Source organism: Sphingobium sp. FW305-3-2-15-F-TSA7 (assembly GCF_058787155.1).
Genome location: NZ_JBYSZM010000003.1, coordinates 1 through 115,343, shown reverse-complemented (window position 1 = coordinate 115,343; position 115,343 = coordinate 1). Strand labels below are relative to the sequence as shown.

The window sequence follows — 115,343 nt, the reverse complement described above, 5'->3', positions numbered from 1 at the left end:
TCACCGCGATGCTGACCCGGGCGCTCGGCATTACCCACACGATCGTGCCGATGAGCGACGCGCCGGTGCGCTCGATCGTCTCGACCGATCAGGGCGATCTGCCCTTCCAGGACTATTTTGTCCGCCTGCAATGCCGCCCGCGCTTCCACACGATCCGCTTCGACGGCGCGGACAGCGCGACGCCCTCGCCCGGCCTGTCCGCCGCGCTCGCCGATCCGGCGCTGGAGGCGATCATCATCTGCCCGTCCAACCCGATCCTCAGCATCGCGCCGATCCTGTCGCTGCCCGGCCTGCGCGCCAGCATCGCGGCGGCAAGGGTGCCGGTGGTCGCGGTCTCGCCCTTTATCGGCGGACAGGCGGTAAAGGGCCCCGCCGCCAAGATCATGGCGGAGCTGGGCCTGGCCACCACGCCCGACGCGGTCGTCGCGCAATATGACGGGCTGCTCGACGGACTGGTGATCGACCGCGCCGACGCGGAAGGCGCCACCCCGGCGATGCTGGTGACCGACACGCTGATGCGCAATCCCGACGACCAGCGCCGTTTGGCCGCCGAAACCCTCGCCTTCGCGCGCACCCTGTCCGCCGGCGGGCACAGGTGAAGCCCTATATCCTGATCCCCGTGCGCCCCTTCGAAGAGGGCAAGACCCGCCTCGCCACCGTGCTCGGCCCCGCCGAACGCACCGCGCTCAACCGGCGCTTCTTCGATCATGTGTTCGGCGTGGCATGCCAGGCGGTGGGCCCGGCGCGATGCATCGTGGTCAGCCGCTCGGCGGAGGTACGCGATCTGGCGGAGGCGGTCGGGGCGCGGGCGGTGGTGGAGGCCGGCAACGATCTCAACGCGGCACTGACGCAGGGAGCGGGGGAAGTGCCGGCGGGCCAGGCGGTGCTGGTGCTGAGCACGGACTTGCCGGGGCTTGGGGTGGATGATGTCGAGGCGATGATAAATGCGGTGGAACGCGCCGATATTGCGATCGCATCCGATGCGCTGGCGCGCGGCACCAATGCGTTGATGCTGCGGCGGGTCGATCTGATACCGTTTCGCTATGGGCCCGACAGCTTCGCGTCGCATATCGACGCCGCCGCCATTGCGGAGATGACAATCGAACGCGTCTACCGCCCAGGCCTGGCAATGGATGTCGATACGCCTGATCAACTGGCACTTATGCCGGACGTTTTAAGCGGTGCGATCGGGTAGAACCCAACCTTGCAAAGCTGGAGCGTTGATCCAGGAATGCAAGGATGATCGAGCGCAGAAGGCTGATCCGCCTATTCCGATTCGCTCAGAATAGCCTCGAAATCCTGCCCGCCACAAAAAGATGCCGAGGATCCACACCTGATCATCCTCTACGGCGTAGGCGATGGTGATCCGGCGCCGAAAGGTCACCGTCCGTAGTCCGGGGCGCAGATCGTCTCGCGGCGTCCCCCGGTGCGGAACTTCCGAAAGCCTCTCGCACCGGTCGACGATCGCAGCCGCATAGCGTTGGGCTATTTCGGACGACGCTTCCCGGGCGATGTAGCGATGTAAGGCAAGAAGCTGCTCCTGCCTCGGGTGCGAAGGCGATCGCGTAAGGCATGGTCAGCGCGAGCGCTTGCCGTCATTTCCCTCAGCAGCGAGCGACGTCCGCACATCGTCGATCGATCGGGCACGCGAAGGATCGGCCTTCAGCCTGTCATAAGCAGGTACGACCTCACCGTTCAGCCAGGCGTCCATTGCCTTGTCCCGCGCCTGAAGAGCGCGAAGTCCTTCGCGGATGACCTCGCTCTCGCTGGCATATTGCCTCGACGCCACGTTGGCCTTGATCTGCGCCGCCATCTCGTTCGGCAGGGTGATGCTCAACTGCTGGATAGAACGCATATATCGACTCCTATCGCCGATGGGATTCAATCCTACTCGCTCCGCGGATCAACGCACCGTTGAGTGGGAGCCGTCATTGGCAGACCATAGGCCATCGAAATCGCCGCTCTGCCGTCAGGGCCGCTCTTCCTTGCCTGTGAAGAAGGTGACGACAACGCCGTCCTGGATCTTGAACGTTCCTTGAGCTGTCTTGAGGCCACGTGCACCCACCGCGATCGCGTCGCGCAATGCGGCGCTGGCGATTTCCCGGCGATATATTTCCAGGTCCATGCCGTGATGCCGCTCCATCCAACGGACCAGGGCATGATCCGCGATTGTCACGCCATTGCGAAGCTCGAGTCGTGCTGTTTCCAGTACGTCCTGCTCCTTCTTCAGCTGAGCCGCCTCGCTGTCCAGCTCCCCCATTTCCTTGCTAAGCTGGCGCTTGGCTTGCGCAATTTCGTGAAGCCGGAACTCGATCTGTGCGATCCGATCGACAATGCTTGGTCCGGGCGCATGAACTTCTTCTGTCATTATATCCCGACCGCCTTCATCGTCTCATCACCAATGATCTTGACCGTTCAATCAGGGCAACGTCCAGCGCTCTTTCAATCGCTCAACTGTACCGCGCCATTTCGGCGTGGTCGGCTTGCAGACGGTGTTCTGATTGCCGAACATGCCGATTTCGTTGATCGCCTCTTCCAGCGGCACGCTGTGGATCCAGCGAACGGGCACAAAATATTCCATCCGTTCCGGATCATCGATAAATTCGCGGTGGTAAGTCGCACCCGTGAGAAGGGTAGAGGCGGGCTGTTCTCCGGTGTCTGTCTGCAGTGAAAAGGTGGTTATAGGCTCGCGCGGCCCAATAACTTCGCCGATGCCCACAAATCCATAGCCTGGCGCCTTCACCCAAACATGGTCTCCAATGTTGAGCAATTTGAGTGTGTTGCTGTACCAAGTGCCGCCGCCGGCACTAACGAATCCGTATTTCCGAGCCTCGGTCCAATTGCGCGTATGGCCGTGCCCGAAACAGGCATAAAATTGGCCATTCCAAGGCTCGCGCTCTCTCGTTCCACCCGTTTTTTGTACTGCCGCATTGACCTGCGTTTCGACCGGATCGAGGAGCCATGCCCGGCTCAATAGCTGCTGATCTCCATGTTCAAAGACCTGAAAACATAGGACATTGATGGCGATCCCGCGCTCACTCAGATACTCGACAATCCGTTCGCTACTCTCGTCCAAATATGCGGCGACGATGACGATTTCATGCTCTTCATTCAAGGTTTCTTCGTCGAGGGGTTGGCTGAAATATGCCTGAAAATCACCTGCCAGACTCTTTCCAGGCGCGAACCGGCCGTAGATTGCCGCAATGTCATCGGCCTCAAGTCCCTCCACCCAACAGGCATAATCCAACGCTTGGGCGACGACGTCCCGCGGCGTGCGATCGCGTTTCAGTTCGATAAGCACGAGAGCGCCATCGGGTGCGATGGCTAATAGATCGACTACACCACCATTTCCGGTGCGCTCCTGTCTCCCGATCAGCATCCACTCATCAGAAAGGATACGCGGCGCAGCCACAATCATATTTTCGAGTTGGCGTTCCGATTGGAGTCTGACTTCCGATAAATATTGAGGTTGGTTTCCGACTGTCCAGATTGCGCTTCTAATTGCCATGAGATCGATTTCCCATTTGGGCGGTATGTCCGCCAGTAGGTTGGTTTATCAAGTCTCTGAATTCTCTAATTTGAAGCGCAATCACGTAATAAAAGCTCTGCTTGCTGGAGTACTGTTTGAACGGCGTCATCGGCAAGGTCAGGTGGATACCCGTAACGCTTTAAGATGCGCTTCACGAGAATGCGCATTCGAGCGCGAGCGCTCTCTCTTTTATGCCAGTCGACCGTTACATTCCCCTGAAGTTGTATTACCAGCTCATGGGCGATTATCTTCAAGCGGTCGTTGCCCATCGCTTCAACCGCGTTCTCGTTGTCGGCGAGCGCATCATAGAATGCCAGTTCTTCAGCTGACATCCCCAGTTCGTCGCCCCGATTGCCCGACGCGCGAATTTCTTTCGCGAGCGTGATCAGCTCTTGGATCATCTCCAACGCGGAAATCATGTTCGCGTGATAGCGGGCGACTGCTTCCTCCAGCCGCCGGGAGAATGCGCGCGCCTCGACATGATTGCTCTTTGCGCGGCTCGCTATCTCGCCGGTCAACAGCTTCTTGAGCGCTTCCAGTGCCAGGTTCTTTTGCTTGAACTGCGCCATTTCGGTGAGGAATTCATCCGACAGAATGGATATGTCGGGCGACTGAATTCCTGCAGCTTTCAGGACATCGACAATCTCCGCGTCAACGACGGCACGATCAATCAGCTGCCTGATCGCGAACGTTCGATCGTTTGTCGAAATCTTGTCGCGCTCGTCTGATTTGACCAGTGCTGCCCTGATTGCCTCAAAGAAACCGACTTCGTCGCGAACCTCGCTAGCGAAGGTGCTGGCGGCAGCAAGCGCGAATGCTTTGGACAGACTCAATACCATTGCGCCATAGGCCCGGTGTGCCCGCTTGGCGTCCTCCGGGTCCTTGGCCTTCCGCGCCTCCTCTTCCTGCCAGCGAAGGACTAGATTAAGTCCTCCTGCCAGTGTCGCCAGCTTTTGCTGCGGTGTACCTTGCAGGGCAGCGCGATACTCAAAGCCGTGGAACAGCCCTGCCACGCGGTCATGCCATTCCATCAGCGCGGCGACAGCATCCTCTTCCTTGATTCCAACCTTTTGCTGATCGCCGGGACTGTAATCCGCCAGCGCGGATCGGAGGTTCTGCGCGATCCCTATATAGTCGACGATCAGACCACCGGGTTTGTCGCTAAACACGCGGTTCACGCGTGCAATGGCCTGCATAAGTCCATGCCCCCGCATCGGCTTGTCGACATACATCGTGTTCATGCACGGCGCATCGAACCCGGTCAGCCACATGTCTCGCACAATCACCAGCTTCAGGGGGTCGTCGACGTTCCGCGCCCGCGCGGCCAGCGTGTCCCTGCGCCGCTTGCTACCGATATGCTGCTGCCAGTCCTTGGGGTCCGACGCGGCACCGGTCATCACGATCTTGACCGTACCCTTCTCGTCATCCGTCGAATGCCAAGTTGGCCGCAGTGCGACGATTTCCTTGTAGAGTCCAACACAAATGCGCCTGCTCATGCAGACCGCCATCGCCTTGCCTTCCAGTGCCTCCAGCCGGGCTTCAAGGTGTGTAACCAGATCAAGCGCAATCTGCTTCAGCCGCTTGTGCGACCCGACCAGCGCCTCGACATTCGACCATTTCGCCTTAAACTTCTCGGCTTCGGTCAGCGTATCGTCTTCGACCAGCGCCTCAATCTCCGCGTCGATCAGAGGCTTCTCGTCTTCGTTTAGCTCAATGCGCGCCAGGCGACTCTCATAATAGATTGGGACAGTCGCCCCGTCCTCCACCGCGCGCGAAATGTCGTAAATATCGATATAATTGCCGAAGATAGCAGGAGTGTTCTTGTCGCTGCCTTCAATGGGAGTCCCTGTGAAGCCGATGAAAGACGCATTGGGCAAGGCTTGCCGGATATAATGGGCATAGCCATAGCGTTTCACGCCAGTATTCGTGTCGAACTTGGCGGCGAGGCCATACTGGCTGCGATGTGCTTCGTCGGCGACCACGATCACATTGCGGCGATCGGTAAGTTGCGGGAAGGTTTCTTCGCTCCCGACGGGTGAGAATTTCTGCACTGTCGTAAAAATCACGCCACCTGCGGAACGATCCAATAATCGCTTCAGGTCGTCACGGCTTTCCGCTTGCTGCGGCCTCTGACGGATCAGATCATTGCACAGGCTGAAGGTCCCAAACAACTGATCGTCTAAGTCGTTGCGGTCGGTCAGAACGACGATCGTCGGGTTTTCCAGTTCCGCCGACGTAACAGCCAGCCCAGCAAAGAACGCCATAAGGAAGCTCTTACCCGACCCTTGCGTGTGCCAGATCACGCCGATCTTGCGGTCACCATCCGGACGGCTTGAGTAGATGGCTTCGCGCAGCGCCTTTTGCGCGCCATGGAACTGGTGGTAGCCCGCGACGATCTTGAACGGCCCATCGCCCTTGTCGCCAAAGACGGTGAAATCTCGGATCAGGCGAAGAAAATTCCGGGGGGCGAACACGCCGCGCAGCAGCGTGTCGAGTTCGGGCGTACCGGGGGGGGCATAGTCGTCGCCATTCACCGTGCGCCACGGCATGAATCGCTCCTCGTCTGCGGTCAGCGACCCCATCCGCGCCTTGATCCCGTCCGATGTGACCAGCACGGCATTAGTACGAAATAGCGATGGGACTTGATCCTTGTAGGTCTCGATCTGCCGGAAAGCCGCCGAAAGCGTCGCATTTTCTATTTCCGGACTTTTCAGCTCCAGGACCGCCAGCGGCAAGCCATTTACGAATAGCACCAGATCGGGCCGTCGGTTGGATCGTCCCTCAATCAGTGTGAACTGATTGACCACGAGCCAATCGTTGGCGTCGACATGGTCGAAGTCGATCAGCCAGACCTTGCCGCCCGCGACCCGCCCGTCGAGTAAGCGATAGTCGACGTCGATTCCTTGGATCAAGTAGCGGTGAATCCGCCGATTTTCCTCGATCAGATTCGGCGTTTCACTCGTCAGGAGTTTGCGCAACGCCGATTCGATCGCATCGGCCGGCAGCGAAGGGTTGATCTGTGCGACCCACCGCTCCAATCGGGGGATCAGTACGGCATCAGAATAGCTTGGGCGCTGGGGCGCCACGCCATCGGGAGCGATATCCTGCCCGTGGAGATATAGCCAGCCGAGCGACTTGAGCGTCTCGATGCTCACAAGCTCCACATGATCTTCCCGCACGAAGGCCATTAGAAACCGCCCTCGACCATGGTGATTAAGAGGTCTTCGATGGATTTGTCATGCTGACCGGGCGGATAATAGATTGGATATATGGACGCACTAGAAAGCTGTGTAAGCCTCATGCCTCTCGCCTTATCTCCCGGAAACGGTAAAAAAGCGTAATGTCTAGTAGGGTGATCACCCGAAGTGATTTTTATAGAACGGAATGCTTCAAAAACTCTATCGGTGACTAAGCTACAACCGAGAAAGAGCACGCTGCGAATACCAAGCAAGCGACCAAGCGTGGACTCAAATGCCGCCGAATCTTGATAAGCTGCATCATACTCTGAGCGCGTTAGAACGCGATCCTCATGAGTGTCGGCTTCACCATGAAGGCGTAAAAGGGAATGGGGGACGTCCCCTAGCCGTTGTACTGCCTGTCTTAACTGACTGCCTCTGAATTTCTCGGAGAAATTAGAATTTGCCTCATCGTATACGTGGTCTAAGACATAGTCGAAATTTGTGGTTATGACCTCCGCATTAAAAAGCTCTGGTAGGCAGCAAACTGGACCATTTACTTTCTTTATGAAGCGACCCATGGTATTGTGGATTTGCTCAGAAAGAGCATCTGAGCCAAGGGTGTCGAGTATTTTTTGCGCCGCCTCTTCATATTTTCCATAATCAAGATCTGACTTCACTTCAGCCATTTTATCCGGAAAATCTTCTAGTAGATCCAAAAGAAATGGTCCCCATAAAGGGTATCCGCTGGCATAGGACATTCCAGCACCAACGAAAGGCAGTATTTGCCGACTTCGAAAACGGTCGAACATGGCGTTGAAACGCTTCAAAGAGCCATACTTAGTTAAAAATTCGTATGCGCGCTCCTTAGCCTCTACCTTTCGCTCCCCTATCCAGTCGACGAAGTGGGCTTCATAGTCATGTGCGGCCATTGTCTTAAACACGCTGGCGGTCGGAAATACCTGCCCCGCTATATTCACGGGATAATCTGTATCGAGATAATTCTCGAAGCGCTTCCTGAAATATTCCATCAGCACACTGACCGGTCGGCATGCGCCACGCGTACCTCACCGGATATCAAACGAGGTAGGAGGTAGTCGCGAGTTTCGGCGAGGGTGCGGTTTTCCGAGTTGGCTGCGTCGAGGCGCTGACGTAGCAGTCCCACCAGATCGTCAAAAGCTGCAAGCACAGGCTGCGGGGGCCTGACCACGCCAAGGCGATAAGCGTTATTCCGGTTCAGTCCTGGAACGGCGGCATCGGTATTCATGGTTTCTAAGCCTAGCGTTCCCAGGAGCTGCCACAAGAAGTTGAGTGGATAATCTTCCTTCGGTTCGACATAAAAGACGGTGTCTATTGCGAAAAAATCGTCTGGTTCCCAAAACAGGCTGCCTACCGTACCCTTTCTTCCAACAACAATACCCGGTCCTTTGACCAGCGCAGTGTCATGAGAGCCGCCTATTCCGCCGGAGCCGTATACCGGAACCTTACCTCCCGTTCGTGCTGCCTTGGGCAGAGACTTCCCGTATGCTAGGTTCAACATATTATCCAACGTGCCCAATGGCCACCCTCTGGGAAGGCCGTCATCGCCCAGCGCATTTGGGAAGCGAGCTGCGATATCAATGGCAAGGGCTGAATCGAGAATCAGGCCGCCAAGGATAGCGAAGGGATCGCTAACGCCCTCGGCCTTGCGGCGGACGGGGCCGAAATCGACGAACCAGTCCTGGAAAATTGCCTGCGCCATCCCGTCAAGTGCCTCACTAATCCGCCGGTTGAGTTCGATCTTGTCATCAAACCGACTGATAGCGCTCGCTATCTCCGCTTGCGCCTCCAGTTCCGGCCAATCTATTGGCGTCCGACGAAGGATCCCGAGATTAATATGGGGCACTCCGACTTGAATAGTAACTTTCTGAAGATACTCCGCAAAAAATGGGGATTTCAGATAATAATACACAAAATCTCGATCAGCGATTCGCGGGTCAACTGAAATTGCCATCTGGCTTTGCGAAATAATGAACTTACTATAACCCGTATCTTCTGGAATTATAGATACTTGTCCTAGAGTTCCTCTTTGCGTAACAATAATGTTGCCTACGCCAGCCATGTTTGTACTTAGAGATGTCTTGGCTTTTTGAGGGGAGACAAAGGCGAATTTTCCGCCAATCCAACGGCCCGCGTACTCCATATTGCTACCACGAATGACAGGAATCCCCTCACTTGTGTAATCTGCTTGGGTAAGATTGGATCCAAACGGCCCACCGATCACTCGCTTGTCACCGCCTACGCGTTCGCCGAGAGTCGTCATTCACTCGCGGCCTTGAAAATCACATCCTCGATTCGCTTTTCCAGCGATCGGCCGGATGCGAACTGCGCCTCCAGCTTCGAACGCAATTCCGAGAAACGCTCTTTAAACGAAATGCCGTCACTCTCCACCGCTTCGCTGCCGACATAGTTGCCCGGTGTCAGAATATAATCTTCCTTGGCGATTACCGCCCTCTCCGCGCTGCGGCAGAAGCCCGGAACGTCAACGTACGGCTCCAGCCCTAGCGCCACCAGATTCTCCGGCTTGGCGCGCCAACGATGATAGGCCCCCGTGATCTTCGCGACATCGGCGTCACTAAAGTCACGTCGGGTGCGGTCCACCATATACCCCATTTTGCGGGCGTCGATGAACAGCGTCTCCCCTATTCGGTTGCGATGACCGTTAGCGCTCTTGTCGCGTGCCAGAAACCACAAGCAAGCGGGAATCTGAGTCGAGTAGAAGAGCTGCCCGGGCAGCGCGATCATGCAATCGACCGCGTCCTTCTCCACCATCTGTCGCCGGATATCGCCTTCGCCGCCAGATTGGCTGCTCATCGATCCGTTTGCCAGCACTACGCCGGCGGTACCGCGCGGGGCCAGGTGATGATAGATATGCGACAGCCAGGCGAAATTTGCATTGCCGTGCGGCGGGGTGCCAAAATGCTGCCACCGCGCATCTTCGGCGAGGCTTTCGCGCCACCAGTCCGACACGTTGAACGGCGGATTGGCCATGCTGAAATCGAACTTCATTGTGGGAAAGGCATCGCGGAGGAAGCTGCCCTCATTGTTCCACTGAATATCCGCATCGATCCCGCGCACGGCCAAGTTCATCTTGGCCAGTTTCCAGGTCGTGTTGTTCCGCTCCTGTCCGTAGATGCTTATCTGTCGCTTGGCTTTCTCGATATCCTTCTGATCTGCATGATCTTCGATGAATTGCTCGGACTGGATGAACATACCACCCGACCCGCAACACGGATCGTATACGCGCCCCTTATAGGGCTCCAGCATCTCTACGATCACCCGGACTACCGAGCGCGGTGTAAAAAACTCTCCGCCGCGCCGTCCTTCCGCCCCCGCGAAACCAGACAGGAAATATTCGTATGCACGGCCTAGTAGGTCAGTCGGTTTGCCATCCTGCCCGCGCATGTCGATGTTAGAAAACAGCATAACCAAATCGGCGATCATCACCTTGTCGAGCGTTGGCCGGCCATAATCTTTGGGTAATACGCCCTTCAGCGTGGCTTCGTTGGCTTTCTCGATCGACTCCATCGCAGCATCGATCAAACCTCCGATATCAACCTTACGCTCGGTGCCCGTCACCGGGTCAACGATCAGGATATCTCGGGCCCGGGCGTTCGTCTTCAGATTGGCCCAACGCGCGATCGGGGGCACCCAGAAAACGCGTTCCGCCAGATATTCTTCGGGATCCTCTGGGTCTGCAAACTCCTCCTGTTCCAGTTTTGCGTGTTGGATATCGAAGGCGTCCGATACATATTTGAGGAAAATCAAGCCTAGAGCGACATGCTTATATTCCGACGGCTCCAGGTTGCCGCGCAGCTTATCCGCCGCTTTAAAAAGCTCTGCTTCAAATCCCAAATCAGTGCCAGACACGGCCACGCCCTCATCTCCCGAGAATTCGCGAAAAGGAATAGCAGTCTCAAGGCCACGGGCAACATGAGAACTGATCCAAAATTGGATGAATACCGCGCGTGCGTTTCTTTTGAGGTTCTCGACTGCTCGCAATCATCAGCGAGCAGGAAAAATGGTGCCCAGAAGAGGACTCGAACCTCCACGCCCTTGCGAGCGCCAGCACCTGAAGCTGGTGCGTCTACCAATTCCGCCATCTGGGCACGGGGTAGGCTGGCGCCGATAGGGGAGAGCGTGCGTGCTTGTCAACGGCGCTTGTCATCATCATCGCAGCTTGGCATGGCGCGGGCACGTTTTTTTGATCGGGAATGGTGCGATGGACCGGCTGGTGGTGATGTTCGGCGGAAGCGGCTTTATCGGCCGCTATGTGGCGCAGCGGCTGCTCGCGGCGGGCGCGCGCGTCCGTTTTGCGGAGCGCGATCCGCGCCGCGCCTTTTATCTGAAGCCCCAGGGCAATCTGGGCCAGGTGCAATTCGTCACCGCCGACGTGACCAGGGCGGAGAGCGTGGCGCGCGCGGTGACGGGCGCGCATGCCGTCATCAATCTCGCCGGCGCGTTCGATCATATGTTCGAAGTGCATAAGGACGGCGCGGCCAATGTCGCAAAGGCGTGCGCGGCCGCCGGCGTCGAATCGCTCGTCCATATCTCCGCGATCGGCGCCGATGCCGATGGGCGCTCCGCTTATGCGCGCAGCAAGGGCGAGGGCGAGGCGGCGGTGCGCGCGGCTTTCCCCGCGGCGACGATCCTGCGCCCGTCCCTGGTGTTCGGGCGCGAGGACAAGTTCGTGAACCGCTTTGCCGGCATGATGCGCGCCCTGCCCGTGCTGCCGGTGATTCGCGGCGCCGTGAAGCTTCAGCCCGTCAATGTCGCGGACGTCGCGAGTGCCGCGGCACAGGCCTTGCTCGATCCCGCCGACCATGCCGGCAAGACCTATGAGCTAGCCGGCCCGCAGGTGCTGACCATGGCCGCGCTCCAGCAATGGATCGCCGATGAGACGGGCCGCAGCCCGATGATCGTCGATGTGCCCGATGTCGCGGGCGCGGCGATCGCGCGGCTCGGCTTCCTGCCCGGCGCGCCGATCACCTGGGATCAATGGCTGATGCTGGCGAACGACAATGTCGCCGCGGCCGATGCGCCCGGCCTGTCCGCCTTCGGCATCGTCCCCAGTCCGCTGGCCGCCGCCGCGCCTGGCTGGCTGGTCCAATATCGCCGCCACGGGCGATTCGGCGGGGTAAAGGGCGCGGCCTGAGCCATGCCCGCAGGGGCATCTGCACGCGGCCTGCACCGAATCCGCACTCGACCGCGCCGTTTGCGGCACGATAGATCGTATTGCCAGTTCACTCCCGGCCGGTTTCCGGCATCGGGGGCGTGCGGGCGCGCTCGTTCGTGTCTGGAGTTTGGTCCATCTGCCTTGAAACGGCGTCATTGCGAGCGAAGCGCGGCAATCCAGTGGCGCGGTGGCATTGGATTGCCGCGGGGCTTTGCCCCTCGCAATGACGATTCAACTTTGCCGGAATCAGCGCTAAGCCCACGTCACCGGCCCTGTCCTGACCGCCCCCTTCGCGTCTCCCACAAGGATACAGCATGATCAGCCTGCTCTTCACCGTCATCCTGCTCGGCATCGTCGAGGGCCTGACCGAATTCATCCCCGTCTCCTCGACCGGCCATCTCATCCTGGCCGGCGAAATGCTCGGTTCCCCGGTCTCCTCCTCCTTCGATATCGTGATCCAATTGGGCGCGATCCTGGCGGTGATTGTGCTCTATTGGCGGCGCTTCTGGGACGTGTTCGTCGGGCTCGGCCGGCGCGATCCCGCCGCCATCGCCTTCACGCGCAACATCGCGCTCGGCTTCCTGCCCTCCGCCGTGGTCGGCCTGCTTGTCTACAAGATGGTCAAGGCGATGCTCGAAAGCCCGGAACTGGTCGCGGTCGCGCTGATCGTCGGCGGCATCGCGATCCTGGTGATCGAACGTTTGGTCAAGGAACCGCGCACGACCAGCGTCGAGACGATGGGGTGGAAAACCGCGCTGGGCATCGGCGTGGTCCAGTGCCTGTCGATGATCCCGGGGGTCAGCCGCTCGGGCGCGACGATCATGGGCGCGCTGGGCCTGGGGGTGGAGCGCAAGGCCGCCGCCGAATTCAGCTTCTTCCTCGCGGTGCCGACGATGCTCGCCGCGACATCCTATGATCTCTACAAATCGGGCGGTGCGCTCGGTTCGGACGACTGGGTCTCGATCGGCGTCGGTTTCGCGGTGTCGTTCGTCGTCGCGCTGGTCGTCATCCGCTGGTTCATCGGCATCGTCAGCCGCCACGGTTTCGCGCCCTTTGCCTGGTATCGCATCATCGCGGGCAGCGCGGCCCTGATCTGGCTGCTGATGAGATAGGTCCGAAACGGCCTATAATTTTGTTGCTCGGACGGCGCGAGCGACCAAAAGAGCCAAGGGTACGCTGAAATAGGACATATATCCTGTCCTAAAATGCGGAATCCGCGTGACTCCGCCGATTTTGACGCTATGGCGACTCCGGCAAGACCGGGGACGTTTTCATGGCCGACAATCCAATGCTGAAATTCGTGGGACGCGGGCAGGCCTATCCGCCCAAGCGTGACGCGGCCGAGCGTGCCGCCGATTTTCAGGAGATCGCGCGCAAATATGAAGTGGTGAAGGCCGAGGAGCAGTCGGCGCGCTGCTCGCAATGCGGCGTGCCCTATTGCTCGGTCCATTGTCCGCTGCACAATCATATCCCCGACTGGCTGCGCCTGACGGCGGAGGGGCGGCTGCGCGAGGCGTTCGAACTCAGCAACGCCACATCGACCATGCCCGAGATTTGCGGCCGCATCTGTCCGCAGGACCGGCTGTGCGAGGGCAATTGCGTCATCGAATTCTCCGGCCACGGTGCGGTCACGATCGGCTCGGTCGAAAAATTCATCACCGACACCGCCTGGGAAGAAGGCTGGGTGGAGCCGCTGGTGGCGGGCGCGGATCGCGGCCAGTCGGTCGGCATCATCGGCGCCGGGCCGGCGGGGCTGACCACGGCGGAGCTGCTGCGCCGCCAGGGTTACGAAGTCCATGTCTATGACCGGCACGATCGCGCCGGCGGGCTGCTGACCTATGGCATTCCCGGCTTCAAGCTGGAAAAGCCCGTGGTGATGCGCCGCGTCGACCGGCTCGCTGCGGGCGGCATCGTCTTCCATCAGGGATTCGAGGTCGGGCGTGAGGCGACCCTGGGCGAACTGCGTGAGCGTCACGACGCGCTGCTCGTCGCGACCGGCGTGTACAAGGCACGCGCGATCAAGGCGCCGGGCGTCGGCGCGCCGGGCGTGATCGAATCGCTCGACTATCTGATCGCGTCGAATCGCAAGAGCTTCGGTGACAGCGTGCCGGACTTCGAAAGCGGCGCATTGAACGCGGCGGGCAAGACTGTCGTCGTCATCGGCGGCGGCGATACCGCGATGGACTGCGTTCGCACCGCGATCCGCCAGGGCGCGAAATCGGTCAAATGCCTGTATCGCCGCGATCGCGCCAATATGCCGGGTTCGCAGAACGAAGTGCGCAATGCGGAGGAGGAAGGCGTCGAGTTCGTCTGGCTCTCCGCCCCCGAGGCGTTCGACGGGACGGAGGCGGTGTCGGGCGTGCGCGCGACGAAGATGCGGCTGGGCGCGCCCGACGCATCGGGCCGCCGCGCGCCGGAACCGGATCCGGGCAGCGAGTTCCGGCTCGACGCCGATATGGTCGTCAAGGCCCTGGGCTTCGATGCGGAGGATCTGCCCCGGCTGTTCGGCGCGGAGGAATTGTCGGTCACCCGCTGGGGCACGCTGCGCGTCGATCACAAGACGATGCAGACATCCCTGGACGGCGTGTTCGCGGCGGGCGACATCGTCCGCGGTGCCAGCCTGGTCGTCTGGGCGATCCGCGACGGCCGCGACGTCGCCGATCATATCCACGCCTATCTGAAGGCCAAGGCGAAGGCGCCGGTGCGCGCGAAGGTGGCGGCATGATGCGCGCGGCGATGGTGACGCCTCATACCCTCTCCTCTTCAGGGGAGAGGGTGATCGAGCGTAGCGAGATCGGGAGAGGGGGTGTCGGGAGAGGCTTCGGTATTGGTGTTTATCCTGACTCGACGGTCCCCACTCCCCAGCCCTCTCCCCTGAAGAGGAGAGGGAGCATTCTGCGCTTCGCGCAGATGTTCGGCGCGGCGATGCTCGCGCTGACGCCGCTTGCTGCCCACGCTCAGGATAAGGCCCCCGCCGCGGCGCCGATCGCCCCCGCTCAGCTCGACGCCGCCACGCTGGTGGTCGCCAAGGTTTTCCCCGTCGGCACGTACAAGCGCATGATGGGTGAGACCATGGACAAGATCATGGGCAGCATGATGGACGGCATGATGGACATGCCCATCGCCGACATCGCCCGGCTGGGCGGGCTGGAGACCGAGAAGGTCGCGGAGATGGACAAGACCTCGATCGCCGAGATCATGGCGATCTACGATCCCCATTTCCGCGAACGCACCCAGATCGGCATGCGCGCGGTGATGGATTCGATGGCGGGGATGATGAACGATATGGAGCCGCGCTTCCGCGCCGGCCTGGCGCGCGCCTATGCGCGCAAGTTCAGCGCGGCGCAGCTCGCCGATCTCTCTCGCTTCTTCGATACGCCGACGGGCAGTGTCTACGCCGCCGAATCGATGCTGCTCTACATGGATCCCGAAGTCATGGGCGAGATGCAGACCATGATGCCGGAGATCATGAAGCGGATGCCCGACATGATGAAGGCGATGAAGGATGCCACCGCGCATCTGCCGCCGGCGCGCAAGAGCTCGGACCTGAGCAAGGCCGAGCGCGAGAAGCTCGCCCGCCTGATGGGCGTGAAGGAACAGGATCTGCGCGACCCCGCGGACACCAAGGACGAAGAAGGCGATGGCCATGACCGGACACACTGATCTGATGGCAAGCGAAGCGGAGCGCGCGCGCATCGCCGAATTCGGCATGTACCGCCCCGAATTCGAAAGCGACGCCTGTGGCGTCGGCCTGGTCGCGGCGACCGACGGCCGCCCCTCGCGCCGCGTCGTCGCCTCGGCGGTCGATGCGCTGAAGGCGGTATGGCACCGCGGCGCCGTCGATGCCGATGGCAAGACCGGCGACGGCGCCGGCATCCATGTCGACCTGCCCGTCCGCTTCTTCGACGATGCGATCGCCGATTCGGGCCACCGGCCGATGCCGAACCGGCTGGCGGTCGGCATGATCTTCCTGCCGCGCACCGATCTGGGCGCGCAGGAAACGTGCCGCACCATCGTAGAATCGGAAGTGATCAGCGCTGGCTACACCATCTATGGCTGGCGCCAGGTGCCCGTCGACGTGTCGGTGATCGGCCGCAAAGCACAGGAAACGCGGCCCGAGATCGAGCAGATCATGATCGCCGGTCCGGTTCCCGATGCACAGGACGCCGCCGAGTTCGAAAAGGAACTCTATCTCGTCCGCCGGCGCATCGAGAAGAAGGTGATCGAGGCGCAGATCTCGGGCTTCTACATCTGTTCGCTGTCGTGCCGGTCGATCATCTACAAGGGGCTGTTCCTCGCGGAGAGCCTGTCGGTCTTCTACCCCGATCTCACCGACGAACGCTTCGAAAGCCGCGTCGCGATCTTCCACCAGCGTTATTCGACCAACACCTTCCCGCAATGGTGGCTGGCCCAGCCGTTCCGCAACCTCGCCCATAATGGCGAGATCAACACGATCCGCGGCAACAAGAACTGGATGAAGAGCCACGAGATCAAGATGGCCAGCCTCGCATTCGGCGAGCAGTCCGAGGATATCAAGCCGGTGATCCCGGCGGGCGCGTCCGACACGGCGGCGCTCGATGCGGTGTTCGAGGCGATCTGCCGCTCGGGTCGCGACGCGCCGACGGCGAAGCTGATGCTGGTGCCGGAGGCGTGGCAGGCCGAGGACGACATGCCCGACAACCACCGGGCGATGTACCAGTATCTCGCCTCGGTGATGGAGCCGTGGGACGGGCCCGCCGCGCTGGCGATGACCGATGGCCGCTGGGCGGTCGCGGGCATGGATCGCAACGCGCTGCGTCCGCTGCGCTACACCCGCACCGTCGATAATCTGCTGATCGTCGGATCCGAAACCGGCATGGTCGTTGTCCCCGAAAGCGCGATCATCGAAAAGGGGCGGCTCGGCCCCGGCCAGATGATCGCGGTCGATCTCGACAGCGGCACGCTCTACGCCGATCGCGCGATCAAGGATCGTATCGCCGGCGAGCGGCCCTATGCCGAAATGGTCGGCCGCTTCCTGACGCTCGACGACCTGCCCGGCCTGCCCGAAGGCGCCGCGCCCGACTGGGCGACGCCGCGCTACGAACGCGCCGAACTGACCCGGCGGCAAGTGGCGGCGGGCCAGACGCTCGAGGATATGGAACTGATCCTGTCGCCGATGGTGGAGGATGCCAAGGAAGCCGTGGGCTCGATGGGCGACGATACGCCGCTCGCGGTGATTTCGGACAAGCCGCGGATCATCAGCCAGTTCTTCCGCCAGAATTTCAGCCAGGTCACCAACCCGCCGATCGATTCGCTGCGCGAGACCCAGGTGATGAGCCTGAAGACGCGCTTCGGAAACCTCGCCAACATCCTCGACACCGGGGTGCGGCAGGATGGCGTGCTCGTGCTCGATTCGCCCGTGCTCACCTGTGCCGGCTGGGAAAGGCTGAAGACGCATTTCGCCAGCCAGGCGGCGGAGATCGACTGCACGTTCCCCGCAGGCGGCGGCGCCGACGATATGCGCGCCGCGATCCAGCGCATCCGCGCCGAGGCCGAACAGGCGGTGCGCGAAGGGCGCAGCGAGCTGTTCCTGACCGATGAGCGCATCGCCGCCGATCGCGTCGGCATCGCCGGCGTGCTCGCCGCGGCCGCGGTCCACACGCATCTCGTCCGCCGTGGCCTGCGTTCCTATGCGTCGATCAACATCCGCACCGCCGAATGCCTCGACACCCATTATTATGCGGTGCTGATCGGCGTCGGCGCGACGACGGTGAACGCCTATCTGGCCGAAGCCGCGATCGCCGACCGCCATGCCCGCGGCCTGTTCGCGGGCTTCTCGCTCGACGAGTGCCTGAAGCGCCACAAGAAAGCGGTCGATGACGGCCTGCTCAAGATCATGTCGAAAATGGGGATCGCGGTGATCTCCAGCTATCGCGGCGGCTATAATTTCGAAGCGGTCGGCCTGTCGCGCGCCTTGGTCAACGATTTCTTCCCCGGCATGCCCGCCAAGATCTCGGGCGAGGGCTATTCGTCGCTGCACCTCAACGCCGTGCTGCGCCACGATGCCGCGTTCGATCCGGCGGTGATCACATTGCCGATCGGCGGCTTCTATCACCAGCGCCATGGCGGGGAGACGCATGCCTATTCGGCGCAGCTCATGCACCTGCTGCAGACCGCGGTCGCGACCGACAGCTATTCGACCTATCTGCAATTCGCGCGCGGCGTGCGCGATTTACCGCCCGTCTATCTGCGCGACCTGATCGAGTTCAACTATGCGCGCGAAGCGATCGCGATCGACGAGGTCGAGGCGATCACCGAGATCCGCAAGCGTTTCGTGACGCCCGGCATGTCGCTCGGCGCGCTGTCGCCCGAAGCGCATGAGACGCTGGCGATCGCGATGAACCGGATCGGCGCCAAGGCGGTCTCGGGCGAGGGCGGCGAGGACAGCGCCCGCTACACGCCGTACGAAAATGGCGACAATGCCAATTCGGTGATCAAGCAGATCGCCTCGGGCCGTTTCGGCGTCACCGCCGAATATCTCGGCGCCTGCGAGGAGATCGAGATCAAGGTGGCGCAGGGCGCCAAGCCCGGCGAGGGCGGCCAGCTGCCCGGCTTCAAGGTGACCGAGTTCATCGCCAAGCTCCGCCATTCGACGCCGGGCGTGACCCTGATCTCGCCGCCGCCGCATCACGACATCTATTCGATCGAGGATCTGGCGCAGCTCATCTACGACCTGAAGCAGATCAATCCGCGCGCGCGCGTCTGCGTGAAGCTCGTCTCCTCGGCGGGCATCGGCACCGTTGCGGCGGGCGTGGCCAAGGCGCATGCCGACGTCATCCTGGTCGCCGGCCATGTCGGCGGCACCGGCGCCAGCCCGCAGACTTCGGTCAAATATGCGGGCACGCCCTGGGAAATGGGGCTGTCCGAGGTCAATCAGGTGCTGACGCTCAATGGGCTTCGCCACCGCGTGAAGCTGCGCACCGATGGCGGCCTCAAGACCGGGCGCGACATCGTCATCGCCGCGATCCTGGGCGCCGAGGAATTCGGCATCGGCACGCTCTCGCTGGTGGCGATGGGCTGCATCATGGTCCGCCAGTGCCACAGCAACACCTGCCCGGTCGGCGTCTGCACCCAGGACGAGAAACTGCGCGCCAAATTCGTCGGCACGCCGGAAAAAGTCATCAACCTGATGACCTTCATCGCCGAGGAAGTGCGCGAGATCCTGGCGCGGCTGGGCGTGCGCAGCCTCGACGAGATCGTCGGCCGTACCGAGCTGCTCCGCCAGGTCAGCCGCGGCGCCGAGCATCTCGACGACCTGGATCTCAACCCGATCCTGGCAAAGGTCGACGCCGACGACGACAAGCGCCGCTTCAACATCGAGGGTTTCCGCAACGAGGTTCCCGACAGTCTCGACGCGCAGATGATCGCCGATGCCAAGGCGGTGTTCGAGCGCCGCGAGAAGATGCAGCTGACCTATACGGTGCGCAACACGCACCGCGCGGTCGGCACGCGCTTCTCGTCGGAGATCGTCCGCCGCTACGGCATGTCGACGCTTGCCGACGGCCATGTCCAGGTCCGCCTGCGCGGCTCGGCGGGCCAGTCGCTCGGCGCCTTCCTGTGCAAGGGCATCACGCTGGAGGTGTTCGGCGACGCCAACGACTATGTGGGCAAGGGGCTTTCGGGCGGCATCATCACGGTGCGGCCGATGGTCAGCTCGCCGCTCGACAGCCATGCCAACACGATCATCGGCAACACCGTGCTCTACGGCGCGACCTCGGGCAAATTGTTCGCGGCGGGCCAGGCGGGCGAGCGTTTCGCGGTGCGCAATTCGGGCGCGACCGTCGTCGTCGAGGGCTGCGGCGCCAATGGCTGCGAATATATGACCGGCGGCACCGCGGTGATCCTGGGCGCGGTCGGCAAGAATTTCGGTGCGGGCATGACCGGCGGCATGGCCTTCGTCTATGACGAGCGCGGTGATTTCGAACGCTCGGCCAATCCCGAAAGCATCATCTGGCAGCGCCTCGCCTCGCCCTATTGGGAAGCCAAGCTCAAATCGCTGATCGCCGAACATTCGGTGGCGACCGACAGCCGCTGGTCGAACGCGCTGCTCGACGACTGGGATCGCACCCGCGGTTCCTTCTGGCAGGTCTGCCCGCGCGAGATGGTCAACCGGCTGGAGCATCCGCTGGGCGAAGCGGATGAGGAGATGGTGGCGGCGGAGTAGGGGGCAACCCAACAACCGCTTGTCCCGAGCGAAGTCGAGGGACGTTGGGGCATCGCGCGGCGTGTCTCGACTTCTCCGCATAGCGGAGAAGTTCATCCTGAGCGCCTGCCTTGCAGGCAGTCGAAGGGCTCGACACGAACGGGGATAGAGCTACGGTCACCACGCCGTTCACGCGAGGCTCAGATTCCTGTATCTAGAGTCGCAGGCTGCCCATTACGGCCACCGCTGTAACGGAGATTCGTCATGCGTTTCCTGTTCGTGTCCATTGTCGCCCTTTCCGCCGCCACGCCCGCACTGGCGCAACGGCCCGCGCCTGCCCAGGTCGCGGGCATGCTCGAAAGTCCGGTCGTGCAGGAAGTCGTGGCGGACAGGGTGTCCGACGCGGTGGCGGCATTGCTCGACACGCGCGTCGGCGCGGTCGAACGCGCGGTCAATCCTTTCTCCGATGCGCGGCGCAGCGACACGCTGCGCGATCGCGTGATGCGCGACGATCCCAATTTCGAGGCGCGGATCCATCGCGATACCCGCCACGCGACGCGTGCCGCGGGCGTCATGGCCAGCGAGTTCAGCGCGATGCTGCCCGAACTGCGCGCACGGCTGGCGAACATCAGGCACAGGCTGCGGAGCCCCGACGATCGCGGACCCGAGGCCTATGACGAAGCCCCGCCGCCGTCCCGTCACGACGATTATGATGACGATTGGGACAATTGACGCGATCGCGGTTTCAACTATTTGACCAGAGCCTGCTTCCACCTCAACAGATCAGGCTCTAAGGTCGCGCCCGCATGTGGCAGCTCTTCCAGTTCCCCCTTTGTCCGTTCTCACGCAAGGTTCGTCTTCTCCTCGGGGAGAAGGGGATCGGCTATGAACTCGTCCGCGAGAATCCGTGGGAGCGGCGCGACGAATTTTTCGATCTGAATCCGGCCGGGCAGACCCCGGTCGTGGTTGAGACCGAAAAGGCGCTCGTCCTGATGGATTCGGGCGCGATCTGCGAATATTTCGAGGAAACCGTCGAAAAGGCGCCGATGATCAACGGCACCGCGCCCAACCGCGCCGAGATCCGCCGCCTCGTCGCCTGGTGCGATCAGCAATTCTATGGCGATGTCACCGCGCCTTTGATGTTCGAGCGCATGACCAAGCGCCTCGTCCATCGCTCGACGCCCGATGCACGCATCCTGCGCGAAGCGATGAAGAACGCGCATCGCCATCTCGACTATCTCGATTATCTGCTCGATCACCGCACCTGGCTGGCGGGTGCGACGCTGAGCCTCGCGGACCTCTCCGCGGCCGCCCATCTCTCTGTCGCCGACTATCTCGGCGGCATCGATTTCAAGGGGCATGAACAGGCGCGCCGCTGGTATGCCGGCCTCAAGTCACGCCCTGGTTTCCGGCCCTTGCTGTCGGAACGCATGGAAGGAATCCAGCCCCCGGCGCATTACGACAAACCGGATTTCTGAGCAGACCCGATCGCAAAACAAGCCGTCGCTCCAGCGAAAGCTGGAGCCTATGCAATACTTCCAACTCCGCAGCGGCTGACAGATCGCATGGGCTCCAGCTTTCGCTGGAGCGACAGCGCGGCATAAAGGCAGTTGAGTTTTCTATCGGGACGCGAGCCGATGGCCTCTACCGCGCCACCGCCGTCAGCAGATAGTCCAGCGACACATTCTCCGAAAGAATGAACCCCCGCCCGGGCGAGACGCTCAGCCCGCGCAGGTCGGAGACGATCAGCCCCGCATCCTCGAGCAACGCGGTCAGCTCCCCGGGCGTGAGGAACTTGTTCCAGTCATGCGTGCCCTTGGGGATCTGCCCGATCCCTTCCGCCACCGTCACCATCGCCAGCCGCGACAGCGTGGTGCGATTGGGGGTCGAGAGAATCATCAGTCCCCCTGGCGCGAGCGCCGCGGCCAGGCCCGCGACGAATGCGGCCGGATCGGTGACATGCTCGATCACTTCCAGCGACGTCACCAGATCGAACCGCGCACCGCCCAGCGTCTCCAGCTCGCCGGCGCGATAGTCGATAATGAGCCCCTGACCCTCGGCATGAAGCCGCGCCGCGGCGACATTCTCCGGGGCTGCGTCGACCCCGGTCACCTGCGCGCCGAGCCGGGCGAGCGGTTCGCACAGCAGTCCCGCGCCGCAGCCCACATCGAGCGCGCTCCGACCAGCCAGCGGCTTCAGCACGGCTTCGTCGACATGCCAGTGGCGGTCGATCGCCTCGCGGATATAGCCCAGTCGCACCGGATTGAGCCGATGCAGCATCGCCGAGCTGCCCTTGGGATCCCACCAATCCTTTGCCAGCGCGCCGAAATGCGCGGCTTCCTGCGGGTCTATCGTCGTCGTGCCCATGCTTTTACCAATGCTTGCGCGAGTGCTTGCGTTCGTCATTCCCCATCATTATCAGGGCCGCGCCTTCGATCCAGAGGGCATTTCTCTCAACATCGGGAACGCGCAATGGCCCGCATCGTGATGAAGTTCGGCGGTACCTCCATGGCGGGGATCGAACGAATTCGCGTGGTCGCCGCGCGCGTGAAGCATGAAGTCGAGCTGGGCAACGAAGTCGCGGTCGTCGTTTCGGCGATGGCGGGCGATACCGACCGGCTCGTCGGCTTCTGTCGTGAGGCCTCGTCGCTCTACGATCCGAAGGAATATGACGTCGTCGTCGCCTCGGGCGAGCAGGTGACGTCGGGCCTGCTCGCGATCGTGCTCCAGAATATGGGCGTGAAGGCGCGCAGCTGGCTTGGCTGGCAATTGCCCATCCACACCGATTCGGCGCACGCATCGGCGCGGATCGAAACGATCGACACCGAAGCGCTGATCGCCGGCATGGCAGCGGGCGAGGTCGCGGTGATCCCCGGATTCCAGGGCATGGGCTCGGACGGCCGCGTGACCACGCTCGGCCGCGGCGGATCGGATACCTCCGCCGTCGCCGTCGCCGCGGCGGTCAAGGCCGATCGCTGCGACATCTATACCGATGTCGATGGCGTCTATACCACCGACCCCCGCATCGTCCCACGCGCGCGCAAGCTCGCGAAGGTGACCTATGAGGAAATGCTGGAGCTGGCGAGCGTGGGCGCCAAGGTGCTCCAGACCCGCTCGGTCGGGCTGGCGATGAAGGAACAGGTGCGCGTCCAGGTGCTCTCCTCCTTCGAGCCGCCGACGGACAATGTCACACCCGGCACGTTGATCGTCGGCGAGGACGAGATCGAGGAAAGCGAAATGGAACGGCAACGCATCACCGGCATCGCGCTGGACAAGAACGAAGCGAAGATCACGCTGACCGAAGTGCCCGATCGGCCGGGCGCGGTGGCGTCGATCTTTGCGCCGCTGGCGGACGCCAATATCAATGTCGACGTGATCGTGCAGAATATCGCGCACGAGACGGGCTCGACCGACGTCACCTTCACCGTGCCCGGCGCGGAACTGGCGCGCGCGATCGACGCGCTGACCAAGGCGCACGACACGATCGGCTATGTCGAGATGAAGCACGACACCAAGATCTGCAAAGTCTCGGTGGTCGGCGTCGGCATGCGCAGCCATGCCGGTGTCGCCTCGACGATGTTCCAGGCGCTGGCCGGTCGCGGCATCAATATCCAGGCGATCGCGACGTCGGAGATCAAGGTCTCGGTGCTGATCGAGGAAGATTATGCGGAGCTCGCGGTGCGCGTGCTGCACACCGCTTATGGACTCGACGCGCCTGAGGTGATGGAGGCCTAACGGTCAGCGGCTGCGATGCAGCCTGCTGACATCGAGGCCGAAGATCTGGTTGAGTGTCGGAAGCGAATCGATCAAGTCAAACAATGGCCGTGTATTGACCGTTGGCGGTGGGTCGAAGCCGGGCGTGCAGGTCGTCGGGCGATAGTTCATCACACTCACCACGATGCTGGCGTTGACGAGAAACGAAACCGCGATCGTCAAAATGCCTTGCATGGCGCGCTCCCCGTTCTGCTATCCAGCCTAACATGTCGGCAAGCCCAGCGCATCGGGCATATCTTCCATTAACCTCGATTGGGTGAACTGCATGAGCATCGGTCAAGACAGACTGCAGCGCCGCATGGCGCGGGGCGCCGAATTCCTGGGCTGCGAGGTCGCCATCCTTGGCGGCGCGATGAGTTGGGTTTCCGAGCGCAATCTGGTTTCGGCCATCTCCAATGCCGGTGGTTTCGGCGTGATCGCGTGCGGCGCGATGACGCCCGCTTTGCTCGACGGCGAGATCGCGGCCACGCGCGCGCTTACCGACAAGCCCTTCGGCGTCAACCTGATCACCATGCATCCCGACCTGTTCGAGCTGATCGAGGTCTGCAAGCGCCATGATGTCAGCCATGTCGTGCTGGCCGGCGGATTGCCGCCCGCGGGCAGCCTGGATGCGATCAAGGCCAATGGCGCCAAGCTGATCTGCTTCGCTCCCGCGCTCGCGCTCGCCAAGAAGCTGATCCGCTCGGGCATCGACGCGCTGGTGATCGAGGGCATGGAGGCCGGCGGCCATATCGGCCCGGTCTCGACCAGCGTGCTCGCACAGGAAATGCTGCCTGAGATTGCCGAGCAGCTTCCCGTCTTCGTCGCGGGCGGCATCGGCAAGGGCCAGGCGATCGCCGGCTATCTCGACATGGGCGCCGCCGGCGTCCAGCTCGGCACGCGTTTCGTCTGCGCGACCGAGAGCATCGCGCACCCCAATTTCAAGAAAGCGTTCATCCGCGCTTCGGCGCGCGATGCCGTCGCGAGCGTCCAGATCGATCCGCGCCTGCCGGTCATCCCGGTCCGCGCGCTCAAGAACACGGGCACCGAGGCGTTCACCGTCAAGCAGCGCGAAGTCGCGCAGAAGCTCGACGAGGGCCAGCTCGCAATGGCGGAAGCGCAGCTCGAGATCGAACATTATTGGGCGGGCGCATTGCGCCGCGCGGTGATCGACGGCGATGTCGAGAATGGTTCGCTGATGGCGGGCCAGTCGGTCGGCATGGTCAAGGACGAAGCCCCGGTCGCCGACATCATCGCCACGCTGATGGCCGAAGCCGCCGAGGCACTGAAGGCGCGCGCCGTCTGATCGCGCCTCCGCTCGTCGCATGGTTTAGATGGTATTAACCATTTAAGCCCAAGCATCTCCCCGTTTCCAGGTGAAACGGGAGGACGAGATGCGGACGAGGGACGGACTTTTGGCGGCAGCGGCGCTGACCCTGGTGCTGGCTGGATGCGGCGGGCGCAGCAGAGTCGCCCTGGCACCCACGCCGCCCCAATCGGTCTCGGTCGATATCGTGACGCGCCCGCAGCCGCCAATGGGCGCGGCGCCGGGCCTGACGATCCCGGCGGTAGGCCCCGATGGGCAGCGTATCACGCCCAATCGCGACCTCGGCCCGCGCGAGGCGTTGTGGCATGTGCGCATGGCGCTCAACGTCGCCGCGCTGGCGTGCCGAAACCCCGATACCCAGGCGGCGCTGCAGAATTACAACCGCATGCTCACCACCCATAATGCCCTGCTTGCGGCGACCAACGACGCGATAGATACCGATTATCGCCGTCGTTTCGGCGCGCAGGCGGTCGCGATGCGCGACAGCCATAATACGCGCACCTATAATTTCTTCGCGCTTCCCCCGGTCCAGCCCGCTTTCTGCCGCGCGGCCGTCGGGGTCGGGGCGGAGGCGGTCGCGATGGACGCGACGCAACTCGTCGCCTTCGCGCCGACGGCGCTGGCCCGGCTCGAACGGCCCTTCTTCGCCTTTTTCGACGCCTATGCTGATTATCAGGCCGATGCCGCGCGCTGGCAGAATGGCCAGGGGCAGAAAAGGCAGGCGGCACAGCGTGTCGCTGCCGTCGCGCCGGGCAAGCCGGTCGCCGAACTGCAACGCACCGCGATGCGGACCGAGCCCAGCGCGGCCCCGAAGGCGGCCCCCAGGCTCGCGCTCAGGGCTGAGCCGAAAGCCGAGCCAAGGCCCGTCCAGGCGGCGGACGCCGGCAATTTCGTCGTCCAGCTCGGTGCCGTCGCGTCGAGCGATGCCGCGCGCACCGCATGGCAGCAGATGGTGGCGCGCAATGACGAGCTTGACGGACGCCCGCTGGTCCAGACCAGGGCCGAGGCGAACGGCCGCACGCTGCATCGGATCGCGGCGGGTGGCTTCGGCTCCTCGGCCGAGGCTGCGCGCGTCTGCGAGCGGCTGAAGGCCAGGGGTACGGCCTGCTTCGTGCGGCCGCGCGACACCGCCTGATGGTCTATGCGATCTCGAAGATGCTGGCGCATCCGAGATCGGTTCGCTCACACGCCGCGCGGGCTAATATAAGGCTGCGGGACCCGCTGGCACGGTTGCCCGCTTTCTGTTAGCCGATGGTGACATGACTCCTTCCGCCACCGCCTCGGCCCGCGAAATCCTGACGCGGCTTCACGATGTCATGGCCGCGCGCTCCAACGCCCAGGCCAAGCTCAACCAGGTCGTCAACATCGTCGGCGAAGCGCTCGATAGCGAGGTCTGCTCGATCTATCTGCTGCGCGACGGCGTGCTCGAACTGTTCGCGACGCGCGGCCTGAAGCAGGAAGCCGTCCATGTCACCAAGCTGGCGCTGGGCGAGGGGCTGGTCGGCACCATCGCCGAGCATGTCGAGACGCTGAACCTCGACGAGGCGGCGAGCCATCCCGATTTCGCCTATAAGCCCGAAACCGGCGAGGAATTGTTTCACAGCTTTGCCGGCGTGCCGATCGTCCGGCGCGAGGCGGCGGTGGGCGTGCTCTCGATCCAGCATGCCGAACCGCGCAAATATGACGATGTCGTCATCGAGGCGCTGCAGACCGTGGCGATGGTGCTGTCCGAACTGATCGCCAATGCCGGGCTGATCGACGAGCATGCCGCGACCGTCGGTCAGGTCAACAATACGCAGGCGATGCGGCTGACCGGGCTCAAGCTGGTCGAGGGCATGGCGGCGGGCGTCGCGGTCTATCACCAGCCGCGCGTCGTGATCGAACATACCGTGGCCGAGGATACCGAGGCCGAGCGTCACCGCGTCTATTCCGCATTCGACAAGATGCGCGAACAGATCGACCGCATGGCCAATCAGGCCGAATTCGGCGGCGGCGGCGAGCACCAGGAGGTGCTCGAAATGTACCGGATGTTCGCCTATGACGAGGGCTGGAGCCGCCGGATCAACGAAGCGATCGACAGCGGCCTGACCGCCGAGGCGGCGATCGAGCGCGTCCAGCAGCGCACCCGCATGCGCATGCGCCAGATCGACGATCCTTTGCTCCGCGACCGGATGCATGACCTGGAGGATCTCTCCAACCGGCTGCTCCGCATCGTCTCCGGCCAGCTCGGCTCGGCGGCGCAACTCGGCTTGCGCAAGGATACGATCCTGATCGCGCGCAATCTGGGCCCGGCCGAACTGCTCGAATATGATCGCCGCCGCCTCAAGGGCGTGCTCCTGGAGGAAGGGTCGCTGACCGCGCACGTCATCATCGTCGCGCGCGCGATGGGCGTGCCCGTGCTCGGCCGGGTCGCCAATGTCCGCCGGCTGATCGGCGACGGCGACGTGCTGCTGCTCGATACCACCCAGGGCGAAGTCTATGTCCGCCCCACCGACGAGATGGAGGAGAGTTTCGAAGCGAAGCTCTCCCTCACCCAGAAGCGCCGTGCCGCCTTTGCCGCGCTGCGCGGCGCGTCGTCGACGACGAAGGACGGCGAGCATATCGCGCTGATGGTCAATGCCGGGCTACGCGACGACGTCGCAGCACTCGACGTCACCGGGGCCGAGGGCATCGGCCTGTTCCGCACCGAATTCCAGTTCCTCGTCTCCGCCACGCTGCCGCTGCGCCAGCAGCAGCAGCGGCTCTATCGCGAAGTGCTCGACGCGGCCGGCGATCGTCCGGTGGTGTTCCGCACCGTCGATATCGGCGGCGACAAGGCACTGCCCTATCTGCGCCAGGACGGCGACGATGAGGAGGAGAATCCGGCGATGGGCTGGCGCGCGTTGCGCCTGGCCATGGATCGCGAAGGGCTGATGAAAGTGCAGGCGCGCGCATTGATCGAGGCGGCATCGGGGCGGACGCTCAACGTGATGTTCCCGATGGTCTCCGAGCCGTGGGAATTCGACGAGGCCAAGGCGCTGTTCGAGGCGCAGCGCGCCTGGCTGGCATCGCAGGGGCGGATGATGCCGCATGCCATCCGCTACGGATCGATGCTCGAAGTGCCGGCGCTCGCCGAAAGCCTCGACGTCCTGCTGCCCAAGCTCGATTTCCTGTCGATCGGTACCAACGACCTCACCCAGTTCCTGTTCGCCGCCGACCGTGCGCATCCCAAGCTTGCCGAGCGTTATGACTGGCTGAGTCCGGCCATTTTGCGTTTCCTGCGCCGGATCGTGCTGCCCGCGCGCGAGGCGGGCGTGCCGGTGACGGTGTGCGGGGAAATGGGCGGGCGGCCGCTCGAGGCGATGGCGCTGATCGGGCTCGGCATCGACCGGCTTTCGATCACGCCGGCGGCGATCGGTCCGGTCAAGGCGATGCTGCGTTCGCTCGATCGCGCGGCGCTGGCGCCCGAGCTTGCCGGCTGGCTCGACGCGCCGATCCAGGACCTGCGGACCAGGCTCGCGGGCTGGGCGCAGGCACATAGCGTCGAACTCGCCTGATCGAGCGATCAACCGCGACGTCGCATCATGTCATCCCATTGACATTGCAGCGTGCTGGATGTGACATGGATCAAATATCGGGGCGTGGTCGTCTGAATTGGAAACGTGTCGCGTTTTCGATGACGTCAATCAGGTTTCGGGCTAAGAATAGTGAGACCCTGATCGTTTCCGGCCGGACTGGCCCGAGGTGAACGGGGCCTTGGGCGCAAACAGGAAAGCCTGAAGACCGGATGAGCGAAGCGGAGGGTGAGATGTTTCCCCGGAGCGTCGGCGAGCGCCTGGCGGAGGCGCGTCGCGCCGCCGGCCTCGAAGTCGCCGATATCGCCACCCGCACGCGGATTCCGCTGCGCCATCTCGAGGCGCTGGAACTGGGCCGGTACGAAGAGCTTCCCGGCGTCACCTATTGCATCGGTTTCGCCAAATCCTATGCCCGCGCGCTCAATCTCGACGAGGTCGAGATCGCTCGCGACGTTCGCGCCGAACTCAACACGCAGGGCGGTCGCGCCGCGCCCGAATATTTCGAGCCCGCCGATCCCGCCCGCGTGCCGCCGCGCACCCTGGCCTGGACGCTCGTCATCCTCATCCTGCTGGTCGGCGGCGGCTATACCGTGTGGCGGACCATGCTGATGAACGGGCTGGATGGGCGCGATCCGGCGGCGATCGCGGCCGGGACCGAGACGATCGACGCACCGACCGCCGTCGGCGGCACCGCGCAGCGCGCGCGTCCGACCGCCGCGCCGTCGGGCGAAGTGGTGCTGACCGCGACCGACACGGTCTGGCTGCGGATCAGCGATGCCGGCCAGCAGCGCCTGTTCGAGAAGGAAATGCAGCCCGGCGAGCGCTACCAGGTGCCGTCCAATGCCAATGATCCCCGGATCCTGACCGGCCGGCCCGACGCGTTGCGCGTCACCGTCGGCGGCCAGGAGGTCGCACCGCTGGGCCCGCCCCAGGCGACGATCCGCGATGTGGCGATCAGTGCCGCGGCGTTGACCGCGCGCGCGGCCGCGCCGCCTGCCCAAGGGGCCGCACCGGGGCCGTCCGCTCCAACCGCGAGCCAGCCGGCGGCGAACAGCATCCGCCCCTGACTTGAGGACAGGCGAATCCTGCCCCTATAAGGGCGTTTACCAAAAGATCCGGTGGGGACGTTAAGCCATGCGCACGCTCATGATCGTTGCGGTTCTGCTCGCGGGGACCGCCACTGCGCCGCTTCAGGCGCAAAGCCAATCCAACACGCTCTCGCCGCGCGTCGAGAAGCTGGAGAAGGAGATGCGCGCCGTCCAGCGCAAGGTCTTCCCCGGCGGCAGCGGCCAGTTCCTTGAGCCTGAGATCGCGCCGAGCACGCAGCAGACCACGCCCGGCGGCACGCCCGCGAGCTCGCCGGTCGTCGATTTGACCGCCCGGGTCAGCGCGCTCGAGGCGCAGCTCCAGACATTGACCGGCCAGAGCGAACAGAACGCGTTCAAGCTGCGCCAGCTCGACGAGGCATTCATCAAGTTCCGTGGTGAGACCGAAACCCGGTTGAAGGCGCTCGAAGGGACGGGGGCCGTCGCGCCGACGACCGGTACCGGCACGTCGCCCACGCCGACGCCATCCTCGACGCTGCCGATGAAGCCCGTCACCCCGCCGGCCGCGGGCAAGCCGACGACCGCGCCGCCAAAGCTGACCGCCGATCGCCAGGCCGCGCTCGAGGCGGTCGCGAAGCCCGAGACGGGCGATGCCGGCGAAGATGCCTATCTGTACGGTTATCGGCTGTGGGAAGCGAAATTCTACCCCCAGGCGCAGACTCAGCTCAAGGCGACGGTCGACAAATATCCCAAGCACAAGCGCTGGAGCTTCGCGCAGAATCTGCTCGGTCGCGCCTATCTCGACGACGGCAAGCCGGCGCTCGCGTCGGTCGCCTTCTACGACAATTACCAGAAGCAGCCGCGCGGCGAGCGGGCGCCCGACAGCCTCTATTATCTCGGCATCGCACTCACTCGGCTTAAGAAGGCCGGGGACGCCTGCAAGGTGTTCGACGAGTTCGGCGAGGTCTATGGCGAAACCGCATCGGCCGGCCTCAAGGCGCAGGTGGCCAAGGGACGTACCGACGCCAAATGCAAATAGGGCGGCGGCGGCCGCTCGAACGACGATGGGAGTCGGGCATCCCGCGCGATGGCGGTAAGGGATGCATGTGAGTCTCTTGCCTGATCCCGATCTGGTTGCGCGCTTCGCCGCCGATGCTTCGCCGCCGAGCGGCATGGTGGGCGTTGCGGTATCCGGTGGGCCGGACAGCCTGGCGCTGCTGCTGCTTGCCGCGGCGGCCTGGCCCGGGCGCGTGACCGTCGCCACCGTCGACCATGGCCTGCGCCCCGAAGCGGCCGCCGAAGCGGCCTATGTCGGCGAGATTTGCGCAAGGCTGGACGTCCCGCACGAGATTCTGGTGCCGGTAGCACCCATCACCGGATCGGTGCAGGCGGCGGCACGCGCGGCCCGTTACGCCTTGCTCGAAACCTGGCGTGCGCGCCGCGGCGCCGGCTGTGTGATGACCGCGCATCATGCCGACGACCAGGCGGAGACGCTGCTGATGCGCCTCAACCGCGCGGCCGGGCTCGGCGGTCTTGCCGGCATCCGCCGCGCCAACGGTTTCGTGCTGCGTCCGCTGCTGGGGTGGCGTCGTGCCGAACTCGCCGCGATCGTCGCCGCAGCCGGCATCACGCCGGTTTCGGATCCGTCCAACCATGACGACCGCTTCGACCGCGTGCGCATGCGGGCGTCGCTCGCCCAGATCGACTGGATCGATATCGAGGCGTTCGCCGCCAGCGCCGGGCATCTCGCCGATGCCGAGGCGGCGATGGCGTGGACGGTCGCGCAACTGTTCGAACAGCGTGTGACGGCGGAGGGCGATTCGCTGATCCTCGATCCATCCGACCTGCCCGACGAGATCGTCAGGCGGCTGATTCTGCGGATGATCGCGCGCATCGATCCGTCGGCCTCACCTGGAGGGCCGTCGCTCGACCGTCTGCTCGCAACGCTGCGCGCGGGCGATCAGGCGAGCATGGGCGCGGCATTATGCCGGGGGGGGGCGCGATGGCGCGTCGCACCTGCGCCGCCGCGGCGTGGAGGCAAATGAACGCCGAAAATGGCGGGTTCAGCGCGGATACATTGTCTTTAAGCAATTCTCGCCTATCTTGGATGCAACTCCTGGCATGACGCTCGATCCGGCAGAATCGGATCGGGCGCTCCGGGCGGTTGTTTTGCCACAACCGATCAGGCTCTAGACGGAAACGAAGATGAACGACGACAAGCAGCCACCGGAAGGCAATCCCTGGATGAAGAGCCTGCTCATCTGGGTGGGTATCCTGGTGGCGCTTGCGATGTTCGTCGCAATGTTCGATCGCCCCGGCCGCACGGCTGTGTCGGATGGCATTTCCTATTCGGAGTTCATCCAGAAGGTCGACGAAGGCGCGGTCAAGAAGGTCGATATCACCGGCAATGTCGCGAGCGGTACGCTGGGCGATGACAAGACCTTCCGCACCTATCTGCCCGACGACACGTCGATGATCTCGCAGCGCCTGGTCGACAAGGGCGTTTCGGTGACGATGAAGCCCGAGGAGCGCCAGAGCATCTGGCTGATCATCCTCTACCAGTCGCTGCCGTTCCTGCTGATCATCGGCATCGCCATCTTCATCATGCGCCAGATGCAGAAGAATGCGGGCTCGGGCGCGATGGGCTTCGGCAAGAGCCGTGCGCGCATGCTGACGCAAAAGGAAGGCCGCGTGACCTTCGACGACGTCGCAGGCATCGACGAAGCGCGCGAGGAACTGCAGGAGATCGTCGATTTCCTGAAGGATCCGTCCAGATTCGCCCGGCTCGGCGGCAAGATCCCGAAAGGCGCGCTGCTCGTCGGCAGCCCCGGCACCGGCAAGACGCTGCTCGCGCGCGCCATCGCGGGTGAGGCCAATGTACCGTTCTTCACGATTTCGGGCTCCGACTTTGTCGAGATGTTCGTCGGCGTCGGCGCGAGCCGCGTGCGCGACATGTTCGAACAGGCAAAGAAGAATGCGCCGTGCATCGTCTTCATCGACGAGATCGACGCCGTCGGCCGCCATCGTGGTGCCGGCCTCGGCAACGGCAATGACGAACGCGAACAGACGCTCAACCAGCTGCTGGTCGAGATGGACGGTTTCGAGGCCAATGAAGGCATCATCATCGTCGCCGCGACCAACCGGCCCGACGTGCTCGATCCTGCGCTGCTGCGGCCCGGCCGCTTCGACCGTCAGGTCGTCGTGCCGCGCCCCGATATCGTCGGCCGCGAGAAGATCCTGGCCGTCCATATGAAGAAGACGCCGCTGGCGCCCGATGTTGATCCGCGCACGATCGCGCGCGGCACGCCGGGCTTCTCGGGCGCCGATCTGGCGAACCTCGTCAACGAGGCGGCTCTGCTTGCCGCGCGCAAGGGCAAGCGCCTGGTCGCGATGCTCGAGTTCGAGGAAGCCAAGGACAAGGTCATGATGGGCGCGGAGCGCAAGTCCATGGTCATGACCGAGGACGAGAAGAAGGCGACGGCCTATCACGAAGCCGGCCACGCGCTCGTCTCGCTGCATGTCGACGGCTGCGATCCGCTGCACAAGGTGACGATCATCCCGCGCGGCCGCGCGCTGGGCGTGACGTGGAACCTGCCCGATCGCGATCGCTATTCGATGTCGATGAAGCAGATGAAGGCGCGCCTTGCCCTGTGCTTTGGCGGCCGTATCGCCGAACAGCTCATCTACGGTGCCGATTCGCTCAACACCGGTGCGTCCAACGACATCCAGCAGGCCACCGACATGGCCCGGGCGATGGTGATGGAATATGGCATGAGCGAAAAGCTCGGCTGGCTGCGCTATCGCGACAATCAGGACGAGGTCTTCCTCGGCCACAGCGTTGCGCGCTCGCAGACCGTCTCGGAAGAGACTGCGCGCCTGATCGATCAGGAAGTCCGCCGGCTGGTCGAGGAAGGCGAAGCGACCGCGCGCCAGGTGCTGACCGACAATCTCCACGAACTGCATCGGCTCGCCGAGGCCCTGCTCGAATATGAGACGCTTTCGGGCGATGAATCGAAGCGGGCGATCGCGGGCGAGGATATCGGGCGTGGCGATGCGGGGTCCAAGAAGACGCCGGCGCTGGGCACCGGCGGCTCGTCGATCCCCAAGACCCGCCGTCCCGGCATTGGCGGCCCGGCGGCGCAGGGCGCCTGACGGCGCGCCCGGCCCGCTATCGCCGGGACCATGCCGATCTATTGCGACGAAAGCGGCGGCATGTCGGCGGGGGCGATGATCCTTGCCGGCGTGTCGATCGCCGCCGACGATGCCGACGCGCTGCTGGCGCGATTCAAGCTGGTGACCGCCTTGCGCGGCGAGATGAAGGGCAGCCGGATCTCGCTGGTCGAGCGGGGCCTGTTCTTCGAATTGCTCGAGCGGTTCCGGGGGCGGGCGATCATCTGCGAGGTGCGGACCGATCGGCTTCCCGCGCGACTGGCGGAGGAACATGGCCGCGATCTGCGCGCCTATGCCGCGTTGCTCGAAACCGTGGTCGAGGCCTGGCTGCCCGAAAGCGGCGGCTGTGCGGAGGTGATCATCGACGATGGACGCTATGATCCGGCGACGCTTGCCCTGGTCCGTGACGGCGTCGCGGCGTTGCTGGGCCAATGCGGACGCACGCGATTGGCCGACAGCCGCCGCTCGGCGGGTGTCCAGATCGCCGATGTGATCGCGAACAGCTTCTACAATCTGGCGTATGAATCGCCACGTACCGATCGTATCCGCCGGATCATCAGGCCGTTTCAGGACGCTAAACTGCTGCGATTGATAACGCTGGCCTGAGGATCGAAAAAAAATCGCGGGCCGGTGGAACCGAACCGTGCCCTGGTCGTTCTTATCTGCGCTTGATCGAAAGACAGAGCATTTGACCGGCTCGGACCCTTGCGGGAAGAGCCGTCGAGGGAGCCCCGCCGCCACTGGCGACGGGGCTTACTTGTATCCGGCTTCCATCAGTGTGGCAGCGCGGTGCTATCCACCTTTTCCACCCATTCGGGATAGAAGATCGGCTCGCGGTTGGACCAGCCGGGCGCCGTCGCTGCCGCCTCGCTGATCGACTGGAGCAACACGCGCCTCTTCTCCGGGTGGAGATGCGGCAGGGCGGCCGCGCCGCAAAAGGCCGCGGGCAGCCATGGCCGGATGCCGGCGCCGATCAGCCGCTCGTACAGAAAACGATAGGATGCGAAGCCGGGAAGCCGGTCCTGGCCCAGATCGAAGGCCGAGACGGTGATCAGCGGCGCAATGAACGGTTCGACCGAATCCAGCCCGCTATCGTCCGGCACCATCGCGCGGATTTCGTGGAGCCGCTCGTAGATCCGTGTCTGCGCATTGATGCTGGCGGCCTCGATCACGTCGCGCGACCAGATCTGCAGTGCATCGTGCCGTTCCAGCCCGACGTCGAGCGAGCGGCGGATATAGCGCTGCGTGCTTGCCGGGAAGCTCGCGAACTCCTTGATCTCCGCCAGCGTCATCGCGCCATCCGCCGGTCGTGCTTTCGTGCCCATGTCCCGTCTCCAGACCTTCTGCCCCGGATCCGAATATGCGCCCAACATGGTTACTGGTTATTTAACCGGGCGTTCGGCTCCCATTCACGAAGGAATCAGAGAAATGGCTGCCCGGCAAGCGGCTTGCGATGATTTGTTGCGTTGCACAAACTTCATCGATGGGCGTTGCGCGCGCGCAACACATCGTTACGCGCGCGACTTGAGTCGCAATTTCGTGTTTCAGCCGGCGCGGCGGCGTTCTTCCGCATCGGGATCGTAACCCGAGGACGGCGCCGGGTCCTTGCCGCCCTTCGGCGTGATTGCGGGCGGATCCGAGGCGTCCATCGATTCGTCGAGCGCCTCGTCCAGCTTGGCATCCTTGTCCTTCGGGTCCTTCTCCAGCCGTTCGGAGATGGACTGGTCGTGCCCGGCATCGCCGGGCTTTGGTCTGGTATCTTCGGTCATGGCATCCACTCCATTCGGCGCACGTACGAAACAAACGGCGGGCGCACCGTGGCGGTTCCATTTCGACCAAGCTCGAAGCCGCTTCGACCGACAGCATATCGGCAATGGCGTGGCGGCCGCTTTTGCCGCAGAAAGGGAGCATGGAATTCGAAACCTATGCGCGAGAGGCGCGCCCGGCCGTTCGACCGATCGTAGCGTTTTATTCGATCATCGGCTTTTGGCTGTTCTATACGGTGATCGTCACGGCACGGTCGGCGGTGATGCATTTCTCCGAGCAGGGGGAAATGGCGCAACGCCGCATGGTCGTCACCGCGACGGGCATCGCGATCACCTGGCTGCTCTATCTGCTGCTGCGCCGCTTCGATCGCCAGGTGCTGTGGGTGCGCATCGTCACCGCTTTCGTCGCGGCACTGCCGTGCTCGCTCATCCTCGCGCTGTTCAACTATTACGTGTTCAACCTGTATGATCCGGCGAGTCTCTATGACGAGGCCGATCTTGCCTATCTGCAATCCAATGCGTCCGCCATGTGGCAGGAACTCGCCGAGCTGACGATCTCGCGCTATTTCTTCTTTGCCGCCTGGGCGGCGCTCTATCTCGCCATTTCCTATGCCGGCGAGGTTCGCCATGCCGAGCGCCGGGCGTCGCAATATGCGCGTGCCGCGCAACAGGCCGAACTCCGCTCGCTCCGCTATCAGGTCAATCCGCATTTCCTGTTCAACACGCTCAATTCGCTCAGCTCGCTGGTGATGAAAGGACAGGCGACGGCGGCCGAAGCGATGATCATGAATCTGTCGACCTTTTATCGCACCAGCCTGTCGGGCGATCCGATGGACGACGTCCCTCTCGAGGACGAAGTCCGCCTGCAACGCCTCTATCTCGATATCGAGGTCGTCCGCTTTCCCGATCGATTGCGCGTCAAGATCGATGTCCCCGATGCGCTCGGCCGCGCCATGGTGCCGGGCATGATCCTCCAGCCGCTCGTCGAGAATGCGATCAAATACGGCGTCGCGCGCGCCGGGCGTGCCGTCACCATCGCGATCACCGCGCGGGCGGAGGAAGGCCGGTTGACGATCACCGTGGCCGATAACGGCAATGCGATCGAGGATGGCGCGGATCATGGCAATGGCATCGGTCTTGCCAATGTGCGCGATCGGCTGGCGGCGCGTTTCGGCGGCGATGCGCGGATCGAATGGCTGGCGCCCGACAGCGGCGGTTTCATCGTGCGGCTGACGCTGCCCGAAGTCTATCGTGCGAGTTGAACCCAGGAGTGGCTATGCGGACCCTGATCGTCGATGACGAGCCGCTCGCGATCGAGCGGCTGCAACTGATCTGCGCGCGCGAACCGACGATCGAGGTCGTCGGCACCGCGTCCGACGGCGCGGCAGCGCTCCGGCTGGTCGATGCGCTCGCGCCCGACCTGCTCCTCCTCGATATCGCCATGCCCGAACTCGACGGGATCGGCGTCGCGCGCGCGCTCGCACGGCGCGTATCGCCGCCCGCGATCATCTTCGTCACCGCGTTCGACAGCTTCGCGGTCGAAGCGTTCGACATCGATGCGGTCGATTATGTGCTGAAACCCGTCGCGCCCGATCGCCTGGTCCGTGCGGTGCAGCGTGTTGCGGAACGGCGCGCGCGGCCGGCCCCGCTATCGGCGCTCCAGGCACCGGCCGCGGCGCCGATCGACGCCCAGCTTTATGCCAGCGAATTCTGGGTGCCGCACAGGGCGGAACTCGTCCGCATCGCCGCCGAGGATATCGAACGGATCGATGCGGAGCGCGATTATATGCGGTTGCATGTCGGCGGGCGCAGCTTCCTGCTCCACCAGACGATCGCATCGCTCGAGGAACGGCTCGACCCCGAGCGTTTCATCCGTGTCCATCGCTCCACCATCGTCCGGCGCGACCGGATCGCGCGGCTGCGCCATGACGGCTCGGGGGTCTGGTACGCCGATCTCGTCGACGATGGCGATGTCCGGATCGGACGGACCTATCTCGCCTCGGTCAAGGCGATGGCGGGGCGCTGACCTTCGGGATTTCAGCCGGAAAGAGCTGTCAGCTCCAGACCCGCGCATAGAGTTCGGCGATTTCGGCGGCATCGGGCACGCGCGGATTGTTCGCCGGTGATCCCGACGCCAGCGCCTGCGCGCACATCGTCGGTACCAGCGTGTCCCAGCGTGCGCTGTCGATGCCCCAGGCCGCGGGACCGGGCACGTCGAGCTCCGCGTTGAGCGCGGCGAGTTCGTCGAGCAGCCGCGCGACCGCGGACTGATCGCCTTCGCGCTCGTCGGCGACGCCCATCGCGCGCGCGCAATCGGCATAGCGCGTCAGTGCGGCGGGCGCCGACCAGGCGGTGACGGCGGGCAGCAGCATCGCGTTGGACAGGCCGTGCGGCACATGGAAATGCGCGCCGATCGGCCGGCTCATGCCATGGACGAGCGCGACCGAGCTGTTGGAGAAGGCGATACCCGCCTGGGTCGCGCCGAGCATCATCGCCTCGCGCGCCAGCCGGTCCTCGGGATCGATGCAGACGCGGCGGAGATTGGGCGCGATCGCGCGCATCGCCAGCAGCGCCATGCCGTCGCTGAACGGATTGGCGCGCTTCGACACATAGGCCTCGATCGCATGGGTCAAGGAATCGATGCCGGTATCGGCGGTCAGGCGGCGCGGCTTGGTGAGCGTCAGCTCGTAATCGACAAGTGCTGCGATCGGCAGATAGGCGAGGCCGGGACAGAGCATCTTCTCGTCGGTCGCCTCATCGGTGATGATGGTGAAGCGCGTCGCGTCCGAACCCGTGCCCGCTGTGGTCGGGATCGCGATCACCGGCAGACCGGCGACGTCCTGGACATGCGGCGCCTTGTAATCGGCCATCGCCCCGCCATGCATGCCGAGCATCGCGATCGCCTTGGCGCTGTCGAGCGGGCTGCCGCCGCCGAAGCCGATAACGCAATCATGATCGCCCCCGACAAGGAAAGCGACGCCGGCATCGATCGAAGCGACGGTCGGATCGGGTACGGTATCGGCGAAGACTCGGGCTGCCATGCCGGCCGCTTTCAGCGCGTCCTCGATCCGCGTGACCCAGCCCTGGCCGACCAGGAAGGCGTCGGTCACGATCAGCGGGCGGGAGAGGCCGAGCATCGCCAGCACCTGCGGCAGTTCGCGGCTGGCGCCGCCGCCGATGCGGAAGATCCGGGGCAGGGAAATCTGGGCGATCATCAGCTTACCATCTCCTCGCGGATCGTTTTCCGCGCCATCCAGAATAAAGCAGAAGCCAGCACGCCGAACAGGATGAAGATCATCAGCGACCAGCGCACGCCCTCGGCGGTGCCGAAACCCATCGGTCCGCTGATCAGGTCGCTGACCGCGCCGACGCCGAGCGGGCCGAGCCCCAGCCCGATCAGGTTGATCAGGAACAGCAGCACGGCGGACGCCGTCGCGCGGTTCTGCGGCCGCACAAGCCCCTGCACCGCAGCATAGCCGGGGCCGTACCACAAGGTGTTGAGGATCGGGGGAAAGGCGAACATGATCAGCGCGAACACCGCCGAACTCGACAGCAGCCCGGCGATGTAGAAGGGGATGCCCATCAGCGTCGAGATGGCGGGGATCGATACATAGGCACGCAGATCGCGTGCGCCGTATTTGTCGGCGAGATAGCCGCCCATGAAGGTACCGACCGCGCCGGTGAGCCCCAGCACCATGCCGAGCGTGATGCCCAGGAAACCGGTCAGGCCCAGCCCGAAATCCTCGGCGATCAAGGTGAGTTCGACCGAATGGTTGCGGAAGAAGAAGGGGGCGAGAAAGGCGGCGGCGCCATAGCCGATGAATGCCTTGATCGCGGCGGCGAAGGCGATCAGCCAGAAGGTCCGCTTGGACCGGATCTCCGCCATCGCTTCCCGAAAGGGTGGGCGGGCGGCACGACGCGCGGCGAGATCGGCGGCAAGGCGGCTGCGCGGCTCGACGAGCGTGGTCGCGGCGACGAGCGCCATGATCAGCCCCGGCACGCCCGCGACGAGAAAGGCGGTGCGCCAGCCATAGGCGTCGGCGATGACGCCCCCCAGCCCCATGCCGAACAGTCCGCCGAGCGGGATGCCGAGCGAGTAGAAGGCCAGCGCCGAGGCGCGTTTCTCGCGCGGCGTATAGTCGGTGATCAGCGAATGGGCGGGCGGCGTGCAGCCGGCTTCGCCGATACCGACGCCGATCCGGCAGGCCACGAGCTGGACGAAATTCTGTGCGAAGCCGCACGCGATCGTGAACAGGCTCCACGCCCCGGCCGCCGCCGCGATGATCCGTGGCCGATTGCCGGTTTCCGCCACCCGCGCGATCGGAATGCCGAGCAATGTGTAGAACAGCGCGAAGGCGAGGCCGGTCAGCAGCCCCAATTGCCAGTCGGCGAGATGGAGGTCGTGCTTGATCGGCTCGGCCAGGATCGAGACGATCTGGCGGTCGAGGAAATTGAGGATGTAGATGACCAGCAGCACCGACAGCGCATAGCGGCGATAGCCGGCCGATACGGGCGCGATGGCGGGCGCCGCCATTTGGGGTTCAGTCATGGCATCCTCTCCGGGATCGATTGACACCCCGATCCGCACGCGTCTTATGATAGCGTTGTCGGAAAGGGACGATATGGCGCGTTTGCTGGTTCTTCAGTCGGTCTGGGGTCTTGTCGGCTGCCCGGGTTTCGATGTCGAGGACGATCTCGATGCAGCGTTGGAGCGCGTCGTCGCGGCGGGCTTCGACGGCGTGGGCGTCAATATCGCGCGGGTCGCGCGCACCGCCGGCGTTGCACGCGTGATGAATCCTCGCGGGCTGGTCTGGGAAGGGCAAGTGCTGATCCATCATGCCGATCAACTCGCCACTTATATCGAAGAGGCGCACCGGCTGGGTGCGCACCACCTGAACGTCCAGGTCGCGGGGCCGGTCGCCCATCTCTCCGACGCGCTGGCGCTGATCGACAGCCTGATCCCGCTCGCCGAAGCCGCCCCGCTGCCCGTCTGGTTCGAAACCCATCGCGGCCGCCTGACCAACGATCTGCTCTTCACCTTGCGCCTGCTCGAAGCGCGGCCGGACTTGCCGCTGACCGGAGACCTGTCCCACTATCCCGTCGCCGGCGAGATGGAATTGCCGCTGCGCGATGACCAGCTTGCCACGATCGAGACGATCCTGAAGCGCTGCCGCAATTTCCACGGTCGCGTCTCGACCACGCATCAGGTGCAGGTGGCGATGCGCGCGCCGCAGCATGCCGGCTGGCTCGACCAGCATATCGCCTGGTGGCGGCGCGGTTTCGAGCATTGGCTGGCACAGGCCGGATCGGACGATGCGCTCACCTTCATGTGCGAACTCGGCCCGCCGCCCTATGCGATCACCGCACCCGACGGACGCGAACTCACCGATCGCTGGGAAGAGGCGCAGGACATGCGCGATATCGTGCGGGGCGTGTGGCGCGAGGTGAATGGGGGCGATTGAGGCCTCAACGAGACTTTCTCCTCCCCATCGAAGATGGGGAGGGGGACCGCCAGCCAAAGGCTGGTGGTGGAGGGGAAGTACGATGTAGGCCGGAAACGCAGAGCGACGTCGATATCGCACTTCCCCTCCACCACGCCGCTTCGCGTCGCGGTCCCCCTCCCCACGCTTCGCGTAGGGAGGAGAGGCGCTGGCTTGGACCATCACGCCTCCACGCCGATCTCCGCCGACCATTTCGCATAACCCGCATCCGCTTCGTCGCGGCCGATCGCCGGTGTGAACTCGGCATCGTAGCGCGCGAATCCGGGCAGGTCGCTTTCGCCGATCAGTCCCGCGCCGAGTCCGGCGGCGAGCGCCGCGCCATAGGCGGTGCCTTCGCGCACCGCATGGCGTCGCACCGGCCGCTGCAGCGCATCGGCCTGAAGCTGGAGCATGATGCCGCTCTCCGCGAGCCCACCATCGACGGGCAGCGCCTCGGGCACGTCCAGCCCCGGCACCGCCGCGATCAGATCGGCGATGTCGCGGAAGCGGAAGGCGATGGCCTGGAGCGCCGCGCGCGCGATATGCGCGGGCGTCGTCGCGAAGCTCATGCCGGAAATCAGCCCGCGCGCGGCGAAGCGGCCATGCGGCGCCCCCAAGCCCAGAAGCGAGGGGCGTATCACGACATCGCCGGTGTCGGGCACCGATCGTGCCGCCGCTTCGAACGCGGCGGGCGATGCGAACAGGCCGAGCGGTCCGCACAGCCATTCGATTAGCGATCCGGTGGTGATCACCATGCCCTCTATGCAGAAGCGCCGCCGGCCGCGGGCAAAGGCCAGCGCCTCGGCAGGCATGCTGGTGTGTGGGGAGAGCGGTGCATCGCCCGTGCCCGCCATCAGCACGCCCGATGTGCCATAGGTCGCCTTCCACGCACCCCGCGCCAGCGCACCATGCGCGACCATGCCCGCCTGCTGGTCGGCGATCAGCGCGGTGACCGGCACTGCCGCGCCCATCGTCGCGGCATCGGTCATGGCTATGGAGCCCCAGCTTTCGACCAGCCGGGGGAACAGGCTTTCGGGCAGGCGCTGGTGCGCGATCAATGCGCCGTCCCAGCCATCGCCGCCGGCATAGTCGAAATAGCCCGTCATCCAGGCGCAGGACGCGTCGGTGACATGCGCAGCCCCACCGCTCAGCCGGTGGACCAGATAGGAATCGAGCGTGCCCCAGCACAGATCGCCCACCGGCCGATCGGCCAGCGCGATCGCCGCCGGCAGCTTGGCGGAGGGCACTTGCGGCCAGGAGATGAAGCCGGCGGCGCGCAGCGCCTTGTACGCCTCCATGCCGCGCAGGTCGCTCCAGATCAGGATCGGCGCGACCGGCTCTCCCGTCCTGCGATCCCACAGCACGACGCTCGCGCGCTGGGCGGTGACGCCGATCGCTGCGACGTCGGTCATCGTCCGCCCGGCATTCGCCAGCGCGCCCGCGATCACCGCGCGGCAGATCTCCCACACCGCCGCGCCGTCCTGTTCGACAAGGCCCGGTGCGGGATAGGCGGTCTCGAACGGCTTCTTGTCGAGCCCGACGACCACACCGGCCGGATCGACCAGCATGGCGCGGGCGCCGGTGGTGCCCGCATCGAGCGCGAGCAGCAGCTCAGGCATCGGGGATGAGATTGCACGGATTCATGATCCCCTGCGGATCGAACGCGGATTTGAGCGTGCGCAGCAGCGACACCCCGGCCTCACCCAGATCGTGATGGAGATAGGGTTTGCGCAGCCGCCCGGCGCCGTGATGGTGCGCGATGCCACCGCCATGTTTCGCGGTCGCCTCCATGATCGCGCGCCAGCACGCGAAATAGGCGGGCTCCATCTTTGTGCTATCCTCGAAGGTCGCGGCAAAGCTGAAATAGAGGTTGATGCCCGATCGATAGACGTGTGAGCTGTGCGCCGACGCGTTGATCACGCCCGGCACGGCATTGAGCGCCGCGATCGCATCGTCGTAGATCGCGCCGATCTCGCTCCAGCGTCCGGAGATCTCGACGGTGTCGGCGACATAGCCGCGCTCGAACATGTCGCGCCAGCTCGGCACATGGTTGCGGCGCTCGATCCACGCCTGGGCGGCGGCGGGGTCGCCCGGTTCCAGCCCGGCTGCGCCCGCGATTTCGGCGATCGCCGCCAGCTCCGTCTCGACGCGCGCCTGCGGCCCTTCATGGATCATCAACAGCATCGCCTTGCCGCCGCGCTCATGCTCGCGGAACAGGCGGCGGACCTCGCGTCCGTCATATTGGCGCATCACCGGCGGGCGCCAGTCCGCACGGATGATACGGCGCTGCGCCTCGAACCCCGCAGCCATGTCGTCGGCATAATAGATGCTATAGCCGCGATGCGCGGGCTTCTCGCGCAACGACAGGGTGACGCCGGTGATCACGCCCATCGTGCCTTCGGCTCCCATCAGCAGATGGCGCAGATCGGGGCCGGCGGCGGCGCGCACCGCCTTGCCCAAGGTCACCAGTTCGCCATTGGGCATCACCGCCTCGATCGAATGAATGATGTCCTCGATATTGCCATAAGCGGTCGAGAATTGTCCCGAGGCGCGCGTCGCCACCCAGCCGCCGACGCTGCTGATCGCGATCGACTGCGGCCAATGTCCGATGGTCAGGCCTTGCGCGGCAACCGCCTGTTCTGCCTCCAGCCCGTTCAGCCCGGCATCGAAACCGGCGAGCAGGTCGCGGTCGTCGATGAAGCGGACGGAATTCATCGCGCTCATGTCGAGCAGGATCGCGTTCGCGCCGGGCTCGATGCCGCCGCAAACGCCACTGCCCAGGCCGAAGGGGATCAGCGGCACGCCCAGTTCGGCGGCGAGCATCACCACGCAGCGGACATCGTCGACCGAGCCCGGCCGCACCACCCAGCCGGGCGCGGTGATGGCTTCGCCGCGCCAGTCGCGCAGATGCTTGATCGCCCATTGATCGTAGCGTCGCGCATCGCGTGCCGCCGCGTCGCGCGCCACCTTGTCCGGGCCGATCGCCTGGATCAGCGCCTCGCCGATATCGCTCATTCGGATCCTCCCTGTGGCGCGCCGGTCAGGACCAGGCGGCTCTCTCGTTCGATGGTTTCGCAGGCGGCGATCTGGCCCGCGCGTTCGGTGGCGTTCCAGTTCAGCAGCGCGCCCATCACGTCGGCCGCCGGTGCGAGCGCGTCCAGCCCGGCGCGACGGTCGAACCAGGCGCGCGCGCTGCGGCGGACCCAATAATCCTCCAATGTCGCGGCACCCTCGTGCGTCACTGCGCGCGCAGCTTCGGCGGCCACGCCGCCGCCGGCCGCGACGATCGCGGCCGCTTCGTCGCCGTACAGTCCGCCCAGCCGCTCGGCGTCGACGGGCGGGAGGCCGCCCAGCGCCGCGATTTGTCCGCCGCCGGGCAAGGTGACATCCGCAGTCGAACAGGGGTGCGTGGTGGCCCCCAGCCGTTCCGCCACCATGTCCACCACGCGCTCGGCCATGGCGCGATAGGCGCTCAACTTGCCGCCCGCGATCGAGACCAGGCCTGAGGGCGAGGTCCAGATCTCGTCCTTGCGCGAGACTTCGTTGGCCTTCTTGCCGGGCTGGGCGATCAAGGGCCGCACGCCCGACCAGAGCGCCACGATTTCGTCATCGGCGACCGGCGCGATGTCGAGCGCGGCCTCGGTCGCGCGCAGCAGATAATCGACATCGTCGCGCGCCGGCGCCGGCCAATAGTCCGCAACGGCATGAAACACGTCGGTGGTGCCGAGATAGGTGAAGGCGCCGCGGGGCACCGCGAAGATGCTGCGCTTGTCGGGTGCGCGGATGATCAGCGTCGCATTCACCGGCAGGCGCGCGCGGGGCAGCACCAGATGGATGCCGCGGCTGAGCGACAGCCGGGCCGCGTCCTCGCCGGCCTCCAGCGCGCGCACGCGATCGACCCAGGCGCCGGCGGCGTTGACGACCAGCCGCGCGCGCACTCGGGCACCGGCGTCTTCTCCGCCAAGCGACGACCGCACGATGAGGCCAGAGACCCGCCCGTCCTCGACGATGAGCCGCGCCGCCTCCGCATGATTGAGCACCACCGCGCCAGCCGCCTGCGCCGAACGGATATTGGCGAGCACCAGCCGGGCATCGTCGGTCAGGAATTCGGGATAGAGGATCGCGCCGTTGAGGCCGGCAGTGCGCATCAGCGGCTCGCGCTGCCGCAGTTCGGTGAGGGCGATCACTTCATGGCGCTCGGCATCGGGCACGCCGCCCAGCTTCTCGAAGGTCCATAGGCCAGCGCGCAGCTTGGCGGCCATCGCCATCGAAACGGTCGGAATCAGGAAGGGCGAAAGCCGCGTCAGATGCGGCGCGATCCGGCGGACCACTTGCCGCTCCGACGCGGCCTCGCGGACCAGCGCGACATCGCCCTGCGCCAGATAGCGCAGCCCGCCATGGATCATCTTCGAACTGCGGCTGCTGGTGCCGCTCGCATAGTCGCGCGCCTCGACCAGCGCCACCGAAAGCCCGCGCATCGCCGCGTCGCGCGCGATGCCCGCGCCGGTGATGCCGCCGCCGATGACGGCGAGATCGAACACGCCGTCCTCCAGCCTGGCGAAGGTCGCGCGGCGTGCGCGCGCATCGAGTGCGGTGGTCGTCATGCCATGCACGCTATGCGAATGATCATGACGTTGGTAATGCAAAACAGGAATGAGATGGTGAGCATCGGATGAACCTGCGGCGCCTGCGCCACTTCGAGGCCCTGCACCGGCTGGGCAGCTATGCGCGCGCCGCCGACGAACTGGGACTGACCCAGTCGGCGCTCACCCGCAGCATCCAGAAGTTGGAGGCGGAGCTGGGTGCCGTGCTGTTCGATCGCACCACCCATTATGTGCGCGCCACCGACGATGCCGAACGGCTGATCCGCGCCGCGCGCGACGTGATCGCGGCGGCCGCCAATCTGGAACAGGAAGCGCGTGGGCTGAAACAGCCGAGCTCGGGCACCGTCCGCGTCGGCGCCGGACCCTATCCGCTCCAGCCGTTGCTGACCGACGCGATCGCGCGCTTCGCCGACGTGCATCCCGCGGTGCGCGTGACGGTGACGGGCGGTCCCTCCGATCGTCTGCTCGAGACTCTGGTCGATCGCGGTCTCGATCTCGTCGTCTGCGATCGCGCGAAATTCGCCGCCTCGGGCCATGCCGACGAAGTGCTCTGCATCCCGTTGCCGCCCGAACCGCTGATGCTGGTGTTCGCGCGCGATCATCCCCTCGCCCATGTCGAGGGGCGGCTCGATACCGCCGCCTGGCCATGGGCGCTGCCGCGTCCCGCGCCCAACAGCAATTTCCCGCGCGCGCTCCGGGTGCGTGTCGCGGCGGGCAGCTTCCCTGATTACGAACTCGATTCGACCGCCGCCTGCCTCGACATGGTGCGCGGCGGGCGCGTCATCACCGTCGTGCCGCGCTCGCTGGCGTTGTCGGCCTGTGCCGATGGTACGCTGATCGCGGTGGCGCTGCCGGCATCCGAGCAGACCCACGACGCAATCCATCTGCTGCGCAATCGCAGCCGCAGCGCGCTGGTCTCGGCTTTCGTCGCGGCGGTGCGCGCGGCGGCGCATGCGCGCGATCAGAGCTTGGCCATATCCGCGAACAGCGCGGCGTCGGGCGATCCCGCGCGGTAGAAGACCGGGGGCTGGCCGAACGGCGCGGGCACGGTCACGTCCTGCCCGCCCGCATGCGTCTCGCCGCTCCACACATGCACCCAGTCCGCACCGGCGGGCAGATAGGCTGTCCAGTCGCTGCGTCCCGCCTCGATCACCGGCGCGACCAGCAGATCGGCGCCGTAAAGATAGGCGGTCTGGATCGCGTAGCTGCGCGGATCGTCCTCGAAATGGAGGAACAGGGGGCGCTGGACAGGCAGGCCGGTTGCGACCGCCTCGTCCGACAGCTTGCGCAGATAGGGCGCCAGCCAAGCGTAGATACGCGTCATCCGCGCGAAATGGGCGAGCACCTCCGGGTCGCTGTCCATCTGCGTGTTGAGGCGCGGGCGGTTCCCTTCATGCGTGCGCATCATCGCGGTGAACGCCGCCATTTCGGACCAGCGCATCGCCAGTTCCGGCGTGCGGATCGTATCGAACAGGCTGGTATAGCCGCCGATATCGCTGTGGCTGTAGGCATTGCCGAGCAACCCGGCCGACAGCGCGGCGCAGATCACCGTGCCGATGCCGTCATGCCGGCTGAAATCGACCGACTGGTCGCCCGCCCACAGCATCGGGCAATGACGCTGCGCGCCGCTATAGCCCGATCGCATGAAGAACAAAGCCTCGCCGGTCTTGCCGCGTCCGGCCACGCCCTTCGCATTCACCTCCGCCCACAGGGCCGGCCAGGCATTGTGCGCGCGCATGCCGTCCATGCCGTTCGCCAGGCGGACGTCGGTCGGCAGATATTCGCCGAAATCGGCCATCCAGCCCGACAGCCCGAAATCGATCAGGTTGCCGCCGATGATGGTGTCGGCGAACCAGGCGGCGGCCTCCGGATTGGTGAAGTCGACATGGCCGCAGTCGAATTCGCCGAAATCGATCACATAGGGTTCGTCGGCATCGGGCCGCATCACCAGATAGCCGTTCGCCGCGGCTTCGGCATAAAGCGGCCCGTCGACCGCGAGATAGGGATTCACATAGCCCAGGAAGCGGATGCCGCGTGCGTCGAGTTCGGCGATGCGCGCCGGCAGCTCGGGATAGCGATCGGCATTCCACTGCCAGTCCCAGAACAGGCGATTGCCGAAGCTGGTGATGCGCAGCCCCACCCAATCCTCGCACCACAGCCCGGAGATCGCGACTCCCGCCGCTTCATAGGCCTTGAGCCGCTCGAAACTTTCGGCGCCGTCCTTCAGCCCGATGACCGCGCCCTTGAGCAGCCAGTCGGGCAGCGGCGGCTGGCGGCCGAACCGGTCCGACAGCGCGGTCACGATCTCGGTGAAATGCGGCCGTGCCCACAGCTCGATCCGGGCCGGCACTTCCCAGATCTCGACTTCGTGGAAGCCGGGATGGCGGAAATCGAAGGCGGCATAGGCGCTGGTATCGACATGCAGCGCGTAGCGGCGCGAACTGACCCAGGTCGGTTGCGGATAATTGGTGTGGTAATAATCGCCGCCCGCGCCCTTCTGGTCGCATTGCCAGGTGAGCAGGGTCGATTTGTCGCGGCCGACGCCCGGTTCGGAGGTCCAGAGCGGGAAATGGCGGCCGGCCATGTCGAAATAGGAGAATTGCTCGCCGCCGCCCCAGACATGCTCGCCGGGTTGGGCGGGCACGCGCAGCCACAGGCGGTTGATCGTCGGGTCGAGCGCTTCGAACGCGATCTCCGCATTGCCGCCTTTGGCCGCGATACGGAGCGCGAGCGCCCAGGGCGCGCCGTCATGCGGCGCCAGGCGGACGGTGTCGCCGTCGATTTCGGCATGGCGCAGCGCGATCCGCTCGACGACATAATCGCCGATCTCATAATGGCCGCGCGTGCCTTCGATGCTGGGCACGCCGCGACCGACGAACAGGCAGGGCGCGTCGGCACTGTGCTCGAGGATCGTCTTGTCCCCCAGCGTCAGCACGAAGCCGCCATCCTGCACCTCAAGCGTCATGCGCCATATTCCTTTCGGTTTCGGACGGGGCGACAAGCGCGGCGTGCGTGCGTCGCGCACCGATGGTTGGTGCGCATTAAGTCGCCATCGCCGCCGCGACCGGCCACGGGACGTCCTGCCCCGCGGCCCGATCGATCAGAAGTTCACACGGCCCGAGATGCCGAAATAGCGCTCGGCGTCGCGCGGCGTGATCTGGCGCATGAACGACGTGCCGTTCGGGATGCGCTGGATGACGAAATGCTTGTCGGTGAGGTTCTTGGCGATCAGCGACACGCTGTATTTCTCGTCCTTCGTCCGGAACGTGATGCCCGCATCCCAGATCGCATAGCCGTTCTGGAAGGCGTTGGGGTTCTGGTTGATGTCGAAATTGGTCTTGCTCTGATAGACCAGCGAGCTGTTCAGATCGACGTCGAACGCGTCCAGCCCCAGCGGCAGGCGCCAGTCGGCCGTCACCGTGCCCTTGTACTTGGGCGCGAAGGGCAAAGGCTTGCCGTTGATCGCCGCGGCGCAGGCGATCGCCGCGCCCGGCGGGCAGATGAACTGATTGATGTGCGCATCGGTGTAATTGAAACCGCCATTGAGCGAGAAGTCGCTGGTGATCTGCGCGTTGAAATCGAGCTCAATGCCGCGCGTCGAAACCGTGCCCGCATTGGTCAGGCGGGTGACGACCTGGCCGGCGACCAGATCGAGGAAGTTCGCCTGGTAATTGTCGTATTTGGCGTAGAAGGCGGCCAGGTTGAGCGTCAGGCGGCGATCGAACAGCCGGGTCTTCAGGCCGATCTCATAGGCGTCCGACTTTTCCGGATTGATCCGGCCGGTATCCTGCGCGCGCATGTTGAAAAACACGTTGAGCGCCGGGCCCTTATAGCCGCGCGTGTACATGCCATAGGCCATCACGTCGTCGCTCAGATCATATTGGAGCCCGGCATTGCCGGACCAGCCGCTGTCGCTGATCGATCCCGCCGCGGCGAAGCCTGGATTCACGCCCGGAAAGGCGGCCGTAGACGTGGAGGTGCGGACGAAATCATACGCCACCTTGTCATGGGTATAGCGTCCGCCCAGGATGCCGCGGAACGCGTCGGTGAAGTTGGCGGTGAGCTGTCCGAATCCCGAATAGCTCGTCAGCTTGGTCGTGAAATCGGCATTGCCCTGGTTGGTGACGAAGGTCGAAGACCCCGCGGCGCACGGCGTCAGGCCGTTGACGGTGGGCAGGGTCGACGCGGTGCACGACGTCACCGTGCGGTTGAAGAAGTCGACTTCCTTGGTCTTGTAGAAATAGACGCCCGCGACATATTCCAGGAATTGCGGCTTCGACGACGCGATGCGCAGTTCCTGGGTGAACTGGTCGAAGCTCAAATCGCCGCGATCGTGCGACAGCACGTCGCCCGATGCGGTGCCGGTATTGACGTAGCGCGGCGCATCCGACCGGAAATCGCCGTCGCGCTGCTGATAGTTGAACCAGTGGCGATAGGCGGTGATCGAGGTCAGCGTGGCGGCGCCCAGGTCGAGGTCGATCTGTGCGGACAGGCCGGCATTCTTGTCGCGCGTATAGGGATCGAGGTCGTTGTCGATATTCTTGTTGCGGCCGTTCAGCACCAGTGGCGCGAGCGAGGGGATGAAGACAGCATTGTTGAATGCGGAGCTGAAGACGGTGCCGATGCTGTCGGCATAGCCATTGTCGCTGCCCTTCGAATAATCGCCGATGATCGCGATCTTCAGGTCGTCATTGGGTTCGAAGACCAGCTTGCCGCGCACGCCCCAATGTTCGTAGCCATTGACCTTGTGGTTGTTGAACACGTTGCGGCCATTGCCGTCATATTTGGCGTAGAAACCGGTCAGCGACGCAGCGACGCCGGTGGCGAGCCCGCCGGAAACGCTGCCGCGCACGCGGAATTCATTGCCCTCATAATAGGACGCGTCGACATAGCCGCGCAGTTCGTCGCTGGGCTCGCGCGTCACGATGTTGATCACGCCGGCCGATGCGTTCTTGCCGAACAGGCTGCCTTGCGGCCCGCGCAGCACTTCGATGCGCTCGACGTCGAGGAAGTCGGAGGTCTGCTGGCCGGTGCGCGCATAGACGACGCCGTCGATCACCGTGGAAACCGAAGGCTCGACGCCCGAGGAGAAGGAGATGGTGCCGACGCCGCGGATGGAAAGCGCCGAATCCTTGTTGGTGTTGCCCTTGCGGAAGGTCAGGGTGGGCACGCGCTGGAACAGCTGCTCGGCCGAATTGACGTTGGCGCGCTCCAGCTGGGCGCCGCTGACGACGGAGATGGCGAGGGGAACGTCCTGCAGATTCTGCTCGCGCTTCTGCGCGGTGACGATGATGTCGGCGACGCCGCCGTCCTGCGCTTCGGGCGCCGCTGCGTCCTGCGCATAGGCGGTGCCGCCCGCCAGTACGATGGCGAGCACGCTCGTCAGAACCGCGCCGAGTCTTGCCTTGGAATAGGTCATCATCTTCCCCTCCTGTCGGGTCCATCCGGATCTTTGCCCGCTTGGACATGTGCCCGGGCGCGCGCGGCGCCATTAATGTCGATCGGATTGGTTGACAATACGGTCAACCCTACATCCATCAGGGAGAGTGCCCGGACCGGTCATTGCAGTCCAATCGAGATTTATCGCGTGGTCATGTCCGAATACTATGACCTTCGCGCGACAAGCGTGCGGACATCGTCGAGACAGGCGGTGGTGGCGCGCGCCACTTCGTCGTGCAGCCAGCCGACGATCTCGGGCGTGGGGCCGATATCGGGCTCGAGCAGCGCGAAATCGAGATAGATTGCGGGCGCGATCGGCCGGATCGCGACGCCCAGCCGGTTGAACAAGGGCGCGCTGAACGGCTCGGCGATCGAGACGCCCAGCCCGGCTTCGACAAAGGCGTAGAGGATCTGCGAATGCTGGGTCTCCAGCCGGCGCGACACCGGGATGCCCGCGGTCTCCAGCGCGACGTCGATGCCGTTCCACAGCGCGTCGGCCTCGTGCATCGGGCCGATGAATTCCTCGCCCGCCAGGTCGGAAACCGACAGGCGCTCGCGCTGCGCCAGCGGGTGACCGGCGGGCAGCACGCAGACATATTCGGCGCGCGCGATCATCGTCGACCGGATGCCTTCGCGCGGCGGGATCTCGACGCCGATGCCGAGATCGGCCTGGCCCAGGAACACGCGCTCCTCGATCGCGCGCTGGCCCAGCGACTCCACGGTGATCTTGATGTCGGGATAGAGGATGCGGAAACGCTGGATCACCGCGGGCAGGATCGACATCGCGATCGCAGCCAGCGCCGCGATCCGCACGGTGCCGACGGGATGCGCGCGGATGCGCCGCGCCGCCTGGTCGAGCAGGTCGAGACCGGTATAGCTGCGCCGCACCGCCTCGAACAGCGCATGCGCCTGCGGTGTCGCATGGACGCGCGCGCCGCGCCGGTCGAACAGGCGGAATCCCACGGCGCGTTCCAGGTCGGCGATCAGCCGGCTGACCGATGGCTGGCTGATGTTGAGCATCGTGGCGGCGGCGGTGATGCCCCCGCTCATCATGACGGCGCGGAACGCCTCGACCTGTCGCATGCGCATAAGCCATAGTATTCACATATGACGTGCCAGCGCAATTCGATTGGATGCGATGGACGCTCTGCGCGATGATGATGCGATCGACGGGCAGGCGCCCGCACCATGGAGAGGCATCATGGATTATTCCGCCCAGCGCGCCCAATTCGCGGCCGAGGGTTATGCGGTGTTCGAACGCGTGCTCGAAGGGCCGCTGCTCGATCTGCTGCGCGACGAATGCGGCCGCGTGATCGAACGCGAGGATGCGCGGCTCGACGCGCTCGGCGTCGAGGTCGATGGCATCAGCCACAAGGGCAAGCGCTATTTCGCGGGCGAATGCCAGCGCGTTCAGCCCGAATTGCGTGTCATGCTGTTCAGCGAGACGATGGCCGATATCTGTCGTGCGACTTTGGGTGACGACGCCTATTTCTTCTACGACCAATATGTTGTGAAGGGCGCGGACAAGGGCATGCCGTTCAGCTGGCACCAGGATTCGGGCTATGTCGTCGGCAATGGCGGCCCGCCCGATCACAAACCCTATCTCACCTGCTGGTGCACGCTCGACGACACGACCGTCGCCAACGGCACCGTACGTATCCTGCCTTTCTCGCAGGTGCCCGCCACGCGCGACGGCATCGTGCCCCATGAACGCCAGCCGGGCAGCAACGATCTGGTCGGCTATGACGGCGATGCGCAAGGCGTGACGCTGGAAGTGCCGGCGGGCAGCGTCGTCGCTTTCTCCAGCCTGGCGCTCCATGCCACCGGATCGAACACCACATCGAAGATGCGTCGCGTCTATCTGGCGCAATATTCTCCCGAGCCGATCCTCAATCCCGGCACCAACCATCTGCGGCGCAATGCGATCGCGTTCCTGCGCGGCGGGCGTCAGGTGACGGTCGGCTGAAGCTCGTTTGAGAAAGCGCGGAAGAGCGCTTTCTTGAAGCGGTACCGGCCCGCTCCCCCGCCCAACCTCCCGACAGGATCATACTGCATCGGGAGGTTGGGCGGGGGAGCGGGCCGGTACCGCCTTTCCCAAACGAACTCTTATCGCTTGCGCTTGGCGTGGCGATGTTTCACCGGGCGTGCGACGGACACTCAGCAAGGGAGGCTGCGCGCATGGTCGATACACCGTTGATCGTCGGACTGGGCGGAACGGGAACGCCCAACAGCTCGTCGGAGAAGCTGCTGCGCCGCGCGCTCGATCGCTGCGCCGCGCATGGCGCCGAAACGCTGATGTTCGATGGCTCGGCGCTCGACATCCCGATGTATGCCCCCAGCGAAAGCGCGCGTGACGAAAAGACGCTGGCGCTGATCGCCGGCCTGCGCCGCGCCAACGGCATCATCATCGCCTCGCCCGGCTATCACGGCACTGTATCGGGCCTGATCAAGAATGCGCTCGATTATGTGCAGGACATGGCGGAGGACGAGGCCGTCTATTTCGAGGGCCGCGCCGTCGGCCTGATCGCCGCCGCGGCGGGCTGGCAGGCGACGGGCACCACGCTCGCCACCCTGCGCTCGATCACCCATGCGCTGCGCGGCTGGCCGACGCCGATGGCGGTGGCGGTCAATTCGATGGTGCCGGTCTTTGGCCAGGACGGCACGATCACCGACACCGGCATCGCCAACCAGCTCGACATATTGGCGCATCAGGTGGTCAGCTTCGCGCGGATGCGCGCGCTCCACGAATTGTCGCTGCAACAGGCGGACGGCGAACGCGAAGCGGATCGCGCCGGCGCCGAGTGATTTGGGCCATGGCGGCCTGCGAACGGCATCGATCTGCGCTTCCGGTGCTCACGTACTGAAGTACGCTGCGCGCCGGTTCTCGATCGACACCATTCTCGGCTCGCCCTGACCCAAATCCCTCCCAATTTCGTCTACCTTTCCGTGTCATTCCCGCGCATGCGGGAATCCAGAGTCGTAGAGCTCGATGACCGACATCTCCTGGATTCCCGCATGCGCGGGAATGACACGGAGGGGCATTTGCCATGCAGCAAACTTGACTCTCGTCGCGTTCCGGCGAGAATAGAACAAATCATGAACAATCCGGACCTGCCGTGTCCACGCGCCATGCCTTGCTGCCCGCAGAGATCGATGAAGAATCGCCGGAAAACCACGCCTCCGCGACAGAGGCATTTGCCGCGGCGGTGGCGCTTCAGCCGCGACTCGTCGAAATCTTCGCCGAGTCGCGCGACGCGGCGGGCAGCGGTTTCGTCCTTGCCCAGCTTGGTGGCGCGTTGCGATCGGGCACGATCCTCTGGGTGCAGGATCGTGTCGTGCTGCGCGATCATGGCCGGCCCTATCCGCATTGGTGTCGCTCCGGATCGGGAAAGGGCAGCGCCGGCATCGTCCATGTCGTCGCGCGGGATGCCGGCCAGGCGCTGTGGGCGATGGAGGAGGGGCTGAGATGCGCCGAGCTCTCCGCCGTGATCGGCGAGGTGGCGGGCAATCCGCGCGCACTCGATTTCACCGCCACGCGCCGGCTGGCGGTGGCCGCAGAACGCTTCGGCGTGCCTGCCTTGCTGCTGCGGCTGGGATCGCAGGCCGATCTGAGCGGCGCGCGGATGCGCTGGCGCGCGCAAAGCCGGCCATCGTTGATGCCTCGCTGGAACGCTGCTGCGCCGGGCATGCCGGTCTGGTCGCTGGAGCTGTTCCGTGCACGGGGGCCACGGCCCGGGCAATGGGATGCCGCTTATGACCGGGCGGCGGATCGCCTCGATCTGGTTTCCCCGCTTCGCGATCCAGCGCTGGGCGAGGGGCAACGAAGACGCGGCTAGGGCGGGGCCAATAGGGCTTGTCTCGGAGGGCGCACACGGCATCCTGATCGATGCGGTCAACGCCCAGGCGCGCGACGGCGGCGCCCGACCCGGGCAGCGGCTGGCCGATGCCCGGGCCGCCTTGCCGACACTTGCCGTCTGGCCGTCGGACAAACCCGGTGACGTTGCGGCGCTCGACCGGCTTTGCCGCTGGTCCGAACGCTGGTGCCCCTTTGTCGCGATCGACGGCAGCGACGGGCTGCTGCTCGACATCACGGGCGCGGCGCATCTCTTCGGCGGCGAAGCCCGGCTGACGGCCGAGATGCGTGCACGTTTCCGCAGGGTGGGGCTGACCGCACGCATCGCGATTGCGCCCACGGTGGGGGCCGCCTGGGCGCTGGCGCGCTATGCTTCAACCTCACCGTTCGGACTGAGCCTGTCGAAGTCCTGTCCTTCTGGGGCATCGGCGCCAAAAGAAAGGGCAGGACTTCGACAGGCTCAGTCCCAACGGAGTGAGGGGCGGACTCCGAACACGATCTGCCCGCCCGAAGCACTCGCCGCCACGCTCGGCCCTTTGCCCGTCTCCGCGCTCAGGCTCGACGACGACACCGTGCTGTTGCTCGGCCGGCTCGGCCTCAAGACCATAGCCGCGCTTGCCGAAATCCCGACGCTCGGCCTCGCCCGCCGCTTCGCGCGCGCCGATGGTCCCTGGGCCGATCCGCCGTTGCGGCTGGCCCAGGCGTTTGGACGGACCGAGGAACCGGTCAATCCGGCGGTCCACGCACCGGTGCCCCGCGTGATGCGCCGCGTCGTCGAACCGGTGCTGCATGTGCCGATTCTCGAACCTTTGGTGGTCGAGATGGCGGAGGCTCTGTGCCGCCAGCTTGCCGAGCGCCATGCCGGGGCTCGGCATCTCGGCTTCCAGGCGTTTCGTGTCGATGGCGACGTACAATTGCTCGAAGCACGCACCAGCCAGGCGATGCGCGATCCCCGGCATATGGTCCGTCTGTTCGCCGAACGGTTCGAGACGCTCGATGCCGGCTTCGGTTTCGACGCCTTCGCGCTCACCGCCTTGTGGCACGAACCGCTCGATCCGGCACAGGCCGGGCTGATCGAGGCCGAGCATGATGCGACCTCGCTTGCACGGCTGATCGACCGGCTGAGCGCACGGATCGGCCCTGGCAATGTGCGGGTGCCGCTGCTGGTCGAAAGCCATCTGCCCGAACGCGCGCTGAGCTGGCAGCCGGCGCTGGGTGCGGCATCGGTCCGGACCGTGCCGCCCCCGATCACGCCCGAACGCCCGATCCGCCTGTTCGATCGGCCGGAGCCGATCGGCGTCACCTATGCGACGCCGGAGGGCGAGCCGCGCCTGTTCCAGTGGCGCCGCAAGCAGCACCGGATCGTCAAGGTGGAGGGGCCCGAACGCATCGCACCCGAATGGTGGCGCGAACGGTCGACAACGCGGTTGCGCGACTATTATCGGGTCGAGGATGATGCCGGCGCGCGCTTCTGGATCTATCGCAACGGGCTGATCGATGACGGGCGCGGCGGGATACCCGACTGGTATCTCCACGGGCTGTTCGCCTGATGCCCGATACGCCGCTCTCGCCCGGCATGCACGTCCTTGCCATCAACAAGCTGCCGGGCTTCGTGCCCAATCCGCCCGCGGCTTATGTGGAGCTTGGCGTCACGACGCCATATTCCTTCTTGCGCGGCGCATCGCCGGCCGTTCACCTTGCCGAACGGGCCTATCGGCTTGGCTATCACGCACTGGGCGTCGCCGATCGCAACACCATGGCGGGGGTGGTGCGGATGGATATGAACCTGCGCGGCGGAGGTATTCGACCGGTGATCGGCTGCCGGCTCGATCTGGTCGATGCCCCGTCCTTCCTGGCCTATCCCAGGGACCGTGCGGCCTATGGCCGGCTCTGCACTTTGCTGTCGCGCGGCAAGATGCGCGACCTCGCCGGCGAATGGCAGGCCAAGGGCGAATGCCATCTGACGCTCGAGATGCTGGCCGCGCATGGTGAGGGTGTGCAGCTCATCGTCATCCCCCCGGATGATCTCGACGGTTTCAGCGCGGAGCTTGCCCGGCTGACCGGGATGCTGCCGACGCTGAGACATATCGCTGCCGCCTATCTCTATCGCGGCGACGACAAGGCGCGGATCAACCGGCTCGACGCCATCGCGCAGACGCATCGCCTGTCGATCCTCGCGACTAACGACGTCCACTATGCCACGCCCGATCGCCGGCCGCTGCAGGACGTGATGACCTGCATCCGCGAAAAGACCACGATCGCGCGCGCCGGCTTCCTGCTTCACGCCAATGCGGAGCGGCATCTGAGATCGCCTGCGGAAATGATCGAGTTGTTCCGACGCTGGCCGCACGCGATCGCGGCGACACGTGCGATTGCCGATGCGTGCCGATTTGCGCTGCAGGAGTTGCGCTATGAATATCCCGACGATCCGATCCCGGAGGGACGGACGCCGCAGCAGCATCTCGAAGTGCTGACCCGGGAGGGAATGAAGTGGCGTTATCCCGATCGTCCGCCGGAAAAGGTCGAGGCGGCGATCCACAAGGAGCTCGATCTGATCCGTCGGCTCGACATCGCCCGTTATTTCATCACGGTGCACGATATCGTCGCTTTCGCACGGGGCCTGGATCCGCCGATCCTGTGCCAGGGCCGGGGCTCGGCCGCGAACAGCGCGGTCTGCTATTGCCTCGGCATCACCAATGTCGATCCCGCCAATGTGTCGCTGCTCTTTGAGCGCTTCATTTCAGTCGAGGAACGCGAAGATGGCAGCGTGCGCTGCGACGCACCCGATATCGATGTCGATTTCGAGCATGAGCGCCGCGAGGAAGTCATCCAGCATATCTATAATCGCTACGGTCGCGACCATGCCGGGCTGTGCGCCACCGTGATCCATTATCGCCCGCGCAGCGCGGTGCGTGAAGTGGGCAAGGCGATGGGGCTGAGCGAGGACATCACCTCGGCGATGGCGCGCACCGTCTGGGGAAGCTGGGGCAGCGAGGTCGACGAACTCAAGGTGAAGGAAGCCGGGCTCGACCTGTCCGATCCCGTGCTCCGCCGCGTCATCGCGATCACCAACCAGCTCATGGAGCTGCCGCGTCACCTCTCCCAGCATGTCGGCGGCTTCATCCTGACGCGCAATCCGCTGATCGAGAACGTCCCCATCGGCAACGGTGCGATGGCCGATCGCAGCTTCATCGAATGGGACAAGGACGATATCGACTATCTGGAGCTGTTGAAGGTCGATGTGCTCGCGCTCGGCATGCTCACCTGCATCCGCAAGGCCATCGTCATGATCGAGGAGACGCATGGCGAGCATTACGACCTCGCCAATATCCCGCCGGATGACGAGACCGTCTACGACATGCTGTGCATGGGGGAATCGCTCGGCGTGTTCCAGGTCGAGAGCCGCGCGCAGATGAACATGCTGCCCCGGCTCAAGCCGCGGACATATTATGATCTGGTCGTCGAGGTTGCGATCGTCCGCCCCGGCCCGATCCAGGGCGATATGGTGCATCCTTATCTCAGGCGGCGGAACGGCATCGAGAAAGTGGAATATCCCTCACCATCACCTGACAGGGGGCCGCCGGACGAGCTGGAGAGAATCCTGAAGCGAACGCTCGGCGTGCCGATCTTCCAGGAACAGGCGATGCAGATCGCGATGGATGCCGCCGAATTCTCGCCCGAGGAAGCGACCGAACTCCGCCGTGCCATGGCAACCTTCCGCTCGCGCGGCACCATCGGCAAGCTTGAGGAAAAGATGGTCGGCCGCATGATCGGTCGCGGCTATGATCCCGACTTCGCGCGGCGCTGCTTCGATCAGATCAAGGGTTTCGGCGATTACGGCTTTCCCGAAAGCCATGCCGCCAGCTTTGCGCACCTCGTCTACGTGTCGAGCTGGATCAAATGCTATTATCCCGACGTCTTTGCGGCGGCCTTGCTCAACTCCCAGCCCATGGGCTTCTACGCGCCAGCCCAGATCGTCCGCGATGCGAAAGAGAATGGAGTGGAGGTTCTCCATCCTGACGTGAACATGAGCGAGTGGGACAACAAGCTGGAGCCGATAGGGCTGTTGCGCGATCACCGGCCGCATTACCCCCCGGCTGCATCGATTTTCTCCAGATGGAAAGGGGACAGGGACGCGACGATGCGCGAAGGCGGGCCGCGCATACGCTACGCCTTGCGCCTCGGCTTTCGCCAGATCGACGGCATCGGCGAGGATGTCGCCCAGGCGATCATGCAGGCACGCGATATCCCCTTCGCCGATGTCGAGGATCTGAAGGCGCGATCGCGCATCCATGTCGCCGCGATCCGCAAGCTGGCGGCGGCGGATGCCTTTCGCTCGATGGGGCTCGATCGCCGCCAGGCGCTCTGGGACAGCCGCGTGCTTCGCCAGGCGCCCGACCTGCCGCTCTTCGCCTTTGCCGAAGCGCGCGACGAAGGCGTGGAGGCGCAGCCCGTCGTCCTGCCTCAGACGCCGCTCGCGGAGCATGTCGTCTCGGACTATCAGACGCTCCGCCTGTCGCTGAAGGCGCATCCGCTCGAATTCCTGCGCGGCCATTACGACCATCGTCGCTTCGCGCGGAACGACCGGCTGGCGATGATGAAATCGGGCAGCAAGGTCGCGGTCTCCGGCCTCGTCCTTGTCCGCCAGCGGCCCGGCACCGCGAGCGGCGTGTGTTTCATCACGCTGGAGGATGAGACCGGTATCGCCAATCTTGTCGTCTGGCCCAAGGTCTTCGATCAATATCGCAAGGTGGTGATGACCGCGCGGCTGATGGAGGCGCGCGGCTATGTGCAGACCGACGAAAATGTCGTCCATGTCGTGGTGCAGGAACTGGCCGACGCCACCGGCACGCTGGCCGCCCTGTCCGACGATCTGCTCCGCGCCGAGGTCGCACGCGCGGACCATGTCGTGAAGCCCCTGCCCGTGGGGCTGCACCGCCATCCCCGCAATGTCAGCATCATCCCAAAGTCGCGCGATTTCCATTGAGCGCTTTCCCACAAAGCACTGGCAATCCCCCGCATCAGCCGACACAAGATCATCGATAAACGGATATGGAGATCGGCATGCGACGGATCATCGGGGGAACGGCACTGGCATTGGCGCTGGCCTGGGGCACCGCCGCATCGGCCAAGCCGCCCACGCCCGCACAGGTCGATCAGGCCAAGGACATCCTCAAGAAATCGATCGGCTATCAGACTGTCGAGGGACGCGGACAGACCGTCACCTATGCGGAATATCTCGCCTCGGTGCTCAAGGCCGCCGGCTATGCCGACAGCGACATCGTCATCACCCCGATGGGCAACACCGCGACCTTGGAAGTCACGCTCAAGGGTACGACCGATGCCAAGCCGATCCTGCTGTCGGTCCATATGGACGTGGTGGAGGCCAAGCCCGCCGACTGGGCGCGCGATCCCTTCACCGCGGTGGAGGAGAATGGCTATATCTACGGGCGCGGTGCCGAGGACAATAAATACGACCTCTCGATGATCGTCGCGACGCTCGCCCGCCTCAAACAGGAAGGGTTCAAGCCCAGGCGCTCGATCATCCTCGCCGCTTCGGGCGACGAGGAAAGCGCCATGGTCACCACCCGTGCGCTCGCCAAGAAGCTGGCGGGTGCGGAGATGGTGCTCAACGGCGATGGCGGTGGCGGCATGCTCGGCCCGGACAACAAGCCGATCGTCTACACGCTCCAGGCCGGCGAAAAGACCTATGCCGATTTCCAGGTCACCATCACCGATCCCGGCGGTCATTCGAGCGCGCCGACCCCCGGCAATCCGATCTATCGCCTGTCGCGCGCGCTGGTGCGGCTGGGCGATTATAAATTCCCCAACATGATCAACGAACTCACCCGCGCATCGCTGGCCGCTGCGAGCAAGCAGGTTGGCGGCGACGTCGGCGCGGCCATGGCCCGCTATGCCGCCGACCCGCACGATACCGCCGCGGCGGACATCATCGCTTCGAAACCCGAATATGTCGGCCAGATCCGCACCACCTGCACCGCCACCATGTCGAACGCCGGCCATGCCGAAAATGCGCTGCCGCAGCGTGCGAACGCCAACGTCAATTGCCGGATTTTCCCCGGCATCTCGATCGATGCGGTGAAGGCGGAACTGACCAAGGTCATCGCCGATCCCACCGCCGTGATCACCGTCGATCCCGACACCACGGCAAGCGACGCCTCGCCGCTGCGCAAGGATGTGGTCGACGCCGTCACGCGCGCGGTGCGCGTGCGCTATCCGGGGCTGGCAGTGACGCCCAGCATGTCGGCGGGCGCCACCGACAGCCTCCATTTCCGCGCTGCCGGCATTCCCAGCTACGGGGTCTCCGCCCTGTTCATGCGATCGGAAGACGGCTTCGCCCACGGCCTCAACGAACGCGTGCCCGTCGCGGGCATCGGCGGGGCGCTCGACCAATGGCATTCGGTGCTGACGGAATTGGGAAGCAAATAGACGGGCGACCCGATAGCCGTTCGCTTCGAGCGCAGGTTCGAGCCTGTCGAGAACCTGCGCTCGAGAAGTCCGGCGCAAGGCTTCTCGACGGGCGCGTCTCGACAAGCTCGACGCTGCTCGAAGCTAACGGATGAGTGCTTTCTCATCCTCAATCGAGGCTGTCGCCTGCCAGCAGCGCGTCGAGCCATCGCACCGCCATCGCGCTTGCCTGTTCGGCGGTGAAGGTCGTGGGGTCGAGCGTGAGCTCGAGCCATAGTCCGTCGACCAGCGCCGTCAGCGCGATCGCCGCCGAGCGGCATTGCGCCCGTTCAAGTCCGCATGCCGACAGCAGCGCCTCCAGTTCCGCGCGATAACCCGTGTAGGTCTCGGTATGGATCGCCGCGATCGCCGCGTCGGTCTTGACCAGGCTCCAGAATGCGAGCCAGGTCGCGAGCAGCGCCGGATCCGCCACCGGCGGCCGGAAGCTTGCCGTGACATAGGCAATCAAGCGCGCGCGCGGGTCGGGCCCTGCCGCTGCCACGGCCGCCGCATGCGCATCGCCGACGGTGGCGGCCGCGGTGCGATAGGTCTCGGCGATCAGCGCATCGACGCCGTCGAAATAATGGCGCAAAAGTCCGGCGGAGACGCCGGCCCGCATGCAGATCGCGCGCACCGATGTGCCGGCGATCCCCGTTTCGGCAAGCGATGCCGCCGTCGCCTCGATCAGCGCCTGACGGCGGGTATCGGCATCTTCGCGGGTAAAGACTGCTCTCGTCATCTGGTCTCCTAGACCTTTATCACGTCAGGCTGAATCAGCCGGACGTGGGAATCAAGGTCTCAGCTCTTGGGGCGATTGCGCGGCGAAAGGAGTTGACGTGGAACCGAGTTAATTTTACAAGTGTATAACAAGGAGCCGCCCCATGCACAGTGTTTCGCCAGCACCATTGCACAATTCCGATCCGGATGCAGACTGGAGCCTGCCGGCCTGGACCTATTCGGATCCGGAATTCTTCTCGGTCGAGATGCAGCGGGTGATGCGGCCGAGCTGGCAGGTGGTCTGCCATGTCAGCGACGTGCCTGGCGTCGGCGACTATCACACGCTCGAATATCTCGGCGAAAGCGTGGTGGCGATCCGCGGGCAGGACGATGTCGTACGCGCCTTCACCAATGTTTGCCGCCATCGCGGCGCGCGGTTGCTCGACAGCCCGTCGGGCTGCGCCAAGAAGCTGGTCTGCCCCTATCATGCCTGGGCCTATGATCTGGATGGCAAGCTCACCGGCGTGCCGATGAAGGCAAGCTATCCGGCACTCGATCAGGAGAGGCTGGGCCTGGTGCCGGTCGACCTCGAGATCTGGCGGGGCTTCATCTTCGTCCGGCTCGAGGATGATGGCGGCCCGACCGTCGCGGAGATGATGGCGCCCTATGCGCACGAAGTGGAGCCCTACCGGTTCGAGGATCTGCGCGCCTTCGGCCGCGTCACCCTGCGTCCGCGCCGGGTGAACTGGAAGAATGTCGGCGACAATTATTCCGACGGGCTCCACATCGCGGTTGCGCATCCCGGGCTCAAGCGGCTGATGGGCAATGGCTATGGCGTCGAGGCGCAGGCGCATGTCGACAAGATGTGGGGGCCGATCGTTGATCGCGCGTCCGCCAATCCGTCGGAGCGCGCCTATCAGAAATACCTGCCGAACGTGCCGCATCTCTCGGCCGACCGGCAGCGGCTCTGGACCTATTTCAAGCTCTGGCCGAACGTCGCGTTCGACATCTATCCCGACCAGGTCGATTTCATGCAGTGGCTGCCCGTCTCCCCCACCGAGACGCTGATCCGCGAGATCGCCTATGCCGTGCCCGACGATCGCCGCGAGATGCAGGCGGCGCGCTATCTCAACTGGCGGATCAACCGCCAGGTCAATGCCGAGGACACCTGGCTGATCGAGCGCGTGCAGGACGGCATGGCCTCCGAAAGCTTCACCGTCGGCCCGCTTGGGCAAAGCGAGGTCGCGCTCCGCAATTTCTGCGGACGCATCCGCAATCTCATTCCCGAGGCGCGGATGCATCGCAAGCCTGCCATGGGCTGGAGCCAGCGGGCAGCGGTTTCACCGGTCAATTGAAGGGGGCTCGATAGATGAGCAGGAAATACGACGCCGTCATCATCGGGGCCGGGCATAACGGCCTGGTCTGCGCCTTCTACCTCGCGCGCGCGGGGCTAAAGGTCCGCCTGGTCGAGGCACGCGATGTCGTCGGCGGCGCCGCCGTCACCGAGGAATTCGCGCCCGGCTTCCGCAACTCGGTGGCCAGCTATACCGTCAGCCTGCTTCAGCCCAAGGTGATCGCGGACATGAAGCTCGCCGATCACGGCTATCGCGTGATCGAGCGGCCGATCTCCAACTTCCTGCCCCAGGACGACGGCGGCTATCTCAAGCTCGGCGGCGGGCTGGAAAAGACCCAGGCCGAATTCCGCAAGTTCAGCGATCACGATGCCGCGGTACTGCCGGCTTATTATGAATCGCTCGAGAATGTGGCCGAGGTGCTGCGCGATCTGGCGCTGAAGTCGCCACCCAATATCGGCGACGGGTTCAAGACGCTGATCGACGGCGCGCGCCAGGGCAAGCGCCTGGCGAAGATGCCGATCGAACAGCAGCGCGACGTGCTCGACCTGTTCGTGAAATCGGCGCGGACCTTCCTCGATTCATGGTTCGAAAGCGAAGCGGTGAAGGCCGCGTTCGGCTTCGACGCCGTGGTCGGCAACTATGCCAGCCCCGATACGCCGGGCTCCGCCTATGTGCTGCTCCACCACGTCTTCGGCGAAGTGAACGGTAAGAAGGGCGCCTGGGGCCACAGCATCGGCGGCATGGGGGCGATCACCCAGATCATGGCCAAGGTCTGTGAGGCGCTGGGTGTCGAGATCAGCCTGGAATCGCCGGTTGCGCGCGTGCTCGTCGATGGCGGCAAGGCCGTCGGCGTGAAGCTGGTCGGCGGCGAGGAAGTGATGGCGGACAGCGTCATCGCCAATGTCGGGCCCAAGTTGCTCTATGAGCGGCTGATGGATCCCTCGGATATCGGCCCGGAATTCCTCAAGCGCTCAAAGGCGTTCAAGGCGGGATCGGGCACCTTCCGGATGAATGTCGCGCTCAGCGAACTGCCGCGCTTCTCCAGCCTGCCCGAGCCGGGCGAGCATCTTCAGAGCGGCATCATCCTGGCGCCGACGCTCGACTATATGGATCAGGCCTTCATCGATGCGAAGGCGCATGGCTGGTCGAAGAAACCGATCGTCGAAATGCTGATCCCCTCGATCGTCGACGACAGCCTGGCGCCCCCGGGTTGCCATGTCGCCAGCCTGTTCTGCCAGCAATTCGCGCCTGTCCTGCCCGACGGCCGCGACTGGGATGATGAGGAGGATGCCGCGGCCGAGGTGATCCTCGACACCGTCGAACATTATGCGCCGGGTTTCCGCGCCTCGATCGTCGGCACGACCAAGCTTTCGCCCAAGGGGCTGGAACGCAAGTTCGGGCTGGTCGGCGGGGACATCATGCATGGCCATATGTCGCTCGATCAGCTCTGGTCCGCGCGCCCCGTGCTCGGCAACGCGGCGTATCGTGGCCCGCTCAAGGGTCTTTATATGTGCGGCGCCGGCACCCATCCCGGCGGCGGCGTCACCGGCGCCCCCGGCCACAACGCCGCGCGCGAGATTCTGGCCGATCGCAGCTTCTTCGGGCGACTGCTGCGGGGGTAGGAGGGGGCTCCTGAACCGTTCGTCCCGAGCGAAGTCGAGGGACGCGGCACGAGGCCCAACGTCCCTCGACTTCTACGCGTAGCGGAGAAGCCTGTCCTGAGCGCCTGCCTTAGCAGGCAGTCGAAGGGCTCGACACAAACGGATTCCGTAATGACGCGTAGGCCTACGCCGCCCTGCGCGCCCACCAGTAAAACGGCAACCCGCTGGCCATCAGCACGAAGCTCAGCCCGCTGACCCAGATGCCCGCGCCCCACAGCGCCCAGAGCGAATAAAGCGCGCCGATCGCGGCGATCGGGATCGCGACGCGCAGCTTCAGTCCGGCGCAGGCCACGGCAAGATAGAGCCAGAGCGTCGCCGATGTCGAAAGCAGCGCGAGATAGGTGAACAGGTCCGCCATCGCGCGGTTCGAATTGATCAGCACGAATGCCGAGGCGAGTATGCTCGACAGGATCAGCGCGCGCACCGGGGTGCCGCGCGCGTCGGTGGCGCCGAACCAGCCCGGCAGCAGCCCCCGTCGCGCTAGCGCCAGCGGCTGTTCGCCCTGCATCAGCACCCAGCCATTGAGCGCTCCCAGTGCACTGATCGCGGCGAACAGGCCGATCAGCAATGCCGGCCCGTCGGACCAGAAGCGTGCGACGAAGATCTGGAAGGGGGCGTCCGATCCCGCGACTTCGCTTGCCGGCAGCATCAGCGCGATGCCCGAACAGATCAGCAGATAGATGAGTCCGGTCAGCAACGTACCCAGCATCGTCGCGCGCGGCACGTTGCGATCGGGATTCTCGACCTTGGCGGCTGCGACCGCGCAGCTTTCGAACCCGAGCAGCGCGAACAGGGTGAGCGTAGCCGAGGCTGTGATGGCGGAGATCGAGAGGCCTTGGGTGGGAAAGGGGGCGATGGCCTCGCTCCCTTCGCGACCCAGCACCAGCGCCATGATCACCAGCACGACGACGACCGGCACCAGCTTCAGCGCCATGGTGACGATCTGGAAGATGCCGGCCGAGCGTGCGCCGCGCAGGTTGATCAGCGTGACCGCCCAGAGCAGCCCGACCGCGAGCAAGCCGGGCAGATGCCGCGTCGTCCCGATCGCGGGCACGAAGATGCTGATATAGCTGACCGCGGCGACCGCGATGGTGACGTTGGCGGCCCAGATCGAGACCCAATAGCTCCAGCCGATCAGGAAGCTCGTCGTTCGCCCGAACGCGGCCTCGACAAAGCCCGATGGGTCGCGCGCTTCGGGTCGCGCGCGCGTCAGCCGGGCGATCACCAGCGCCAGTGCCAGCGCACCGCCGATCGTCAGCATCCAGCCGAACACCGCGTTCCAGCCATAGGGCGCCAGGCTGGCGGGAAGCAGGAACATGCCCGATCCGATCATATTGCCCATGACCAGCGCCAGGCACATCGGGAAGGACAGGCCGCGTGGGGCGGCGGGTATCGATTGCGGCGATTCTGTCATCGGGAAGCGTGCGTCAATTCATATCCCCTTCCCGAGACCCCTTCTGAAGGGGGTAGGGCATGCACATATTCTGTTCTTGTTCGTCACCTCTTGATCGTCATCCCGGCGAAAGCCGGAATGACGCAAGAGGCCCCACTCAGAACTTCGTCCCGATCTTCAGCCCGATCGTCCGCGGTTGGGCGACGATCGTGTAGATCTTCGGTCCGATCACCGTCTTCCCTTCCGGATCGCCGCAGATATTCTCCCCGCACTGGATGGTCTTGCCCAGCGCCCCGTTCTTGTCGAACAGGTTGCGTACGAACACCTCGGCCGACCAGTGCGAGCCCTCGACGCCCAGCGACATATCCGCCGTGGCATAGGAGGGCAGGTCGCCGATGATGTCGCGTTCGGTCAGGCGCAGGTCGGTCGTCCGCCGGCCTTCATAGACCGCACTCGCCTGGAAATGGCCCTTCATGTCGCCCAGCGGGAATTCGTAGCGTGCCAGGATATTGCCTTTGAACTTCGCGGTGATCGGCAGCCGCGTGCCGCTTGGCGCGAGCGTCTCGTTGCCGGCCGGAACGCACGTCTTGAAATTGACTGCGGTCTTGCAGAAGTCGCGGACGATCTTGGCGTCGTTATACGAAGCACCGGCACTGAAGGTCAGTTGCGACGAGACGCGGAGGAACGCGTCGAGCTCCGCGCCGCGGATGCGGGCGTCGCCGGCGCTGCGGATTTCGGTCAGGCCGTTGGCGCCCAGGAAGGATAGCTGGATGTCGGTCCAGTCGAGCTGGTAGATCGCGCCGTTCAGACGGAAACGATTGTCCGCCCAGCTCGTCTTGAAACCCAATTCCCAATTGTCGATGAAATCGGCCTGATAGGGCGGCAGCGTGCCGCGGCGGTTGATGCCGCCCGGGCGATAGCCGCGCGAATGCGTGGCATAGACCATCGCGTCGGGGGTGACCTTGTAGGTCAGGTTGAGCTTGTGGAGGAAGTCGGTGTCCTTCGTCCGCTTGTCCAGATTGGTACAGGGGCTGCCCGCGACGATCGGCGGGCCGAAGCACTGGCGGACACCGGTGCTGCCATAGGCGCTCGCATAGCCGAAGAAACCGACCAGCGAATTGTCGTATTTGTAGATGCGCGTGCCCATGGTCGCGCTGAGCTTGTCGGTGATATCGGCGGTGATCTCGCCGAACACCGCATAGTCGCGGTCGACGCGAAGCTGCTTGGTCAGCCAGATATTGCTGGCCGTTCCCGGCACGGTGATGTCGTCGGCGATATTGTCGACGATGTAGTTCTGCTCGATATTGTGCGTCTGGCGCTGGTAGAAGAAGCCGCCCACGAAGCGGACGCGTTTGTCCGCCGGCGAGTTGAAGCGCAGTTCGTGGCTTTGCTTGGTGAAGCGGTCATCCGACTGGATATATTGGTTGGGATTGACCGGATTGCCCGCATTGTCGACGAAATAGGCGCCGTATCCGGAAAGCGCGTCGTAGAAATAGGCATATTCGGAATAGTCGGATGAGCCCGATACGCGGCGCTTGAGATAGGCGCCGGCATAGGTGACGTCCCACGATCCGATCTTGCCCTCGATGGTGAGGGCCGCCTGCCACCAGCGATCGTTGAAATGCTCGGGATTATATTGCTGCACCTGCAGCTTGCCGAGGCCCGATTCCTGGCCGAAGATGCCATGGCTCTTCTGCTTCTGGCCCATCACCTGCGGCGTAAGCGTCCAATTGTCGTCCAGGTCGATCTTGAGCGCGGCGCGGCCGCCATAGGTCTCGACGTCGTTATAGTCCTTCTCGACGAAAGGCGCGTTGCTCATCGCGACGCCCGATGTCGGGAAGTGGAGCGTGCCGGGGATATTGTCGATATAGCCGGCATCCTTCTTGTACCAGCCGACAAAGCGTGCCGCGATGTCGGGCGATACCGGCACGTTGACGAAGCCCTCGGCGATATAGCCCTCGCCGCCATGCGCCACCGTGTTCACCTCGGCGTCGAAGGCGCCGTAGAAGCCCGATGTGTCGGGCTTGTTGGTGATGATCCGGATCGTGCCCGCCTGGCTCGACGATCCGTAGAGCGTGCCTTGCGGACCCGCGAGCGCCTCGACGCGCGCGATATCGTAGATATGGATGTCGAGCGCACCCTGGATCGTCGTGATCGGCTGCTCGTCCAGATAGGTGCCGACCGAGGGCTGCGACGCCGAGTGGTTGGCGTTCTCGCCGCTGGCGACGCCGCGGAAATAGACGTTCGACGCGCCCGGCCCGAGCGTCTGGAAACTGACGCTCGGCAGATAGCGGGCATAATCGTCGAAATCGGTGACCTGTAGCTGGTCGAGCTTCTCGGTGCTCATCGCGGTGATCGCGATCGGCACGTCCTGCAGATTCTCGCTGCGCTTCTGTGCGGTGACGACGATCTCGTCCATGGCCGGCCCGGTCTCGGCCGCTTGCGGCGCATCCTGCGCGAAGGCCGCGCCGCTGGTGCACAACATGGTCGATCCGAGCAGCGCGAGTGCTGCGCCGCGAACGGTGGTGGCGATGATGGGATTGGTCACGCGCGTCATGTCGATGCCCCCTGTCCATTGACTCCAGACCTGGACATGAAACTGAGTGGCTTTCCGAAACCGGTCAATTCGTATTCGACAGCTGTCTAATTCATGGCGCAACTTGGTTGCCGGTGTGTGGCGAAATTGCAACGAAACTGTCAAAGTCCGGTCGGGAAGAGGTGGGAAAGTGGTTCCCGGGCCTCTCAGTCACCCGTTCGGAACGGCGTGTCGGGATAGCGCTCCAGAACCGGCCCGAGCGCGTCTTTGAGCGGCGCAAGCCAGGGTTCGAAGCGCCGCCATTGATCGACGCCCTCGCGGTTGATCGGGCGACGCACCTGTTCGGAGCTCGCCGTTCGCACCGCCCGATCATTCTCCCAGAAGCGCAGGCAGGCCGGATCGAACGGCACGCCGACATGATCGAGCAGCGCGCGGACCTGCGCTTCGGTATCCTCGATCATCGCCTCGTGGATCACCCGGTGGATGCGGCCGGGCAGCACGGCGTCGATATGCGTCATCAGTCGAACATAGTCGGCATAATAGCGGCCGAGATCGCCCAGGTCGTAGGTGAAACCCTGTCCGCGCGCGAAATGCTGCTTGAAGTTGGAAAAGCAGCAGTCGAGCGGGTGGCGCCGCGCATCGATGATCCTGGCATTGGGCAGGATCAGGTGGATCAGTGCGGCATGCGCCCAGTTGTTGGGCATCTTGTCGATGAAATAGGGGCGGTCGGTCTTGCGCTGGATGCGGGTGCGTTCGAGATATTCTTCGCCCAGCGCGCGTAGCTCCGCCGCGTCCAGTGCGCCGATCGCCTCCGGATAGGCGCTCTCGTCGCTCTTGAGCTTGCGGCTGCCCAGCCGCCGCGCGATCTGGCTGATATCGGGCAGTTCCTGCGTCCCCTCGATCAGGGGATGGCTCGACAATATCTGTTCGATCAGCGTCGATCCGGCGCGCGGCATGCCCAGGATGAAGATCGGATCGGGGGCAGGGCAGCCCTGATCGCTGCGCGGCTTCAGAAATTCGGGGGTGAACAGCACGATGCTGCGATCGACCAGGGTGGTGATCTCTTGCCGGTCATAATCGATCAGTTCGCGGCGCAGCCGGTTGCCTTCGGCATAATGGATGAAGGCGGGCTCGGCGCGGTCCGCATCCTCATGCGCCTTGCCCAGCGCGAAATGGAGGTGGAAGCGATCGTCCTCCGCAATGTTCTCGTCCGTCAGCGCCCGCGTCATCGTCGCGACGTCGTCATCGTCGAGCCTCACGGTCTTCAGATTGGCCAGGCTCCACCAGACCTCGCCCAGTTGCGGCCGGATATCGATCGCGCGGCGATAGGCGGCGATGCCGTCGGCCTGGCGGCCCACCGTCTTCAGGACATGGCCATAGCTCATCCAGATCTTCGGCTGGCCCTCCAGTCGCGCCAGCACCGCTTCGTAAAGCGCGATGGCTTCTTCATAGCCGCCGACGCGGCCCAGCGCCGCGGCCTTGAGGTTGCTGTGCGCCGGATTGTCCGGATCGTCGCCCAGCAGCGCGTCGAGCTCCGCGATCGCCTCGGCATGGCGATTCTGGCGATAGAGCACCGTGGCGAGATTGGATCGCGCGGCGGCGAATGCCGGCGCGAGCTCGAGCGCGCGGCGCAGCAGATTCTCCGCATCGCCATAGCGTTCCAGCCTGCCGGCAAGTTCGGCCATCATCCGGATCGCCGCCACGTCGAACGGATTGGCCTTCAGCCTTGGCCGCAGGATATGTTCGGCGACGGCCAGCTTGTCGTCGAGCAGGGCGGTGGCCGCTTCCACCAGCACGGGATCGCGCGTCGATGCGGAGATCGCGCCCAGCTCGGCGCGGGCGGCGCCTTCCATGTCCCCGGTCGCGCGCAGCGCCCGGCCGAGCAGGCGATGGGCGTCGGCGTTGAAACGATCGACGGCCAGTATCTCGCGCACCTGCGCGGCCGCACGCACGGGATCGCTCCTCAACAGACGGCCTGCCAGGTCCAGGGCTTCGTCAACGGTTCCCGACATGCGCGCTGTGATCGACATGTGCGCCAGCATTGCGGCTGTGCCGTGCGGATGCAACCGCTTAACAGCGGCGCGCGTCCCGCGCATACTGTCCCGCATGGCGAGCGATGACGAACTCTTCGGATGTATCGAGGCGGGCGGCACAAAGTTCGTGCTCGGGCTGGTTCGCGCCGACCGCACGATCGTGGCGCGCAATCGGCTGTCGACCGGGGCGCCGGCGGAGACCATCGCCCAGGCGGTCGACTGGCTCGACGATGCGGCGGGCGCGCATGGCGCTCCTTCCGCGATCGGTATTGCCAGCTTCGGCCCCGTCGCGCTCGATCGCGCACATGTCGATTGGGGTCATATCCTCGCGACGACCAAGCCGGGCTGGAGCGGCGCCGACATGGCTGGCCCCTTCGCCCGGGCCTTTGGCTGTCCGATCGGCTTCGACACCGATGTGAACGGCGCCGCGCTCGCCGAAAGCCTGTGGGGGGCGAGTATCGGCGCCGATATCTCTGCCTATGTCACGATCGGGACCGGGATCGGCGGGGGCGTGATCGTGAACGGCGTTCCGTTGCACGGCCTTGGCCATCCGGAGATGGGGCATGCGCATCCACCCCGCCATGCCGACGATCGGGATTTTCCGGGCATCTGCCCGTTTCACGGCGATTGTTTCGAGGGGGTGGCAAGCGGACCGGCGATCATCGCACGCTGGGGCGCCAGCCTGTCCGAATTGCCCGCCGATCATCCGGGCCACGCGATCATAGCTTTCTATCTCGCTCAGCTCACCGTCACACTGAGCGCCCTGATGGCGCCGCGGCGAATCGTGTTGGGCGGTGGTGTGATGGCGACGCCCGGATTGCTCGAACGGGTGCGCGCGGTGCGGGATGGCATCGCTGACGGCTATTTCCCAGGCAGTGCGGCTATGATCGTCGTTGCGCCGGCGCTCGGACCGGACGCGGGATTGTTCGGCGCGCTCGCCCTGGCGATGGAGGCGGTTTAGAGCGCGATGGCCTAGCCTGCCTTGAGCTTGGGCCTGGGGTCTGGCCGCACCTCGAGCATCGGCAACGATTCCTGGAGCGAGGCGAGCATCGTCTTGGCATTGGCGGCCAGGCTGATCCGCTTCACGCGCCCGTCATGGGGGTCGCCCTCCAGCACGATGCTGCCGCGACCGGCGAGCCGCCCCGCCACGAGATAGAAGCCGCGATAGGACAGGCCGGAGAAGAGCATCGCTTCCTTGACGCTCAGACTGCCCTTCGCGCCGAGTACGCAGAACAGCTTGGCATCGGGCGTCAGCACCTCGAAACCATGTTCGGTCTGGAAATACCGGTTCAGATTCAGCAGGATATCGTACTGCCTGGCGTTGGATACCCCAGTCGCCCGAGACTCTATCGGGCCCCCGCCCTGATTGCTCGACGCCATCTCACCCCCACAGGTTATATATATTTAGTAAAAATATCCTGCGGCCGAACTCTTGGCAAGGCGCGATTTTATTTCCCGGCGCCAATGAAAAAATGGCTCGGTTGCGCGGTTGTGCGATCGATCGAGGTCGAAGGCCGGCCAATCGCTTGCCGCCCAGCGGCAATGAGGTGATTCGGAAAAGCCTATAAATTCAGAGTGATTCGGAATGATGCCGGAATGATGCGCGGCCTGATCTTCCCGTCGGTGCGGACCCGGTCGGCGGTCAGCCCGCCGATTGCGGCAAAGTGTTGATGCGCAGGGGGTAGTCGCCAAAGCTCTGGTCGGAAAGCAGGATGCGTTTGACGCGACGATCCTTGAGATCGGCCTCCATCGTGATCCATCCGCTGTTCGCCAGGCGCGCGAGCACGATATAGAAGCCGCGATAGGACAGGCCCGAGAGAATCATCGCTTCCTTGACGCTCAGGCTGCCTTTCATCTTCAGCGTGAAGAGAATTTTCGCTTCCGGCCGCAAGGCCTCGATGCCCACCTGCTCGGAAAATCGGCGATTGATTTCGAGAATCTTCTCTACCTGGATATGCATATTGTTCTGCAAAGCCGACCCCCAACCCAATCCTCGATCGGCAACACGCGCCGAACACGCCATTCGCGATATCCCACCAAACCGGCACCCAATACGCACCTTCCCGCCAGATATCGGCAAGTCGGCGGTTATGAATTCATATGACGTCTCGATGACTGCCAATGCAGCATAAATATTAAGTCCAGAAACGTCCGTAATAACGGCCCACCCAACACATATTTACTTGGATTGACTATGCCGTTTCTTGGTTCCCTGCCTCATTCGGTCGCGTGTGGCGGGGTCGCCCTGTGGGGGCTCCCTGCCGATCATGTCGCGATCTTGCCAATCCGGACCCCCTTGATGCCCTTCGCCGGGGTGCAGTGAAAGCCGCCCCAACCCGTGGTTTATCGCATCAATGGGCAGCAATGAGAACAGTTAACGCATATATGTCTTGCACAGATCGATATATATACAACGGATACTATTAACTGCTTTCTTTGCGTGCGCCGCGCATCTACCAAACGATCACGACTTTGCGCTTATGCGACCTGCGTTTAGCGTGGCGTTGGGCTGTGCGATCCGTGGGGCGGCCGAATTAGGCGACCTGTTGCTATTTAAAGGGGTTCTGTATGACCAAGCTTGCGTCTGAAAATGCTACGAACAAGGCGAATGCCCAGGGTTTCAGTCTCAAGGAAGGTCGTGCAGCGGTTGATGGGCAAGTGGCTGCCGACCCCTCGGCCAAGGCGGCTGTTGCTGTCCCGGTCAAGGCTGCGCTGAACGGCAAGGCGGGCGCCGGCGTTGCCGCGCCGGTGCCGGCCAAGGCCAATCCTCACGCCGACGCCGTCAAGAAGGACGAGCGCGACGAGGACGCCAAGCATAATAATAAGGCCTCGGACGACGCCGAGGGTCAGGTCGAGCATCTCGCTATGGTCGATGCCTCGGCAAGCGCAGCGGTCGGCACGCTTTCCCCCGAAGCTGGCCAGGATGCTGGCGGTGCACCTGCCGCGGACAGCTCCAGCGATGACGATGGTGGCGATTCGACGCCGCTGATCATCGGTGGCGTGGTTCTCCTGGGTGGCGGCATTGCGCTGGCGGCAGGCGGCGGCGGTGGCGGCGACAAGGCGCCCGCCAATACCCCGCCCGTCGTGTCTGCGCAGACCAACAAGGGGAACGAGGATACGACGATCAGCGGCAAGCTGACCGCGACCGATGCCAACAACGACACGCTGACCTATGCCGTGACGGGCACCGCGCCTGCTGGCGTGACGCTGAACGCGGATGGCAGCTATTCGCTCGATGCCAAGAATGCGGCTTATCAGTCGCTCGCCGCCGGCGCGACCAAGGATGTTGTCGTCAACTTCACCGTTTCCGACGGTAAGGGCGGCTCGACTCCCTCGACGCTGACCATCACGGTCACGGGCGTGAACGATGCGCCGACCACGACGGCGCAGACCGCGACGGCAACCGAGGATGCTGCGGCGGTGACCGGCAAGCTCACGGCGGCCGATGTCGATACCGGTGATACGCAGACCTATTCGCTCAATGCGCCTGTTGCGGGCCTGACGCTCAATGCGGACGGCAGCTATAGCTTCGACGCCGGCAACGCGGCCTATCAGTCGCTCGCGAAGGACGAGGTCAAGGATGTCGTCGCCAACTTCACCGTCACCGACAAAACGGGTGCGACGGCGACGTCGACGCTGACCATCAAGGTCACCGGCGTGAACGACGCGCCTGTTGCGGTGGCTGATACCGCGACCGCGACGGAGGATGGCGCGGTCGTCACCGGCAATGTTGGCACCAACGATTCCGACGTCGACACGGGTGCAACGCTCACCTACGCGATTTCGGGTACCGCGCCTGCTGGCCTGACGCTTAACACGAACGGCAGCTATAGCTTCGATCCTGCCAGCTATGACAGCATCGGGGCTGGTGTGACGCAGAATGTCGTCGCCAACTATACCGTTTCGGACGGCAAGGGTGGCACGGCGACCTCGACGCTGACGATCACCGTCACCGGCGTGAACGATGCTCCCGTCGGCGTGGCGGCGACCGCCGCTGCGATCGAGGATGGCGCGGTCGTGACGGGCCAGTTGGCGGCGACGGACGTCGATGTTGGCGATACGCTCACTTACACGCTCAACGCGCCCGTCACCGGGCTGACTCTGAACGCGAATGGCAGCTTCAGCTTCGATCCGGCCAGCTATGACAGCCTGGCCGCCGGCGCGACGCAAAATGTGGTTGCGAACTATACCGTTTCGGACGGCAAGGGCGGCACGGCAACCTCGACGCTGACCATCACTGTCACCGGCGTGAACGATGCGCCGGTTGCGGGCGATGATGCTTTCACGGTTGCCGAGGATACGGCGCTCAGCGGTACGGTCGGTGGCAACGACACCGATGTGGATGTCGGCGACACGCGCACTTACGCGCTGGTTGGGACGGTGCCTGCTGGCCTGGTCTTCAACACCGATGGCACGTTCAGCTTCAATGCCGATGATCCGTCCTATGACTCGATCGCCGCAGGTGCGACGCGCGTGGTGAGCTTCGATTACAAGGTGACGGACAAGCATGGCGGCTTCGACACCGCCACGGCGAACATCACGGTGACGGGTGTCAACGACGCGCCGGTGATCACCTCTTCCGACGCGGCGACCGTTGCTGAAAATCAGCCGACTTCGACCGTTATCTATACGACGGTCTTTACCGATCCCGATGCCGATGACACCTTCACCTATTCGTTGCAGGGCGCCGACAAGGATGCCTTCAACATCAGCAACACCGGCGTGGTCACGCTGAAGACCTCTGCGGATTATGAAACCAAGGATGTCTACAACTTCACCGTCGTCGTGAGCGACAATCATGGTGGCCAGGATACGCAGGCCGTCGTGCTGACGGTTACCGACGCGATCGATGCGCTCAGCCTGGATGCGGCGAGCGACGCCGATATCCTCACGCTCGAGATCGTCAACGCCGACGGCGTGGCCGGCGTGAAGGACATCAACTACGGCTTCACCGAATCGCTGGGCATCGACAATTTCGTTCGCGTCGACAATTTCGGAGCGAACGACTTCATCCAGTTCGATACCAACCCGACCGGTTATGCCTTCTCCAGCAATGGCAACGGTGACCTCATTATCGAGAACACCAATGGCGGCAAATTCAGCAGCATCACGCTGGCAGGTGCGGTTGCGACGAATGCGTTCGTGACCGATTATGCCAGCGCCGAAGCCGCTCTTGATGCCAAGCTTGGGGCTGGCGACTATCTGCGCGGGGTGGTCCCCCCGGCAAATGTCTCGCTCGACACCTATCCGGGCAATGATGGTGACCCGCTGACCTTCGAAACATTGGATGCTGGCGGTGCCGCGACGATTTTCACCGATCTGGGGGCTCAGGAAAATTCGGTGATCATCAACAACTTCAGCAGTGACGATCGTATTATCGGCACGAAGACGCTGACCGGAGACCCGACCTACAGCTTCGCGGCGGATTCGAACGATCCGCGCGATCTGATCATCCAATATTCGAGCGGAAACAATCTCAGCTACATCATTCTGAACGATGTTCTTCCGCAGAATGCCGGCTTCATCAGCAATGAGGCGTCGGCGGAGCAGGCGGTAGGATTTGATTTCTTCTCCTATGCCTAGGTGATCGCGAGAGATTTGAATTCGGGGCAATTGAAACACAAGATTTAGCAAGGAATTTACTCATGGCACGTACTATCCTGGGGGCTGGCCAGTCGGTCACGATCGGTGAAGGCACCAATGACGTTTTCGGAACCAGCACGGGTGCGGAACGGGTAACGATCCTCGACAACACCATCGTCACCTTCGGCGCCAACTTCAACGCGGGCGGCGACACGATCCGTCTGACCGGGTTGGCCGCCAACTTCACCATTCGCCAGAGCGGTTCGTTCGCGGTCCTGACGAGCACGACCGACGGTATCACGATCAACGTGCCGATCGGCACCACCGGCGTCACCATCGTCTTCGAGAATTCGGCGGGTGGCCTCACCGATGATCGCACGCTGCTGTTCAACGGCACGAACGTCGTGCTCGACGGCCAGGTCGTCACCGGTTCGCCGACGCAGATCCTGCCCGACGGCAACGGCAACGGCACGAACAACATCGTCCTCACCGCCGGCGTCGACACGACCCCCGGCGGCTCGGCGGATGACACCTATATCGGCTTCAACCGCACGCTGAACGCGGGCGACAAGCTCGATGGCGGCGCCGGCTACAACACGCTGAGCCTGTCGACCGACACGGCGTTGACCGGTATCTTCGAGGGGCCGTACACCTATGGCGGTTTCACCACCGTCAACGTCCAGCGCGTCGAAGTCACCAATGACGACGATCAGACGATCTCCATCGACCTGTCGGGCACCAAGGGTGTCGAGACGCTGGTGTCGCTGAACAGCTCGGAAGACATCAACTTCCTGCAGGCGACCTCGCTCAATGCGACCGGCGCGGACATCGAACTGAACAACGTCACCAACGGTGCGCCGGGCAACACCTCCCCCGACGTCAATGTCCAGTATCAGGATAGCGTCGTTGCCGGTGCGAACACCGTCGTCGACGTCGTCATCAAGACCAGCTTCGCCGACGATCTGAAGATCGGCAGCGTCAGCAACGGCAATGGCGGTATCGAGACCGTCAACATCTCGAACGAGGAAGGTGCTTCGGAACTCGACACGCTCGACACCGATCTGACGACGCTGAACATCAAGGCGACGCAGAACCTGAAGATCGACGACGCGCTGAACGACACGGTGCGCACGATCGACGCTTCGGCCTCGACCGCGACCGTCGATATCGACTTCTCGGACAATGATGGCGCCAACGAAGACGTCACCTATACCGGCAGCTCGGGCATCGACATCGTTCAGGCCGGCAATGCCGACGATTCGATCAGCACCGGCACGGGCGACGACACCGTCAACGCGGCGGCCGGCGACAACTTCGTCGACGCCGGCGAAGGTGCGAACTCGGTCACCTCGGGCGGCGGCAGCGACACGATCCGTGCCGGCGCGGGCGCGGACACGATCAACTCGGGCGGCGGCAACGACGACATCAATGCGGGCGACGGCGCGAACACCGTCAACGCCGGCAGCGGCAATGACGTCGTCGTGACTGGCGCGGGCGATGACACGATCAACGCCGGCAGCGGCGACGACAATGTCGATTCGGGCGCGGGTGCGGATTCGATCTTCACCGGTTCGGGCCTCGACACCGTGGTTGCGGGCGCGGGTAACGACACCGTCACCGTCGATGCGGGTGAGTTCGACGCCAATGGCGATCTCGTCACGCTCGACAGCTTCTCGTTCGGTGACGGCACCGACGAGCTTCGCATCGACCAGGGCGTTGCGAGCGCCGAGCATTTCACGCACGTCTCCAGCCTCGAAGTGCTGACCCAGACGGGCGCGAACCACAATGTGAACCTCAATGACGGCGGCGATGCCGATGCAGACAACGAGGCGCAGGCTGCCGGCATCCAGATCATCAACACCGACTGGAACTATGTCGGCAACGACACGATCGATGCCGGTGGTTTCACCTCGGCGCTGACGGTCAATATCGGCGGCTATACCGGCGACACCGACGGTGTCGGCGGCGGCACCGACAGCATCGTCACCGGTTCGGGCAACGACACGATCAAGGCCCCCGGCAACAACAATGTCCAGGACGACGACACGATCCGTGGCGGCGACGGTTCGGACACGCTGATCCTCGATGGCGACACCACGCTGACCACGAACAGCAACTTCTCCGAGATCGAGAAGATCGTGCTGCTTGAGGAAGAGCAGAGCGTTGACGAGAATCTCTACAGCATCACGCTCGACAACGATAATGCGCCGACGGCGAACGGCACGCTGACCATCGACGGTCATGTACTGCTCTCCGACGAAGGCGTCGTCATCAGCAGCAATGCGGTTACCGACTTCGCGATGAGTGTCATCGGCGGCGCCGGTGCCGACTATGTCACGTCCGGCGTGGTGGGTGACACTATCGAGACCGGCGCCGGCAACGACTATGTCGACATCAGCCTCGGCGGTGACGACAATGTCGATCTGGGCGGCGACAACGACATCCTCGAAGTCGATGGCGCTCTGACCAAGGGTGACTCGGTTGCCGGCGGTGCCGGTAACGACACGATCGATGCCTCGGATTCGACCCGTGACATCGTTGACGAAGACTTCACCAACGTGACCAGCATCGAAGAGTTCTGGGTTGCCGAAGGCAAGACCAACACGCTGGCCGCCGAGGCGCAGGAAGCGGGTATCCGCACCATCGTCTCGACCGAAGACACCAGCGGCACGGTGATCGACGCGTCGGCCTTCACGGTCGGCGTCACGGTGATCGTCGAGGGTACTGTCGCGGGCAACAATGATGTCGTGAAGACCGGCAGCGGCAACGACACCATCTATGCCGGCGTCGGCATCCAGAGCTACACCACCAATGACGGCGACGATCAGGTGATCGTCGAGGGTACCGAACTCACCAACTTCGACTCCTATGCGGGCGGCGCTGGCAATGACTCGGTCATTCTCGACAACACCAATGGTGCGGTGAATGCCAACGTCAACCTGACCAACTTCAGCGATGTCGAGAATTTCACGGTCCTCGCTGGCGGTGATCGACTGGTCGGCACCGATACCGACGACAACACGCTGACCTTCACGGGCGGCAATGTCGGTACGCTGACGCAGATCAGGGTCGATGCTTCGGCGCTGACCGACCAGGACGACAGCTTCACGATGACGCTGGCGGCTGGACAGACCGATGCGGACTTCCAGTTCAACGTCTTCGGCTCGGTCACCGACACCACGGTGGTCAAGCGCAACGTCGGCACCAACAACAACATAAACTTCCACGGCGGCACCGGCGTCGATACGCTCGTCATCAACGGCAAGGACCTCGGTTCGACCGTGACGATGGACGGTGGCGACGGTCTGGACCGGATCGTCCAGAGCCAGCAGTTCGGCTTCACCGCACTGACCGACGACGCCTTCGTCAATGTCTCGAACGTCGAGATCCTGACCGGTGAATCGGCCGGCGACCTGAACGCCACGCTCGGCTTCGAAGCCGATCAGGCGGGCATCGTTCGCATCGATGACACCAATGGCGATGACAAGGTGACCTTCGACGCCGCGTTCAACAACGCGACGACGGTCAACCTGTCGGGTGGCAACGACACGATCAACGCGCTGGCTTCGGCGGCGGTCCTGACGATCAACGCGATCGACTCGGATCTGACTGCGGGCGACCAGATCAAGGGTGGCACCACCGTCAACGACGTGCTCAACGTCAGCGCCAACAACGGCGTCGCCGATCTGACCAACGTCACCAAGGTCGAGACGATCAATGTCGTCGACACCGGCCTCGCCAGCACCACGCTGATCGTCGATACCTCCGCGGCTGATCTCAGCTCCGGCGCGACCAGCCAGAAGATCGATGCCAGCACGCTCGATGGTCCGGAACTGCTCATCCTTCAGGGTGCGGGCGCTTCGGCCAACCTCAGCGTCCTTGGCGGCGGCGGCGATGACCAGATCACCACCGGCACCGGCAACGACACCGTCAATGCGGGCGAAGGCGACAACAACATCGCCACCGGCCAGGGCGCTGACAGCGTCACGGCGGGCGCTGGCAACGACTCGATCGTCACCGGTTCGGGCAACGACACCGTCAATGCGGGCAACGGCAACAACACCGTCTTTGCCGGTACCGGCAACGACAGCATCGTCACCGGCTCGGGCAACGACATCATCGACGACGGCGACGGCAACGACACCGTTTCGTCGGGCGCGGGCAACGACCAGATCTATGGTGCGTTGGGCGCGGATGTCATCGATAGCGGCACCGGCAACGATCAGCTCCTCTATCGTGCTCGCATGGAAAGCTCGACTTCGACGGCGCGTGACACCGTCACCGGCTTCACTTCGGGTTCGGACGTCATCGATATCCGCTACGTGACCGAAGCGATCACCAAATATGGTGAGGGCGCGACGATCTTCTTCGCCGGCAACCTGGCCAATTTCGGCCAGGCTCAGGGCGCGATCACCGCGAATGACGGCATTCTGGACATCGTTTATCAGCAGGACGAAGGCGCTCTCTGGGTCGATCTGAACGATGATGGCGTGCTCAACGGCAATGACATCCAGATCGTGCTCACCGGCGTTCCGACGCTCCAGGCGAAGGATGTGCTCGACACGGCGGCCACCGGTGCGGTGGTCGGCGCGACCCTGGTGCCCACGGGCAGCTCGGTCACCGGCACTTTCCTCGACGATCGCTTCATCCTGCTGGGTGCCGGTCCGTGGACCGTCGATGGCGGCCTCGGCAACGACACCGTCGTGATCAGCAACCAGGACATCTCGACCTCGAACATCAGCAACGTCGAAGTTGCCGAGATCGATGGTTCGGCCACGATGACCTACAAGCAGCACAACACGTTCCTGAACCTGACCGACGGTGCGACCAACCCGCAGACCATCACTTTGGTTGGCGACATCTATGCCGTGCAGGGCGACGCCTCGATCGAGACGTACAATCTGAACGGCACGGTCGATCCGCTCGGCAACCTCGCGGGTGACGATTTCACCCTCGGCGCTAGCGGCCAGAACGTGAACACGGGTGTCAATGACGATGTGATCCGCACCGGTGCGGTCGATCTCGTCACCGGCAAGCTCGATGGCGGCACCGGCTACAACCAGCTCGTGCTCGACGCAGGTGACGATATCTCGGGTGCAAATCTCTGGGATATCGATGAGACGCTGATCACCGAATCGTCGGTCAAGATGAACGCAGCGCAGCACGGTTCGAACGGTTCGGACGGTACTGCCGGCGCCATCACCGACGCAGGCGATACCGGCTCGAACTCGACCGACACGATCACGATCTCGACCAGCACGCTGGCCGCGGTGGCCGCCAGCGCGACCAACCAGATCGCGTTCGCCGGCACCGGCATCACCGGCCTTGCCGACATCGAAAACTATGTCCTGTCGGACGGTAACGACAAGTTCACCCTCGGCATCGGTTCGCAGAATGTGAACACCGGACTTGGCACGAACGAGATCGTCACCGGCGCCGGCATCGACAACATCACTGGCACGCTCGGTGGCGCCGGCGCCAACGATACGCTGACGCTCGACGACAACGACAATATCGGTGGCCTCAACAACGGCGCCGCGGACTTCGGTCTCGGCAATGGCGACAACATCGTCGACACGGCCAACACGGCGGCGATCGAAACCGTCAACCTGACCGGCGGTACCGTCCAGATGACGGTGGCGCAGCATGAGGCCTTCACCAGCTTCACCGATGATGGCGTGGGCACCAACACCGTGATCCTGAGCACCGGCGGTACGGTGAATGCCGAAATCGTCGTCGACAGCTATGTCGCGGGCGGCAACAGCAACACCAAGCTGATCGTCAATGGCGGCAACACCGATGTGAACTTCACCTCGGTCGATCCGTCGGATGTGTTCGAGGACGAAGTGGTCGTCACCGGCCTGACCGTGAACGGCACCTGGGCCCTTGACGGCCTCACCGACATTCTCACCGCCAGCGGCGGCGTGGACATCAGCGGTGTCAACGGCGGCGCGGCAACCACGACCGACATCCTGAACCTCACCGGCGATATCTCGGCGACCGAGGCTCAGCATGACGCGTTCGTGACGATCAACGGCAGCGCGACCAACACCTTCACGCTGACGAGCAGCAATGGCGATGACACCGTCACCGGCAATGCCTCGATCGAAAACTACGTGCTCAACGATGCCTTCACGTTCAACCTTGGCTCGGCCACGCAGAACGTGACGGGCGATGCCCTGAACGACCAGACCGTCGTGGTCGGTGCGCTCACTCTCTCGGGCAACACGCTCGACGGCGGCGTTGGCGCCAACGACACGCTGGTCCTGAACGGCTCGGACATCACCGGCGCCACGTCGATCACGAACTTCGAAAACGTGACCGTCAACGGCTCGGTGACGATGACCTACGGCCAGTATAACGCGCTGTTGCCCACGGGCGGCGCCGGCAACGACACGATCAACTTCGTTGGTCCGGTCGCTGCGGTCACCGCGCGCACGGCGATCGAGAACTACATCCTGGCGGCAATCGCCGGGAACGACTTCTCCTTCGCCGCGGGCACCGGCACGGTCAGTGTGACCACGTCGGGCAGCAACAACGACATCGTCCGGACGGGTACGCAGACCTCGTTCGCCGGCGTCACGCTGAATCTGGCGGGCAACACCGGCTTTGTCGGTGACCAGCTGATCATCACCACCGACAACACCGATCTCTCGGGCATCAATGCGGGCAATGAAACCACCGCCGAGACGCTCGAGATCGGTGCCGGCTTCACCGTCTCCATGACCGTCGATCAGCACGAGGGCTTCACCGCTCCGTTCGTCGCGACGGGCAACGAAACGGTGGCGATCACCGATGCTGGCCTGATCAATGCCGAGGAATCGATCGAGAATTACGATCTCAGCCTGGCGGCGAACACCATCGTCGTGAACGAGCTCAACGGTGCGGTGAACATCAAGGACACCACCGGCACGGGTGACAATGACCGCGTGGTCATCAACACCAATGTCGTGGCGACCGGCACCTGGGATCTCCAGAATGCCAATGACGTTCTCGAAGTGAACGGCACCTCGACCAAGATCTCCGGCGTCAACGGCGGTCTCGCGACCACCGCTGAGGAACTGGAGCTCACCAACGCGGGCAGCAACAACCTCACGCTCACCCAGGTGCAGCATGAGGCGTTCACCAAGACCACCGCGACGGCGGGTACCGACACGCTGATCATCGTCGGTGCCGGCACTGTCACCGCGTTCGACAATGTCGAGAATTACAACCTCTCGAACGCGTCGAACACGCTGATCGTCAACGCCAACGAGACCAACGTGAACATTCTCGCGATTGGTGGTTCGGCCGACACGATCAACGTCGGTAGCAACAAGGTCGGCGGCAACTGGAGCCTCGGTGCGATCAACGACACCGTCGTTGCCGCGAACGGCGCTGACATCAGCGGCGTGAACGGCGGCGCGGCCACCACGGCGGAGTTCATCCAGATCGCCAACAATGCCAGCGTCACCATGTCGGTGGCTCAGCATGAGGCGTTCGCGATCGACCTTCTCGGTGGTTTCACGGCCACGGGCACCAACACGATCACGCTTGCCGACGATGGTACGATCAACGCCCGCAACCAGGCTGAGGCATATGTCCTCAACGGTGACGGCGCCGGCGGCAGCAAGGTCAACATCGTCGACAACTTCATCGGTCCGGACAGCAACTCGAACGTGTCGATCACCGGCGCGGGTGGTGCGGATACGATCACGGTGGACGACGACATGGTCCTGGCCGGTGTCTGGGCTCTGGCGGGCGCCGACGATACGCTCACCATCGATGACGACGCGAATATCAGCGGCGTCAATGGCGGTGCGGCGACGACGGCGGAAACGCTCAGCCTCGGCGACGATCTGACGCTGACCGTTGCGCAGCATAACGCCTTCACCACGGTGAACGCCGCTGGCGGCAACAATGTCATGACCCTCACCACCGACGGTACGCTCACGGCCTTCGCCGCGATCGAAACCTACACGCTCAACGGCGACGGCGTTGGCGGCTCCAACATCACGCTCACCTATGCGGGTGTCGACGTGAATGGTGCCGGCGGTGCGGATACCGTGAATGTCGGTGGCCTGGTGATGACCTCGACGGCGGACTTCAACCTGGCCGGTGCCGATGACACGCTCGTCGCCACCAACGGGGCGAACCTGGTCGAGATCAACAACGGCAACGCCACCACGGCCGAGACGTTGAACATCACCGACGACATCACGTTGACGGGCGCTCAGTATAACGGCTTCACGAACGGCTATGTCGGTGCGGGAACGTCGGACGGTGTTACGATCACGAACGGTGGCACCTACGTTGCTGCAGATGCGATCGAGGACTATATCCTGAATGGAACAAGCACGATCACCTTCGGTGGTGTTCTCGACTCCGTCCGGGCTGGTCAGTCGGTCGACCTGAATGCACTCGGCAATACGGTCGTCATCAACGATGCCACTATTGACGGTGGGGCGGATGGCTCGATCTTCATCAACGACTTCCTGACTGGTGGAACGTTCGACAAGCTGGACCTCAACATTGCCGGTAACAATATCAACGCCGACTACGACGAGATTCTGGCTGGCGGCGATGCTAATATCAGCGCTACCGCCGCTGCGAATGGTGTCATCGTCATCACTGGGTTGGCTGGCGTCGACTTGGACGATCTCACTGCAAACGGTGAAGTCGAAACCGCGATCGGTAACGCGGTTGGAAGCATCACCGCTGGTATCCACGTCTTCGTTCTTGAGAATGTGGGCGGTTCGGGGCAGTCGGGTGTCTATGTTGTGAATGTCCAGGGCGCTGCAGCGACGACAAACCTCGACTCGACTAACTTCGACGTTCAATCGCTTGCGATCATCGATCACACCGGCGCGATCGATTTTATTGCGGCGAACTTCGTCTGATCCTGAACAGGCCGCCCGCTTCGGCGGGCGGCCTAAAAGAAAAGACAAATCATTCGGCCTCCGCGGGTTTCTCGCGGAGGCTTTTTTTGTTCCGGATTCAGGGTGAGCAAATCGAATGCGGAGATAGGTCAGTCTTGGCCCGGGCTTGCCGAAGATTGATGCGGTGACTGCTCCGGTCGGCAAATCGATCTTCGGTGAGGCGTCGCCGCTTATGCTTGATCTCTCTCCGGCATATTTTCACCCAACGAATGGGTGGCAGAGCTTCACAGAATGCGCACGACCGATAGCTTCGCCTCCAAATTCGTGGCAGATATGATGTGGAATGTAGCAAGGAGTTGACTCATGGCGCGTACGATTCTGGGGAATGGCCAGTCGATCACGATTGGTGAGGGCACCAATGATATTTTCGGGACGGCGGCCGGCGCGGAGCGGGTGACTATCCGCGACGATACGATTGTTACGTTCGGCGCGAACTTCAACGCAGGCGGCGACACCATCCGCCTGAGCGGCGACGCTGCCGATTTCACCATTCGTCTCAGCGGCTCCTTTGCCGTCCTGACCAGCACATCGGACGGGATCGTCGCGAACATCCCGATCGGCAGCGTCGGCCTCACGGTGGTCTTCCAGAACGGATCGGATGCCTATACCGACGATCGCAGCCTGCGGTTCGATGGCACCAATGTCGTCCTAGACGGTCAGATCGTCACGTCGACCGCCACCGCCATCGCCCCTCCGGCAGCGGCCTTCGCCGCGTTCGCCGACGAATCGGCGCTGGATGTACCGACATATGCGGCGTTCGGCGGATCCCATACGTCGGCAGCCGATGTCATGAACGCGCATGACGGTGGCACCGTCTTCGCGCGAACTGCGATCGAAAGCGGAATGACCAGCTTCATCGTCAATTTCGCCTGAACCGGAATACGGCCGGGGGTTCGCCCTCGGCCGTTTGCGATCTGCCGTCGCGCGGTCGAAAAGCGAACCGTGCCACTGCTCCCCAAGATGCCGCCATCGGCGCCGATTCAAGGTTGGCGCTCGCCTTCGAAACCGCTTAAGCATCTCGGTTCATGCAGGATTCGGGGGGATGTGCGCGATGAATGACTGGTCGCACGGCTATAACGTGTCGTTGGGCTATACTTACGGTTTCTATCGTGAGCTGTCGCCTGACTGGCTGGATCTGTGCACGCGGATCTCGGGTTTCGTCCCGCCGCTGCGCTCCGCCAATGGCGGGTTCCGTTATCTCGAACTCGGCAGCGGCCAGGGTGTCGGATTGTGCCTGCTCGCCGCCGCCAATCCGGCCGCAGAATTTGTCGGCATCGATTTCAATCCCGAGCATATTGCACATGCCAAGGGGCTGGCCGAAGCGGCCGGGCTGACCAATATCCGCTTCATCGAGGGCGATTTTGCGGTGCTCGGCGCCGAATGGCCGGCCGATCTCGGGCAATTCGACTATGTCGTGATGCACGGCATCTATAGCTGGATTCCGCCCGAGGTTCGCCGCGCGCTGGTGCGTTGTCTCGATCATGCCGTCCCCGCCGGCGGCCTGGTCTATAACAGCTACAACACCAAGCCGGGCTGGGTCAGCACCATGCCCTTCCAGCATATGGCGCGCCGGCTGCAGATGGTCAGCGCGAAGCCAGGGCCCGCCGTGATCGACGATACGGTGAAGCTGTTCGAGAGCTTGGGCGAAAGCAATTCCGCGATCTTCCGCGTCCTGCCGACGCTGAAGGCGCGCATCGATTCGGTGAAGACCCAGAATCGTGCCTATCTGGTTCAGGAGTATCTGCACGAGAACTGGCATCCATTGTGGTTCTCCGAGGTCGCGGCGGAGTTCGGTACCGCCAAGCTCAACTTCGTCGGCGCCGCCACCATTGCCGAACTGATGCTGCCGGGCCTGCTGCCTGCGGGAACCCGAGATCTTATCAATGCGCAGACCGACTCGGTCTTCCGTCAGGAAGTGCAGGATTGCGCGATCAACCAGAGCTTCCGCCGCGACATCTTCTGCCGCGGCGCGCGGCGCACCTTCAATCGCGGAATCGATACGGCGCTCAATACGGAACTCCATCTTGTGTCCGCGCCGAAGGATGAAGAGGAAGCGCTCAAGATCAACACGTCGTTCGGCGAGCTTTCGCTCAAGCGGGATTCGTTCGCTGAGGCGATTTCGGCGCTTGGTAAGGGGCCCAGGACCATCGCCGACCTTGCCGCGCTGCCCGCGCTCAAGAAACAGGGCATGAGCAGCGCGATCCAGACGCTGCTGCTGCTCATCCATACGGGGGCGATCGGTGTTGGGGCGGCGAAGCGGGTCGATCCGAAGCCGGCACAGCGTTTCAACGCCGTGCTGGCGCGCGCCGTCTGTGAAGGCGCGCCCTATGCCCATCTCGCTGTGCCCGCGCTGGGTTCGGCGCTTTCGGTCAGCGATATCGATTGCATGTTGTTCGACACCTGGCTCGGCGCGCCCAAGACGGACGCGGCAAAGCTCGGCAAGGGGCTGAGCGAACGGTTGGCGAGGCTCGGCCGCAAGCTCCAGCAGAATGGCCAGCCGATCGAAGGTGCTGCGGCGCAGGAGCGGATCGATGCGATGTCCGCCACATTCCTCGACAATAGCCTGCCGCGCTGGCGGCAGATCGGCGCAGTCGCGTGATGGTGGCTGATCGCGCATGAACGTCCTTTTCGTCCATCAGAATTTTCCGGGGCAATTCCGTAGCCTGGCCCCCGCGCTCCTGGCGCGGGGCGACACCGTCGTCGCCATGGGCATGAACGACTTTCCTGGTTTTCCGAACATCCGATATGTGCGCAGTACCGCGGCGCACAACACGGCGACCAATGGCCACCCCTGGAGCCGTGATTTCGACAGCAAGGTGATCCGGGCGGATGCCACGTTCCGTTCGGCGATGAAGCTGCGTGAAGAGGGCTTCACGCCCGATGTGATCATCGCGCATCCGGGCTGGGGGGAGAGCCTGTTCCTCAGGACCGTGTGGCCCAATGCCAGGCTCGGTATCTATTGTGAATTCTTCTACTCGGCCGACGGTGCCGACATGAATTTCGATGCCGAGTTTCCCAGTGGGAACCGCGACGAAAGCGCGTGCCGCATGCTCATCAAGAATGTCGGCAACTTGCTCCATTTCGAGCAGGCGGCCGCTGGTATCGCGCCGACGAAATGGCAGGCGTCGAGTTTTCCCGAGCCGTTTCAGTCGCGCATCCACATCGTCCATGACGGCATCGACACCGACAGGGTGAAGCCCATTGCCGGCGTGAAGCTGAGGCTCAACGACAAGATCGAAGTCAGCCGCGACGACGAGGTGATCACCTTCGTCAACCGCAACCTCGAGCCCTATCGCGGCTATCACGTCTTCATGCGCGCCCTGCCCGAACTCATGCGCCGACGGCCCAATGCGCGCGTCATCATCGTCGGCGGCGATGAGGTCAGCTACGGCGCGCCGCCGCCCAAGGGCAAGAGTTGGCGCAACATCTTCCTGCAGGAAGTCAGTGATCAGATCGATCTGTCGCGGGTCAACTTTGTCGGGAAGGTGCCTTATCAGCAGTTTCTGGGTCTGCTCGCGGTCTCCACCGTGCATGTCTATCTCACCTATCCCTTCGTCCTGTCCTGGAGTCTGATCGAGGCGATGGCGATGGAATGCGCGATCGTCGCGAGCGATACCGCACCGGTGCGCGAGGCGATCGATGATGGCGAACAGGGCGTGCTTGTGCCCTTTTTCGATCGTGAGGCGCTGGTGGAATCGGTTTGCACCTTGCTCGATGACCCCGACCGGCGTGCGCGGCTGGGCGCCAATGCCCGCATGCGCGCGGTTGCCGAATATGACCTCAATTCGGTCTGTCTGCCGCGGCAGATCGAATGGGTCGATCGTCTGGCGGCGAGCAGCTAAGGCTTCGAACGATCGGGTGTAGCTTTCGGCGCACAGGATTCCTTTTGTTTTCTGTGGCTTACGCTTCACCAGGTGTGGCCACCCAGCCTGCAGAATGTGCAAATTCGTCCTTGGCGCGCTACGTGAAAAAATAACCGATTTGGTTCTATTTTCTCATCGGTTAACAGTTTGCATAAGCTACAATGCGCTATTATATGCGTTTAGTAGGTGGATTTTCGGGGGGAGTCGTTGCGCCAAATGGGCGCGGCGCGTCTGCCTGTGCCTGCCTGCATAACGTTTGAAGGATAGGTTTTGATGTACGTAGAAGGTTTGGGGAGCGCCTCCGTGGCGAACGGGGTTCTGCGGATTGAGACGTTTCACCGCAATTCCAAGGGTGAGGATGTCAGCGGTCAGGATATCATCATTCCGACCAACCGCGTCATTCCGATCGTCGAAGCGCTTCAGGCGCTGATCGAGAAGATCCGCGAACAGGATGCGGCCGCGCAGGCCGCGGCGGAATAAGCCGATTTTCGCATGGCGCCCTTGGAGACCTCCGGGGCGCCATGTCTCCATTCAGCCCAGCAATCGATAAGGCTTCGTTCCCGATCCCGGCATCTGCCGGCTCGGCGATGCGGCCTGCGCCCATGATCATGGATAAAGCATGACGAAGCCGATTTGCCTGCCGGCCCTTTTATGTGCGTCGCTCTGCCTGGCGGGGCCGACGTCGCTTTCGGCGCAACAGGCGCCGTCCTACGGACCGCCCGCCGATCCGGCGACCGACGTGCAGGTCGCGCTCGCGGCGCCGCCGGGCGTGCCGACCGCGCTGCTCAACGCCGCGGAGATCGCGACCGAGAATTATCCCACCATTCGCACCGCCGAGGCCGAGCTGCGCGCGTCGCGCGCCGAACTCCGCGGTGCGCGCTGGCTGCGCTATCCCAGTCTGACGGTCGAGGCGCTGGCGATCACGCGGGGTTCGCAGACCGCATCGCAGAACGGCGTCGCCGCCAATGCCGTGGTCGAGCAGCCCATCCTGACCTTTGGCAAGATCGGTGGCACGATCGATCGTGCCGAGGCGCTCTGGCTGGTCCGCCGTGCGGCGGTGGACGAAACCGCGCGCGAAGTGGCGCTGCGTGTTGTCGATGCCTTTTACAATGTTGCGGCTGCCGCACGCCGTCAGGCCGTGCTCGAGGGTGGGCTTGCGCAGCACAAGACCTTGCTCGCGACGATCTCGAACCGCGTGCAGCAGGAGATCAGCCCGCAATCGGATCTCGATCTCGCAAGTTCGCGTACCGCACAGCTCGAACAGGAGCTTGCGCTCGCACGCGCGCAGCGCACCGCGAGCTACAGCCAGCTCGTCGAACTGGTCGGCACGACGTCGATCAATCTCGGCAATGTGCCCGATTACGATCCCGCAATCTCGCATCCGTCAGAGACCGGCGCGATCGACCGCGCGCTGTCCTGCGATCCGAAGTTGCAGCGCTTGCGCGCCGAGGTGCTCGCGGCCCGTGCCGAAGCGAAGGTCGCGAAGGCCGGTCTGTTCCCGCAATTGCTCGGACAGCTTTCGCACAATGAGATCACCGGCACGCGTGCCGGCGTGGCGCTGCGCGCGCAGACCGGCGCGGGCCTGTCTCAACTTGCTGCGGTGGGTGCCGCGCGCGCGCGCGTCCAGGGCAGCGAGTTCAGCATCTCGACCGCCGAGCGCGAACTGCGCGAAGCGCTCCGGCTCGATTTTGTGACCAACCGTGCCTCGCGAGAACGCGTGTCCGCGGGCGCACGCGCGTCGAGTTCATCGGAACTGGTCACCGAATCCTACAAGCGTCAGTTCATCGCCGGTCGTCGTACCTGGCTCGATGTGATGAACGCGGTGCGCGAAGCGACCAATTCCGAAATGTCGGTGGCAGACGCCGAGATCGGCGCGATGTCCTCGAACGCGCGCATATGGTTGCGCACATGCGGATGGCAGCCCCGGCCGATCGACGGCGAACAGGTGGATTCAGGCAAATGACGACAGATACCAGCATCCGCGGCGCCGTGGAGCATTTTGCCCAGGTCAAGGGTATATCGCTTGCGCCCAAATGGGATGGGGATCTCGACGGGCTGGAGCTCGATCTGGGCGCCACCGACGTGGCGCAGCTCTGCGCCCAGCTCGCCTGGCCGGCGCCCGTGCAATTCCAGACGCGCCCGCGTGCCGATCAGTTTCCGTTGCTCGTCTATCAGGCGGAGATCGGCTGGGCGGTCGCGGAGCAGTGGGAAAATGAGGAGATGATCCGGCTTTCGGGCCTGCATCTGCCGCTGCTCGAATATCATGACGGTCTCGCCTTTTTTGATGTCGCCTTTCCCGACCCGCTTGGCGGCGAAAAGACGCCGAAGGCGATCTCGATCTTCTGGCGCGCGGTCATGCGGCGCAAGAATGTGCTGGTGATGGCGACGCTCGCGACGGTCTTCGCCAATATCGTCACGCTCGCTACCTCGCTCTATTCGATGCAGCTGTTCGATCGCGTGATCCCGCTGGGCAGCTATTCGACATTGTGGGTGCTGACCATCGGCGTGATGATCGCGCTGGGCATCGATTTCACGCTCAGAACGGTCCGCGCGCTCATGATCGAGCGCGAAGCGGCGGATATCGACGCGGAGGTCTCCGAATATTTCTTCGCGCGCGCACAGGCGGTGCGGCTTGACGCTCGCCCGCCGGGCATCGGCACCATGGCCGCGCAGCTCCGCGGGCTGGAGCAGGTTCGCGGCGTGATGTCGTCGGGATCGCTTTTCCTGCTCGCCGATCTTCCCTTCGCATTGTTCTTCATCGTCGTGATCGGGCTGATCGGCGGCGTCGTCGCGATCGTGCCGATTATCAGCCTGCCGATCGCGCTGCTGATGGCGTTCGGCCTCGCCAAGATGATCCGCAACGGCACCGATCGTGCCCAGGTCAGCGGCAATCGCAAGAACGGCATGCTCGTCGAATCGCTCGACGCGGCGGAATCGATCAAGGCCGGCCGCGGCGGCTGGTTCATGCTTGGCCGCTGGAACCGGCTGATCCGCGAAGTCCATCATTTCGAAGATCCGGTGAAGCGGAGTTCGGCGATGGCCGGCTCGGTCTTCTCGACACTTCAGCAGATCGCCTATGTCGCGATCATGGCGGTCGGCGCCTATGAAGTCGGCCAGGGCAACATGACTTCGGGTGGCCTGCTCGCCTGTTCGATCATCGCCGGCCGCATCAACGGCCCATTGATCGCGATGCTGCCCAATCTGATCGTCCAATGGGGCTATGCGCGTTCCTCGCTGAAGGCGCTGGACGCCATCCTCAAGCTGCCGCTCGATCGCACCTCCAGCGAATCGTCGCTGCGCCCCGGCAGTCTCAACGGTCCGATCCAGATCGACAATATCCGCTTCGCCTATCCCGGCGCGCGCGAGGGGCTCGACGTTCCCAAGCTCGAATTCCGCCCTGGTGAGCGTGTCGCCATCATTGGCGGCGTCGGATCGGGCAAGACGACCTTGCTGCGTATCCTGGCTGGCATCTTCCATGCCCAGGCCGGCACCGCGAAGATCGGCGGGCTCGATCTGACGCAGATCGCCGACGACGTGCTGCGTCAGCATATCGGCTATCTGCCGCAGGATTTCCGCCTGGTGAACGGATCGTTGCGCGAGAATCTGATGATGGGCATGGGCAATGTCGGCGACGACGCGGTGATGGACGCCGCGAAGAAGACCGGCCTGATCAACATGATCTCTGCGCATCCGCTTGGCCTCGACCTCCAGATCCAGGAGGGGGGGCGCGGCCTCTCCGGCGGTCAGCGCAGTCTGGTCGGCATGACGCGCATGCTGCTCGCCAACCCGACCGTCTGGCTGCTCGACGAGCCCACCGCCAATCTCGACCAGAATTCGGAAGTCGCGGTGCTCGCGGCGCTGGAAAAATCGCTCGGTCCGCAACAGACGCTGCTGATCGTTACCCACCGGCTGCAACTGCTTGCACGCGTTCAGCGCGTGATCGTGATGGGCAATGGCCGCGTCCTGCTCGACGGACCGACCGCAGAGGTCGTCCAGCGGCTCCAGCCCAAGCCGCCCGCACAGCAGCCGTCCAAGACGGTTTCCCCGATCACCGCTACGGCGGGTCGTTGATCCAATCATCGAAAGCCTGAAGCCATGATCAAACCGCTGAAGACGTCGAGCTGGATCATCGTCACGATCGCGTTCGCGCTCGTCGCGTTCATCACCTGGTCGCTCTGGGCAGAGCTCGACCAGATCACGCGTGCGCCCGGCAAGGTGATCCCGATCGGGCGCGTCCAGATCATCCAGAGCGCCGACGGTGGCGTGATTGGTGAGATCCGCGTTCGCGAGGGCGATCTCGTCAAGCGCGGCGAATTGCTGGTGGTGCTCGACAAGATCAAACTCCAGGCCGCGGTGACCGAGAGCCGCGCCAAGGTGGCGGCGCTCAAGAGCCAGATGTCGCGTATCCAGGCCGAGCTCTACGATCGCCCGCTCAACTTCCCGGCGGATGTGGTGCCTTACACCGAATTCGTCGCCAACCAGCGTCAGCTCTATCTCAAGCGCCGCGAAGCGCTCCAGTCCGACCTGTCCGCACTGCGCTCGATGAAGACGCTGATGCAGGAAGAGCTCAATCTCAACCTGCCGCTGGTCAAGAGCGGTGACGTCGCGCGGTCGGAAGTGATCCGCATGCAGCGCGGCATGGTCGATGTCGAAGGGCAGATCTCCGGCAAGCGCGCAAAATATATCCAGGATCTCCAGACCGAATTCGCCAAGACCGAAGAGGATCTGGTCACCGCGCAGCAGGTGATGGCGCAGCGTGAGGACGCGCTGAAGGCGACGGATCTGGTCGCGCCGACCGACGGTATCGTCAAGAATGTCCGCCTGACCACGGTCGGCGGCGTGCTGCGGCCGGGTGACGAGGTTCTCCAGATCGTGCCGACCGGCGAAAAGCTGATCGTCGAGGCGCAGGTCGCGCCGCGCGACATCGCCTTCGTCAAGCTCGGCCAGACCGCATCGGTGAAGTTCGATGCCTATGACAGCGGCATCTATGGCGCCGGCCATGGCAAGGTGACCTATATCAGCCCCGATACGCTGGCCGAACAGCGCCAGGATGGATCGCAGAACATCTATTATCGCGTGAATGTGGAAGTCGACATCTCCAAGATGCGCCCGAAGCATCCTGGCGAAGTGATCGCGATTCAGCCGGGCATGACGGTGATCGCGGAGATCGTGACGGGCAAGAACACCGTGTTCCGCTATCTCACCAAGCCGATCCTGAAGACCACGTCGGAATCGATGGGCGAGCGTTGAAACCAAGTCTCGATGAGCGTGGCTCATCGAGACTTGGTGAAGCCTGCGCGGCGGCAGAGCCTGATCGCTTGAGGAGGAAGCGCTTCCGCCGATGGCGTGAATCAGGCTCTATTCAAATTGTTGAGACCATGATTGGCTTCGCCGAACTGACGTTTCACACACTCCAGATTGAAGCAATCTTCCGTGATCATGGTCTAAGCGAACCGATCCCGGATGCGCAGCATCTTCGGGATCGCAAATGAAACTCCGGGGCGGCGGCACGGTTGCGGCGCCCCGGATAATCCCTATCGTGCGGCGGTCATGGCAAAGATCACGAGCATCACCCTGTCCTATGTGCCGGCGGAGGATCGTATCCATTTCGCGGCGCTGCTCGACAATGCCCGCAGCGTGCGGATGTGGCTGACGCAAAGGCTGGCACGCTCGCTGGTCCGGGCGCTCGCCAATCATATGGAAAAGACGGAGGGCATTCCGCTTTCCACCGTTCGCGACGCGATGCTCGCGCAGGAACAGGCGCAGGCGGTTTCCGGCATCAAGCCGTCGCGGCCGGTCGCGGCTGACCCCGATGCGCCTATCCATCTGGTCGCCAATATCACGCTCAAGCTTTCCGCCGAGCATGTCGGATTGTTCTTCGAATCCGATCTCGATTTTCAGCCGAGCATCTTGCTGGATCGGACACTCGTCCGCCAATGGCTGAGCATGCTGCAGCGCCAGTTCGAGACTGGCGGCTGGCCGCTCGATGTCTGGCCGGAATGGATGATCGAGGGCAATTCCGCTCCCGCCAGCGGCGTGACGCGGCACTGATAATAGGCGAAGCTGCCGTTCCTCGTCAGCGCAGCCGCATCGCATCCTTTTCGATCTCGACGTGCGAGACGCGAGAAAGAAAGCTTTGCCCGAGCAACGATATTGGCGGCCCGGTCTCGGCAACGGCGCCTGTGACGCCTTCGGCGGCCACCGGCCCGATCGCGATGCGTGCGATCATGACCGGCTTGAGCTTCACCACGCCATTGGCGCCCTGCGCTTCTGCGGTGAATTCACCGGTCGATGCCATGATCCCGGCACGCTGGGCATCGGCGCGAGTCAGCACTACCGCGCTTGCGCCGCTGTCGACCAGGAAACGCAAGGTCGCGCCGTTCACCTGTGCGTCGGCGTAGAAATGGCCGTCTGCTGACCGTGAAAGCGTTGCGCCGGCAAAGCCGTTGCCGGCATCGGGCGCCGTCGCGATCGGCGCGGGCGCGGCGGTCGCCGCCCGGACATCGACGGGCCGCGATGCAGGCGTCGGCCCGCGCGGCATCAGCACGATCATCGCGAGCGCCAGCAGCAATGCGGGGACAATGATCCTCGTCATGCCGGCATTCTGCCACATCGGCGCTTAACAAAGCGCCAAACGCGCAAGGTCGTCGGCATTCCCGGTCAGTGGACCTGCAGGTCCTTTGCGACGCGGACCGGAATCGGCAACAGGGAGCGGATCGGCGCGCCATAGACCGTCTCCGCATCCTCGCCATCCAGACCCGGCGCCAGATGGGTGAGCACGACGCAGCGGACATGCGCGCGCGCCGCGAGCTGCGCGACGTCGGTGGTGGTGAGATGATCGAGCCGCATATGCGTCATCAGCCCGTCGAGCAAAACCGGTTCGATGCTGGGCAATGCCTCCATGACCCGGCGGACGCCGGCGATATCGATCACCTCCGAAACGAGCAGATCTGCGCCATCGGCAAGCGCTTCGACGGCGCCCGAAGGGCCGGTGTCGCCGGTCAGGGCGATCGTCCGCCCGGCGGCTTCGATCCGATAGGCATAGGAGCGCGCGAAGCGGGCGGCGCGGCTGCCCGGCGCGAAGTGATAATGGGTATTGGCGACGGCGGTGACGGTGATGTTGGCGTCGCGATATATAATGACCGGGCCGGGCGTGTCGGACGCGATGTCGTTGACAGCGACGCCAGCGACCATGGATGGGCCTTCTCCGCCCGCGGTGATCGGCGCGCGCTCGGTGGTGCGATTGGCGGCGATCAGGTTGCGCACCATCTGCCGCGTGCCGCGCGGTCCCCAGATCGGCAGCGGCTTGTGGTTTTGCAGAACCCAGCGCGTCGCGAGGAGCGGGCCGAGCCCGGCATTGTGGTCGACATGATGATGGGTGAGGAAAACCGCGCGGATCGTGCCCGGCGCGATCCCGGCGGCGGTCATCTGGCGGACGACGCCGTCGCCGGTATCGAACAGATAGACGGCGCCATTCACCACCAGCGCATTGGCGGGCTGCGCGCGTTCGCGCCTGGGAATGGGGCCGCCGGCGGTGCCGAGCGTGATCCAGCGCGCGGCGTCCGCCCCCGGGCATCTGTCGGGCACGGGCGCGCTTCCGGCAAGGAGCAAAGCCGCAAGCATGGTCGTCGCGGTCATTGCCGTTCGCCGCCGCTTGCCGCCTGATCGGGCGCGGCATCGATCATCGACAGGGCGATCGCGAAGCGCCCGAGATGCTGCGCCAGTTCGGCGCGGCGATCGAAGCCGGCCGGGCAGCGGATCTCCGCGATCAGGCCGTGCGCGGCGTCGGTGCGGACAGAGATGCCGATGTCGGCGCCGAAATCGGCGGCGGCGGTGCTCAGCGCGCGTGTTGCGGCATCGGTGCGCAATGCGGGTTTGAAGATCTTGCCGACCGCGGTCACCGGGATGGCCTCGACGACGACCACTTCGACCGGCGCGGCGGGGCGTTCGTGCACCATATCGCGGGCGAAGTCGCGCAATGTTTCCGCCGTCACCGAGGCACCGGGTTTGAGCGCGACATAGGCGATCGGCACTTCGCCGGCATAGGCGCAGGGCATGCCGACCGCGGCGGCGAGCTCGACATCGGGATGGCGATGGAGCGTTTCCTCGATCGCGGCGGGGTCGATATTATGGCCGCCCCGGATGATCAGATCCTTGGCGCGTCCGGCCAGCCAGACATAGCCCTGCTCGTCCTGACGCGCGAGGTCGCCGCTGTCGAACCAGCCGGGCAGCGGCCAGCCGGTCGCGTTGAAATCGGGCTGGCGATAGCCGGGGAAGAGATTGGGGCCGCTGAGCAGCAGCGCCCCGGTTTCGCCGGGCGCGCAATCGCGGACGAAGCCACCCGCATCGTCGAGGATTGCGGTGCGGCATCCCTGATAGGGCAGTCTGAGCCCGATCGAACCGATCCGCCGCTCGCCGTCACGGGGATTGGCGGTGCTGAGCGCGGCGCCTTCGGTCATGCCGTACAGTTCGAGGATGCGGATTCCCGTTCTTTGCTCGAAGGCGCGGAACAGGCTGACGGGCATCGGCGCCGCACCGCACATGCCGAAGCGGAGCGCACCGGTGTCGAGCCCGTCGGGCAGGCGGTCGAGCAGGCTCGCCAGGATCGTCGGCACGCAGCTGAATAATGTCGCGCGGTGGCGCGCCGCGATCGCCCAGAAATCGGCGATCATGCCCTTGTCGCGATAGCCCTGCTGGCCGGCGAGGATCGAAGCCGCGCCCGCAAAGATCGCGCCGAGCCCCGTCGCGACGGCGGCATTGGCGTGGAACAGCGGCAGGCCGGTCAGGATGCGGTCCTCGGGCGTCAGGCCGAGCACGAAACTGGTGGTCCACGCCATAAAGACCTGGTTCCAATGCGTCTGCTGCGCCAGTTTCGGCGTGCCGGTGGTGCCGCCGGTATGGAAATAGACCGATGGATCCTCGCCCCGGATCGCACGGCCGCTCACCAACATGTCGCCGGGTTGCGCCGCGATCGCCGCATCATGATCGGCGCCGATCGTGATCACGGTGTCGAGATCGGGCAGCAGCGCACGCACCGCCTGCGCCTTGGCATGGACGTCATAGGCCATGCCCGGCCCGCCGGTGATCAGCACGCGGCTGCCCGCCGCCGCCATGATCCCGGCGATCTGCTCGGGCGCGAGCAACGGGTTCATCGGATTGGCCACCCCCGCCAGCGACCCGCCCCATAGCGCGACATGTGTGTCGGGCAGATTGGGCAACAGGATCGAAACCGCCGCCCCGTCGCGGACGCCATGTGCGTGAAGCAGATTCGCCATGCGCATCACCCGGTCGAGCAGCCCGGCGAAGCTGATCGTCTCCGCCGCGTCGTTCGCGCGGCCGGTGGGCAGCCAGATCAGCGCCGCGCCGTCGGGATCGCGCGCGGCGCCGGCCCGCAGCAGCGCATCGATGGTTGTGAACGGGATACGCTCCCCCACCGGCACCGCTTCGACGCGGCATACGTCCCCGGCATCGGCGAAGCGCTCCATGACGGGATCAGACGGGCGTGGCGTCGACCAGCACCGCGGCGATCACGCAGGGCACGGTGCCGCGATTGACCCAGGCATGTTTGGTCCCGCGCTGGACGATGCAGTCGCCCGTCCTCAGCACCGTCTCGCCATCCTCCATCAGCATCGTCATCTCGCCGGAGATCACGATCAGATAGTCGACCGAATTGGTGAAATGCATGCTGGCATGTTGTTCCGTATCGGCCTGTGATGGTCGATTGTGGCTGCCCATCGAGGAAAAGGCCGCATCGACGTCGATAGCCGCGCCGCGTTCGGGCGGGATTTCGACGGTCCGGAAGATCGTGCCGCCCGGCGTCGGGTCATGGCGGATCGGGCGCGCACCGCGATCGGTATCGCCGCTATTGTCGACGGGCATTTCCTCGGTCACCCATAATTCGCTGATATAGGCGCCGTCCCATCCGCCGATCGGCAGGACGTTGGTGGCCTTGCCGTCGAAGGTGATGTTGGAACGACCATCGGGCGCGATCCCGGTGACGATGCGACGAACTTCGAACATGGCGCTTTCCTTTCGTGACTTCAGCGCCTGACGACGCGGTTGCCGAGGGTGCCGATGCCCTCGATATGGAGTTCGACGAGATCACCGTCGGCGAGGCGTCGGTCGAGTTCGAAGCCGCAGCCGCCGAGCACGGTGCCCGAGCCCAGGATCTCGCCGGGCGACAGTGTGCGCGAGCGGCTGAACTGGACGATCGCATCCTCGAAACGATGGTGCATGCTGGCAGTGCTGCCGCGCGACCATCGCTCGCCATTGACGTGTGCGGTCATCGCCAGCGCATAGGGATCGGCGAATTCGTCGGGTGTCGCGATGCAGGGGCCGATGCCGTTGGCGAAGTCCTTGCCTTCGCCGGGGCCGAGATTGGCGGCCATGAAGGACAGTTGCGCGTCGCGCGCCGACCAGTCGTTGAAGATGGTGTAGCCGAAGATATGATCGCGGGCGTCGGCGCGCGCGATGTCACGTCCTGGCCGGCCGATCACGCATGCCCATTCGAGCTCGAAATCCATCCAGTCCGAATGTGCGGGCCAGACAATGTCGACATCGGTGCCGACCACATTCACATGGTCGGCATTGTAATAGATCACCTGGTCCTTGAAGGCGGGCACCAGTGCATAGCGGCCCTGCGCCTTGGCCTCGGCGAGTGCGGTCTCGAGATCGGGTGCGTCGGCCAGCGCGCGGCGACCGAGCTTGTCGAGCGCGATTTCCATATGTTCGAGGAACAGGCAGCAATCGCGCAGCCGGACTGGCCGGGGCAGCGGGGCAAGCAGGCGCACGGCCGCAAGTGGCGCGATCGTTTCGTCGGGCGTGATCTCGGCGATCCGGCGCACGGCATCGAGCCCCGGCGCGTCCGCTTCGATCAATGCCTGCATGGTGACGGGTACTGCGATTCCCAGCCGTTCGCCGGCGGCGGCGAGATCGAGCACGCGATCCCCGGCGATCAGCGCACCGAGCCGCTCGCCCGCGCCGGCCTCGAACGTAACCAGTCGCACGCCTAGAAACCCATCCCGATGGTCAGGCCATAGGTGCGTGGCGGTTCGAACGAACCGAGCAGCGGCGATCCGACCAGGCTCGATCCGATAAAGCCGGCCGAGACCACCTGCTTGTTCGCGATGTTGCGGACGAATGCGGTGGCGCGCCAGCCTCTGTCCGCGCTCTTCCAGCTCAGAAAGGCGTTGAACAGCTCATAGGCCGGTTGTGATGTATGCGGCAGGTTGAACTGGGTGAACCAGATCCGGTCGACCCAGCGGCCTTCGCCGCGCAGCGTGAAGTCGCCGATCGCGCTGGGGATCGTATAGCTCGCGCCGAGATTGACTGTGTAATTGGGCGCCTGGGTCAGTTCGTTGCCCGACAGGTCGATCGGCCCCAGCGCCGCCCGCGCCGGATCGGCCGATACATAGTCGCGATATTCGGAATCGAGCAGTGACAGCGTCGCGTCGATCCGCAGCGCCGGTATCGGCCGCGCGATGATCTCCGCCTCGATGCCCTTGATCCGCGCGCTCGCGGCATTCTCAATGGTGACCGCGGTGCCGTTGATCTTGGTCACCTGCAGGTTCGAATAATCGTAATAATAGGCGGAGAGATTGGTGGTCAGCTTGCCGCCGAGCCATTCGGCGCGGATGCCCGCTTCATAATCGGTGATCTTTTCGGGTGCGAAGGGCGCCTGGAGCACGCCCAGGTTGAAGCCGCCGCTTTTGAAGCCGCGCGAATAGGTGGCGTAGAGGAAGATGTCGTCGCTCGCCTTATATTCGAGCGTGGCGGACGGGGTGAAGGATGACCAGCTTTCCTTGGCCTGGCGTCGCGCGCCCGGCGGTGTCGGCGGGAAATGCGCGACAAAGGGCGGCCAGGGCGTCGCGAAATCGAGCTTCAGCTCCTCATCGACCGTGCGGCTTTCGTCGCTGTACCGTGCGCCCAGCCGCACCGCCAATCGATCGGTGAATTCGAAACGGAGATTGGCGAAGACGGCATAGGCGTCGGTGTCGAGCTGGCCCGCTCCATAATAACCCTGCCGATAGCTGCTGAGCGGCGGCAGGTTCGGCGTCGCAGACGCCAGCACGACGGGATCGAGCGCGATGCGCGTGCCGCCGAACAGCGATTCGTTGAAATAATAGCCGCCGATCATCCAGTCGCCGCGGCCGAACTCGCCGCTCAGCCGCAATTCCTGGCTGAACTGATCGGAGAATTCGAACTGGTCGTAGACCGAGATCGGCGCGCTGGTGACGTCAAGATCCGAGGTGATGTGGAAGCGCGATTCGCGATAGCCCGTCACCGAGCGGAGTTCGACGCCGCCCAGATCGAAGCGCGCATTGGCCGACAGGCCCCAAAAGGTACGCCGGTTGAACGGGCCCGAATCCGACGTCGAATCGCGCAGGTTCGTCGGCACCCGGCCGCCTGCGCGGATGCCGGTCAGCAACTGTCCCGGCAGCGGCGGGGTCGAGGCGGGATCGGTCAGGCTGCCGCGGCCGAGATAGTGGAAGCCATAGGCATGATCGTCCTGGTGGAAATAATCGGCCGAGACGGTGAGGTCGAACCGCTTGCTCGGAGCGAAGCGGATCTGACCGCGCGCGCCGATGCTGCTCTGGTCGTCGACGTCGCGGCCGGTGGTCAGGTTGCGGCCATAGCCGCCGCGGTCGATCGCCTGGAACGAGAAGCGCGCGGAGAGCGTGTCGGAAACCGGGCCGCCGATCGCGCCTTCCAGCCGCTTCATGTCGTAATTGCCGTAGGTCGCGTCGAAATAGCCGCCCAGCACATTGCCCGGCGCGCGCGAGATGACGTTGATCGCACCGCCCGTGGCGTTGCGGCCGTAAAGCGTACCCTGCGGCCCGCGCAGCACCTCGACCCGCTCGATATCGTAGAAACCGGCAAGCGCCGCCGCCGGCCGGCTGATGAAGACGCCATCGGCATGATAGGCGACGCGCCCTTCATTGCCGACGGTGGTGTTGTCGAAGCCGACGCCGCGGATCGCGATACGGGCATTGCCCGTGGTCTGCCCGAAATTGACCCCGGCCAGACCCTGCGCCAGCCCCTCGATGCTGGTCACCTGGCGTTGCTGCAACGCGTCGCCCGAGACGGCGGAAATCGATGCCGATGTCTGTTGCAGGCTGGTCTCGCGCTTCTGCGCGGTGACGATGATTTCTTCGTTCGCATCATCGGCGGTGCCCGCGGTCTGCGCGTGCGCGGCCGTGCCGAGCAGCATCGTCGCGGTGATCATCGTGCCGGACCAGCGGCGCATCCCGTGCAAGGCCATCTGCTTTCCTCCCCGTGTCGCGGCTGCTCGTCGTCAGCCCGTCCTGCCTGCCGTTTACATGGGCTTCGGCGATCGTTAGAGAGAGTATGTCGGACGAACGACCGACTGTCAAGCTTGCGCGGGATCGGCCAAGGCCTATCCCCTGAACAGGAATAGGCCGGGTGCGGAATCCGGCGTCGTGCCGGGAAGAATGAATGGCTGCACCCAAGGGAGGTTCACGCGAAAGGCTGCTGGATACGGCGGAGCGGCTGTTCGCCGAACGTGGCTTCGACGCGACCTCGATCCGAGACATTGCGGCCGCCTCGGGCGATACGCTCGGCACGCTCAGCTATCATTTCCGCTCGAAGGATCTGCTGCTGACCGATGTCGTCCGCCGTCGCTTCCATGCGCTGGGCGAAATGCGGCGTGAGAAATATCGCGAGCTGGTGGCGGCGCGCGGCGGCAAGGCCCAGCTTGAGGACGTCGTCGCCGCGGTCGTCGTTCCGTTCGTCGAACGGGCGCTGTCGGGTGGGCAGGAATGGGCGAGCTATATCGAGCTGCTCGGCCGCATGATGTATGTGGGGCACGGCGTGCACGTCGCCGCCATCGCCGATCTCACCGATCCACTGTCGACCGAATTGCTCGGCTGGCTGCACGCGGTCGCGCCGGAGGCGTCGAACGCCGATCTCGCCCATGCCTATCGGCTGATGATCGGCACGATGATCGATGCCTGTTCGGATTCGTCGGCGCGGCGCGTGGGCCGGGTCAGCGGCGAGACCGAAAGCCTGATGGATGCCGTGGCGGTGCGCGATTATCTGCTGGCCTTCACCGTCGCCGGTGTCGGTGCGATCCTGAAGGTGGATGTCTCCGGTCCGAGCGCTGCCGACCCAGAATAATACGTCATTCCGGCGAAAGCCGGAATCTCACTTCTCTTTGCACAGGCGGTGAACAGGAAGGGAGATTCCGGCTTTCGCCGGAATGACGGGGAGATGGCTCAGGCCGCCTCCGCCGCCTCGGCGGTTTCCACCGGCGCCAGGCGGATCAGATAGTCGAAGGCCGAAAGCGCGGCCTTGGATCCTTCGCCCATCGCGATGACGATCTGCTTGTAAGGCACGGTCGTCACGTCGCCGGCGGCGAACACGCCCTCGATCGAGGTGTGGCCGCGATGGTCGATCTCAATCTCGCCGCGCGGGGAGAGCGCCACCGAATCGGTCAGCCATTCGGTGTTGGGCACCAGCCCGATCTGGACGAAGATGCCCTCCAGCTCGACGAGGTGCGAACTGTCGGCATTGCGGTCGCGATAGGTCAGGCCGATCACCTTTTCACCGTCGCCATGGACTTCGGTGGTCAGCGCGGAGGTGATGACGGTGACGTTCTTCAGGCTGTAGAGCTTGCGCTGCAGCACCGCATCGGCGCGGAGCTGGCTGTCGAACTCGATCAGCGTGACATGGGCGACGATGCCGGCCAGGTCGATCGCGGCCTCGACGCCGCTATTGCCGCCGCCGATCACCGCGACGCGCTTGCCCTTGTAGAGCGGGCCGTCGCAATGCGGGCAATAGGCGACGCCCTTGTTGCGATAGGCGTCTTCGCCCGGCACGTTCATCTGCCGCCAGCGCGCGCCGGTCGAGAGGATGACGGTGCGTGCCTTGAGCGACGCGCCACTCTCCAGCCGCACTTCGTGCAGGCCGCCCGGTACCTTGGCGGGAATCAGTTTCTCCGCGCGTTGCAGGTTCATGATGTCGACATCGTAATCCTTGACGTGCTGTTCCAGCTGCGCGGCGAGCTTCGGACCTTCGGTGTGCTGGACCGAGATGAAATTCTCGATCGCCATGGTGTCGAGCACCTGGCCGCCGAAGCGCTCGGCGGCGATGCCGGTGCGGATGCCCTTGCGTGCGGCATAGATCGCCGCCGCCGCGCCCGCCGGGCCACCGCCGACTACGAGTATGTCGAACGCGTCCTTCGCCTTGATCTTCTCCGCGGCGCGGGCCGAGGCACCGGTGTCGATCTTGGCCAGGATCTGTTCCAGCTCCATCCGGCCCTGGCCGAACGGTTCGCCGTTGAGGAAGATCGACGGCACTGCCATCACCTTGCGCGTATCGACTTCGTCCTGGAACAGCGCGCCATCGATCGCGACATGGCTGATGCGCGGATTGAGCACGGCCATCAGGTTGAGCGCCTGCACGACGTCGGGGCAGTTCTGGCACGACAGCGAGAAATAGGTCTCGAACGCGAAATCGCCGTCGAGGTCCTTGACCTGCTGGATCAGCTCCTGCGCCGCCTTCGACGGATGGCCGCCGACCTGGAGCAGCGCGAGCACGAGCGAGGTGAATTCATGGCCCATCGGGATGCCGGCGAAACGCACGCCGATATCGGTGCCGGCGCGGCGGATCATGAAGCTGGGCGCGCGGCGGTCGGTGCCGTCGCGGAGCAGCGCCACCTTGTCGGACAGCGCGGCGATCTCTTCGAGCAGCGCCAGCAATTCGGCCGATTTGGCGCCGTCGTCGAGCGACGCGACCAGTTCGATCGGCAGAGTGATGTTGCCGAGATAGGTCTTGAGCTGCTGCTTGAGATTGGCGTCCAACATGGTCGTGCTCCGATGGGGGTTATGCGCTCGCGGTTCGCCGGATGACCTGCTTCGTCATGCTGAACTTGTTTCAGCATCCATGCTTCAACCCGCACCATCGAGGTGGGTTCGACATGGACCCTGAAACGAGTTCAGGGTGACAGAGGGTTTCGGTGGCGCCTGCGCTCACCCGAATATTTGCCGGGAAGATCCCGGGGGCAGCGCTGCCGCCCCCGGAACTTTCACGATCCGCCGGCTCAGATCTTGCCGACGAGGTCCAGCGAAGGCGCAAGCGTCTCTTCGCCTTCCTGCCACTTGGCGGGGCAGACTTCGCCCGGGTGCGCTGCGACATATTGCGCCGCCTTCACCTTGCGCAGCAGTTCGCTGGCGTCGCGGCCGATGCCGCCGGCCGTCACTTCGACGATCTGGATCTTTCCCTCGGGATCGACGACGAAGGTGCCGCGATCGGCGAGGCCCGCTTCCTCGATCATCACGTCGAAATTGCGCGTGATCGTGCCGGTGGGGTCACCCAGCATCGTGTACTTGATCTTGCCGATCGCCGGCGAGGTGTCATGCCACGCCTTGTGCGAGAAATGCGTATCGGTCGACACGCTGTAGATCTCCACGCCCAGCTTCTGGAAGGCGTCGTAATTGTCGGCCAGGTCTTCCAGCTCGGTGGGGCAGACGAAAGTGAAGTCGGCGGGATAGAAGAAGAAGACGGCCCAGCCGCCCTTCACGTCCGCGTCCGTGACGGTCACGAACTTGCCATCCTTGAAGGCTTCGGTCTTGAAGGGCTTGAGGTCGGAATTGATGAGGGACATGCATGCTCCATGTGTTTGCGGTGTCTGCGAGCGCCGATCTAGGTGGCTTTGTTGCAATGCGGAAATTGGATTTTAGAGACTGACTGATCGATCTGATCGATCAATCGGGCGGAATCGCCTTTCCCATGTCGCACATTGCTGCCAGGGCTGGATCGAAGACGCGGGACGCGTCTTAGTCGGCCGATATCGCTTGTGCAAGTGATTCGCGTTAGCAAAAACGATGTGCGATATGGCCCGCCTTCCACTCGACGAAGCCGGTCGCCAAGGCTAGAATCCCCGCCATGTCCGAACTTTCCCGTTTCCGTCGCATCGTCGCAGTCCGGTCGGCATGACCGATTCGGCGCCCGGCAATCGCCAGCCCGCAACGCTCGACAGCGAAGCGGATCTGCGCACCGTCTATGCCGATCCGTCGCGGACGGTGATCGACAAATGCTTTCCACGGCTCGATCCTCATAGCCGGCGCTTCCTCGAGCTTTCGCCCTTCTTCTGCATCGGCTCGTCACGCGCCGACGGCCTGGCCGATGTGTCGCCGCGCGGCGGGGAACCGGGGTTCGTCCACGCGATCGACGACACCCACATCGCCTTTCCTGATCGGCCGGGAAACAATCGCCTCGATACGCTGGTCAATATCGTGCACCAGCCATCGGTCGGCATGCTGTTCTTCCTGCCCGGCGTCGACGACATGCTGCGGATCAACGGCCTGGCATCGGTCACGACCGAGCCGGGGCTGATGGATCGTTTCGTCCATGACGGAAAGCCGCCGCGCTCGGTGACGCTGATCGAAATCCGCGAAGTCTATTTCCATTGCTCGAAGGCGCTGCGGCGTTCGGAGCTGTGGAATCCCGACCGGAGATTGCCCAAGGGCGCTTTCCCGACGCTCGGCAAGATTGTGCGGGATCAGTTCCAGCTCAACATTCCCGCCGAGACGATCGATCAGGCGCTGGAGGAAGACGCGAAGACCAATCTGTATTGAGTTTCACAGCGGCAGGGCGGTGGTCGCCTTGATCTCCGAAAGCGCGATCGTCGAATTGATTTCCTGCACGCCGGGCAGCTTGCTCAGCTTGTCGAAGAACAGTCGCTCATAGGCTTCGATATCCTTGGTGACGACGCGCAGGATGAAGTCGAACACGCCCATCACGACATAGCATTCGAGCACTTCGGGCAATTCGCGGATCGCGGCGGTGAAATCGTCCAGATTGGCGCGGCCGAGCTCGCTCAATTTCACCTGCGCGAAGATATGCGCGTTGAGCCCGACCTTGCGCCGATCGATCAGTGCGACGCGGCGCGTGATGAATCCATCCTTCTGCAACCGGTCGATCCGGCGCCAGCATGGCGAGGGCGACAGGCCGACTCGTTCGGAGATCTCGGCGGTCGACAGGCTCGAATCCTCCTGAAGCAGGGCCAGGATTTTCCGTTCGTAGGAATCGAGGTCATGAGGCATGATTGTTTCACAATCTGGATTAATGGAGTGAAATTCACCTGAATAATCCGATTCATCGCTGAGAAAGGCAAGAAGTTTCGCGGCGAATGAACGATCATGCCCAGCATCGATCGGAGTCTTTACATGGTTCATCTCGCCTTTCTGAATGCGCATCCTCCCGAGCAATGCGTCGCCGTCGAGGACGAAGCGACCGGCCTGTCCGGCGTCATCGTCCTCCATTCGACCGTGCTGGGGCCGGCTGCCGGCGGGTGTCGCTTCTGGGATTATGCCGACAAGGAAGCGCTTGCGGTGGATGCGGTGCGGCTGGCGGAGAGCATGAGCTACAAGAATGCGCTGGCCGGCCTGCCGCTGGGCGGCGGCAAGGCGGTGCTGCGGCGGCCCGCGGGCGATTTCGATCGGCGCCGGCTGTTCGAAGCGTTCGGCCGCGCGGTGGAGCGGCATGAAGGCGCCTATGTGACCGCCGAGGATGTCGGCACGACGATGACGGACATGGATGCCGTCGCCGCCTCGACGCGTCATGTCGCGGGGCGGCGGGCGGCGCGCGGCAAGCCGGGCGGCGACCCTTCGCCCTGGACGGCGCGCGGTGTGTTCAATGCGATGACGGTTGCCGCCCAATATCGGCTGGGCAGTTCGCTGGCCGGCCTCACCGTCGCCGTCCAGGGGCTGGGCAGCGTCGGATCGTCGCTGTGCGCGCTGCTCCACGAAGCGGGGGCGCGGATCGTCGTCGCCGAGCCGCGCGCCGGTGTCGCGACGACCTTTGCCCGCCATTATGGTGCGACGGTCGTACCCGCCGACAGGATCGTGAACGTGCAGGCCGATATCTTCGCGCCGTGCGCATTGGGCGGCGTGCTCGATGCACGGACGATCGAAGGGCTGCGCGCGACGATCGTCTGCGGCGGCGCCAACAATGTGCTGGCGACGCCGGAGGACGGCGATCGCCTGGCCGACAAGGGCGTGCTCTACGCGCCCGATTATGTCGTCAATGCCGGAGGCATGATCAGCGTCGCTGCCGAATATCTCGGCTGGCGCAATGAAGAGGTGCGTCAGCGCGTCGATGCGATCGGTGCGCGGCTGACAAGCGTGCTCGATCTGGCGGAGGCCGGTGGCTTGTCGCCGGGCCGTGCCGCCGACCGGCTGGCGCGTGAGACCATCGCTGCTGCTGCCACGACCCGCCGCGCGCCATTGCCGAGGGTTGCATGATGTCCGGAGAAAATATGCACGAACAGTTTCAATATCAGGTGGATGGCCATGCCTGTCCGCAGCTCTATCTGCGTCTGCTTGGCCTCTTTGCCCAGCAGGACCTGATTCCCGCCGATATCGAGGGGCAGCAGCGCGACGATGTGCTGACGCTCAACATCGTGCAGCCTGGCATCGATCGGCGCCGCGCGGAGATCATCGCGGAAAAGATGCGGATGATCACCACGGTGCGTTCGGTGACGCTGACGGATGTGGTGGCCGTCTAAGAGTCCGATCCAGTCAAACTTCCGCCGTTCATGCGACGACGCATTGGTGTGCGGGGAGTGCGTTACACAGGCTCAGCAATTCTCCAACGTCATTGCGAGGAGCATAGCGACGGGCCGAAGGCGGCCGTAGGCCAACCAATCCAGCGGTTGACGCATCCCTGGATTGCCGCGCTTCGATCCAGAGGATCGAAGTTCATCCTGAGCGCCTGCCTTGGTAGGCAGTCGAAGGGCTCGCAATGACGATGGAGTCTCTCAGTGCTTGCGCGGCAACAGGTGGAGCAGGGCGACGATGACGCCGCCCACGACGATGCCGACCACCGCCGCGCCCGCCGCGCCGACGATCCATTCGACCGCACCGCCGGCAACGGGCACGGCATGCGCCGCGGCTTCGGCCGCGCCATGGACGATGTGCGGAATCGTCTCGAGCCCGAAGACCTCCAGGCCATGGATGATGATCCCGCCGCCGACCCAGATCATCGCGGCGGTGCCGATGATCGCCAGCCCTTTCAGCAGCACGGGCATCGCGGTCACCAGGCCGCGGCCGAGCGCGCGGACGCCGCTGGCGCGGCGTTCGGCCAGATGCAGGCCGATATCGTCCATCTTCACGATCAGCGCGACGACGCCATAGACGCCCGCGGTGATCGCGATGCCGACCGCCGCCAGCACCGCGGCCTGCATCCACAATGTCTGCGCCGGCAGTTCGGCGAGCGCGATCGCCATGATCTCCGCCGACAGGATGAAATCGGTGCGGACTGCGCCGCCCACCTGTCGGTCCTCCAGTTCCTTGGGATCGGTCACCTCGAGGACATCCTCGGCATGGCTGTCGCCCGAAACCGCTTCCCAGACCTTCTCCGCCCCCTCGAAGCAGAGATAGGCGGCACCGATCATCAGCAGCGGCGTGATCGCCCATGGCGCCAGCGCGCTCAGCGCCAACGCGGCAGGCAGCAGGAACAGCAGCTTGTTGCGCAGTGATCCGATTGCGATCTTGGCGATGATCGGCAATTCGCGATCGGGCGACAGCCCGACCACATAGCGCGGCGTCACTGCCGTATCGTCGATCACCACGCCTGCCGCCTTGGCCCCGGCCTTGCCCGCGGCGCCGGCCACGTCGTCGAGCGATGCCGCCGCCAGCTTCGCGATCGCGGCGACGTCATCGAGCAGCGCAACAAGTCCGGATGGCATGGATGTCTATTCCCCTGAAAAGGGGGGCAATCTAGCCTGACCTGCCCGATAGTCACCCGGAATCGCGATGGCCGGTTGCGCTTTTCCATTCGGGATTGCAGCTTTCATATTCAGCGAATCGATTCCGCTATCCGAAAATATCTGGGGGCAATCCATGAAACCGAAGACGATGCCGCGCCTGATGCTCACCGCGATGCTGCTGGCATCCGCCGGTGCCGCATTCTCGCAGGGGCCGGCCGCCGAATATGACCTTGTCATCCGCGGCGGGCGCGTGCTCGACGGGGCGGGCAATCCCTGGGTGAGCGCCGATGTCGCGGTGAAGGACGGGCGGATCGTCAAGGTCGGCCCGGTCAAGGGCCGGGGCGCGAAGGAGATCGACGCCAAGGGCCGCTATGTCGCGCCCGGCTTCATCGACATGATGGATCAGTCGAGCCGCACCCTGCTCAAAAATGGCGGGGCCGAGAACAAGCTGCTCCAGGGCGTGACCACGGTGATCACCGGAGAGGGCGGCCCGCCGGTGCCCGCCGCCGAAATGCCCGCCTATTTCGACCGGCTGGAGAAACAGGGCATCGCGGTCAATCTGGGCACCTATTATGCGACGACGCAGGCGCGGCGCAAAGTGATGGGTGACGCCGATGGCCGGCCGACCGTCGCCCAGCTCGAAGAGATGAGCCGCGAGGTCGACATTGCCATGCGCGGCGGCGCGTTCGGCATTTCGTCGGCGCTGATCTACGCGCCCTCCAGTTTCCAGACCACGTCGGACCTGGTGACCCTGGCCAAGGCGGCGAGCCGCTGCGGCGCGATCTATGCCACCCATATGCGCGACGAGGCGTCGAACCTGATCCCCGCGATCGAGGAAGCGATCGAGATCGGCGAGAAGGGCGGGGTGAAGGTCGAGATCTTCCATCTGAAGGCGGCGACGCGGCTCGGCTGGGGCAAGCTGATGCCGCAGGCGCTGTCGACGATCGAGGCGGCGCGCGATCGCGGCGTCGACGTGGCGGCGAACATGTATCTCTACACCGCCAGCGGCACCGGGCTGGAGATCACCGTGCCCGCCTGGGTCTGGGCGGGCGGCAAGGAAAAGGGGCTGGCGCTGCTCAAGGATCCCAAGGTGCGCGAGCGGCTGAAAAGGGAAGTCGCGGCGGGGCCGCAGCCCGACTGGCCCAATCATGTCGCGGCCGCCGGCGGCTGGGACAATATCATGCTCGCCAATGGCCGGGTCGAGAAATACGCCAAATATCAGGGGATGAGCATCGCCAAGATCGGTGCGGCGCTCGGCAAGGATCCGGCGGACACGGCATGGGACATATTGATCGAAGCGCAGCCCGAGCGCGCGACCGCCGTCTATTTCACCATCGGTGAGGAGGATATCCGGACCGCGCTGCGCCGCCCTTGGGTCAGCATCGGCAGCGATGCCGGCGCATCGGTCGAGCTCAGCAAGCCCGATGGCGACGTGCTGCCGCATCCGCGCTCCTATGGCAATCACGCGCGCACCATCGCCGAATATGTCCGCAATCATCCGATCCTGACGCTGGAGGATGCGGTCCGCAAGATGACGAGCTGGCCCGCCGAGCGCATGGGGCTGAGCGATCGCGGCCTGGTGCGCGAGGGCATGCGCGCCGACATCGTCGTGTTCGACTATGCCAGGATCCAGGACAATGCGACCTTCGCCAAGCCGCTGCTGCCGTCCTCGGGGATCGACGACGTCATCGTCAACGGCGTGCCGACCATCGTCGGCGGCAAACCGACCGGCGCGCGCGCGGGGGTGGCATTGCGGCACCAGTGCGTGGCGGGCGGGTAGGGGCTCTTCTCTCTCTCTCTCTCTCTCTCTCTTTGCCATTCCCGCGAAAGCACTGGTGTCCGGGATTTCACGCGGTGCACGAGGCGGCGGGACTTTCTCCTCCCTGCGCTTCAGCGCGGGGAGGGGGACCACGACGCGTCGCGTCGTGGTGGAGGGGAATTGCGATGCACCATTCCTGGCTGCATCTGTAGCAAATCGCTCAATAGGTGCTGATCAAACCCTGCATGGTGGCGGCATCACGTTTCCCCTCCACCACCAGCCTTTGGCTGGCGGTCCCCCTCCCCATCGCTTCGCGATAGGGAGGAGAAATAGGTGTCATCTCGCGCTCCGAATGAATCCCGGACACCAGTGCGCGAACGCGGGAATGACAAGGAGGGTTGGCGAGGTGCGGCCTCACCGCCCCGCAAAAGCAGCCTGCAACGTCTCCGTCCCGCCGGCGGCGAGATGGACCATCAGCAGCACGCGCGCCTTGGCGGGGTTGAGGAAACCCGATCGCGCGAATGCGGCCGGCGCCTTTCTGTCCCACAATCCCGAATCCTTGACGGCGCCGCTGGCGACGCGCGCCGACAGCACCACCGGGAAACCGCGTTCGGCGAGCGTCTTCACCGTCGATCGCATCGCCGGGGCCAGTGTGCCGCTGCCGAAGCCCGCGACGACCAGCCCTTTTGCGCCCGTCGCGACTGCGGCATCGGCGAGGGCGCCGTCACCGTCGAGATAGGATTGCACGATATCGACGCGCGGCAGCGTCTCGATCCGCTCAGGCGACAGGTCGTAGGTGCGGCCTGCGCGACCGGCGGGCTGGAAGAAGCGGACGCCGTCCTCGATCACCGCGCCGACCGCACCCTGATTGGGGCTGGCAAAGGCCGAGGTGCGGCTGGTGCTGAGCTTCGCCGCGTCGCCCGCCGCAAGGATCTGGCCGTCGAGCGCGACCAATGTGCCGCGTCCGCGTGCCTGCGGATCGGCGGCGACGCGCACGGCTTCGAGCAGATTGGCGGGGCCGTCTGCAGAGACCGCATTGCTCGATCGCATCGAGCCGGTGAGTACCACCGGCCGCGTATCGGCGATCACCAGATCGAGCAGCATCGCGGTTTCCTCGAGCGTATCGGTGCCATGGGTGACGACGATCCCGGCCAGTGCCGGATCGCCGACAAAGGCGGCGCGGATGCGGCGGACCAGCCGGGCCCAGTCGGCGCGCTTCAAGCCGCTCGATCCGCCGGCGGCGAGGTCCTCGACCTGCAGCCGGGCGACCTTGTCGAGCCCCGGAATCGCCGAGACCAGCGCATCGCCGGTGAGCCCCGGGCCGGAGGCCGTGCTGGCGATGGTGCCGCCCGTCGCGATCACCAGCACATGCGGCCGGTCCTGCGCCCATGCGGGATTGGCGGAGAAAAGCAGCAGCGCAAACAGCATGATGGCTTGCGCCGCATGGCGGCGGCCCTGGCGCAGCATGCCGTTCATCGTGTCGCTCCACGGATCGGCCGGCCCGGCCGGGCGACGGTGATCAGCTTGCCGTCGCGGATCACGAATTCGCCGCCGACCAGCACATTGGCCATGCCGCGCGCGGGCTTCGTCGTGTCCTCATAGGTCGCCTGGCCGGCCACCGTTTCGGGATCGAAGACGATGATGTCCGCATCGGCGCCGGGGCGGATGCGGCCCTTGTCGCGCATGCCCGGTGCCACGCTTTCCATCAGCCGGGCGGGCAGCAGCGATGCGCGCCGGAACATCTCGTTCAGCGAGAACATGCGCTTTTCACGGACATAATAGGCGATCGTCGTGGTGAAGGTCGACGCGGTGCGCGGATGGCTGACCGCCTTGGCCGGCAATGGCCATTCGGGCTTGTCGAAAATCTTGCCGTCGATCTCGTAAGGGACGGCGTCGCTGGCGATCAGGCTGTCCTTGACCATCACGGCTTCGTCGATGAAGCGCCGCTCGGCGGGTATATTCTCGTCGAGATAATGGATGACGACCTGTCCCTCGGGATCGCTTTTCTGCAGTTCTGCCAGCCGCGCATTGGTCGCGGGGCGCTCCCCGGTCTTGAGATAGACGATGCTGTCCGACTTGATGTTGATCTGCGGCAGGTTGTCGGGATGGAGGAAGGGCGCGTCGATCTTGGTCGACCCCGCACCCCAGGGATAGGCTTCGCTGCTGATCGAGACGCCGTTGGCGCGGGCCGTTTCGATCATCGCTGCGATCGACGGGATCGCGCGCAGCGCCGAGCTGTTGATATGGCAGATATGCATATGCGCACCCGTCGCTGCCGCCACCGCGATCACTTCGGAGAAACCCTCGACCGCGCCCCTGGGTTCGCGCGTGTTCTTGGTGCGGACATGGGTGAAGGTGGGCACGTCGCGTTTCGCGGCGAGCCGCGCCACGTCGAGATATTCCTGGCGGCCGGTGTCGGGCGCATAGCCGGCGAGCATGCCGACGCCGAGCCCGCCTTCGTTCAATCCCTGTTCGACGCGCGCGACCACCCGGACGACATCCGCGTCCGATGCCGGTCCGGTGCGTGACAGCCCCATATCGGTGCGCGCGGCCAGCCAATTGACGCTGAAGCCGTAATTGATCGGGCGGCCTTCCTTGCCGACCGCATCATAGGTCCTGGCGACGGGCCAGGTGCCGCCTTCGAGTTCGAGTGCGGTGGTCACCCCGTCGAAGGCCTGGATCCAGGCCGCCGGGATGGTCTGGGCATGCGAATGGACGTCGACGAAACCGGGGCCGACGACCAGCCCCTTGGCATCGACGGTGGTGCGGCCGCGAAGCGGCTCGGTGGTCACGACAGCGATGCGTCCGTCGCGGATGCCGATCTGGCGGATGCCGTCGAGCCCGCTTTCGGGATCGATCACGCGCCCGCCGGCGATGACGACGTCATAGACCTGACCCGATTGCGCCGGTGCGGTCGTTGAAAGGCCGAGCAGTGTCAGGCCGGCGCCAAGCCAGAGCGCGCGAAGATGCTGTTTCAATGAGTCCTCCCGATCTTCCCCGAAACGGGCACGGGGCCATGCTTCGGGGAGGATCAGCTTCCCATGCGCAGGCGGCGATCTCCAAGCGAAGAGGTGGAGATCGATCATATCCCGCGGTTATGGGTGAATGGCCGCGCCTGAGGAGGCGCTCTCAGAGTTTGTTTGGAAATGTGCGGAAGAGCACATTTCCAGAGCCGCACCAGCCCGCTCCCCACCCGGCCTCCCAGACGATACTGCCGTTGGGAGGCCGGGTG

At 64.2% G+C, this 115,343-nt stretch carries 84 protein-coding genes and 1 tRNA gene (1 of these 85 running past the window's edge); 46 read left to right on the top strand and 39 right to left on the bottom strand.

The genetic code is table 11. The features are described from left to right. On the top strand, positions 1-599 hold the 3' portion of the coding sequence (gene cofD / locus AC3WN8_RS02855; RefSeq protein ID WP_492667869.1) for a 2-phospho-L-lactate transferase. It extends 337 nt beyond the left edge of the window; the window shows 599 of its 936 coding nt (coding positions 338-936); the start codon falls outside the window, past its left edge; its stop codon occupies positions 597-599. Next, positions 596-1,195 (top strand): 2-phospho-L-lactate guanylyltransferase, encoded by a 600-nt coding sequence (cofC, locus tag AC3WN8_RS02850; protein ID WP_492667868.1) that lies wholly within the window; start codon positions 596-598, stop codon positions 1,193-1,195. Before cofD ends, cofC begins: the two co-directional genes overlap by 4 nt. Here cofC and AC3WN8_RS02845 read toward each other — a convergent pair. The 9 genes from AC3WN8_RS02845 to AC3WN8_RS02805 all read right to left on the bottom strand — a co-directional run bounded on the left by AC3WN8_RS02845 (position 1,175) and on the right by AC3WN8_RS02805 (position 10,853). Further along, entirely contained in the window at positions 1,175-1,489 is a 315-nt protein-coding gene (locus AC3WN8_RS02845) for a type II toxin-antitoxin system RelE/ParE family toxin (protein ID WP_492668017.1), read from the bottom strand. The two genes, cofC and AC3WN8_RS02845, sit on opposite strands and share 21 nt — an antisense overlap. Before the next feature lie 87 nt (positions 1,490-1,576). Beyond that, entirely contained in the window at positions 1,577-1,855 is a 279-nt protein-coding gene (locus AC3WN8_RS02840; protein WP_492667867.1) for a ribbon-helix-helix domain-containing protein, read from the bottom strand. Positions 1,856-1,969: 114 nt separating this feature from the next. Beyond that, the gene (locus tag AC3WN8_RS02835) at positions 1,970-2,368 is read right to left on the bottom strand and encodes a hypothetical protein (RefSeq protein ID WP_492667866.1); all 399 of its coding nucleotides are present in this window, start codon (positions 2,366-2,368) and stop codon (positions 1,970-1,972) included. 51 nt (positions 2,369-2,419) lie between these two features. Further along, positions 2,420-3,508: an endonuclease NucS domain-containing protein gene (locus AC3WN8_RS02830; protein WP_492667865.1), complete on the bottom strand. Its 1,089-nt coding sequence runs from the start codon at positions 3,506-3,508 to the stop codon at positions 2,420-2,422. A gap of 65 nt (positions 3,509-3,573) precedes the next feature. Further along, a complete protein-coding gene (locus AC3WN8_RS02825) occupies positions 3,574-6,717 on the bottom strand; it encodes a type I restriction endonuclease subunit R (RefSeq protein WP_492667864.1) in 3,144 nt (1,047 codons plus the stop codon). After that, on the bottom strand, positions 6,717-7,736 hold the full coding sequence (locus AC3WN8_RS02820) for an SIR2 family protein (RefSeq protein WP_492667863.1): 1,020 nt from the start codon (positions 7,734-7,736) through the stop codon (positions 6,717-6,719). The genes AC3WN8_RS02825 and AC3WN8_RS02820 overlap by 1 nt, the downstream gene beginning before the upstream one ends. Further along, a complete protein-coding gene (locus AC3WN8_RS02815; RefSeq protein WP_492667862.1) occupies positions 7,736-9,007 on the bottom strand; it encodes a restriction endonuclease subunit S in 1,272 nt (423 codons plus the stop codon). The genes AC3WN8_RS02820 and AC3WN8_RS02815 overlap by 1 nt, the downstream gene beginning before the upstream one ends. Further along, positions 9,004-10,620 (bottom strand): type I restriction-modification system subunit M, encoded by a 1,617-nt coding sequence (locus AC3WN8_RS02810; protein ID WP_492667861.1) that lies wholly within the window; start codon positions 10,618-10,620, stop codon positions 9,004-9,006. Before AC3WN8_RS02810 ends, AC3WN8_RS02815 begins: the two co-directional genes overlap by 4 nt. A gap of 146 nt (positions 10,621-10,766) precedes the next feature. Further along, a tRNA-Leu gene (locus tag AC3WN8_RS02805) sits at positions 10,767-10,853 on the bottom strand. A gap of 113 nt (positions 10,854-10,966) precedes the next feature. On the opposite strand from AC3WN8_RS02805, the gene AC3WN8_RS02800 reads away from it, so the two are divergent. The 7 genes from AC3WN8_RS02800 (at position 10,967) to AC3WN8_RS02770 (ending at position 21,580) form a co-directional block, all read left to right on the top strand. Further along, positions 10,967-11,899: a complex I NDUFA9 subunit family protein gene (locus tag AC3WN8_RS02800; RefSeq protein WP_492667860.1), complete on the top strand. Its 933-nt coding sequence runs from the start codon at positions 10,967-10,969 to the stop codon at positions 11,897-11,899. Positions 11,900-12,234: 335 nt separating this feature from the next. Beyond that, positions 12,235-13,032, top strand: coding sequence for an undecaprenyl-diphosphate phosphatase (locus AC3WN8_RS02795; protein WP_492667859.1), 798 nt, complete (start codon positions 12,235-12,237; stop codon positions 13,030-13,032). 161 nt (positions 13,033-13,193) lie between these two features. Further along, the gene (locus AC3WN8_RS02790) at positions 13,194-14,645 is read left to right on the top strand and encodes an NAD(P)-dependent oxidoreductase (protein WP_492667858.1); all 1,452 of its coding nucleotides are present in this window, start codon (positions 13,194-13,196) and stop codon (positions 14,643-14,645) included. A 200-nt stretch (positions 14,646-14,845) separates the two neighbouring features. Then, positions 14,846-15,583, top strand: a complete 738-nt coding sequence (locus AC3WN8_RS02785; protein ID WP_492667857.1) for a DUF2059 domain-containing protein — start codon at positions 14,846-14,848, stop codon at positions 15,581-15,583. A gap of 4 nt (positions 15,584-15,587) precedes the next feature. Next, positions 15,588-20,123 (top strand): glutamate synthase large subunit, encoded by a 4,536-nt coding sequence (gene gltB, locus AC3WN8_RS02780; RefSeq protein WP_492668016.1) that lies wholly within the window; start codon positions 15,588-15,590, stop codon positions 20,121-20,123. Positions 20,124-20,366: 243 nt separating this feature from the next. Beyond that, entirely contained in the window at positions 20,367-20,834 is a 468-nt protein-coding gene (locus AC3WN8_RS02775) for a hypothetical protein (protein WP_492667856.1), read from the top strand. A 74-nt stretch (positions 20,835-20,908) separates the two neighbouring features. Next, complete coding sequence (locus tag AC3WN8_RS02770) at positions 20,909-21,580, top strand: glutathione S-transferase family protein (protein WP_492667855.1); 672 nt, start codon at positions 20,909-20,911, stop codon at positions 21,578-21,580. Between the two features lie 166 nt (positions 21,581-21,746). On the opposite strand, the gene ubiG is transcribed toward AC3WN8_RS02770, so the two are convergent. Beyond that, positions 21,747-22,469 (bottom strand): bifunctional 2-polyprenyl-6-hydroxyphenol methylase/3-demethylubiquinol 3-O-methyltransferase UbiG, encoded by a 723-nt coding sequence (gene ubiG / locus AC3WN8_RS02765; RefSeq protein ID WP_492667854.1) that lies wholly within the window; start codon positions 22,467-22,469, stop codon positions 21,747-21,749. A gap of 105 nt (positions 22,470-22,574) precedes the next feature. Between ubiG and AC3WN8_RS02760 the strand changes: the two genes are divergently transcribed. Continuing rightward, complete coding sequence (locus tag AC3WN8_RS02760; protein ID WP_492667853.1) at positions 22,575-23,837, top strand: aspartate kinase; 1,263 nt, start codon at positions 22,575-22,577, stop codon at positions 23,835-23,837. 3 nt (positions 23,838-23,840) lie between these two features. Here the strand turns inward: AC3WN8_RS02760 and AC3WN8_RS02755 are convergent, their stop codons facing one another. Next, positions 23,841-24,050 carry a hypothetical protein gene (locus AC3WN8_RS02755; RefSeq protein WP_492667852.1) on the bottom strand — a complete coding sequence of 70 codons (210 nt, stop codon included), beginning with the start codon at positions 24,048-24,050 and terminating at the stop codon, positions 23,841-23,843. Between the two features lie 91 nt (positions 24,051-24,141). Between AC3WN8_RS02755 and AC3WN8_RS02750 the strand changes: the two genes are divergently transcribed. The 8 genes from AC3WN8_RS02750 to AC3WN8_RS02715 all read left to right on the top strand — a co-directional run bounded on the left by AC3WN8_RS02750 (position 24,142) and on the right by AC3WN8_RS02715 (position 34,558). Then, the gene (locus AC3WN8_RS02750; protein ID WP_492667851.1) at positions 24,142-25,161 is read left to right on the top strand and encodes an NAD(P)H-dependent flavin oxidoreductase; all 1,020 of its coding nucleotides are present in this window, start codon (positions 24,142-24,144) and stop codon (positions 25,159-25,161) included. Positions 25,162-25,249: 88 nt separating this feature from the next. Further along, positions 25,250-26,317 (top strand): SPOR domain-containing protein, encoded by a 1,068-nt coding sequence (locus tag AC3WN8_RS02745; protein ID WP_492667850.1) that lies wholly within the window; start codon positions 25,250-25,252, stop codon positions 26,315-26,317. A gap of 124 nt (positions 26,318-26,441) precedes the next feature. Then, a complete protein-coding gene (gene ptsP / locus AC3WN8_RS02740) occupies positions 26,442-28,718 on the top strand; it encodes a phosphoenolpyruvate--protein phosphotransferase (protein WP_492667849.1) in 2,277 nt (758 codons plus the stop codon). Positions 28,719-28,948: 230 nt separating this feature from the next. Continuing rightward, positions 28,949-29,803: a helix-turn-helix domain-containing protein gene (locus AC3WN8_RS02735; RefSeq protein ID WP_492667848.1), complete on the top strand. Its 855-nt coding sequence runs from the start codon at positions 28,949-28,951 to the stop codon at positions 29,801-29,803. A 67-nt stretch (positions 29,804-29,870) separates the two neighbouring features. Beyond that, positions 29,871-30,821 (top strand): tetratricopeptide repeat protein, encoded by a 951-nt coding sequence (locus AC3WN8_RS02730; RefSeq protein WP_492667847.1) that lies wholly within the window; start codon positions 29,871-29,873, stop codon positions 30,819-30,821. A gap of 67 nt (positions 30,822-30,888) precedes the next feature. Further along, the gene (tilS, locus tag AC3WN8_RS02725; protein ID WP_492667846.1) at positions 30,889-31,827 is read left to right on the top strand and encodes a tRNA lysidine(34) synthetase TilS; all 939 of its coding nucleotides are present in this window, start codon (positions 30,889-30,891) and stop codon (positions 31,825-31,827) included. A 160-nt stretch (positions 31,828-31,987) separates the two neighbouring features. Further along, positions 31,988-33,934: an ATP-dependent zinc metalloprotease FtsH gene (gene ftsH, locus AC3WN8_RS02720; RefSeq protein ID WP_492667845.1), complete on the top strand. Its 1,947-nt coding sequence runs from the start codon at positions 31,988-31,990 to the stop codon at positions 33,932-33,934. 30 nt (positions 33,935-33,964) lie between these two features. After that, complete coding sequence (locus AC3WN8_RS02715; protein ID WP_492667844.1) at positions 33,965-34,558, top strand: DUF3800 domain-containing protein; 594 nt, start codon at positions 33,965-33,967, stop codon at positions 34,556-34,558. Positions 34,559-34,725: 167 nt separating this feature from the next. On the opposite strand, the gene AC3WN8_RS02710 is transcribed toward AC3WN8_RS02715, so the two are convergent. Both AC3WN8_RS02710 and AC3WN8_RS02705 read right to left on the bottom strand, forming a co-directional pair. Beyond that, on the bottom strand, positions 34,726-35,277 hold the full coding sequence (locus AC3WN8_RS02710) for a hypothetical protein (RefSeq protein ID WP_492667843.1): 552 nt from the start codon (positions 35,275-35,277) through the stop codon (positions 34,726-34,728). Between the two features lie 219 nt (positions 35,278-35,496). Further along, entirely contained in the window at positions 35,497-35,721 is a 225-nt protein-coding gene (locus tag AC3WN8_RS02705) for a hypothetical protein (RefSeq protein WP_492667842.1), read from the bottom strand. Between the two features lie 140 nt (positions 35,722-35,861). Between AC3WN8_RS02705 and AC3WN8_RS02700 the strand changes: the two genes are divergently transcribed. Both AC3WN8_RS02700 and AC3WN8_RS02695 read left to right on the top strand, forming a co-directional pair. Continuing rightward, positions 35,862-36,980, top strand: coding sequence for a sensor histidine kinase (locus AC3WN8_RS02700; protein ID WP_492667841.1), 1,119 nt, complete (start codon positions 35,862-35,864; stop codon positions 36,978-36,980). Positions 36,981-36,988: 8 nt separating this feature from the next. Then, a complete protein-coding gene (locus tag AC3WN8_RS02695; protein WP_492667840.1) occupies positions 36,989-37,744 on the top strand; it encodes a LytR/AlgR family response regulator transcription factor in 756 nt (251 codons plus the stop codon). A 28-nt stretch (positions 37,745-37,772) separates the two neighbouring features. Here the strand turns inward: AC3WN8_RS02695 and AC3WN8_RS02690 are convergent, their stop codons facing one another. After that, complete coding sequence (locus tag AC3WN8_RS02690) at positions 37,773-38,933, bottom strand: iron-containing alcohol dehydrogenase (protein WP_492667839.1); 1,161 nt, start codon at positions 38,931-38,933, stop codon at positions 37,773-37,775. Beyond that, positions 38,933-40,267, bottom strand: coding sequence for a spinster family MFS transporter (locus AC3WN8_RS02685; RefSeq protein WP_492667838.1), 1,335 nt, complete (start codon positions 40,265-40,267; stop codon positions 38,933-38,935). Before AC3WN8_RS02685 ends, AC3WN8_RS02690 begins: the two co-directional genes overlap by 1 nt. A gap of 73 nt (positions 40,268-40,340) precedes the next feature. Between AC3WN8_RS02685 and AC3WN8_RS02680 the strand changes: the two genes are divergently transcribed. Further along, entirely contained in the window at positions 40,341-41,180 is an 840-nt protein-coding gene (locus tag AC3WN8_RS02680) for a sugar phosphate isomerase/epimerase family protein (protein WP_492667837.1), read from the top strand. Between the two features lie 200 nt (positions 41,181-41,380). Here the strand turns inward: AC3WN8_RS02680 and AC3WN8_RS02675 are convergent, their stop codons facing one another. Genes AC3WN8_RS02675 through AC3WN8_RS02665 form a run of 3 tightly spaced genes read right to left on the bottom strand, consistent with a single transcriptional unit; the run spans position 41,381 to position 45,802 of the window. Continuing rightward, complete coding sequence (locus tag AC3WN8_RS02675) at positions 41,381-42,817, bottom strand: FGGY family carbohydrate kinase (protein WP_492667836.1); 1,437 nt, start codon at positions 42,815-42,817, stop codon at positions 41,381-41,383. Further along, positions 42,810-44,213 (bottom strand): FAD-binding oxidoreductase, encoded by a 1,404-nt coding sequence (locus tag AC3WN8_RS02670; protein WP_492667835.1) that lies wholly within the window; start codon positions 44,211-44,213, stop codon positions 42,810-42,812. Before AC3WN8_RS02670 ends, AC3WN8_RS02675 begins: the two co-directional genes overlap by 8 nt. Then, positions 44,210-45,802, bottom strand: coding sequence for a glycerol-3-phosphate dehydrogenase/oxidase (locus AC3WN8_RS02665; RefSeq protein WP_492667834.1), 1,593 nt, complete (start codon positions 45,800-45,802; stop codon positions 44,210-44,212). Before AC3WN8_RS02665 ends, AC3WN8_RS02670 begins: the two co-directional genes overlap by 4 nt. 68 nt (positions 45,803-45,870) lie before the next feature. Between AC3WN8_RS02665 and AC3WN8_RS02660 the strand changes: the two genes are divergently transcribed. Continuing rightward, positions 45,871-46,818: a LysR family transcriptional regulator gene (locus AC3WN8_RS02660; RefSeq protein ID WP_492667833.1), complete on the top strand. Its 948-nt coding sequence runs from the start codon at positions 45,871-45,873 to the stop codon at positions 46,816-46,818. On the opposite strand, the gene AC3WN8_RS02655 is transcribed toward AC3WN8_RS02660, so the two are convergent. The 3 genes from AC3WN8_RS02655 to AC3WN8_RS02645 all read right to left on the bottom strand — a co-directional run bounded on the left by AC3WN8_RS02655 (position 46,764) and on the right by AC3WN8_RS02645 (position 52,324). Then, entirely contained in the window at positions 46,764-48,767 is a 2,004-nt protein-coding gene (locus tag AC3WN8_RS02655) for an alpha-glucosidase (protein WP_492667832.1), read from the bottom strand. The genes AC3WN8_RS02660 and AC3WN8_RS02655 overlap by 55 nt on opposite strands. A gap of 135 nt (positions 48,768-48,902) precedes the next feature. Beyond that, positions 48,903-51,224, bottom strand: a complete 2,322-nt coding sequence (locus AC3WN8_RS02650; protein ID WP_492667831.1) for a TonB-dependent receptor — start codon at positions 51,222-51,224, stop codon at positions 48,903-48,905. Positions 51,225-51,406: 182 nt separating this feature from the next. After that, complete coding sequence (locus tag AC3WN8_RS02645) at positions 51,407-52,324, bottom strand: LysR substrate-binding domain-containing protein (RefSeq protein ID WP_492667830.1); 918 nt, start codon at positions 52,322-52,324, stop codon at positions 51,407-51,409. Between the two features lie 118 nt (positions 52,325-52,442). On the opposite strand from AC3WN8_RS02645, the gene AC3WN8_RS02640 reads away from it, so the two are divergent. The 6 genes from AC3WN8_RS02640 (at position 52,443) to AC3WN8_RS02615 (ending at position 61,544) form a co-directional block, all read left to right on the top strand. Continuing rightward, positions 52,443-53,207, top strand: coding sequence for a phytanoyl-CoA dioxygenase family protein (locus tag AC3WN8_RS02640; protein ID WP_492667829.1), 765 nt, complete (start codon positions 52,443-52,445; stop codon positions 53,205-53,207). Between the two features lie 212 nt (positions 53,208-53,419). Continuing rightward, positions 53,420-54,046, top strand: coding sequence for an NADPH-dependent FMN reductase (locus AC3WN8_RS02635; RefSeq protein WP_492667828.1), 627 nt, complete (start codon positions 53,420-53,422; stop codon positions 54,044-54,046). A gap of 311 nt (positions 54,047-54,357) precedes the next feature. After that, positions 54,358-55,077, top strand: coding sequence for an ImuA family protein (locus AC3WN8_RS02630; protein ID WP_492667827.1), 720 nt, complete (start codon positions 54,358-54,360; stop codon positions 55,075-55,077). Beyond that, positions 54,995-56,644, top strand: coding sequence for a Y-family DNA polymerase (locus AC3WN8_RS02625; protein WP_492667826.1), 1,650 nt, complete (start codon positions 54,995-54,997; stop codon positions 56,642-56,644). Before AC3WN8_RS02630 ends, AC3WN8_RS02625 begins: the two co-directional genes overlap by 83 nt. Next, positions 56,644-60,081 (top strand): error-prone DNA polymerase, encoded by a 3,438-nt coding sequence (locus AC3WN8_RS02620; protein ID WP_492667825.1) that lies wholly within the window; start codon positions 56,644-56,646, stop codon positions 60,079-60,081. Before AC3WN8_RS02625 ends, AC3WN8_RS02620 begins: the two co-directional genes overlap by 1 nt. 77 nt (positions 60,082-60,158) lie before the next feature. After that, entirely contained in the window at positions 60,159-61,544 is a 1,386-nt protein-coding gene (locus tag AC3WN8_RS02615) for a M20/M25/M40 family metallo-hydrolase (RefSeq protein ID WP_492667824.1), read from the top strand. Between the two features lie 148 nt (positions 61,545-61,692). Here the strand turns inward: AC3WN8_RS02615 and betI are convergent, their stop codons facing one another. Next, positions 61,693-62,301: a transcriptional regulator BetI gene (gene betI, locus AC3WN8_RS02610; protein ID WP_492667823.1), complete on the bottom strand. Its 609-nt coding sequence runs from the start codon at positions 62,299-62,301 to the stop codon at positions 61,693-61,695. A 142-nt stretch (positions 62,302-62,443) separates the two neighbouring features. Here betI and AC3WN8_RS02605 point away from each other — a divergent pair, with 142 nt between their 5' ends. Next, positions 62,444-63,634: an aromatic ring-hydroxylating oxygenase subunit alpha gene (locus AC3WN8_RS02605; RefSeq protein ID WP_492667822.1), complete on the top strand. Its 1,191-nt coding sequence runs from the start codon at positions 62,444-62,446 to the stop codon at positions 63,632-63,634. Positions 63,635-63,648: 14 nt separating this feature from the next. Further along, positions 63,649-65,256: a phytoene desaturase family protein gene (locus tag AC3WN8_RS02600; RefSeq protein ID WP_492667821.1), complete on the top strand. Its 1,608-nt coding sequence runs from the start codon at positions 63,649-63,651 to the stop codon at positions 65,254-65,256. Between the two features lie 163 nt (positions 65,257-65,419). Here the strand turns inward: AC3WN8_RS02600 and AC3WN8_RS02595 are convergent, their stop codons facing one another. From AC3WN8_RS02595 to AC3WN8_RS02585, 3 genes are all read right to left on the bottom strand, one after another. Then, a complete protein-coding gene (locus AC3WN8_RS02595) occupies positions 65,420-66,709 on the bottom strand; it encodes an amino acid permease (protein WP_492667820.1) in 1,290 nt (429 codons plus the stop codon). A gap of 136 nt (positions 66,710-66,845) precedes the next feature. Continuing rightward, positions 66,846-69,245 (bottom strand): TonB-dependent receptor, encoded by a 2,400-nt coding sequence (locus tag AC3WN8_RS02590; protein WP_492667819.1) that lies wholly within the window; start codon positions 69,243-69,245, stop codon positions 66,846-66,848. A 185-nt stretch (positions 69,246-69,430) separates the two neighbouring features. After that, positions 69,431-71,236, bottom strand: coding sequence for a tetratricopeptide repeat-containing sulfotransferase family protein (locus AC3WN8_RS02585; protein WP_492667818.1), 1,806 nt, complete (start codon positions 71,234-71,236; stop codon positions 69,431-69,433). Positions 71,237-71,330: 94 nt separating this feature from the next. On the opposite strand from AC3WN8_RS02585, the gene AC3WN8_RS02580 reads away from it, so the two are divergent. Further along, positions 71,331-72,218, top strand: coding sequence for an ROK family protein (locus tag AC3WN8_RS02580; protein ID WP_492667817.1), 888 nt, complete (start codon positions 71,331-71,333; stop codon positions 72,216-72,218). Positions 72,219-72,229: 11 nt separating this feature from the next. On the opposite strand, the gene AC3WN8_RS02575 is transcribed toward AC3WN8_RS02580, so the two are convergent. After that, positions 72,230-72,637: a hypothetical protein gene (locus AC3WN8_RS02575; protein WP_492667816.1), complete on the bottom strand. Its 408-nt coding sequence runs from the start codon at positions 72,635-72,637 to the stop codon at positions 72,230-72,232. A 262-nt stretch (positions 72,638-72,899) separates the two neighbouring features. Further along, on the bottom strand, positions 72,900-73,379 hold the full coding sequence (locus AC3WN8_RS02570; protein WP_492667815.1) for a hypothetical protein: 480 nt from the start codon (positions 73,377-73,379) through the stop codon (positions 72,900-72,902). A gap of 536 nt (positions 73,380-73,915) precedes the next feature. On the opposite strand from AC3WN8_RS02570, the gene AC3WN8_RS02565 reads away from it, so the two are divergent. From AC3WN8_RS02565 to AC3WN8_RS02520, 10 genes are all read left to right on the top strand, one after another. Then, the gene (locus tag AC3WN8_RS02565; RefSeq protein ID WP_492667814.1) at positions 73,916-76,840 is read left to right on the top strand and encodes a cadherin-like domain-containing protein; all 2,925 of its coding nucleotides are present in this window, start codon (positions 73,916-73,918) and stop codon (positions 76,838-76,840) included. 62 nt (positions 76,841-76,902) lie between these two features. After that, positions 76,903-85,719 (top strand): beta strand repeat-containing protein, encoded by an 8,817-nt coding sequence (locus AC3WN8_RS02560; protein WP_492667813.1) that lies wholly within the window; start codon positions 76,903-76,905, stop codon positions 85,717-85,719. Between the two features lie 342 nt (positions 85,720-86,061). Next, entirely contained in the window at positions 86,062-86,631 is a 570-nt protein-coding gene (locus tag AC3WN8_RS02555) for a hypothetical protein (RefSeq protein ID WP_492667812.1), read from the top strand. Positions 86,632-86,809: 178 nt separating this feature from the next. Beyond that, the gene (locus AC3WN8_RS02550; protein WP_492667811.1) at positions 86,810-88,357 is read left to right on the top strand and encodes a methyltransferase regulatory domain-containing protein; all 1,548 of its coding nucleotides are present in this window, start codon (positions 86,810-86,812) and stop codon (positions 88,355-88,357) included. A 16-nt stretch (positions 88,358-88,373) separates the two neighbouring features. Then, entirely contained in the window at positions 88,374-89,600 is a 1,227-nt protein-coding gene (locus AC3WN8_RS02545) for a glycosyltransferase family 4 protein (RefSeq protein WP_492667810.1), read from the top strand. Between the two features lie 324 nt (positions 89,601-89,924). Next, positions 89,925-90,101 carry a hypothetical protein gene (locus AC3WN8_RS02540; protein ID WP_492667809.1) on the top strand — a complete coding sequence of 59 codons (177 nt, stop codon included), beginning with the start codon at positions 89,925-89,927 and terminating at the stop codon, positions 90,099-90,101. 139 nt (positions 90,102-90,240) lie between these two features. Next, positions 90,241-91,584 carry a TolC family protein gene (locus AC3WN8_RS02535; protein WP_492667808.1) on the top strand — a complete coding sequence of 448 codons (1,344 nt, stop codon included), beginning with the start codon at positions 90,241-90,243 and terminating at the stop codon, positions 91,582-91,584. Beyond that, positions 91,581-93,692 carry an ATP-binding cassette domain-containing protein gene (locus tag AC3WN8_RS02530; protein WP_492667807.1) on the top strand — a complete coding sequence of 704 codons (2,112 nt, stop codon included), beginning with the start codon at positions 91,581-91,583 and terminating at the stop codon, positions 93,690-93,692. The genes AC3WN8_RS02535 and AC3WN8_RS02530 overlap by 4 nt, the downstream gene beginning before the upstream one ends. 24 nt (positions 93,693-93,716) lie before the next feature. Continuing rightward, positions 93,717-94,871: a beta-barrel domain-containing protein gene (locus tag AC3WN8_RS02525; RefSeq protein ID WP_492667806.1), complete on the top strand. Its 1,155-nt coding sequence runs from the start codon at positions 93,717-93,719 to the stop codon at positions 94,869-94,871. 300 nt (positions 94,872-95,171) lie between these two features. Then, on the top strand, positions 95,172-95,672 hold the full coding sequence (locus AC3WN8_RS02520) for a hypothetical protein (protein WP_492667805.1): 501 nt from the start codon (positions 95,172-95,174) through the stop codon (positions 95,670-95,672). A gap of 25 nt (positions 95,673-95,697) precedes the next feature. On the opposite strand, the gene AC3WN8_RS02515 is transcribed toward AC3WN8_RS02520, so the two are convergent. The 6 genes from AC3WN8_RS02515 to AC3WN8_RS02490 all read right to left on the bottom strand — a co-directional run bounded on the left by AC3WN8_RS02515 (position 95,698) and on the right by AC3WN8_RS02490 (position 102,882). Then, positions 95,698-96,216: a retropepsin-like aspartic protease family protein gene (locus AC3WN8_RS02515; protein WP_492667804.1), complete on the bottom strand. Its 519-nt coding sequence runs from the start codon at positions 96,214-96,216 to the stop codon at positions 95,698-95,700. Positions 96,217-96,281: 65 nt separating this feature from the next. Further along, entirely contained in the window at positions 96,282-97,259 is a 978-nt protein-coding gene (locus AC3WN8_RS02510) for an MBL fold metallo-hydrolase (protein ID WP_492667803.1), read from the bottom strand. Beyond that, positions 97,256-99,106 (bottom strand): acyl-CoA synthetase, encoded by a 1,851-nt coding sequence (locus AC3WN8_RS02505; protein WP_492667802.1) that lies wholly within the window; start codon positions 99,104-99,106, stop codon positions 97,256-97,258. The genes AC3WN8_RS02510 and AC3WN8_RS02505 overlap by 4 nt, the downstream gene beginning before the upstream one ends. Before the next feature lie 7 nt (positions 99,107-99,113). Next, positions 99,114-99,641, bottom strand: a complete 528-nt coding sequence (locus tag AC3WN8_RS02500; RefSeq protein WP_492667801.1) for a cupin domain-containing protein — start codon at positions 99,639-99,641, stop codon at positions 99,114-99,116. A 20-nt stretch (positions 99,642-99,661) separates the two neighbouring features. Further along, positions 99,662-100,627 (bottom strand): fumarylacetoacetate hydrolase family protein, encoded by a 966-nt coding sequence (locus tag AC3WN8_RS02495; protein WP_492667800.1) that lies wholly within the window; start codon positions 100,625-100,627, stop codon positions 99,662-99,664. Positions 100,628-100,629: 2 nt separating this feature from the next. Then, a complete protein-coding gene (locus AC3WN8_RS02490; RefSeq protein WP_492667799.1) occupies positions 100,630-102,882 on the bottom strand; it encodes a TonB-dependent receptor in 2,253 nt (750 codons plus the stop codon). Between the two features lie 194 nt (positions 102,883-103,076). Between AC3WN8_RS02490 and AC3WN8_RS02485 the strand changes: the two genes are divergently transcribed. Further along, positions 103,077-103,757, top strand: coding sequence for a TetR/AcrR family transcriptional regulator (locus AC3WN8_RS02485; RefSeq protein WP_492667798.1), 681 nt, complete (start codon positions 103,077-103,079; stop codon positions 103,755-103,757). 98 nt (positions 103,758-103,855) lie between these two features. On the opposite strand, the gene ahpF is transcribed toward AC3WN8_RS02485, so the two are convergent. Then, the gene (gene ahpF / locus AC3WN8_RS02480) at positions 103,856-105,445 is read right to left on the bottom strand and encodes an alkyl hydroperoxide reductase subunit F (RefSeq protein ID WP_492667797.1); all 1,590 of its coding nucleotides are present in this window, start codon (positions 105,443-105,445) and stop codon (positions 103,856-103,858) included. A 236-nt stretch (positions 105,446-105,681) separates the two neighbouring features. After that, complete coding sequence (gene ahpC / locus AC3WN8_RS02475) at positions 105,682-106,245, bottom strand: alkyl hydroperoxide reductase subunit C (protein ID WP_492667796.1); 564 nt, start codon at positions 106,243-106,245, stop codon at positions 105,682-105,684. Between the two features lie 328 nt (positions 106,246-106,573). Between ahpC and AC3WN8_RS02470 the strand changes: the two genes are divergently transcribed. Next, positions 106,574-107,218, top strand: a complete 645-nt coding sequence (locus tag AC3WN8_RS02470; RefSeq protein ID WP_492667795.1) for a pyridoxamine 5'-phosphate oxidase family protein — start codon at positions 106,574-106,576, stop codon at positions 107,216-107,218. A gap of 3 nt (positions 107,219-107,221) precedes the next feature. Here AC3WN8_RS02470 and AC3WN8_RS02465 read toward each other — a convergent pair whose 3' ends face one another. After that, positions 107,222-107,686 (bottom strand): Lrp/AsnC family transcriptional regulator, encoded by a 465-nt coding sequence (locus AC3WN8_RS02465; RefSeq protein ID WP_492667794.1) that lies wholly within the window; start codon positions 107,684-107,686, stop codon positions 107,222-107,224. Between the two features lie 123 nt (positions 107,687-107,809). On the opposite strand from AC3WN8_RS02465, the gene AC3WN8_RS02460 reads away from it, so the two are divergent. Further along, positions 107,810-108,886: a Glu/Leu/Phe/Val family dehydrogenase gene (locus tag AC3WN8_RS02460; RefSeq protein ID WP_492667793.1), complete on the top strand. Its 1,077-nt coding sequence runs from the start codon at positions 107,810-107,812 to the stop codon at positions 108,884-108,886. 14 nt (positions 108,887-108,900) lie between these two features. Next, the gene (locus AC3WN8_RS02455; protein ID WP_492667792.1) at positions 108,901-109,149 is read left to right on the top strand and encodes an ACT-like domain-containing protein; all 249 of its coding nucleotides are present in this window, start codon (positions 108,901-108,903) and stop codon (positions 109,147-109,149) included. Between the two features lie 252 nt (positions 109,150-109,401). Here AC3WN8_RS02455 and AC3WN8_RS02450 read toward each other — a convergent pair whose 3' ends face one another. Continuing rightward, entirely contained in the window at positions 109,402-110,331 is a 930-nt protein-coding gene (locus AC3WN8_RS02450; protein ID WP_492667791.1) for a DUF808 domain-containing protein, read from the bottom strand. A gap of 154 nt (positions 110,332-110,485) precedes the next feature. Between AC3WN8_RS02450 and AC3WN8_RS02445 the strand changes: the two genes are divergently transcribed. After that, positions 110,486-112,132, top strand: coding sequence for an N-acyl-D-amino-acid deacylase family protein (locus AC3WN8_RS02445; protein ID WP_492667790.1), 1,647 nt, complete (start codon positions 110,486-110,488; stop codon positions 112,130-112,132). A gap of 393 nt (positions 112,133-112,525) precedes the next feature. On the opposite strand, the gene AC3WN8_RS02440 is transcribed toward AC3WN8_RS02445, so the two are convergent. Both AC3WN8_RS02440 and AC3WN8_RS02435 read right to left on the bottom strand, forming a co-directional pair. After that, a complete protein-coding gene (locus tag AC3WN8_RS02440; protein ID WP_492667789.1) occupies positions 112,526-113,587 on the bottom strand; it encodes an asparaginase in 1,062 nt (353 codons plus the stop codon). After that, positions 113,584-115,089 (bottom strand): amidohydrolase family protein, encoded by a 1,506-nt coding sequence (locus AC3WN8_RS02435; RefSeq protein ID WP_492667788.1) that lies wholly within the window; start codon positions 115,087-115,089, stop codon positions 113,584-113,586. The genes AC3WN8_RS02440 and AC3WN8_RS02435 overlap by 4 nt, the downstream gene beginning before the upstream one ends. Positions 115,090-115,343 lie beyond the last annotated feature (254 nt).

Bases quoted from the DNA above. Each gene is read 5' to 3' on its own strand.
- AC3WN8_RS02840 (WP_492667867.1), bottom strand. From the start codon at position 1,855: ATGCGTTCTATCCAGCAGTTGAGCATCACCCTGCCGAACGAGATGGCG.
- AC3WN8_RS02835 (WP_492667866.1), bottom strand. From the start codon at position 2,368: ATGACAGAAGAAGTTCATGCGCCCGGACCAAGCATTGTCGATCGGATC.
- AC3WN8_RS02830 (WP_492667865.1), bottom strand. From the start codon at position 3,508: ATGGCAATTAGAAGCGCAATCTGGACAGTCGGAAACCAACCTCAATAT.
- AC3WN8_RS02825 (WP_492667864.1), bottom strand. From the start codon at position 6,717: ATGGCCTTCGTGCGGGAAGATCATGTGGAGCTTGTGAGCATCGAGACG.
- AC3WN8_RS02820 (WP_492667863.1), bottom strand. From the start codon at position 7,736: ATGGAATATTTCAGGAAGCGCTTCGAGAATTATCTCGATACAGATTAT.
- AC3WN8_RS02815 (WP_492667862.1), bottom strand. From the start codon at position 9,007: ATGACGACTCTCGGCGAACGCGTAGGCGGTGACAAGCGAGTGATCGGT.
- AC3WN8_RS02800 (WP_492667860.1), top strand. From the start codon at position 10,967: ATGGACCGGCTGGTGGTGATGTTCGGCGGAAGCGGCTTTATCGGCCGC.
- AC3WN8_RS02795 (WP_492667859.1), top strand. From the start codon at position 12,235: ATGATCAGCCTGCTCTTCACCGTCATCCTGCTCGGCATCGTCGAGGGC.
- AC3WN8_RS02790 (WP_492667858.1), top strand. From the start codon at position 13,194: ATGGCCGACAATCCAATGCTGAAATTCGTGGGACGCGGGCAGGCCTAT.
- AC3WN8_RS02785 (WP_492667857.1), top strand. From the start codon at position 14,846: ATGCTCGCGCTGACGCCGCTTGCTGCCCACGCTCAGGATAAGGCCCCC.
- gltB (WP_492668016.1), top strand. From the start codon at position 15,588: ATGGCAAGCGAAGCGGAGCGCGCGCGCATCGCCGAATTCGGCATGTAC.
- AC3WN8_RS02775 (WP_492667856.1), top strand. From the start codon at position 20,367: ATGCGTTTCCTGTTCGTGTCCATTGTCGCCCTTTCCGCCGCCACGCCC.
- AC3WN8_RS02770 (WP_492667855.1), top strand. From the start codon at position 20,909: ATGTGGCAGCTCTTCCAGTTCCCCCTTTGTCCGTTCTCACGCAAGGTT.
- ubiG (WP_492667854.1), bottom strand. From the start codon at position 22,469: ATGGGCACGACGACGATAGACCCGCAGGAAGCCGCGCATTTCGGCGCG.
- AC3WN8_RS02760 (WP_492667853.1), top strand. From the start codon at position 22,575: ATGGCCCGCATCGTGATGAAGTTCGGCGGTACCTCCATGGCGGGGATC.
- AC3WN8_RS02755 (WP_492667852.1), bottom strand. From the start codon at position 24,050: ATGCAAGGCATTTTGACGATCGCGGTTTCGTTTCTCGTCAACGCCAGC.
- AC3WN8_RS02750 (WP_492667851.1), top strand. From the start codon at position 24,142: ATGAGCATCGGTCAAGACAGACTGCAGCGCCGCATGGCGCGGGGCGCC.
- AC3WN8_RS02745 (WP_492667850.1), top strand. From the start codon at position 25,250: ATGCGGACGAGGGACGGACTTTTGGCGGCAGCGGCGCTGACCCTGGTG.
- ptsP (WP_492667849.1), top strand. From the start codon at position 26,442: ATGACTCCTTCCGCCACCGCCTCGGCCCGCGAAATCCTGACGCGGCTT.
- AC3WN8_RS02735 (WP_492667848.1), top strand. From the start codon at position 28,949: ATGAGCGAAGCGGAGGGTGAGATGTTTCCCCGGAGCGTCGGCGAGCGC.
- AC3WN8_RS02730 (WP_492667847.1), top strand. From the start codon at position 29,871: ATGCGCACGCTCATGATCGTTGCGGTTCTGCTCGCGGGGACCGCCACT.
- ftsH (WP_492667845.1), top strand. From the start codon at position 31,988: ATGAACGACGACAAGCAGCCACCGGAAGGCAATCCCTGGATGAAGAGC.
- AC3WN8_RS02715 (WP_492667844.1), top strand. From the start codon at position 33,965: ATGCCGATCTATTGCGACGAAAGCGGCGGCATGTCGGCGGGGGCGATG.
- AC3WN8_RS02710 (WP_492667843.1), bottom strand. From the start codon at position 35,277: ATGGGCACGAAAGCACGACCGGCGGATGGCGCGATGACGCTGGCGGAG.
- AC3WN8_RS02705 (WP_492667842.1), bottom strand. From the start codon at position 35,721: ATGACCGAAGATACCAGACCAAAGCCCGGCGATGCCGGGCACGACCAG.
- AC3WN8_RS02700 (WP_492667841.1), top strand. From the start codon at position 35,862: ATGGAATTCGAAACCTATGCGCGAGAGGCGCGCCCGGCCGTTCGACCG.
- AC3WN8_RS02690 (WP_492667839.1), bottom strand. From the start codon at position 38,933: ATGATCGCCCAGATTTCCCTGCCCCGGATCTTCCGCATCGGCGGCGGC.
- AC3WN8_RS02685 (WP_492667838.1), bottom strand. From the start codon at position 40,267: ATGACTGAACCCCAAATGGCGGCGCCCGCCATCGCGCCCGTATCGGCC.
- AC3WN8_RS02680 (WP_492667837.1), top strand. From the start codon at position 40,341: ATGGCGCGTTTGCTGGTTCTTCAGTCGGTCTGGGGTCTTGTCGGCTGC.
- AC3WN8_RS02675 (WP_492667836.1), bottom strand. From the start codon at position 42,817: ATGCCTGAGCTGCTGCTCGCGCTCGATGCGGGCACCACCGGCGCCCGC.
- AC3WN8_RS02670 (WP_492667835.1), bottom strand. From the start codon at position 44,213: ATGAGCGATATCGGCGAGGCGCTGATCCAGGCGATCGGCCCGGACAAG.
- AC3WN8_RS02665 (WP_492667834.1), bottom strand. From the start codon at position 45,802: ATGACGACCACCGCACTCGATGCGCGCGCACGCCGCGCGACCTTCGCC.
- AC3WN8_RS02660 (WP_492667833.1), top strand. From the start codon at position 45,871: ATGAACCTGCGGCGCCTGCGCCACTTCGAGGCCCTGCACCGGCTGGGC.
- AC3WN8_RS02655 (WP_492667832.1), bottom strand. From the start codon at position 48,767: ATGACGCTTGAGGTGCAGGATGGCGGCTTCGTGCTGACGCTGGGGGAC.
- AC3WN8_RS02650 (WP_492667831.1), bottom strand. From the start codon at position 51,224: ATGATGACCTATTCCAAGGCAAGACTCGGCGCGGTTCTGACGAGCGTG.
- AC3WN8_RS02645 (WP_492667830.1), bottom strand. From the start codon at position 52,324: ATGCGACAGGTCGAGGCGTTCCGCGCCGTCATGATGAGCGGGGGCATC.
- AC3WN8_RS02640 (WP_492667829.1), top strand. From the start codon at position 52,443: ATGGATTATTCCGCCCAGCGCGCCCAATTCGCGGCCGAGGGTTATGCG.
- AC3WN8_RS02635 (WP_492667828.1), top strand. From the start codon at position 53,420: ATGGTCGATACACCGTTGATCGTCGGACTGGGCGGAACGGGAACGCCC.
- AC3WN8_RS02625 (WP_492667826.1), top strand. From the start codon at position 54,995: ATGACCGGGCGGCGGATCGCCTCGATCTGGTTTCCCCGCTTCGCGATC.
- AC3WN8_RS02620 (WP_492667825.1), top strand. From the start codon at position 56,644: ATGCCCGATACGCCGCTCTCGCCCGGCATGCACGTCCTTGCCATCAAC.
- AC3WN8_RS02615 (WP_492667824.1), top strand. From the start codon at position 60,159: ATGCGACGGATCATCGGGGGAACGGCACTGGCATTGGCGCTGGCCTGG.
- betI (WP_492667823.1), bottom strand. From the start codon at position 62,301: ATGACGAGAGCAGTCTTTACCCGCGAAGATGCCGATACCCGCCGTCAG.
- AC3WN8_RS02605 (WP_492667822.1), top strand. From the start codon at position 62,444: ATGCACAGTGTTTCGCCAGCACCATTGCACAATTCCGATCCGGATGCA.
- AC3WN8_RS02600 (WP_492667821.1), top strand. From the start codon at position 63,649: ATGAGCAGGAAATACGACGCCGTCATCATCGGGGCCGGGCATAACGGC.
- AC3WN8_RS02595 (WP_492667820.1), bottom strand. From the start codon at position 66,709: ATGACAGAATCGCCGCAATCGATACCCGCCGCCCCACGCGGCCTGTCC.
- AC3WN8_RS02590 (WP_492667819.1), bottom strand. From the start codon at position 69,245: ATGACGCGCGTGACCAATCCCATCATCGCCACCACCGTTCGCGGCGCA.
- AC3WN8_RS02585 (WP_492667818.1), bottom strand. From the start codon at position 71,236: ATGTCGGGAACCGTTGACGAAGCCCTGGACCTGGCAGGCCGTCTGTTG.
- AC3WN8_RS02580 (WP_492667817.1), top strand. From the start codon at position 71,331: ATGGCGAGCGATGACGAACTCTTCGGATGTATCGAGGCGGGCGGCACA.
- AC3WN8_RS02575 (WP_492667816.1), bottom strand. From the start codon at position 72,637: ATGGCGTCGAGCAATCAGGGCGGGGGCCCGATAGAGTCTCGGGCGACT.
- AC3WN8_RS02560 (WP_492667813.1), top strand. From the start codon at position 76,903: ATGGCACGTACTATCCTGGGGGCTGGCCAGTCGGTCACGATCGGTGAA.
- AC3WN8_RS02555 (WP_492667812.1), top strand. From the start codon at position 86,062: ATGGCGCGTACGATTCTGGGGAATGGCCAGTCGATCACGATTGGTGAG.
- AC3WN8_RS02550 (WP_492667811.1), top strand. From the start codon at position 86,810: ATGAATGACTGGTCGCACGGCTATAACGTGTCGTTGGGCTATACTTAC.
- AC3WN8_RS02545 (WP_492667810.1), top strand. From the start codon at position 88,374: ATGAACGTCCTTTTCGTCCATCAGAATTTTCCGGGGCAATTCCGTAGC.
- AC3WN8_RS02535 (WP_492667808.1), top strand. From the start codon at position 90,241: ATGACGAAGCCGATTTGCCTGCCGGCCCTTTTATGTGCGTCGCTCTGC.
- AC3WN8_RS02530 (WP_492667807.1), top strand. From the start codon at position 91,581: ATGACGACAGATACCAGCATCCGCGGCGCCGTGGAGCATTTTGCCCAG.
- AC3WN8_RS02525 (WP_492667806.1), top strand. From the start codon at position 93,717: ATGATCAAACCGCTGAAGACGTCGAGCTGGATCATCGTCACGATCGCG.
- AC3WN8_RS02520 (WP_492667805.1), top strand. From the start codon at position 95,172: ATGGCAAAGATCACGAGCATCACCCTGTCCTATGTGCCGGCGGAGGAT.
- AC3WN8_RS02515 (WP_492667804.1), bottom strand. From the start codon at position 96,216: ATGACGAGGATCATTGTCCCCGCATTGCTGCTGGCGCTCGCGATGATC.
- AC3WN8_RS02510 (WP_492667803.1), bottom strand. From the start codon at position 97,259: ATGACCGCGACGACCATGCTTGCGGCTTTGCTCCTTGCCGGAAGCGCG.
- AC3WN8_RS02505 (WP_492667802.1), bottom strand. From the start codon at position 99,106: ATGGAGCGCTTCGCCGATGCCGGGGACGTATGCCGCGTCGAAGCGGTG.
- AC3WN8_RS02500 (WP_492667801.1), bottom strand. From the start codon at position 99,641: ATGTTCGAAGTTCGTCGCATCGTCACCGGGATCGCGCCCGATGGTCGT.
- AC3WN8_RS02490 (WP_492667799.1), bottom strand. From the start codon at position 102,882: ATGGCCTTGCACGGGATGCGCCGCTGGTCCGGCACGATGATCACCGCG.
- AC3WN8_RS02485 (WP_492667798.1), top strand. From the start codon at position 103,077: ATGGCTGCACCCAAGGGAGGTTCACGCGAAAGGCTGCTGGATACGGCG.
- ahpF (WP_492667797.1), bottom strand. From the start codon at position 105,445: ATGTTGGACGCCAATCTCAAGCAGCAGCTCAAGACCTATCTCGGCAAC.
- ahpC (WP_492667796.1), bottom strand. From the start codon at position 106,245: ATGTCCCTCATCAATTCCGACCTCAAGCCCTTCAAGACCGAAGCCTTC.
- AC3WN8_RS02470 (WP_492667795.1), top strand. From the start codon at position 106,574: ATGACCGATTCGGCGCCCGGCAATCGCCAGCCCGCAACGCTCGACAGC.
- AC3WN8_RS02465 (WP_492667794.1), bottom strand. From the start codon at position 107,686: ATGCCTCATGACCTCGATTCCTACGAACGGAAAATCCTGGCCCTGCTT.
- AC3WN8_RS02460 (WP_492667793.1), top strand. From the start codon at position 107,810: ATGGTTCATCTCGCCTTTCTGAATGCGCATCCTCCCGAGCAATGCGTC.
- AC3WN8_RS02455 (WP_492667792.1), top strand. From the start codon at position 108,901: ATGCACGAACAGTTTCAATATCAGGTGGATGGCCATGCCTGTCCGCAG.
- AC3WN8_RS02450 (WP_492667791.1), bottom strand. From the start codon at position 110,331: ATGCCATCCGGACTTGTTGCGCTGCTCGATGACGTCGCCGCGATCGCG.
- AC3WN8_RS02445 (WP_492667790.1), top strand. From the start codon at position 110,486: ATGAAACCGAAGACGATGCCGCGCCTGATGCTCACCGCGATGCTGCTG.
- AC3WN8_RS02440 (WP_492667789.1), bottom strand. From the start codon at position 113,587: ATGAACGGCATGCTGCGCCAGGGCCGCCGCCATGCGGCGCAAGCCATC.